General features: G+C 59.9%; 79 protein-coding genes, 1 tRNA gene and 2 riboswitches (1 of these 82 running past the window's edge). Of the genes, 26 read left to right on the plus strand and 54 right to left on the minus strand.

Going from position 1 to position 83,267, the window contains the following annotated elements; translation table 11 throughout:
• The 7 genes from bamA to pyrH all read right to left on the minus strand — a co-directional run.
• A protein-coding gene (bamA, locus tag K7H22_RS13260; RefSeq protein WP_230801339.1) for an outer membrane protein assembly factor BamA crosses the window boundary here: on the minus strand, positions 1 to 1,172 show its start. It extends 1,183 nt beyond the left edge of the window; the window shows 1,172 of its 2,355 coding nt (coding positions 1–1,172); its start codon is at positions 1,170 to 1,172; its stop codon lies beyond the left edge, outside the window.
• Positions 1,173 to 1,608: 436 nt separating this feature from the next.
• Positions 1,609 to 2,952: an RIP metalloprotease RseP gene (gene rseP, locus K7H22_RS13265; RefSeq protein ID WP_230801340.1), complete on the minus strand. Its 1,344-nt coding sequence runs from the start codon at positions 2,950 to 2,952 to the stop codon at positions 1,609 to 1,611.
• Positions 2,953 to 2,989: 37 nt separating this feature from the next.
• Positions 2,990 to 4,162, minus strand: coding sequence for a 1-deoxy-D-xylulose-5-phosphate reductoisomerase (gene dxr / locus K7H22_RS13270; RefSeq protein WP_230801341.1), 1,173 nt, complete (start codon positions 4,160 to 4,162; stop codon positions 2,990 to 2,992).
• Positions 4,159 to 4,965, minus strand: a complete 807-nt coding sequence (locus tag K7H22_RS13275) for a phosphatidate cytidylyltransferase (RefSeq protein ID WP_230801342.1) — start codon at positions 4,963 to 4,965, stop codon at positions 4,159 to 4,161. The genes dxr and K7H22_RS13275 overlap by 4 nt, the downstream gene beginning before the upstream one ends.
• Before the next feature lie 7 nt (positions 4,966 to 4,972).
• The gene (gene uppS / locus K7H22_RS13280) at positions 4,973 to 5,746 is read right to left on the minus strand and encodes a polyprenyl diphosphate synthase (protein ID WP_269063118.1); all 774 of its coding nucleotides are present in this window, start codon (positions 5,744 to 5,746) and stop codon (positions 4,973 to 4,975) included.
• A 34-nt stretch (positions 5,747 to 5,780) separates the two neighbouring features.
• Complete coding sequence (frr, locus tag K7H22_RS13285) at positions 5,781 to 6,347, minus strand: ribosome recycling factor (RefSeq protein WP_230801343.1); 567 nt, start codon at positions 6,345 to 6,347, stop codon at positions 5,781 to 5,783.
• A 57-nt stretch (positions 6,348 to 6,404) separates the two neighbouring features.
• A complete protein-coding gene (pyrH, locus tag K7H22_RS13290) occupies positions 6,405 to 7,154 on the minus strand; it encodes a UMP kinase (RefSeq protein WP_230801344.1) in 750 nt (249 codons plus the stop codon).
• Between the two features lie 138 nt (positions 7,155 to 7,292).
• Here pyrH and miaA point away from each other — a divergent pair, with 138 nt between their 5' ends.
• The 7 genes from miaA to K7H22_RS13325 all read left to right on the plus strand — a co-directional run bounded on the left by miaA (position 7,293) and on the right by K7H22_RS13325 (position 16,081).
• Positions 7,293 to 8,177 carry a tRNA (adenosine(37)-N6)-dimethylallyltransferase MiaA gene (gene miaA, locus K7H22_RS13295; RefSeq protein ID WP_230801345.1) on the plus strand — a complete coding sequence of 295 codons (885 nt, stop codon included), beginning with the start codon at positions 7,293 to 7,295 and terminating at the stop codon, positions 8,175 to 8,177.
• A gap of 104 nt (positions 8,178 to 8,281) precedes the next feature.
• Complete coding sequence (locus K7H22_RS13300; protein WP_230801346.1) at positions 8,282 to 9,121, plus strand: helix-turn-helix transcriptional regulator; 840 nt, start codon at positions 8,282 to 8,284, stop codon at positions 9,119 to 9,121.
• A 379-nt stretch (positions 9,122 to 9,500) separates the two neighbouring features.
• Complete coding sequence (locus K7H22_RS13305; protein ID WP_230801347.1) at positions 9,501 to 11,162, plus strand: ABC transporter substrate-binding protein; 1,662 nt, start codon at positions 9,501 to 9,503, stop codon at positions 11,160 to 11,162.
• Positions 11,163 to 11,328: 166 nt separating this feature from the next.
• Positions 11,329 to 12,381: an ABC transporter permease gene (locus K7H22_RS13310; protein WP_230801348.1), complete on the plus strand. Its 1,053-nt coding sequence runs from the start codon at positions 11,329 to 11,331 to the stop codon at positions 12,379 to 12,381.
• 12 nt (positions 12,382 to 12,393) lie between these two features.
• Positions 12,394 to 13,569: an ABC transporter permease gene (locus K7H22_RS13315; protein ID WP_230801349.1), complete on the plus strand. Its 1,176-nt coding sequence runs from the start codon at positions 12,394 to 12,396 to the stop codon at positions 13,567 to 13,569.
• A 72-nt stretch (positions 13,570 to 13,641) separates the two neighbouring features.
• Positions 13,642 to 15,726, plus strand: coding sequence for an ABC transporter ATP-binding protein (locus tag K7H22_RS13320; RefSeq protein ID WP_230801350.1), 2,085 nt, complete (start codon positions 13,642 to 13,644; stop codon positions 15,724 to 15,726).
• 4 nt (positions 15,727 to 15,730) lie between these two features.
• Entirely contained in the window at positions 15,731 to 16,081 is a 351-nt protein-coding gene (locus K7H22_RS13325; protein WP_230801351.1) for an antibiotic biosynthesis monooxygenase family protein, read from the plus strand.
• Here the strand turns inward: K7H22_RS13325 and K7H22_RS13330 are convergent.
• On the minus strand, positions 16,078 to 16,668 hold the full coding sequence (locus K7H22_RS13330) for a lytic transglycosylase domain-containing protein (RefSeq protein WP_230801352.1): 591 nt from the start codon (positions 16,666 to 16,668) through the stop codon (positions 16,078 to 16,080). The two genes, K7H22_RS13325 and K7H22_RS13330, sit on opposite strands and share 4 nt — an antisense overlap.
• A 213-nt stretch (positions 16,669 to 16,881) precedes the next feature.
• Here K7H22_RS13330 and ssb point away from each other — a divergent pair, with 213 nt between their 5' ends.
• The 3 genes from ssb (at position 16,882) to typA (ending at position 20,507) form a co-directional block, all read left to right on the plus strand.
• Entirely contained in the window at positions 16,882 to 17,385 is a 504-nt protein-coding gene (gene ssb, locus K7H22_RS13335; RefSeq protein WP_230801353.1) for a single-stranded DNA-binding protein, read from the plus strand.
• Positions 17,386 to 17,474: 89 nt separating this feature from the next.
• A complete protein-coding gene (locus K7H22_RS13340; protein WP_230801354.1) occupies positions 17,475 to 18,563 on the plus strand; it encodes a site-2 protease family protein in 1,089 nt (362 codons plus the stop codon).
• A gap of 123 nt (positions 18,564 to 18,686) precedes the next feature.
• Positions 18,687 to 20,507 carry a translational GTPase TypA gene (gene typA, locus K7H22_RS13345; RefSeq protein ID WP_230801355.1) on the plus strand — a complete coding sequence of 607 codons (1,821 nt, stop codon included), beginning with the start codon at positions 18,687 to 18,689 and terminating at the stop codon, positions 20,505 to 20,507.
• A gap of 8 nt (positions 20,508 to 20,515) precedes the next feature.
• Here typA and K7H22_RS13350 read toward each other — a convergent pair whose 3' ends face one another.
• The 5 genes from K7H22_RS13350 to recA form a co-directional block, all read right to left on the minus strand.
• Entirely contained in the window at positions 20,516 to 21,067 is a 552-nt protein-coding gene (locus K7H22_RS13350; protein WP_230801356.1) for a histidine phosphatase family protein, read from the minus strand.
• Positions 21,068 to 21,145: 78 nt separating this feature from the next.
• On the minus strand, positions 21,146 to 21,433 hold the full coding sequence (locus tag K7H22_RS13355; RefSeq protein WP_230801357.1) for a DUF1330 domain-containing protein: 288 nt from the start codon (positions 21,431 to 21,433) through the stop codon (positions 21,146 to 21,148).
• A 22-nt stretch (positions 21,434 to 21,455) separates the two neighbouring features.
• Positions 21,456 to 21,809: a DUF1330 domain-containing protein gene (locus K7H22_RS13360; protein ID WP_230801358.1), complete on the minus strand. Its 354-nt coding sequence runs from the start codon at positions 21,807 to 21,809 to the stop codon at positions 21,456 to 21,458.
• Entirely contained in the window at positions 21,754 to 24,414 is a 2,661-nt protein-coding gene (gene alaS / locus K7H22_RS13365; RefSeq protein ID WP_230801359.1) for an alanine--tRNA ligase, read from the minus strand. Before alaS ends, K7H22_RS13360 begins: the two co-directional genes overlap by 56 nt.
• Before the next feature lie 160 nt (positions 24,415 to 24,574).
• Entirely contained in the window at positions 24,575 to 25,651 is a 1,077-nt protein-coding gene (gene recA, locus K7H22_RS13370) for a recombinase RecA (protein ID WP_230801360.1), read from the minus strand.
• 195 nt (positions 25,652 to 25,846) lie between these two features.
• On the opposite strand from recA, the gene K7H22_RS13375 reads away from it, so the two are divergent.
• On the plus strand, positions 25,847 to 26,455 hold the full coding sequence (locus tag K7H22_RS13375) for a gamma-glutamyl kinase (RefSeq protein ID WP_230801361.1): 609 nt from the start codon (positions 25,847 to 25,849) through the stop codon (positions 26,453 to 26,455).
• Between the two features lie 20 nt (positions 26,456 to 26,475).
• On the opposite strand, the gene K7H22_RS13380 is transcribed toward K7H22_RS13375, so the two are convergent.
• The 9 genes from K7H22_RS13380 to cbiE form a co-directional block, all read right to left on the minus strand.
• Positions 26,476 to 28,806 (minus strand): ATP-binding protein, encoded by a 2,331-nt coding sequence (locus K7H22_RS13380; RefSeq protein ID WP_230801422.1) that lies wholly within the window; start codon positions 28,804 to 28,806, stop codon positions 26,476 to 26,478.
• Positions 28,807 to 28,975: 169 nt separating this feature from the next.
• Positions 28,976 to 30,157 (minus strand): RsmB/NOP family class I SAM-dependent RNA methyltransferase, encoded by a 1,182-nt coding sequence (locus tag K7H22_RS13385; protein ID WP_230801362.1) that lies wholly within the window; start codon positions 30,155 to 30,157, stop codon positions 28,976 to 28,978.
• A gap of 15 nt (positions 30,158 to 30,172) precedes the next feature.
• Positions 30,173 to 30,961, minus strand: a complete 789-nt coding sequence (gene cobF, locus K7H22_RS13390; RefSeq protein ID WP_230801363.1) for a precorrin-6A synthase (deacetylating) — start codon at positions 30,959 to 30,961, stop codon at positions 30,173 to 30,175.
• 69 nt (positions 30,962 to 31,030) lie between these two features.
• Positions 31,031 to 31,702, minus strand: a complete 672-nt coding sequence (locus K7H22_RS13395; RefSeq protein WP_230801364.1) for an energy-coupling factor ABC transporter permease — start codon at positions 31,700 to 31,702, stop codon at positions 31,031 to 31,033.
• A gap of 32 nt (positions 31,703 to 31,734) precedes the next feature.
• A riboswitch (cobalamin riboswitch) is annotated at positions 31,735 to 31,955 on the minus strand.
• A 63-nt stretch (positions 31,956 to 32,018) separates the two neighbouring features.
• Complete coding sequence (cobA, locus tag K7H22_RS13400; protein ID WP_230801365.1) at positions 32,019 to 32,738, minus strand: uroporphyrinogen-III C-methyltransferase; 720 nt, start codon at positions 32,736 to 32,738, stop codon at positions 32,019 to 32,021.
• Entirely contained in the window at positions 32,735 to 34,081 is a 1,347-nt protein-coding gene (locus K7H22_RS13405; RefSeq protein WP_230801366.1) for a cobyrinate a,c-diamide synthase, read from the minus strand. The genes cobA and K7H22_RS13405 overlap by 4 nt, the downstream gene beginning before the upstream one ends.
• Positions 34,078 to 34,857: a precorrin-4 C(11)-methyltransferase gene (cobM, locus tag K7H22_RS13410; RefSeq protein WP_230801367.1), complete on the minus strand. Its 780-nt coding sequence runs from the start codon at positions 34,855 to 34,857 to the stop codon at positions 34,078 to 34,080. Before cobM ends, K7H22_RS13405 begins: the two co-directional genes overlap by 4 nt.
• Complete coding sequence (locus K7H22_RS13415) at positions 34,854 to 35,222, minus strand: cobalamin biosynthesis protein (protein WP_230801368.1); 369 nt, start codon at positions 35,220 to 35,222, stop codon at positions 34,854 to 34,856. Before K7H22_RS13415 ends, cobM begins: the two co-directional genes overlap by 4 nt.
• Complete coding sequence (gene cbiE, locus K7H22_RS13420; protein ID WP_230801369.1) at positions 35,219 to 36,397, minus strand: precorrin-6y C5,15-methyltransferase (decarboxylating) subunit CbiE; 1,179 nt, start codon at positions 36,395 to 36,397, stop codon at positions 35,219 to 35,221. Before cbiE ends, K7H22_RS13415 begins: the two co-directional genes overlap by 4 nt.
• Between cbiE and K7H22_RS13425 the strand changes: the two genes are divergently transcribed.
• The gene (locus tag K7H22_RS13425) at positions 36,396 to 37,154 is read left to right on the plus strand and encodes a cobalt-precorrin-6A reductase (RefSeq protein ID WP_230801370.1); all 759 of its coding nucleotides are present in this window, start codon (positions 36,396 to 36,398) and stop codon (positions 37,152 to 37,154) included. The two genes, cbiE and K7H22_RS13425, sit on opposite strands and share 2 nt — an antisense overlap.
• Here the strand turns inward: K7H22_RS13425 and cobJ are convergent.
• The 7 genes from cobJ to K7H22_RS13460 are packed head-to-tail and all read right to left on the minus strand — an operon-like array spanning position 37,115 to position 45,040.
• Positions 37,115 to 37,864 carry a precorrin-3B C(17)-methyltransferase gene (cobJ, locus tag K7H22_RS13430; RefSeq protein ID WP_230801371.1) on the minus strand — a complete coding sequence of 250 codons (750 nt, stop codon included), beginning with the start codon at positions 37,862 to 37,864 and terminating at the stop codon, positions 37,115 to 37,117. The genes K7H22_RS13425 and cobJ overlap by 40 nt on opposite strands.
• Positions 37,861 to 38,625, minus strand: a complete 765-nt coding sequence (locus tag K7H22_RS13435) for a precorrin-2 C(20)-methyltransferase (RefSeq protein WP_419248184.1) — start codon at positions 38,623 to 38,625, stop codon at positions 37,861 to 37,863. The genes cobJ and K7H22_RS13435 overlap by 4 nt, the downstream gene beginning before the upstream one ends.
• A gap of 2 nt (positions 38,626 to 38,627) precedes the next feature.
• A complete protein-coding gene (locus K7H22_RS13440; protein WP_230801372.1) occupies positions 38,628 to 39,257 on the minus strand; it encodes a precorrin-8X methylmutase in 630 nt (209 codons plus the stop codon).
• Positions 39,257 to 40,396 carry a precorrin-3B synthase gene (gene cobG / locus K7H22_RS13445; RefSeq protein WP_230801373.1) on the minus strand — a complete coding sequence of 380 codons (1,140 nt, stop codon included), beginning with the start codon at positions 40,394 to 40,396 and terminating at the stop codon, positions 39,257 to 39,259. The genes K7H22_RS13440 and cobG overlap by 1 nt, the downstream gene beginning before the upstream one ends.
• On the minus strand, positions 40,396 to 43,638 hold the full coding sequence (gene cobN, locus K7H22_RS13450) for a cobaltochelatase subunit CobN (protein WP_230801374.1): 3,243 nt from the start codon (positions 43,636 to 43,638) through the stop codon (positions 40,396 to 40,398). The genes cobG and cobN overlap by 1 nt, the downstream gene beginning before the upstream one ends.
• 9 nt (positions 43,639 to 43,647) lie before the next feature.
• Complete coding sequence (gene cobW / locus K7H22_RS13455; RefSeq protein ID WP_230801375.1) at positions 43,648 to 44,682, minus strand: cobalamin biosynthesis protein CobW; 1,035 nt, start codon at positions 44,680 to 44,682, stop codon at positions 43,648 to 43,650.
• Between the two features lies 1 nt (position 44,683).
• A complete protein-coding gene (locus K7H22_RS13460; protein WP_230801376.1) occupies positions 44,684 to 45,040 on the minus strand; it encodes a DUF1636 family protein in 357 nt (118 codons plus the stop codon).
• Between the two features lie 92 nt (positions 45,041 to 45,132).
• Positions 45,133 to 45,368: riboswitch (cobalamin riboswitch) on the minus strand.
• Positions 45,369 to 45,411: 43 nt separating this feature from the next.
• Here K7H22_RS13460 and cobO point away from each other — a divergent pair.
• Positions 45,412 to 46,065 (plus strand): cob(I)yrinic acid a,c-diamide adenosyltransferase, encoded by a 654-nt coding sequence (gene cobO / locus K7H22_RS13465; RefSeq protein ID WP_269063120.1) that lies wholly within the window; start codon positions 45,412 to 45,414, stop codon positions 46,063 to 46,065.
• A 7-nt stretch (positions 46,066 to 46,072) separates the two neighbouring features.
• Positions 46,073 to 47,518: a cobyric acid synthase gene (locus tag K7H22_RS13470; protein WP_230801377.1), complete on the plus strand. Its 1,446-nt coding sequence runs from the start codon at positions 46,073 to 46,075 to the stop codon at positions 47,516 to 47,518.
• A gap of 19 nt (positions 47,519 to 47,537) precedes the next feature.
• Here the strand turns inward: K7H22_RS13470 and K7H22_RS13475 are convergent, their stop codons facing one another.
• The 5 genes from K7H22_RS13475 to K7H22_RS13495 all read right to left on the minus strand — a co-directional run bounded on the left by K7H22_RS13475 (position 47,538) and on the right by K7H22_RS13495 (position 52,895).
• Positions 47,538 to 49,049 (minus strand): sugar ABC transporter ATP-binding protein, encoded by a 1,512-nt coding sequence (locus K7H22_RS13475; RefSeq protein WP_230801378.1) that lies wholly within the window; start codon positions 49,047 to 49,049, stop codon positions 47,538 to 47,540.
• Complete coding sequence (locus tag K7H22_RS13480; RefSeq protein ID WP_230801379.1) at positions 49,046 to 50,047, minus strand: ABC transporter permease; 1,002 nt, start codon at positions 50,045 to 50,047, stop codon at positions 49,046 to 49,048. The genes K7H22_RS13475 and K7H22_RS13480 overlap by 4 nt, the downstream gene beginning before the upstream one ends.
• A gap of 13 nt (positions 50,048 to 50,060) precedes the next feature.
• Positions 50,061 to 51,035 (minus strand): ABC transporter permease, encoded by a 975-nt coding sequence (locus tag K7H22_RS13485; protein WP_230801380.1) that lies wholly within the window; start codon positions 51,033 to 51,035, stop codon positions 50,061 to 50,063.
• A 32-nt stretch (positions 51,036 to 51,067) separates the two neighbouring features.
• A complete protein-coding gene (locus K7H22_RS13490) occupies positions 51,068 to 51,865 on the minus strand; it encodes an SDR family oxidoreductase (protein ID WP_230801381.1) in 798 nt (265 codons plus the stop codon).
• Positions 51,866 to 51,944: 79 nt separating this feature from the next.
• Positions 51,945 to 52,895 (minus strand): sugar ABC transporter substrate-binding protein, encoded by a 951-nt coding sequence (locus K7H22_RS13495; protein ID WP_230801382.1) that lies wholly within the window; start codon positions 52,893 to 52,895, stop codon positions 51,945 to 51,947.
• A gap of 284 nt (positions 52,896 to 53,179) precedes the next feature.
• On the opposite strand from K7H22_RS13495, the gene K7H22_RS13500 reads away from it, so the two are divergent.
• The 8 genes from K7H22_RS13500 (at position 53,180) to K7H22_RS13535 (ending at position 62,816) form a co-directional block, all read left to right on the plus strand.
• Entirely contained in the window at positions 53,180 to 54,937 is a 1,758-nt protein-coding gene (locus K7H22_RS13500; protein WP_230801383.1) for an extracellular solute-binding protein, read from the plus strand.
• 19 nt (positions 54,938 to 54,956) lie between these two features.
• Entirely contained in the window at positions 54,957 to 55,766 is an 810-nt protein-coding gene (locus K7H22_RS13505) for an SDR family NAD(P)-dependent oxidoreductase (protein WP_230801384.1), read from the plus strand.
• Positions 55,767 to 55,830: 64 nt separating this feature from the next.
• Complete coding sequence (locus K7H22_RS13510) at positions 55,831 to 57,129, plus strand: M24 family metallopeptidase (protein WP_230801385.1); 1,299 nt, start codon at positions 55,831 to 55,833, stop codon at positions 57,127 to 57,129.
• A gap of 55 nt (positions 57,130 to 57,184) precedes the next feature.
• On the plus strand, positions 57,185 to 58,165 hold the full coding sequence (locus K7H22_RS13515) for a thiamine pyrophosphate-dependent dehydrogenase E1 component subunit alpha (RefSeq protein WP_230801386.1): 981 nt from the start codon (positions 57,185 to 57,187) through the stop codon (positions 58,163 to 58,165).
• 12 nt (positions 58,166 to 58,177) lie between these two features.
• The gene (locus K7H22_RS13520; protein WP_230801387.1) at positions 58,178 to 59,176 is read left to right on the plus strand and encodes an alpha-ketoacid dehydrogenase subunit beta; all 999 of its coding nucleotides are present in this window, start codon (positions 58,178 to 58,180) and stop codon (positions 59,174 to 59,176) included.
• Complete coding sequence (locus K7H22_RS13525; RefSeq protein WP_230801388.1) at positions 59,163 to 60,491, plus strand: biotin/lipoyl-containing protein; 1,329 nt, start codon at positions 59,163 to 59,165, stop codon at positions 60,489 to 60,491. The genes K7H22_RS13520 and K7H22_RS13525 overlap by 14 nt, the downstream gene beginning before the upstream one ends.
• A 16-nt stretch (positions 60,492 to 60,507) precedes the next feature.
• Entirely contained in the window at positions 60,508 to 61,932 is a 1,425-nt protein-coding gene (locus K7H22_RS13530; protein WP_230801389.1) for an NAD-dependent succinate-semialdehyde dehydrogenase, read from the plus strand.
• Positions 61,933 to 61,943: 11 nt separating this feature from the next.
• On the plus strand, positions 61,944 to 62,816 hold the full coding sequence (locus tag K7H22_RS13535; protein ID WP_230801390.1) for a 2-oxo acid dehydrogenase subunit E2: 873 nt from the start codon (positions 61,944 to 61,946) through the stop codon (positions 62,814 to 62,816).
• A gap of 100 nt (positions 62,817 to 62,916) precedes the next feature.
• On the opposite strand, the gene K7H22_RS13540 is transcribed toward K7H22_RS13535, so the two are convergent.
• Entirely contained in the window at positions 62,917 to 63,435 is a 519-nt protein-coding gene (locus K7H22_RS13540; protein ID WP_230801391.1) for a hypothetical protein, read from the minus strand.
• Positions 63,432 to 64,880, minus strand: coding sequence for an IMP dehydrogenase (gene guaB / locus K7H22_RS13545; protein ID WP_230801392.1), 1,449 nt, complete (start codon positions 64,878 to 64,880; stop codon positions 63,432 to 63,434). The genes K7H22_RS13540 and guaB overlap by 4 nt, the downstream gene beginning before the upstream one ends.
• 260 nt (positions 64,881 to 65,140) lie before the next feature.
• On the opposite strand from guaB, the gene K7H22_RS13550 reads away from it, so the two are divergent.
• The 4 genes from K7H22_RS13550 to K7H22_RS13565 all read left to right on the plus strand — a co-directional run bounded on the left by K7H22_RS13550 (position 65,141) and on the right by K7H22_RS13565 (position 70,068).
• On the plus strand, positions 65,141 to 67,225 hold the full coding sequence (locus K7H22_RS13550) for an ASKHA domain-containing protein (RefSeq protein ID WP_230801393.1): 2,085 nt from the start codon (positions 65,141 to 65,143) through the stop codon (positions 67,223 to 67,225).
• Positions 67,226 to 67,260: 35 nt separating this feature from the next.
• A tRNA-Gly gene (locus K7H22_RS13555) sits at positions 67,261 to 67,334 on the plus strand.
• A 154-nt stretch (positions 67,335 to 67,488) separates the two neighbouring features.
• Positions 67,489 to 67,797 carry a hypothetical protein gene (locus K7H22_RS13560; RefSeq protein ID WP_230801394.1) on the plus strand — a complete coding sequence of 103 codons (309 nt, stop codon included), beginning with the start codon at positions 67,489 to 67,491 and terminating at the stop codon, positions 67,795 to 67,797.
• A 1,341-nt stretch (positions 67,798 to 69,138) separates the two neighbouring features.
• Positions 69,139 to 70,068, plus strand: a complete 930-nt coding sequence (locus K7H22_RS13565) for a hypothetical protein (protein ID WP_230801395.1) — start codon at positions 69,139 to 69,141, stop codon at positions 70,066 to 70,068.
• A gap of 528 nt (positions 70,069 to 70,596) precedes the next feature.
• Here the strand turns inward: K7H22_RS13565 and K7H22_RS13570 are convergent.
• The 18 genes from K7H22_RS13570 to K7H22_RS13650 form a co-directional block, all read right to left on the minus strand.
• Positions 70,597 to 70,917, minus strand: a complete 321-nt coding sequence (locus tag K7H22_RS13570) for a hypothetical protein (RefSeq protein WP_230801396.1) — start codon at positions 70,915 to 70,917, stop codon at positions 70,597 to 70,599.
• A gap of 452 nt (positions 70,918 to 71,369) precedes the next feature.
• Positions 71,370 to 71,573 carry a hypothetical protein gene (locus K7H22_RS13575; RefSeq protein ID WP_230801397.1) on the minus strand — a complete coding sequence of 68 codons (204 nt, stop codon included), beginning with the start codon at positions 71,571 to 71,573 and terminating at the stop codon, positions 71,370 to 71,372.
• 442 nt (positions 71,574 to 72,015) lie between these two features.
• Positions 72,016 to 72,378, minus strand: coding sequence for a hypothetical protein (locus K7H22_RS13580; protein ID WP_230801398.1), 363 nt, complete (start codon positions 72,376 to 72,378; stop codon positions 72,016 to 72,018).
• Between the two features lie 351 nt (positions 72,379 to 72,729).
• Complete coding sequence (locus K7H22_RS13585; RefSeq protein WP_230801399.1) at positions 72,730 to 73,044, minus strand: hypothetical protein; 315 nt, start codon at positions 73,042 to 73,044, stop codon at positions 72,730 to 72,732.
• A 551-nt stretch (positions 73,045 to 73,595) separates the two neighbouring features.
• Positions 73,596 to 73,928: a hypothetical protein gene (locus K7H22_RS13590; RefSeq protein WP_230801400.1), complete on the minus strand. Its 333-nt coding sequence runs from the start codon at positions 73,926 to 73,928 to the stop codon at positions 73,596 to 73,598.
• Between the two features lie 3 nt (positions 73,929 to 73,931).
• Positions 73,932 to 74,333, minus strand: coding sequence for a single-stranded DNA-binding protein (locus K7H22_RS13595; RefSeq protein WP_230801401.1), 402 nt, complete (start codon positions 74,331 to 74,333; stop codon positions 73,932 to 73,934).
• A 4-nt stretch (positions 74,334 to 74,337) separates the two neighbouring features.
• Positions 74,338 to 74,922: an ERF family protein gene (locus K7H22_RS13600; RefSeq protein ID WP_230801402.1), complete on the minus strand. Its 585-nt coding sequence runs from the start codon at positions 74,920 to 74,922 to the stop codon at positions 74,338 to 74,340.
• A 586-nt stretch (positions 74,923 to 75,508) separates the two neighbouring features.
• On the minus strand, positions 75,509 to 76,519 hold the full coding sequence (locus K7H22_RS13605) for a M15 family metallopeptidase (RefSeq protein ID WP_230801403.1): 1,011 nt from the start codon (positions 76,517 to 76,519) through the stop codon (positions 75,509 to 75,511).
• A 3-nt stretch (positions 76,520 to 76,522) separates the two neighbouring features.
• A complete protein-coding gene (locus tag K7H22_RS13610) occupies positions 76,523 to 76,822 on the minus strand; it encodes a hypothetical protein (protein WP_230801404.1) in 300 nt (99 codons plus the stop codon).
• A 12-nt stretch (positions 76,823 to 76,834) separates the two neighbouring features.
• Complete coding sequence (locus K7H22_RS13615; RefSeq protein WP_230801405.1) at positions 76,835 to 77,290, minus strand: hypothetical protein; 456 nt, start codon at positions 77,288 to 77,290, stop codon at positions 76,835 to 76,837.
• Positions 77,290 to 77,772 (minus strand): phage tail protein, encoded by a 483-nt coding sequence (locus K7H22_RS20250; protein ID WP_419248185.1) that lies wholly within the window; start codon positions 77,770 to 77,772, stop codon positions 77,290 to 77,292. Before K7H22_RS20250 ends, K7H22_RS13615 begins: the two co-directional genes overlap by 1 nt.
• A 14-nt stretch (positions 77,773 to 77,786) precedes the next feature.
• Complete coding sequence (locus K7H22_RS13620; RefSeq protein ID WP_230801406.1) at positions 77,787 to 79,193, minus strand: hypothetical protein; 1,407 nt, start codon at positions 79,191 to 79,193, stop codon at positions 77,787 to 77,789.
• Positions 79,190 to 80,620, minus strand: a complete 1,431-nt coding sequence (locus tag K7H22_RS20180) for a hypothetical protein (protein ID WP_330165853.1) — start codon at positions 80,618 to 80,620, stop codon at positions 79,190 to 79,192. Before K7H22_RS20180 ends, K7H22_RS13620 begins: the two co-directional genes overlap by 4 nt.
• Positions 80,621 to 80,707: 87 nt before the next feature.
• A complete protein-coding gene (locus K7H22_RS13630) occupies positions 80,708 to 81,046 on the minus strand; it encodes a hypothetical protein (RefSeq protein ID WP_230801407.1) in 339 nt (112 codons plus the stop codon).
• Position 81,047: 1 nt separating this feature from the next.
• Positions 81,048 to 82,022, minus strand: coding sequence for a phage tail tube protein (locus K7H22_RS13635; protein WP_230801408.1), 975 nt, complete (start codon positions 82,020 to 82,022; stop codon positions 81,048 to 81,050).
• A gap of 3 nt (positions 82,023 to 82,025) precedes the next feature.
• The gene (locus K7H22_RS13640; protein ID WP_230801409.1) at positions 82,026 to 82,190 is read right to left on the minus strand and encodes a hypothetical protein; all 165 of its coding nucleotides are present in this window, start codon (positions 82,188 to 82,190) and stop codon (positions 82,026 to 82,028) included.
• Between the two features lie 12 nt (positions 82,191 to 82,202).
• Positions 82,203 to 82,640: a HEPN domain-containing protein gene (locus K7H22_RS13645; RefSeq protein WP_230801410.1), complete on the minus strand. Its 438-nt coding sequence runs from the start codon at positions 82,638 to 82,640 to the stop codon at positions 82,203 to 82,205.
• Between the two features lie 4 nt (positions 82,641 to 82,644).
• On the minus strand, positions 82,645 to 83,031 hold the full coding sequence (locus K7H22_RS13650; protein WP_230801411.1) for a hypothetical protein: 387 nt from the start codon (positions 83,029 to 83,031) through the stop codon (positions 82,645 to 82,647).
• Positions 83,032 to 83,267: the final 236 nt, after the last annotated feature.

Genomic DNA, 83,267 nt, shown 5'->3' on the forward strand with positions numbered 1-83,267 from the left:
CGGCGCACAACACGGTCCAGCGTAGTGGCGTTTCCTTCCACGTCGATCCGTTCAATGAAGATGCGCGGGCCGCGCACCAGCGCGAACTCGACATCCAGGGTCAGGTCGCGGTCGTTGCGCACAATGCGCGGCTCGACCCGCACAAAATTCAGGCCCTTCTGGATCGCAAGACGCTCCAGTCGCGAGATGTTATTCTCGACAACTATCGGAGAATACACATTACCTTCACGAATGTTCAGGGCGGCAAAGAAATCGTCAGGGTTCACATCGGGAAGGTCGGTTGAGGTCGTCACGGCCCCGAAGCGGAACTGCTGGCCTTCTTGCACGTTGAAGGTGATAAAAAATCCGTCCCGCTCTCGCGCAAGCTGACTATTCACTGCGGTGGTGCGGAAATCCACGTAACCGCGCGAGAAATAGAAATCCTGAAGCACCTGTTTGTCGAATTCGATCCGGTCGGCAATGAATGTGTCGCGCTGAATCACCGCGCGCAAAAGACCGGCCTGCTTGGTTTCCAACACGCGGCGCAACCGGTTATCCGAAAAGACGCGGTTGCCGACAAAACCGATACGCTCGATCTCGACCAGACCGCCCTCGAAAATCTCGAAGACCAGATCGACTCGGTTGTCGCTGCGGCGGATGATCCGCGGGTTAACAGTCGCGGCCAGGCGGCCTGCCTGTGCATAGGCATCGGCAATGGCGGCAGCATCGCGTTCTGCCGTTGCCGGGTTGAATACCCGGCGCGACTGCGATTGCACGATCGCTTCCAGCGCTTCGGTCTTGAGGCGGCGGTTACCCTCGAAGTTGATGCGGTTGATCGTCGGGAATTCCGTCACGCTGATCAGCAGCGTACCACCGCGCGGTTCGATCGACACGTCCTCGAACAGGCCGCTGCCCAGAATACGCTGATAGGCATCGTTCAACTGCGCGGCTGAAACGGTCTGTCCGCGCTGGATACCTGCATAGCTGAGAATCGTGCCAGCTTCGATGCGCTGGTTGCCGTCGATCTGCACCGAGTTGAAACTGTAGGACTGGGCTTGCGCGATATCGCCGGGCAAGATCACCCCGAACGACAACCCTGCCAGAACCACAGGTCCCAACCAGCCGGTCAGGCTACCTTTGCCGGATTTCAGCCTGTTGCGGACGCGGTGCCGCTCTCCCATGTGATTGGTCATCGGTCAACCCAGTCATGCGTTATTGATGACCAAGTCACTATCGGCAAAGCAGGCCATTGTCAAAAGCCCAGAAGCGTAAACGACATCAGCCCGCAATCGGTGTTGCGGGCTGGCAAGAATTGGCAGGTTTACCGGATATGAAAAGCCGCTGCTATTTCGCCAGACCTAATAGAAGCGGCAGCCATGCCCCTGCGCTCAGCGCCAGAAAAATGGTCGCAGGATAAAGGATTCTGTCCCAATTCAGGGAAAACAGAAGCCCGAGGCCACGTGTGCCGCGTTGAATCGTATCCATATGCGCCATCCAAACGAAATTTTCCAACCCTCTGTGTATAGGCGGAATATGGCCATATTTTGGCGGGCAAGGCGCAGCACGCGATTATTTCCACCCGCCCTGAAGTCGGGTGTTCCGCGCTTTTTCCTGAATTGTGCGGTCAGGTTATGGGCAGAAGAGGTCGTTGGAGACAGCAAAAACCATCAAGGACAGGATCAGCGTCAGACCAACCGTCATCAGCACCCGCAAAACCTTGTCGCTGGGCGGTTTGCCCGCGACAGCCTCGTAGGCGTAGAAAACCAGATGGCCCCCGTCCAGCACGGGAATCGGAAACAGGTTCAGCAAGCCCACGGCTGTGGACAGAACCGCAATGAAATAGATGAAATTCACCGTGCCCTGGCTGGCCATAGCGCCCGAAACCTCGGCGATCCCGATGGGGCCGGACATGTTGCAGGTGCTGATCGCGCCTGTCACCATGTGATAGAGACCCGAAATCGAACCGCGCATGATCTCCCACATGCTGGAGATGCCCGTAAGCAGGGCAGTGCCGAACCCGGGGCTTTCCGTCAGCGGGTCAAAGAACCAGCCACCGATGATTCCGATGCGCCAGTTCGTCTCGAACCCGCCTGCCGCCTGCGGTTCATCCACGCGGCGCGGGGTCAACGTCACCTGCAATGCCTCGCCGTCGCGCAGCACGTCCAGAAGCAGTGGCGCACCGTCCGCGGCGCCGACTTTCTCGCGCAACTGCCGGAAGGCGTAAATCGGGTCACCATCCACAGCGACGATCACATCATCTCTGCGAAGACCGCTATCAAAGGCCGCCGATTGCGGCGAGGTTTGCGTAACCACAGGCGGCATCGGATGCGGCCCCTGCACGGTCATCTCGCGCCCGTCGCGCAGAACCACATAGTCCATCAACGGCGCGGCTGGCAGTGTTTCAGTCATCTCGCCAAAGCCCGCCTCGCCCATCTGCGGCAGGCTTTGACCTTCGATCTCAAGGATCACATCGCCGGGCAAAATGCCATGTGCTGCGGCCACGGGGCGCAGGTCGCCCACCGTTAGCGGTTCGACCGCCACGCCGCGCGTCAGACCAATCCCAGTAAACACGACAATCGCCAGCACGAAGTTGAAAACCGGCCCCGCTGCAACCGTTGCAGTGCGCGCCCAGAGCGGCGCGCCGCTCATGGTGCTGCGCCGTTCCGCAGACGTCATTTCGCGGACCGCCGCCCCGTCTACCCCCGCCGAGGCCGCATCGGCATCACCGCGAAACTTCACAAAACCGCCAAAAGGCAGCAGCGCGACCTGCCATTTCGTACCGCGCTTGTCCATCCGCGAATACAGCACCGGACCAAACCCGAGCGAGAACACATCGGCATGGATACCCGACCAGCGCCCCACGATGTAATGGCCGTATTCATGCACTGCAACGATCACGGAAAGGGCCACGACAAAGGCGAAAAGCGTGGTGGCAAGACTGCCGAACTGGGGAAGTAGCGTTGCGATATCCAAGGTCTGGTCCTGCTTTCTGTTCTCTGGGGCAGCGGTGTCAGACCGCGCGCACCTGCATGGCCTCGTCGGCCCTTATCCGTGCGAGATGGTCCACATGGGCCACGGTATCAAGGGTAATCTCGCCATCTATCAGCCCGCTATCGGATGACATTGCTGTCAGAACGTCCTCGACCACCGCTGACATGTCCTGAAATCCGATTTCTCCGGCGATAAATGCATCCAGAGCACGCTCTTTCGCAGCATTGAAAACCGCGCCTGACAGACCGCCGCGCCGCATCACGTCGCGGGCCAACCGCAATGCGGGATAGCGGTCGGGATCGGGAGCACGGAAATTCAGCGTGCCGATTGCGGCCAGATCAAGCCGCGCCACCGGCAGATCGCGTCGTTCGGGCCAGTGCAGCGCATAGCCGATAGCGTGCCGCATATCCGAGGCGCCCACATGCGCCATCAGCGCACCGTCGCGGAACCCGACCAGCGCATGGACCAGCGATTCAGGATGCAGTATGACTTCGATCCGATCTGGCGCTACGCCAAAAAACTCTCTTGTTTCTATTACTTCCAACGCCTTGTTGAACATGGACGCAGAATCGATCGTGATCCTTTGCCCCATATCCCAATTGGGATGGCAAGACGCCTCGGCCAAGGTAGCGCGGGCCAGTTTCTCCAGCGGCCAGTCGCGGAAGGCCCCGCCGCTGGCGGTGATGATGATCCGCTCGACCGCGGCCAGATCCTCGCCGACCAGCGCCTGAAAAATCGCCGAATGCTCGCTGTCCACTGGCAGGATACGCGCATCATGTGCAGCGGCTGCGGCCATCAGCAAGGGCCCTGCTGTCACCAGCGATTCCTTGTTGGCCAGCGCAAGGGTGCCGCCCTGTTTCAACGCCTCCATCCCCGGGGCAAGACCCGCCGCGCCGATAATGGCCGACATGGTCCAGTCCGCCGGACGCGCTGCTGCCTCGGTAATTGCGGCCTGTCCTGCGGCGACGGCCACACCGGACCCTGCCAATGCCTTGCGCAGATCGTCCAGAAGATCGTCATGCGCGGTCACAGCCAGCTCGGCCTTGAGCGCGCGCGCATCCGCCGCCAACTTTGCGATGTTGCGCCCGCCGGTCAGGGCCACGACCTGATATTCCGAAGGGGCGCGCCGGATCAGATCCAGCGTGTTCTGTCCGATTGACCCTGTCGCGCCGAAAACCGAGACCCGCCTCATGGCTGCACCGGCACCCGTCCCGATACGATCAGCACGATCAGCACCAGAAGTGCGGCCCCGATCAATCCGTCAAAACGGTCCAGCACGCCACCATGACCGGGAATCAGACGCGAGCTGTCCTTGACACCTGCCCGCCGCTTGATCGCACTTTCCGCGATATCCCCCATCTGCGAGGCGAAAGAGGTGATCATGCTGACAAGGATCAACACCGCGCCCACCCCTGTGACCGGCATGAAGACCGCACCAAGCGCCCCTGCCCCGATCCAGCCTGCAACCGTGCCCGACCATGTCTTCTTGGGGCTGACAGAGGGCCAGAATTTGGGGCCGCCGAACATGCGTCCGGCAAAATATCCCGCTATATCGGTGATCACCACCACCAGAATCAGCCAGACAAGCCATGTGATCCCGTTTTCCAGTGCCCGCGCTGTGACCAGCCCGTAAGCGGCCAGCATGATCACCGGCGCATAGAGCACGAAGACAATACGCTGCGCCCTGATCAGCAGCGCGCCTACCACCACCGGCGCCGCCAGCGCCAGCAAATCGACCAGAAAAGACATCTTCACCGCAACCGCCACGGATAACAGGGCCAGCACGCCAAGCGCGCGCGCCAGCATCACCTTGCCGGGCTCCAGCATCCGCACCAGTTCCCACATCATCAGGCCGCAAACCAACGCGATCATGGCCAGAAACCATGCGCCCCCGAGCCAGATATCCACCGCACCGACAGCGATCATCAGCAGCGCCGACAGAGTGCGTGTCTTGAGATCCTCCCATTTGGACGAAGGGGGCACCGATGCGGTCATTGCTGCCTCACGCTTTTACGGCGCCAAAACGGCGGTCGCGCGTGCCGTAGCTGCTGAGCAGGCAGGCAAATTCAGCGCGGGTGAAATCGGGCCAGAGCGTATCGACAAACTCGTATTCCGCATAGGCCGACTGCCAGAGCAGAAAGTTCGAAATACGCGCCTCGCCGCTGGTGCGGATAACCAGATCGGGATCGGGTAAAACACATGTATCCAGATACTTTGGCAGCGTTTCCTCATCCACATCGTCGGGGTTCAACACACCCCGCGCCACATCCTGCGCCAGCCGCTTCGTGGCGCGCGCCACCTCGTCGCGGCCACCGTAGTTCAGTGCAATGGTCAGATGCACCAGATCATTCTGAGAGGTCATCTGCTCAAGCTCGTCCATCAGAACCACAAGTTTCGGGTCAAGCCGCACGCGGTCGCCGATAAACCGCACGCGCACGCCTTCGTCGCGCAACTGGCGCGACTCTCGGATGATATAGCGGCGAAACAGGCTCATCAGCCCGGCAACCTCGACTTGTGTGCGCTTCCAGTTTTCGGTCGAAAAAGCGAATATTGTCAGATACTTGACGCCCAGATCGGGACAGGACTCAACGATTTCCCGGACGCGTCTTGCCCCTGCGTGATGCCCGAACAGTCGTGGCCGACCGCGCATCGTGGCCCAGCGGCCATTACCATCCATAATGATCGCCACATGGCGCGGGCCTTGCCCGTCAGCCTCAGGCGCCGCAGAGGCGGCTGACGGGACGGGGGCAAGAGAGTCAGAAGTCCTGCGCGCCATGAACGGCCTTTCCCTGAGGCGAAACCGCAAGTCCTCAGACTTGCATGATCTCGGCCTGTTTGCCTTCAAGCGCGGCATCGACCATCTTGGTGAACTTGTCGGTCAGATCCTGCACGGCGGTTTCCCAGAATTTCTGGTCATCCTCGGACATGCCGCCCGCCTTGGCTTTCTTGATCTGGTCCATCCCGTCACGGCGCACGTTGCGCACGGCAACGCGGGCATTTTCGGCATATTGCGCGGCCACGCGGGTCAGATCGCGGCGACGTTCCTCGTTCAATTCGGGAATCGGCAGCATGATGATTGTGCCGTTAAGCTGAGGATTGATACCCAAACCGCTGTTACGAATAGCTTTTTCGACAGCGCCAACCATCGACTTGTCCCAGACATTAACCGTGACCATACGCGGTTCGGGCACGTTGATCGTGCCCACCTGATTAATCGGCGTGCGCTGGCCATAAGCCTCGACCATCACAGGCTCCAGCATCGAGGCCGAGGCGCGGCCGGTCCGCAAGGATGCGAATTCGGTCTTCAGCGCCGCCATGGCACCATCCATCCGCCGCTCCAGATCGTCGGTATCAATCTCGAAATCTTCGTCAGACATCGTCCTGCTCTTTCCCTTTTCCGTCGACCGCCAAGGCGGTTTCTTGTCACAATACGCTTATCCGTGCACGGTTGTATAGGTGCCCTTGCCCGCAAGGATTCCCTTGAACCCGCCCGGCTCGTCCAGCGAGAAAACGATGATCGGCAGGTTGTTGTCGCGCGCCAGCGCAATGGCGCTGGCATCCATCACGCCCAGATGCTGCGCCAGCACTTCGTCATAGGTGACGCGGGAATAGCGCTTGGCATCTCCGTGCTTCTTGGGGTCTTTGTCATAGACGCCGTCAACCTTGGTGCCTTTGAAAATCGCCTCGCAGGCCATTTCATTGGCACGCAGGGTCGCGGCAGTGTCTGTCGTGAAATAGGGGTTGCCCGTGCCTGCCGCAAAGATCACGACGCGCTTTTTTTCAAGATGGCGCACGGCGCGGCGGCGGATATAGGGCTCGCAGACCTGATCCATCGGAATGGCGCTGATCACACGGGTATGGATGTTCAACGCCTCGAGCGAGGATTGCATCGCAAGCGCGTTCATCACGGTCGCCAGCATCCCCATATAGTCGGCCGTGGTGCGTTCCATCCCCTGCGCGCTGCCCTGAAGCCCGCGAAAAATGTTGCCGCCCCCGATGACCATGCAGATCTCGACACCCAGATCATGGACCGATTTCACCTCTTGCGCGATGCGCTGCACCGTTGGCGGGTGCAGGCCGAACCCCTGATCGCCCATCAGCGCCTCGCCCGAGATTTTCAGCATCACGCGGCGGAATTTCGTCTGCCCCTCAGGTGTGGTGGCGGTATCGGCTGCGTCTGGCATGGGGGCTCCGTTCGGGTTTGGCTGATCGCGCGCAAAATGTCGCAAAACGGCGTCGGGTTCAATCCGCGAAGCGCGCACCACACAAATTCCACGACGGGGGGCTGACGCGGCACGCCGAATACCGCTATCAGGCGGGGCATGAGCATGCCAGACCTGTCGCAGATCCCCGCTGACCATCCCGTCCTGATCGCAGGCCCCACCGCCAGCGGCAAATCCGCCTTGGCCATGTCCATCGCAGAGCAGCAAGGCGGTGTGATTGTGAACGCCGACGCCATTCAGGTTTTTGCCAACTGGCGGGTGCTGACAGCGCGCCCCGACGCCGCGGACGAGGCGCGCTGCACCCATCGTCTCTATGGTCATGTCGCGGGAAACGCGCCCTATTCCGTGGGCCATTGGCTGCGCGAGATCACCCCTTTGCTGCACGGACCGCGCCCGATCATCGTGGGTGGCACAGGGCTTTATTTCAGTGCGTTGACCGAAGGGCTGGCCCAGATCCCCACCCTGCCCGCCCATATCCGCCCGGAGGCCGAAGCGCGCCTGCAAAACGGCGGGATAGCAACCCTTCTGGCGGATCTGGACGCGGCGACCCTCGCCCGTATCGACCAGCGCAACCCAATGCGTGTGCAGCGCGCGTGGGAGGTGTGGCGCGGCACCGGGCGCGGTCTGGCGGATTGGCAGGACGACACGCCGCCGCCACTGCTGCCGCTGTCGCAGGCGACCGCGATCCTGTTCGATGCGCCCAAGGACTGGCTGAACGCCCGAATCGTGCAGCGTTTCGACGCCATGCTGGCCGGCGGCGCACTGGATGAGGCGCGCGCCAATCTGGACAGTTGGAACCCTGACGACTTATCGGCCAAGGCCATCGGAGCCGCCGAGCTGATCGCCCATCTGCGCGGTAAAATCACGCTGGATCAAGCCCGCGACCGTGCCACCATCGCCACCCGCCAGTTTGCCAAACGGCAGCGCACATGGTTCAGGGCGCGCATGGGGGCCTGGCAGGCCTATCGGCCAGAACCCGCCTGATTGTCGCGCGGACTTGCCAATTTTCAACCATCCCCTTTTGATGCCGCATGATGCTTGCTAGGCTGCCACGCAATGATCGACAGATCGACGGAGCGTTATTCCAGATGCAAACAGGCATGGCAAAAGCGGAAAAGCCTCTTCCCGCGCCCGACAACGTGAGCGGCGCAATTCGTATCGGCAGCATCGCGCAAATGGCGCGGGGCACGCCGTGGCGGCTGGAACATGTGCACAGCCATGACCATGACATCCTGATGTGGATCACGCGTGGTCAGGGCCGCATGATCCTGCAAGGTCTCCGCAGCGGGATCGGCACCCACAACGCGGTTTTTGTGCCCGCGCATACATTGATCTCGGTCGAGTTGGGCAAGCAAGGCTTCGGTCTGGCGGTCCATCTGTCCCCCCGCACCGATATCGGATTTCCAGAAGAGCCGCAGCATCTGCGTATCCGCGACGTGCAGGCGCAGGCCGAAATCTCGGCCGTGCTTGACGTGATGCAACGCGAGCAAAGCACCAACCGCCCCCATGTCGATGAAGCCCTGCGCGCGCATGCCATACTGCTGTCAGTCTGGCTGCGGCGGCAGATGATCGAAACTGCGTCAGAGAATAACCGTATGCCCGCAGCGCACCGTCTGGTGCAGGCCTATTGCGCGATGGTGGCAAGGGACTACGCCAGCCCTAAACTGATGGGCGATTATGCCGCTGAACTTGGCGTCACGGCAACGCATCTGACCCGTTCCTGCCGTGATGCGTCAGGCATGACAGCCGCCGATATCCTGACGCAACGCAGTCTTTATGCCGCCCGCGACATGATTGAAACCACCGACCTTCCCTTGCAGGACATCGGGCAGAGCCTCAATTTCTCGAGCCCTGCCTATTTCTCGCGTTTCGTGCAGCACCATACCGGCCAGTCGCCCAGCAATTTGCGTCGCAGCGCACAGCGCTAGCCTGCGCCCTCTGTCAGGGCACATCTGTCAGGCAAATGACGGATGGTGGCTTTGGGCAGTTAAGCCGGTCAAATTCTCGTTGATGCAGCAATACCCGCGCGCCGTCGGCCCTATCCGTTCCAGTCCATCGCGTAAACTTGACGCAGTCGTCGCGTTTATGTCTTGTCAGCGACATGAATGTCGTTTTTGCTAGGTGTCGATGTCGCTTTCGGTCCACAGAATGACGAATGCATGCGTTGACGCAACGCATAAACTGGTGCCGAATGCCCCTAAGGATGAAGGGCGTATGAAACCCACGGTGTTTCGCAACATCGCAGGTGGCACGAGTGTCGACCGGTCAGCCTTCAATAAGCATGAGACGCCTCACAGGGAGTTGGAAATGAAAGATACGACCTTCACGGATCAACCGGTGCACAAAGCCGCACTGATGTATGCCGACGAATTCAAGACCGGACAGTTGAGCCGCCGCGAGTTTCTGGCCCGCACGACCAGTCTTGGTGTGACAGCCGCCGCAGCCTACGCGCTGGGTGGGTTGGACAGCCCCGTTCAGGCACAGGCCACACCGGTACAGGGTGGCACATTGCGCTGCCAGATGAGCCTGCGCGCCCTCAAGGATACGCGCACCGCAGACTGGTCGGAGATCGCCAACCAGACCCGCGGCACGCTGGAATATCTGGTCGAATACAACAATGACGGCAGCTTCCGCGGTATGCTGCTGGAAAGCTGGCAGGTGAATGACGACGCGACCCAATATACCCTGAACGTGCGCCCCGGGGTGACATGGAATAACGGGGATGCCTTTACAGCCGAAGACGTGGCCCGCAACATCGCACGCTGGTGCGAACGCAGCGTCGAGGGCAATTCCATGGCCGCCCGCGTCGGCAGCCTGATCGACGACGCCACCGGCGAGGCGCGCGAAGGCGCGATCGAGGTTGTAGACGACATGACTGTTCGCCTGAACCTGTCCTCGCCCGATATCGCGATCATCGCCAACTTCTCGGATTATCCTGCCGCTGTGGTACACAGCAGCTACAATCCCGACGAGATGCAGAATGTCGGCACCGGCCCCTACATCATCGAAGAACTGGAAGTCGGCGTGAAATGCGTGCTGACGCGCAATGAAGATCACACATGGTGGGGCACCGACGTTTATGGCGGGCCTTATCTGGACCGGATCGAATACATTGATTTCGGCACGGACAGCGCAGCATGGCTGTCGGCGCTGGAATCTGCGGAAGTGGACATGCTGCACGAATCCGTGGGCGAGTTCATCGAGATCATGGACGGTCTGGGACTGGTCAAGACCGAGGTAGTGACAGGCGCCACCGTGGTGATCCGCCCCAACCAGCTGGCCGAGGTGAACGGCATGCGCCCCTATGAGGACAAGCGTGTGCGCCAAGCCATACAGATGGCGGTCAACAACGCTGTCTGTCTGGAACTGGGCTATGGCAATCTGGGTGTCGCCGCCGAGAACCACCATGTCGCGCCCGTGCATCCCGAATATGCCGAACTGCCGCCGCAGACGCTTGATCCGGTTGCGGCCAAGGCGCTGCTGGATGAAACCGGCATGGCCGATTTCGAGCACGAGATCACCTCGCTGGACGATGACTGGATGCGCAACACCTGCGATGCGGTGGGCGCACAGCTACGCGATGCGGGCTTCAACGTGAAGCGCACGATCCTGCCCGGCTCGACCTTCTGGAACGACTGGACGAAATATCCGTTCAGCGCGACAAACTGGAACCACCGCCCGCTAGGTGTGCAGGTCTATGCCGTGGCCTATCGTTCGGGCGAGGCGTGGAACGAATTTGGTTGGGCCAACCCCGAATTCGACGCCCTGCTGGAAGAGGCGCTGGCGATTGCCGATGCCGACAAACGTCGCGAGGTCAGCGCCAAGATGCAGGCTATCGTGCAGGAAGAGGGCGTAACCATCCAGCCCTACTGGCGTTCGCTGTACCGCCACTCACGCGAAGGCTTTGTCGGCAACGAGATGCATATTGCCTTCGAGCATCACCACTACAAATGGGGCACAGCCGCCTGATCAGGCTGGAACCGCAACCGCATGCCCTGAACGGGGCATGCGGGATATAACGCATGCGGCCCCGCCACACTCGTTGCGGGACCGGCTGATAAAGCGAAGACGGACGGGTCATCCAAGACCTGCCACAGCCCGCCATCTTGCGGGCGCAGGCTTCAGGGGGCGCTGAATGGGTCTGTTTATCTTGCGACGGTTGGGGGTGATGATCCTGACGTCCATCTGCCTGACTTTCATCGTATTTTTTATGACCAATCTCTATCCAAACCTTGAAAAACTGGCCAAGACCCAGGGCAATTTTCGCATGAGCGATGCCGAGGTCACCAGCTTTCTGGGGCGCAATGGATATCTTGATCCCCTGCCGGTCAAATATGCCCAATGGCTGGGTGTGCTGCCCGGCTGGACGGTCGAGGTCTCGGACGGCATGCGCGGACGCTGCGTGACCGGCACCGTCACCCCCGAAGCGATGGCCGAAGCGCCCCGTTTCTGCGGTATCCTGCAAGGCAACTGGGGCTATTCCACCGTCTTTCGCGGCGATGTGGGCGAGATCATTTCGACCCGTCTTGGTCTGACAGCGAAACTGATGTTCTGGGTCATGGTGCTGATGGTGCCCTCGGCCTTGCTGCTGGGCGTGTTGGCGGGGATGCGCGAAGGATCGCGCACGGATCGCACATTGTCGACCTTTGCCATCACGACGACCGCCACGCCGGAATATGTCTCGGGCGTGATCCTGATCGCTGTCTTTGCCTCCTCTGCCGTGGGGCTGCGCTGGTTCAACGGCACGGCAACGGGCGCGATGGATAACGCGACTTTCAACAATTTTTTCCTGCCGGTGCTGACAATCGCCCTTTACGGCATGGGATATATCGCGCGTATGACCCGTGCTTCGATGGCCGAGGTGATGACTGCACAATATATCCGCACGGCGCGCCTGAAAGGTGTCAAGTTCAGCGATATCGTCATGAAACACGCGCTGCGCAACGCGCTGATCGCCCCCTTCACCGTGATCATGCTGCAATTCCCGTGGCTGCTGAACGGCGTGGTCATTGTCGAGACCCTGTTCAACTACAAGGGCTTCGGCTGGACACTGGTGCAGGCCGCAGGAAACAACGATATCGAGCTTTTGCTGGGTGTCTCGGTGGTATCCGTGATCGTGGTGCTGGTGACGCAGCTGATTTCCGATATCGGCTATGTCTATCTTAACCCGCGCATCAGCGTTTCATAGGAGCAGCGGCATATGGACCCTTTAGGCTGGGGCGAGATCATCACCCGCATCCTGATCCAGTTTACCCCTGTCTGGATCGCACTCGGGCTGACCTTCGGACTGTCCATCGCTTTCAAACGGCGGCTGGGCCTTTATGGTAAGCTGTTTGACAGCGTGATCGGAATGTTCGGCTTCGCGCTGGTCATGTTCTGGGTCTATACCGCCGTCTTCGGCGGCGCCTTCGGCTGGATCGTCACGCATGATACGCTGAGCCAGATTTCCGGTCTGAAAAACAAGGTTCCCGGCTCGCCGGTGCCCGATGCCGGGGCAAACGGCCTTTATCCCTATTACCTGATGGGCGGTGACAATCTGGCGCGCGATGTGTTCAGCCGGATGATCGTGGGCGCATGGGAGGTCATGAAAATCGCCCCCTTCGCCACGCTGTTCGCCTTCATGGTGGGCATCACCTTGGGTCTGCCTGCAGGCTATTACGGCGGGCGGCTGGATACGTTCCTGTCGTTTCTGGCAAATCTCATCCTCGCCTTTCCGGTGATCCTGCTGTTCTACTTGCTGGTCACGCCGGAAATCGTGGTGACGGGTATTCCGGTCTACATGGCGGGCGTGCTGTTCCTGTTTCCGATCATTTTCCTGACAATCCTGTTCAACTCGCGGTTTTTCACGCAACCGGCCAGGCGCAATATCTATCTGGTGGTGACTCTGGTGGTCGGTCTGTGGATCTATCTCGGCATCGCATGGAACGCCGATCCGCTGGGGCTGATCAGTTTTCCGCCCAACCTGCTGGTGGTCTTCGTGGCCGTCGTCTTTGTCAACTCTCCCACCGTGTTCCGCATCGTGCGCGGCCTCGCGATGGATATCAAAACACGTGATTACGTGGCCGCCGCACAGACCCGTGGCGAGGGGCCGTGGTATATCATGCTGTGGGAAATCCTGCCCAATGCGCGCGGACCACTGATCGTCGATTTCTGCCTGCGGATCGGATACACTACCATCCTTCTGGGGACATTGGGTTTTTTCGGTCTGGGCCTCAGCCCTGAAAGCCCGGATTGGGGCAGCACGATCAACGAAGGGCGCAAGCTTCTGTCGATCTACCTGCATCCGGCAGTACCGCCCGCGATGGCCTTGCTGAGCCTTGTTTTGGGGTTGAACCTGCTGGCGGATGGCCTGCGCGAGGAAAGTTTGCGGGACTGATGCGGGGACAGGCGGGGCGCTGCCCCGCACCCCGGGATATTTGACGCAAGAAGAATGAACAGGAGCGGATCAATGGCGAAATGGGATCATGACGGGCCGATTCTGGAAATCGACAAGCTGTCGATCTCTTTCTTCACGCGCCTGCGCGAAATCCCTGCGGTGATGGATTTCTCTGTCACCGTCCAACCGGGCGAGGCGGTGGGCTTGGTGGGCGAAAGCGGCTGCGGCAAATCCACCGTAGCGCTGGGGGTCATGCAGGATCTGGGCGTGAACGGGCGCATCGTGGGCGGATCCATCAAGTTCAAGGGCCGCGATCTGGGCGCTATGTCAGCAGAGGAATTGCGCGACATTCGCGGCAACGAGATCGCAATGATCTATCAGGAGCCGATGGCCAGCCTGAATCCCGCCATGCGGATCGGCAAACAGCTGATGGAAGTGCCCATGATCCATGAGGGGATCTCGCAAAAAGAGGCCGAGGCGCGCGCCTTGCAGGTCATCCAAGATGTGAAACTGCCCGACCCCGAACGCATCCTGCGCGCCTATCCGCACCAGTTGTCGGGCGGGCAGCAGCAGCGCATTGTGATTGCGATGGCGCTCATGTCCAAGCCAGCGCTATTGATTCTGGACGAGCCGACGACAGCGCTGGATGTCACGGTCGAAGCCGCAATTGTGGAACTGGTCAAGGATCTGGGCAAGAAATACGGCACCTCGATGCTGTTCATCAGCCATAACCTCGGGCTGGTGCTGGAAACCTGCGACCGTATCTGCGTGATGTATTCCGGCGAAGCGGTCGAGCGCGGCAGTATCACCGATGTGTTCGACCAGATGCGCCATCCTTATACACAGGCGCTGTTCCGCTCGATCCCGCTGCCGGGGGCCGACAAGAACGCAAGCCCGCTGATCGCCATTCCAGGCAATTTCCCCCTGCCCCATGAGCGCCCCGATGGGTGCAATTTCGGCCCGCGCTGCGACTATTTTCAGGCGGGGCGCTGCGATCAGGGCGTGATCCGCATGGCCCCGGTCGATGACGCAGCCAGCCACGAGACACGCTGCCTGAGGTTCAACGAGATTGACTGGACCGCCCTGCCCGCAAAGGCCGACGTCAAGCAGAAGGGCGAGATCGGCAATGTGGTCCTCAGGATGGAGAATCTCAGGAAATACTATCAGGTCGCCGCCAGCAAGCTGTTCGGCGGCGGCGAGATGAAGGTGGTCAAAGCCAACGAAACCCTGTCATTCGAGGCCCGCGAAGGCGAGACCTTGGCGATTGTGGGTGAATCGGGTTGCGGCAAATCCACCTTTGCCAAGGTGTTGATGGGTCTTGAGACCGCGACAGACGGGCAGATCCTGCTGGACAACCGCAGCATCGGCGATGTGCCGATCCAGAAGCGCGATACCAAAACAGTGGCCGATGTGCAGATGGTGTTCCAGAACCCGTTCGACACGCTGAACCCCTCGATGACGGTGGGTCGGCAGATCATCCGCGCGCTCGAGATTTTCGGTGTCGGTGACAGCGAGGAGACGCGCCGTCAGCGCATGCTGGAACTGCTGGATCTGGTGAAACTGCCCCGCGCTTTTGCGGACCGGATGCCGCGCCAGTTGTCGGGCGGGCAGAAACAGCGCGTCGGTATCGCGCGCGCCTTTGCAGGCGATGCGCGGATCGTGGTGGCGGACGAGCCTGTCTCGGCGCTGGATGTGTCGGTGCAGGCTGCCGTGACCGATCTGCTGATGGAGATCCAGCGCAAGCACAAGACCACGCTGCTGTTCATCAGCCATGACCTGTCGATCGTGCGCTACCTGAGCGACCGTGTGATGGTGATGTATCTGGGCCATGTGGTAGAGCTTGGCACCACCGATCAGGTCTTCAGCCCGCCCTATCATCCCTATACCGAGGCGCTATTGTCAGCGGTGCCCATCGCCGATACCCGCGTGACAAAAAAGCATATTGTGCTGGAAGGCGATATCCCTTCAGCCATGAACCCGCCACCCGGTTGTCCGTTCCAGACGCGCTGCGGCTGGAAAACACGCGTGCCGGACGGCTTGTGCGACCGCGAAGTGCCGCCGCAACGGACATTAGCCGAGGGGCACCAGATCAAATGCCATCTGCCCGACAAGGAACTGGCCACGATGGTGCCGGTCATCCAGATCGCCGCGGAATGACCCTGTGCCGGATTTCGCCCCCCTGCCAGCACTTCCCTATTTTGCGGTGATCTTCACCGCACAGCGGGCCGAGGGCGATCACGGCTATACCGCCATGGCCGACCGGATGAGCGATATGGCCCTGTCCAGTCCGGGATGTCTGGGGATGGAAAGCACCCGCCACGCAGGCGGCTTCGGAATCACCGTCAGCTACTGGCGTGACGAGGCGTCGATCCTTGCATGGAAGGCGGATGCGCAGCATCTGGTGGCGCAGCAATTAGGGCAGGATCGCTGGTATACGCATTACAACCTGCGGGTGGCACTTGTAGAGCGGCATTATAGCGGCCCAGAGGGGCGCGCACCCGTCAGGGATTAGCCGCCCCAGATCACCTTGACGTAATTCTGGGTCTCGCGGTAGGGCGGCACGCCGCCATGTTTCTTTACCGCGCCCGGCCCCGCATTATAGGCCGCCAGCGCCAGCCGCCAGTTGCCGAAATCGCGATATTGCTGCATCAGGTAGCGCGCCCCGCCATCAAGGTTTTCGTAAGGGTCATTCGGATCAACCCGCAACAGACGCGCTGTCTGCGGCATCAACTGCGCCAGTCCCAGCGCGCCCTTGTGCGATACCGCCTTTGGGTTGAACCCCGATTCCTGCTGCACCAGTTTCAAAAACAGATCTTCGGGCACACCGTGGCGGCGCGCGGCATCGCGGGCCATCGCCAGATAGGGCCCCTTGTAGCGCCCGTTATAGGCAGGCCCGCCTGATCCCCATTTCGTGGGTGTCATCACGCTGGGCGGTTGCAGCCTGACCGAGTTGTTGTATTGCGACTTGGCCCGTGTATCGAGTATCTTGGTCTGCGAAGCGAAGAGCTTGACCCGCGACTGGGTCGATATCGTATCGGCCTGCACAGCCCCGGTAAGGCCAATTGCCACAATGGCCGCCCCTGCGACTCCTCTGATCATGTCACACCGCCCCGTTTGTCATCGGGCAGGACTATACCGCCTCTGACAGGTTTTTCCACCCTTTTGCAGCCTCGCAGCCACCGGTCGTATTGGCGCCCCAGTGCTTTTAGCGGTTGTTCCGATGTTAGGCGTGTTTTAACCATGTTGCATGACAACAAAGGGCGTGATCCACGGGTCACCCAAACCCAAACACAGATTCGACGGGAGAGATTCATGGCCGGCTCGGTAAACAAGGTAATTCTGATCGGCAATCTGGGGCGCGACCCCGAGGTGCGGACCTTCCAGAATGGCGGCAAGGTGTGCAACCTGCGGATCGCCACATCGGAACAGTGGAAAGACAAGCAGTCGGGTGAACGCAAAGAGCGCACCGAATGGCACACCGTCGCAGTGTTTCAGGAAGGCCTCGTGCGCATCTGCGAGCAATTTCTGAAAAAAGGTTCAAAGGTTTATATCGAGGGCAAACTGCAAACCCGCAAATGGCAGGACCAGAGCGGCGCCGACCGCTATTCCACCGAAGTGGTGCTGCAAGGCTATGACGGCACGCTGACCATGTTGGACGGCCCATCGGGGGGTGGTGGCGGTGGTGGCAACCAGTCCTCTGGCGGCGGCGGTGGCCATGATTACCCGGGCGATTACGGTGGCGGCTATGACAGCGGCCCCTCGCAGGGCGGCGGCCGCGCGCCCTCGCGCGATATCGACGATGAAATCCCGTTCTGATGACTGTATCCAAGGGCCTGCAATAGCGGGCCCTTTGCGCATCACGACCAGACGTGTACAGATAATGGAACTGAACCGAGGAAGCTGAAATGCCGTGGTCCTTTCCCATCGCAAGATTGTTCGGTTCAGAGTTACGCGTGCATGCGACTTTCTTTCTGATCCTGATCTGGATCGGATGGATCGGCTATAATCAGGGCGGCGCGCCTGCTGCGGTCGAGAATCTTCTGTTTATCCTCGCGCTCTTTGCCTGCGTCGTGGCCCATGAATACGGCCATGCCCTGATGGCGCGCCGCTATGGAATCCGCACGCCCGATATCACGCTATTGCCCATCGGCGGGTTGGCGCGGCTGGAACGCATGCCGGAAAAGCCAGCACAGGAAATCGCCGTGGCGCTGGCGGGGCCTGCGGTGAATATCGTGATCTGGGCCGTGCTGATGCTGGCGCTGGGCGGACAAGCCGCTCCGATGGACGGGGTCCTGAGTTCCGAAGGCAGCCTGAGCGGGTTTCTGGCACGACTTGCAGGGTTGAACCTGTTTCTGGCCGTATTCAACATGTTGCCAGCCTTTCCGATGGATGGCGGGCGCGTCTTGCGCGCGGCCTTGGCCACCCGGATGGGACGGGTCCGCGCGACGGAATTGGCCGCGATGGCGGGGCGCACCCTTGCCTTTGGCCTGGGGTTTCTGGGGCTGATGTCCGGCAATCCGGTGCTGATCCTGATTGCAGTCTTTATCTTCATCGCCGCAGGGGCCGAAGCGCAGGATGTGTCGATGCGCGCCCTGTCGAAACGGTTTTCGGCACGCGACGCGATGATCACATCCTATGAATTCCTTGGCCCCGACGACACGCTGCATTCTGCGGGGCAAGCGTTGATCCGCACGACACAGCATGAATTTCCGGTGCTGGACACAAGCGGGCGCCCGATGGGCTTGCTGACCCGCCAAAGCATTCTGGCCAGTGTCGGTGATCCCGCCGCCACCATGACACGGATGAGCGCGCTGGAACTGGCCCCGCTGCCCTGCATCCCCTTGAAGGCACCGCTTGTCGATCTGCTGGACCTGATGCACCAGAAAAACGCCGCAGCCGTTGCCGTCTGCGCGCCGGACCAGCGGGTGCTGGGCTATGTCACGCGCGAAAATCTGGGCGAGTTGATGATTCTGCACAGCCGCGATACAGTCTGACGCAACAGAGTCGCGCTGCATCGCAGAAAAAAGTTGCTCCAAAGGGCGGTAGCGCCCTTTGAGGCTGGCCTTTTTTTCAAATGCGGTATACCTCGCGGCCAAACATCCCCCAAAGGACAGACAATGGACCTGCGAAATATCGCCATTATCGCGCATGTGGACCACGGCAAAACGACGCTTGTGGACGAACTGCTCAAACAATCCGGTACTTACCGGGAGAACCAGGCGACAACCGAACGCGCCATGGACAGCAACGATCTGGAACGTGAACGCGGCATTACCATTCTGGCCAAGAATACGTCGGTCGAATGGAAAGGCACACGGATCAATATCGTCGACACCCCCGGTCACGCCGATTTCGGTGGCGAGGTCGAGCGTATCCTGTCGATGGTCGATGGTGTCTGCCTGCTGGTCGATGCAGCCGAAGGGCCGATGCCGCAGACAAAATTCGTGACGGCCAAGGCGCTGGCACTGGGTCTGCGCCCCATCGTGATCCTGAACAAGGTCGACAAGCCCGACGCCGAACCCGACCGCGCGCTGGATGAATGTTTCGACCTTTTCGCCAATCTTGGTGCCAATGACGACCAACTGGATTTCCCGCATCTTTACGCCTCGGGCCGCTCGGGTTGGGCTGACGCGACACTTGACGGTCCCCGCAAGGATCTGTCGGCGCTGTTCAAACTGGTTGTGAACCACGTCCCGGCCCCCAAGCAGCAGAAACACACGGACGAACCGTTCCGCATGCTGGCCACCACGCTTGGCTCTGACCCGTTTGTCGGTCGCATCCTGACAGGTCGCGTCGAATCAGGCCGACTCAAGGTTGGGGCGACGGTGCAGGCGCTCTCACGCATCGGTCAGAAAATCGAACAGTTCCGCGTCACCCGCGTGCAGGCCTTCCGCGGCCTCGGCCAGCAGGATATCGACGAGGCCGTGGCTGGCGACATCGTGAGCCTTGCAGGTATGACCAAAGCGACCGTGGCCGATACAATCTGCGCTCTGGCGGTGGATGTGCCCCTGCCCGCCCAGCCGATTGATCCGCCCACCATCACCGTGACCTTCGGCATCAATGACAGCCCGCTGGCGGGTCGTGACGGCAAAAAGGTTCAGTCCCGCGTCATCCGCGAGCGTCTGATGAAAGAAGCCGAATCGAACGTGGCCATCAAGATCACCGACACACCGGGCGGCGAAGCTTTCGAGGTTGCCGGCCGCGGCGAACTCCAGATGGGCGTTCTGATCGAGAACATGCGCCGCGAAGGTTTCGAGTTGAGTATTTCGCGCCCGCAGGTTCTGTTCAAGGATGGTCCGAACGGCGAAAGGCTGGAACCGGTTGAAGAAGTGACCATCGACGTGGATGACGAATATTCCGGCGCCGTGATCGAGAAAATCACCGGCGTGCGCAAAGGCGAACTGGTCGAAATGAAACCGGCAGGTGTGGGCAAGACGCGTATCATCGCGCTGGTCCCCTCGCGCGGTTTGATCGGCTATCATGGTGAATTCCTGACCGACACGCGCGGCACAGGCGTTCTGAACCGCGTGTTCCATGACTGGGCACCCCATAAGGGCGCGATCCCCGGTCGTCGTGCCGGTGTTCTGATCTCGATGGAGAACGGCACCTCGGTCGCTTACGCGCTGTGGAACCTTGAAGAGCGTGGTCGCATGTTCATCGGCGCACAGGCCGACGTCTATACCGGCATGATCATTGGCGAGCATAGCCGCGACAACGATCTGGAAGTAAACCCGCTGAAAGGCAAGAAGCTGACCAACGTGCGCGCCTCTGGCACAGACGAAGCCGTCCGCCTGACCACGCCGATCACGATGACGCTGGAACAGGCCATCGCCTATATCGACGACGACGAACTTGTCGAGGTCACGCCGAACTCGATCCGTCTGCGTAAACGCTATCTGGACCCGCATGAGCGCAAGCGCATGTCGCGGTCTTCCTGAACGATCTGTCAGGGCGCGATTGTGACGCGCCCTGACACTTCCAGCCCGCCATCCTTGCGGTGCTGGACCACGACAATCGCGCCCGAGGGCAGCGTTTCCCCCGTCAAGGCAGTGATATTGACCTGATGGGTCACCAGCAGCACCCGCGCATCCCTCGGCAGGCCCGCAAGCGCGCCAAGCGCGTCCTGTGTCTGCGCTTGAGGATTCCCCCGTCCAGCGAAGAACGAATGCAGGAATGGCCGTATCTCGACCGGTCCCATGTCCAGCAGCGCCGCAGTGTCATAGGCGCGGCACCAGCCGCTTGACCATATGTAATCAAATTCAATGTCTTGCGCGCGCAACGCCTCTCCGATCCGGCGCGCCTGAACGCGGCCTGTATCATCCAGGTTGCGTTGCGTAGAACAATCATCCAGGCGGAAACCCGCTGGATCACCTGTGCCGGGGGCCAGGGCATGCCGCATCAAAGCAACACTACCCGACTGTCTCAGCGCATCCCAATCCTGCGCGGCAAGGCTTGCGGGAAAAAGTCCGGTCAAGAGGGCAAGGACGCGCAACAGCATAGTGAGCCTTTCGGAAACGGTTTTCCGAAAGCTAGGCCAGAGCTTGCGCCGGTCCAGTCACAAGAGCGGCGACACAGTCTATTCGGTGATTTCGACGATCACTAACTCGCGCTCGGACGCGCCGCGCGCATGGCTCAACGCCTCCTGATACTCGGGCGAGTGATAGCAGGCCTCGGCCGCCTCGACCGACGGAAAGCGCGCGACGACATTGCGGGGACGCTCCTTGCCCTCAAGCTGCACGAAACGGCCACCGCGCGCGATAAAGGCACCGCCATGTTTGGCAATCGCAGGGCCTGCCAAAGCTGCGTAGCGGCCATAGGCGTCTGTATCAGTGACAGTGACATGGGCGATCCAGAGTGCGCTCATTTTTCAGTTCCTTTCGGGATTTTCAAACGCCGTCCACGATCACCAGATCGCGGCGACTGCTCCGCAGGGCTATCGGCAGGATCGCCTGATATTCCGGCGAATGATACCAGTCCAGCGCCTGCTGGCGTGTGGGAAAGCTGATCAGCACATGACGGTCAGGGCCACTGCCCTCGACCTGCGTCATCGCACCGCCTTTGGCCAGAAAAGTACCGCCCGCCTTTTCAGCCAGCGCCACGGTCTGGCTGGCGTAGAGTTTGTAATCTTCGAGGTCGGTCACGTCGATCCGCGCGATGATATAGGCCGTCATTTCCGTCTTCTCCTCAAGCACCCAGTAGCTTTTCAACAGCAGCCACAGCCGCAGCAGCATTCGCGGCATCAGCCCCGCCGCCCTGTGCCAAATCGGGACGACCACCACCGCCTTTGCCGCCCAATTCGGCCACAGCCACGCGCACCATATCGACCGCCGACACGCCGGCTGTCAGATCGGAGGTCACACCAGCCGCCACCGCCGCTTTGCCATCAGCATCCGCGATCAGAAGCACGGCGCCACTACCAAGGCGTTGCTTGTAATCATCAACAAGCGCTGGCAAATCCTTGCCCGATACGCCTGACATCACCTGAGAAACAAACCGCACGCCGTTGATTTCTTTTACATCTTGTGCTCCGCCCTGTCCGGCACCGCCCGACATCGCCAACTCGCGACGCAGTTGCGCCACCTCATTCGACAGGGCTCGCCTTTCGTCCAGAAGTGCGCGCAAACGCTCCGCCAGATCGGCAGGCTGCGCCTTCAAAGTTTCGCTGACCTGCGCCAATCGCTGCTGATCGGCGCGAATATGGGCCACCGCCGCCTCGCCGGTCAATGCCTCGATCCGGCGCACACCAGCACTTGAGGCGCTGTCCCCAAGGATCACACAAACGCCGATATCGCCGGTGCGCGCCACATGGGTGCCGCCGCAAAGCTCGATCGACCAGGTCTTGCCGTCATGGCCCTTGCCGGTATCGGCACGTCCCATGGACACGACACGCACCTCGTCGCCATATTTCTCTCCGAACAGGGCCTGCGCCCCGATCGCGCGGGCATCATCCGGCGTCATGATACGGGTTTCGACCGGACTGTTCTGCCGGATGAACGCGTTGACCTGTGTGCCGACATGGGCCAGTTCCTCGGCGCTCAACGCCTTGGAGTGGCTGAAATCGAAGCGTAACCTGTCCGGCGCATTCAGCGATCCGCGCTGTGCTACGTGATCGCCCAATGTTTCGCGCAGCGCTTCGTGCAGCAGATGGGTCGCGGAATGATGCGCGCGGATCGCCGCGCGGCGCGCATGGTCCACCTCAAGCACACCATGCCCGCCAACGGCAATCTCGCCTTCGACCACTTCGCCGAAATGAATGAAAACCCCTGCCGATTTACGCGTATCTGTGATCCTGACCAGCGTGCCGTTGCCACGCAGGTAACCGGTATCGCCGACCTGTCCGCCGCTTTCGGCATAAAAGGGCGTCTGGTTCATCACGATCTGGACGCTTTCGCCCGCTTTGGCCGACGCGACAGACGCTCCGTCGCGCACCAGCGCCATGATCTGGCCCTCGGCGGTTTCGGTATCATAGCCCAGAAAATCCGTGGCACCGTGCGTATCGGCCAGATCGAACCAGATCGTGGCATCCGCGGCCTCGCCGCTGCCCGACCATGCCGCGCGCGCCTTGGCCTTTTGGGCCTGCATTGCGGATTCGAATCCAGCCGTATCGACAGAGCGACCCTTTTCGCGCAATGCATCCTGCGTCAGGTCCAGCGGAAACCCGAATGTGTCGTAAAGCTTGAACGCCGCCTCACCGGGCAGGGCCGCATCTTCGGGCAGACCGGCCAGTTCATCATCCAGCAGGCGCAGGCCACGATCCAGCGTCTGCTTGAAACGTGTCTCTTCAAGGCGCAATGTCTCTTCGATCAGCGCCTGAGCGCGGCCTAATTCTGGATAAGCCGCACCCATCTGCCGCACCAAGGCTGGCACCAGTTGGTGCATGACAGGGTCCTTGGCCCCCAGCAAATGCGCATGACGCATCGCGCGCCGCATGATCCGGCGCAGCACATAGCCGCGCCCGTCATTCGACGGCATCACACCATCCGCGATCAGGAAAGAGGTTGACCGCAAATGATCCGCAATCACGCGGTGATGCGTCTTGCCCGGCCCGTCAGGATCGGTCGAAGTGGCATTGGCGCTGGCTTCGATCAAGCTGCGGATCAGATCGGTCGCGTAGTTGTCATTGGTGCCCTGCAGCAGCGCGGCGACCCGTTCGATCCCCATGCCGGTGTCGATGGACTGCGCCGCCAGTTCGCGGCGGCTGCCATCCTCGAACTGCTCGTATTGCATGAAAACAAGGTTCCATATCTCGACAAAACGGTCGCCATCCTCATCCGGACTCCCCGGAGGGCCGCCCCAGATATGGTCGCCATGATCAAAGAAAATCTCGGTACAAGGACCGCAAGGACCGGTCGGCCCCATCATCCAGAAATTGTCATTCGTGGGAATGCGGATGATCCGGTCATCCGTCAGCCCTGCGACCTTCTTCCAGATCGCCGCCGCCTCGTCATCGGTGTGATAGACCGTGACCAGCAACCGGTCCTTGGGAATGTCGAATTCCTTTGTCAGCAATTCCCACGCAAAAGGGATCGCTTCGGTCTTGAAATAATCACCAAAGCTGAAATTGCCCAGCATCTCGAAAAACGTATGGTGACGCGCTGTATAGCCGACATTGTCCAGATCGTTATGCTTGCCGCCCGCGCGCACGCATTTCTGTGCGGAGGTCGCGCGCTTGTAGTCGCGATGCTCGACGCCTGTGAACAGGTTCTTGAATTGCACCATGCCCGAATTGGCAAACATCAGCGTCGGATCGTTGCGCGGCACAAGCGGGCTTGAGGGGACAACCTCATGCCCCTGTTTGGCGAAATAGGACAGAAAAGTTGAGCGGATATCGTTCAGCGTAGGCATGAGTGGACTTTCCGGCGGGTTCAAGGGTTTGCGCTGATGTAACGGTCAGGCGCGCCCCTGTCCACAGGTGCATCATGTCGCGCGGTCCACAAATGCAAAAGGCCCGTCCTTTCGGGCGGGCCTTGCAATCTCATACGATCCGGTCAAGGCGCAGAACGGATCAGGCTTCCAGAACCTCTGGATCGTCGCCACCATCCGCGCCCATCGCAAATTCCAGACCATGCGAGGCGCGGATCTTGTCCTCGATCTCAAGCGCGATCTTGGGATTGTCCTTGAGGAACTGTTTGGAATTCTCCCGTCCCTGCCCCATCCGCTCGTCACCATAGCTGAACCATGCGCCCGATTTCTCGACAACACCGGCCTTCACGCCAAGGTCCAGCAACTCGCCGGTTTTCGAGATGCCTTCGCCATACATGATGTCGAATTCCACCTGCTTGAAGGGCGGTGCCACCTTGTTTTTAACGACCTTGACGCGCGTGGCGTTCCCCACAACCTCGTCGCGGTCCTTGATCGCGCCGATGCGGCGGATATCCAGACGCACGGAGCTGTAGAATTTGAGCGCGTTCCCGCCCGTCGTGGTTTCGGGACTGCCGAACATCACGCCGATCTTCATCCGGATCTGGTTGATGAAGATCACCATGCAGTTGGAGCGGCTGATCGAGCCTGTCAGTTTCCGCATCGCCTGGCTCATCAGGCGGGCCTGCACACCGACATTGCTGTCGCCCATATCCCCCTCAAGCTCGCTTTTGGGGGTCAGGGCCGCAACACTGTCGACAACCACCATGCTGACCGCACCCGAGCGCACCAGCGTATCGACAATCTCAAGCGCCTGTTCGCCCGTATCGGGTTGGCTGATCAGCAGCTCTTCCAGATTGACGCCAAGTTTCTTGGCATATTGCGGATCAAGCGCGTGTTCGGCATCGACAAAGGCGCAGATACCGCCCTTTTTCTGTTCCTCGGCCACGCAATGCAGGGTCAGCGTCGTCTTGCCCGAACTTTCGGGGCCATAAATCTCGATGATGCGGCCCTTGGGCAGGCCACCGATTCCCAATGCGATATCCAGCCCCAGTGATCCGGTCGATGTCGCCTCGATGTCGCGCATGACGTTTGCACCGCCAAGCTTCATGATCGAGCCTTTGCCGAACTGCCGTTCGATCTGGGCCAGGGCGCTGTCCAGCGCCTTCTGCTTGTCTGCGTTTTTCTTGTTATCCATTGAAAGAAGATCTGCCGTTGCCATTGTTCTGACCCCTTATTCCACACCCGGTCCCGGGCGGCAATGATTGCCTGTGTTCGCGCCTTGTTCTTCTTTGCTTTATGAGATCAAAACAAGAACATTTCAAGTTGTTTCTTTCTGACACCACTCTTGCCTATTCGGGTTAAGGAGGTGTTTATGGGTGCTGGAAATGTGCGGTTACCCAAGAGGCAAGGTGAAATGCTGGTATTCTGGAAGCAACGTCTGGTTTTTCTTTCGGTGCCCAAGACCGGCACAACCGCATGGGAAGAGGCGCTGGCCCCGCATGCCGCGATTGCGGTGCTGGACCCCCCGGAGCTGAAACATGCGCCGCTTTACCGCTATAACCGCTTCTTCCGCCCGATGTTCGAGAAGGCCTGCAAGACGGACGATATGGAAACTTTGGCTGTCATGCGCGAACCGGTCAGTTGGCTGGGCAGTTGGTACCGTTTCAGGCGCCGTCCCTTCATGCAGGGCAAGCCAAACGCGACATTCGATGTGAGCTTTGACCAATTTGTCTCCGCCTATCTTGACGACAACCCGCCGGGTTTCGCCAATGTCGGCAGTCAGGCCACCTTTCTGGAGCCCCGCCCCAACGGCACGGCGGTAGATCATCTTTTCCGCTACGAGAATCAGGATGCCCTGCTGCGGTTTCTTGAAGAACGGCTGGAAACGAAAATCACTTTGCCACGCAGCAATGTCTCGCCCGAGATGTCGCTGACGCTGTCGCCCGATATTGCACGCCGCCTGCGCAAGAAGCGCGCCGCGGAATTCACCCTGTATGAGGCCATCCCTGCGCACGGGGTGTAGATCCCTACCGGACCGGCGGATCAGTGCAGTTGTCCCTTGACGGTTTCGGTCAGATCATTGAGCGAGAATGGCTTGGGCAGAAAGACGGAATTGGGTATGCGCGCCTGCGCGTCACTGAACGATTCCTCCGCATAGCCCGAAACAAAAACCACCCGCACCCCCGGCCGCTGCTTGAGCGCCTCGCGGACCCAACTGGGACCGTCCATGCCGGGCATGATCACATCGGTGACAAAAATATCAATGTTCAGATCGGGATCTTCCAATGTCCTGAGCGCCTGCTCGGCCGAATCCGCTTCGATCACGGTATAACCGCGCAGCCGGAGCGCGCGCGAGGCAAAGGCGCGCACGGGCGCCTCATCCTCGACCAGAAGGACTACCCCGTCCCCGTGGCGGGGCGCACCGACCGGCGGGGAGAGGACGGCAGGTTCTGACAGCGGCAGATTGACCGGATCAAGGCCCGGAAACAGAAGTGTAAAGCAGGTTCCCTGCCCAACGACGCTATCGACAAAAATGTATCCGCCGCTTTGCTTGACGATCCCGTAGGCGGTGGACAGGCCCAATCCTGTCCCCTCGCCCGTGCGTTTGGTGGTATAGAATGGCTCGAACACCTTTTGCAGCTTGTCCGCTGGTATCCCGTGACCATGATCCGACACCTTGACCGAGACATAGGCCCCCTGCGGCAGGGTCACGCGGTCCCGCTCGAGCGGTTCGCGCAGCAACAAGCCCTCGGTCTCGATCCGGATCTTACCACCTTGGGGCATGGCATCGCGCGCATTGACCACAAGGTTCATCAAGACCTGTTCAAGCTGGCGTTTGTCGGCGCGAATGGCCTGCTGCACTGGCGCATGAGTCAATGTGAGGGTGATCTTCTCGCCTACAAGCCGGTTCAGCAGATGAGTCAGGTCCGATAATGTGTCGCGCAGATCCAGAACCTCGGGGCGCAGGGTCTGCTTGCGCGAGAAGGCCAGAAGCTGGCCGACAAGCGCCGCCGCCCTGTTGGCGTTCTGGTGGATCTGCACCAGATCCCCGAAATCCGGATCGCCTTGGTCATGTCGCAATAACAAAAGATCGCAATGCCCTGAAATTGCGGTTAAAAGATTGTTGAAGTCATGCGCCACCCCACCTGCAAGCTCGCCAATGGCCTGCATTTTCTGGCTTTGAACAAACTGGGCCTCAAGGGTTTTCAGTTCCGTCGCATCGCTGAGCACTGCAACAAGCGCAGGCTGTCCAAGGTCATGTACCTTGTTCAGCGTCACCTGCACGAAAACCTCGCTATCCGTGCGGCTGAGGCGCAGAAACTCGGAATGCGGCGTGGCGCGCCCTGCGGCGGCTTCGGCCAGCCAATCGCTGATCGAACGGCCCAGACCTTCCATCAGATCGGACAACCTGCGCGGTGCAGAATCGTGGATACCCAACAATTCGCGTGCTGGTAGATTCGACGAAAGCACGCCCCCAGACGGGTCGAGCTTGAGCAGGGGAACCGGCAGCGCGTCAAAGAACCGCCAACCTTCGCTGAGGTCGGTAGAGGCACCGCTTTGCTGGTAGGCCGATTGGGACATGGGGAGAAGATAGACCTCGCGCCGACCGGCAAAGGGTTCAGATTCAATCACAAGGCAGGGGGTCTGCCCCTTGGCTGTCCTGATGCGGTGGATCTGCCCCTGCCGCAAAGGTAGATCGGCACAAAGCCGATCCAGCGACTTGATGCGCGAACCGATCAGGCGGCTGGCCGCGTCATTCATGGACAGAATGGCCCCACCCCGCCCTACGGTCAGCATCGACAGATCCATGCCCAGTGCGGTTCGGCCGCAATCGGGGCGCGCGGTGATATCTTCGATCCGCCAGAGAAATCCTTGCCCGTCCAGCCCTATCACGGCCACCCGCAGATGGCCCATCCGCGTCACCACGTCTTCTGTCGCGGCACCCACGGTGGCGGCCTTTGATTGCAGACGCTGCACCAGCGATGCGGGATTAGCCAATGTCCAGCGCAGCAAGCCGCAAACCGTCTGCCCGTCACCGGACCCGAACCGCCCTAAGGCGGCCGCGTTCCACGAACGCACCTCACCTTCAGGGTCGGTGATGAACGATGCGACCGGATCAAGCGCCACAAGGTCGCGGATCACCGACTGTCTTTGTCTGGCGGTCAGTGCTGCCAGCAGACAGGCTGGCGCGTAAACCAACAGTGCTGCGGCAAGAACGGATGCAGCCGCGGCACAGGCGGCCGACAGGCGCGGGTCAGGCACCAGAAACGCGGCACTTCCTGCAAGCACAGCGACAATTGCCAGCACCCAAGCGCGGCGCGCTACCCGTCCTGACACCCGCGCGAATGAGCCGCCTACAACCAAAGAACACAACACACCGGAACCCGTCCTGCGATTCGCCTATGTTCAGGATGGCAGATGAAATCTTAACCGCTGCTTAAAAAACCTTCGGGCCTTCCCAAGAAAACGCAAATAGCCAAGGGATACCGGCTGCCGTGAACAGAACCTGAATGCATCAACTTATCAATGCAGGCTTCTGTATTCAAAAGATAGAAATCCCATGCCGCCGGAATTGGGCGAGAAAAAATCCATCCCCCGAAAGACCAGGCTCCCAACGCCGAGCAGCAATGCATTCCCATTCGGGAAGGCGCGCCAGAAAGGCCGCCTGCCGCGCCTCGTTCTCGGCCTCAAGCACAGAGCAGGTCGCATAGGCAAGACAGCCATTCGCAGTCACAAGCGCCGCCGCCTGATCCAAAATAGCGTCCTGAATCCGGGTCAGTTCCGCCAAACGCTCCGCGGTCAAAGCCCATTTCGCCTCGGGCGCGCGCCGCCATGCGCCCGATCCGCTGCAGGGCGCGTCGCATAGCACCAGGTCGAAAGGGGCATGATCCGCAAGCTCGGTCGGATCCAATATACCGATCTGCACGCCAGCCCGTTCAGCCCGTGCAGGAAGATCCTTCATACGTGATGCTTGCAGGTCATGCGCCCAGATCCGCGCCTTGCTGCGCGCGGCCATTGCCAACGCCTTGCCACCACCGCCCGCACAGAAATCCAATATATTTCCGTGCTCTGGCAGACCAAGCTCATCCATCACAGCCTGACTGGCGCCATCCTGCAACTCGACAAGGCCGGTCAGATAGGCCTGCGTCTGCGCCAGCTTGCGCGCCCCCGTCCGCACATGCAACGAGGTACTGGAAATCGGGTCGGGTTCCGCCACGACCCCCTCGTCAGCAAGCGCCCTTTGCGCTGTGGCAAGGCTCGCCTTGCGCAGATTGACGCGCAACATCGCCGGTCCGCGCGCCTGCAGGGTACGGGCGACGTCCTCGGCCATTTCCCCCAGACTGGCGCGAAACTGCGGCCAGAGCCAGTCGGGCATATCGCAAGCTTCGGCCCCCGCGTCGGGCATCCGCACCGCCGACAACTCGTCAGGATCAAGCGCCGCGGGCGCGTGGCCCTGTCCGGTAAAGACTGCATCAGCGTCGGCCCCTTCGGCACGCAGCAGGCCCAGCATCAAGCCGCGCCCAGTCATGGCCCCGCCCATGGCCGCAGCAGAGCGTTTGCGCCGCAAGGCATCGAACACAAGATCGCGCAGTGCCGCACGGTCACCTGACCCGGCAAAACGGCTGCGCCGCGCCCAGCCTGTCAGTGCCTTTTCTGCGGGCGTCCCTTCAAGGATCTGATCCAGAACCTCGATCGCGGCGGCCACGCGCGCGGCGGGCGTCACGGGGTCACCGCCGGATTACGGATGATGCGCGGCATTGTCGCCCTCCTTGATCCTGCGGAGCAGGTAGATATCCATGATCCAGCCGTGTTCGGCCTTGGCACGGGCGCGGGTCTCCTGAATCCGGGCCGCAACTTCAGCCAGCGGACCACAGATCAGGATCTGGTTCTGCATCCCGACATAGCCGCCCCACCAGATATGATAGTGGGCCATGTTGAGCGTTGCAAAGGCGCCGCCGCTGTCCAGCATCACCACGACAGTATCCGCCGCTGCAGGCCAGCCTGCGTCACGCAACTGCCGTCCTGTCGTGATCACCACAGGCGCGCCCAGATCATTGAGTGGAATCGCATGCGCGGCACAGAGCACCTGAATCGAGGTCAGACCCGGAATGACATCCAGCGATAGCGGCAGATCGCGCCGCACACGCGCCGCGATCCGCAATGTGCTGTCATAGAGCGAGGGATCACCCCAGACCAGAAGTGCGACATGCGGCCCGCCACCCTGATTCAGATGTGCCGCGATCCGGTCGCGCCAGACGTCCGCAATCGCATCGTGCCAGTCATTCACACGGGTCAGATAGTCGGGCGTGGCAAGGTCGCGCACGGGCAGGTCGAACCCTTCGATCCGTGTCGCGGGATTGGTGACGCAGCTTTCGCAGATCGCCTGCCGCAGCCCTGCAAGATCCGACTTGTTATCGCCTTTGAGCGGAATGAGGATCAGATCGGCCATGTTCATGGCTTGCGCTGCTTGTGCGGTGACGTGATCGGGATTGCCGGTGCCGATACCAATCAGGGATAGCGTGATCATCGTCGCCTCGTCGCAAAGAAAAGGCGCGATCCCCTCGGGGACCGCGCCATGTCTGTCAGACTTGTCTGGTCAGGACGCGCTGTAAAGGCGCGGTGTGACCAATGCGGGCGGTGTCTTGCCGCGCAGGGCTTTCGCACCTGCAAGCACGGCCAGATCGGCCAGCGGCTCGAGGATGATGACAGCCATATAAGCAAACGCGAAAGTGCCAACGGGTGCCAGCGCCTCGGTGCCCATGCCGTAGATCGCCCAGAACGCCACCCAAGCGACAACGCCGCCCTGATAGCAGGCCGACAGCGCCAGAACCTGGCTGTATTTCAGGTCAACATAGGCGGTGTTCGGTGCGATGATGCGGCGTGCCATTGCAGTCAGCGCGAAAAGCGGCACCAGCAGCGTGGTCATGTTCATCGCGAATTGCGGCAGGTCGGAAGGCGAGAAGAACATGCCCTGAATCAGCAGGCCGAGGACCAGACCGATGGCTGATGGCCCCGCGCCGAGAATCAGGAAAAGGGTCGAGCCAAGGATGAAATGCACCTCGGATACGCCAACTGGGAAGGTCGGAAGGACCTCGAAAAAGAAGAAGGTCAAAACGGCGGCAAGCACGCTGCGGATCGCCAGCGAAACAGTGCCTCGCTCCATGATAGCGTGGCGCGCGTACCAAAGGCCAGTGGCACCAGCGGCAGCGGCGGTTGCGTAGCTGAGAGAGATTTTTGCCCCGTCAACGAGGCCCGGTTCGATATGCATAGTCGTCTCCTTGCCGTCACACCCGACGGCGGATGGGTTACATTTGGCAAGGCCGGTCTCCTGGCTTGCGGGTCGACGCGACCATCCACCTTCCCGGCCCGGTGAGAGACCAGTGGCATTTCGGATGGCCGCTCTCCGCTGACAGTCGCGGGGGCGGCTGGGGTGGGGGCGCCGCGATTTGGTCCGCCCTTCCCCATTCCCGTTTCAGCCCCTCGCCTTTCCGGTTCGGAGCACCTTTGCATCTATTCTTGTGCGCCTAACTGATCCAGCGGTCAAGCCTGCTTGCGACACATCGACGCCGGAAAATACCCTGCGGTCAGAATTCGGCGAGCGGGCCGTAAAGGATCAGTGCGGGATGATCGCTGCGCGCTTCTGCAAGGCTCGCGGCCAGATCCGCAATCGTGCTTCGCTGCAGGCGTTGATGCGGATGACCGACCGCTTCGGCCAGCAGTGCAGGCGTCGATGCGGGCAGACCATGGACCACCAGATCGGCGACCAGCGCCGGAAAGGTCCGTTTGCCCATGAAAACCACGGTTGTCGCCAGCGGATCGGCCAGTGCCGCCCAGTTCAACCCTTCGGGAAGTTGACCGGTCACATCTGCGCCGGTGATGAACTGCACCCGCCGCGCGGTCAGACGCCGCGTCAAGGGGATACCGGCCGCTGCTGCCGCTGCACAGGCCGAGGGCACGCCAGGAATGATCTCGTAGGGGATGCCTGCAGCGATCAGGGCGGCGATCTCTTCCTCGAGCCGTCCGAATATACCGCTGTCGCCCGATTTCAACCGCACCACCTTTGCGCCTGTCATGGCGTGATCCACCAGCAGGCGACTGACATGGTCCTGCTTGGGCGACGGCCGGCCTGCCCGTTTGCCGACCGCGATCAGATCGGATTGCGGGCCCGCATGGGTCAGGATCGGCCCCGAGGACAGGTCATCGAACAGAATGATATCGGCCCCGCCCAGACGGTTTACCGCCTTGAGGGTCAAAAGCTCCGGATCGCCCGGACCAGAGGAGACGAAAGAGACAAAGCCGGTCATGCTTGGGGCCCATCCAAAAGGCTTGATTCCGCAATCAGGTGAAAAAACGTGCCGCTGATGCACCCGCCATCCGCGCCATCGCGGTAAGACCCTGTTTCGGCAACCTCTTGCCCGTTCGCATCGGTCACATGGGCCAAGGGGGTGTCAGGCTGTGACAGGATCGTGGCATAGTGGAATTCATGCCCGCGCAAGCCGCGCGCCTGTTCCATCCCCGGCAACGGGCGATGGGGCCGCGCCAGACGGTAGCCCAGATGCATACGCCGCTTGGCGAAACTGGTTTCCAGCCCCAGAAGCCCCGCCATGCGGTGATGCGTGCCATCGGCAGCGATCAGCCCCTGCCCCAGCGCCATGTAGCCCCCGCATTCCCCGTGCACCGGCCGCGTCTGCGCGAAGGCGGCCAGCCCTTCGCGGAACCCCGCGCGAGCAGACAGTTGCCCCGCATGCAATTCGGGATAACCTCCCGGCAGCCAGCAGACGGTGGCCGATGGGTCGGGCGCTTCATCCGCCAGCGGCGAGAATGGCAGAATCGTCGCCCCCTGTGCGCGCCAGTCGGCCAAAAGATGCGGATAGATAAAGGAAAACGCTTGGTCCCGCGCCAGTGCGATTCGTTCACCCGGTGCGGGTGTTGCTGTGACCTGCCCCGCTTGACCTTCGGTCATGGAGGCAACCGCGCGTATCGCCTCAAGATCGCAATGCGCGGTCACGAAAGCCGCCGCCTCGGTCAGAATAGCCTCTAGCCGTGGCAATTCCTCGGCCTGAACAAGCCCAAGATGCCGCTCGGGAAGGGTAATCTCGGCCTTGCGCGGCAGCGCACCCAGCACCGTCAGGCCCGCCGCTTCCATGCCGACGCGGATCAGCGCTTCATGACGCGGCGATGCAACCTTGTTCAGGATCACGCCCGCCACGTTCAGCCCCTTGCGGAACTGTGCCATGCCATAGGCAACCGCCGCCGCTGTCTGCGCCTGACCGGACACATCCAGAACCACAATCACCGGCCAGCCCATCATCGCCGCCACATCGGCGCTGGCACCATTGCCCGCTTCCCCGGCTTGCGCAACCCCGTCGAACAGCCCCATAGAGCCTTCCGCGATGACCAGATCGGCGCCGTGCGCTTGCAAGGCAAGATTTTGCAGACGCGCAGCACTCATGGCCCAGCTATCCAGATTGACCGATACCCGCCCCGCCGCTGCCGCATGAAACGCTGGATCAATGTAATCCGGCCCGCTTTTGAAGGGTTGCACAATCAGCCCCTGCGCGCGAAAGGCGGCCAGCAGACCCAGCGTCACCGTCGTCTTGCCGGTGCCCGAGGCGGGCGCGGAAATGAGGATGCCGGGGGGGATCATACGCTATCCGGAAAACGCGGATTGGTGCCGACAGGGCGATAGCGGCGATCGTAATCGCCAGCATAGAGCCGGCTCTCGTCAAAATCCTCGGACCCGATAGCATGGCCGACAAGAATCAGCGCTGTCCGCTCGCCCACACCGATGGCAGGGTCCAGCGTGGCCAGTGTCGCGCGGATCACCCGCTGGTCGGGCCAGCTTGCGCGGAACACCACGGCAACGGGGCAATCCGCGCCGTAATAGGGGCTTAACCGCGCGGTCACTTCCTCCAGCAGATGCACCGACAGGTGCAGGGCCAGTGTCGCACCCGTGCGGGCAAAATTCTCGAGGCTCTCGCCCTCCGGCATCGCTGTGGCCCGGCCCGATGTGCGCGTCAGGATCACCGATTGCGCCACGCCGGGCAGAGTCAGCTCTGCGCCCAGCACCGCCGCTGCTGCCGCAAAGGATGGCACACCCGGCGTCACGTCATAGGCAATTCCCAGCGCGCGCAGGCGCCGCAACTGTTCGCCCATCGCGGACCAGACCGACAGATCACCCGAGTGCAATCGCGCCACATCATGGCCCGCTGTGTCGGCGGCCGCGATCTCGTCCATGATCTCGTCCAGTGACATCGAGGCTGTGTTCACCACCCGTGCACCGTCCGGACAATGCGACAGCAGCGCGTCAGGCACCAGACTGCCCGCGTAAAGGCAGACGGGACAGGCCGCGATCAGATCGCGCCCGCGCAGGGTAATCAGATCCGGTGCGCCGGGGCCTGCGCCGATGAAATGAACCGTCATTCTGCCTCTCCTTCACCAATTGCCACAGCGCAAGTCGCCATACCATCCGCTGATGCCACCCGCGCCACTACAAGACGCGCGCCGGTTCCCGCCCCGGCCAGCGCCGCCGCTTCTGCCACCGACCCCGTCCCATGCAGCGCCATGATCCGCGCCGATTGCGTGGGCGTCGCCACCCCATGCACCGTAACAGCCTGCACAGGCAAGCCGCGTTCCGCCGCCAGCGCCCGCAATGCAGGGGCGCAGGCCTTGGCAGGCAATGTCGCAAGCACCGCAACCGGCCCGCTTTGACCCTCGATCTGCGCCAGCAGGTCACGCAGGCTTTCTATCGTGGCACCTTCACGAAACCCAAGACCCGCAACTTTCACTTTACCACACTCCATTGCACCACGGGACGCGCGGCAGTCCAGCCGCGAAACCCGCCCAAGGCAGTCGCTTCGGCCAGATCGGCACGCAACAGATGCCCGCCGTATCGCGCATGGCAAGCGGCCAGTTGCGCCTCGGTCTCAAGCGTGACCCCGTTGGCGACAAGACGGGATCCCTCCGGCAGAAGCGGCCAGAGCGCTTCATAAAGCGCCGCATCGCCACCGCCGCCCACGAAAACCGCATCCGGTGCAGGCAGGTCGCGCAGGGATTCGGGCGCACGGCCTTCGACCACCTGCATCCGCTGCGCCACACCGAACGCATCCGCATTGGCGCGGATATTGGCAACCCGCGCGGGCTTGGCCTCGATCGTGCAGGCCCGCCCCCCCGCCAGACACCATTCGACCGAGACCGAGCCCGATCCGCCACCGATATCCCAAAGCACCAATCCGGGACGCGGGGCCAACGCAGACAGGGTTAGCGCCCGCACGGGCCGTTTGGTGATCTGCCCGTCATGCGCGAAAAGATCATCCGGTAAACCCGATGCGCGCGGCAGGCCTGCGTCGCGCGGCAGATCGGCCCCGTCCAGCGCCACGGCGACGGGGACCGTGATATCATCCCACTTTGAACCTTCGCGTATCCGCTCGCGCGGGCCGCCCAAAGCCTCGCAAATTGTCATCCGTGTTGCCGCAAGGCCGTTGTCGCGCAGCCAGTTGTGCAACTCGGCCACCGCTGACGCGTCGCGCAGGGTGCAGATCACCCGCACATCGCGCGCCAGCACAGGCCGCAGCCGTGTCAAGGGTGCGGCATGCAGACCAAGACAGATCACATCCTCAAGCCGCCAACCCAACCGCCCCGCCACCAGCGAGAATGTCCCCGCCACCGGAAAGCTGCGCCATTCGTCAGGGGACAGATGCGCCGCAACCGAGCCGCCCGCGCCGAACCAGAACGGATCGCCCGATACCAGCATGGCGACTGCGCGCCCGCGCAAAGCCAGCAAAGGTGCCAGATCGAAAGGCACCTTCCATGCTTTCCCCTTGGCCCCGACCTGCGCCAGTTCCAGATGTCGTGGCCCGCCAAAGACGATTTCCGCATGCTCCAGCGCGGCACGGCTTGCACCTGACACCCCCGCTAGTCCATCCTCGCCCAGACCGATGATCGACAACCAGGGCTCAGACATGACACGCATCCTTTTGCTTGGCGGCACGACCGAGGCCAGCGCCCTGGCGCAACGTCTGGCTGACACCGGCGCGGATGCGGTATTTTCCTATGCGGGGCGCACCGATGCGCCCCTGTCGCAGCCCCTGCCCACGCGGATCGGCGGCTTTGGCGGGGTCGAGGGCCTGACGCACTATCTGCGTGACCAATCCATCACCCATGTCGTCGACGCCACCCACCCTTTCGCCGCAGAAATGAGCGGCAACACCGTGCAGGCCTGCGGCCTGACCCACACCGCACTGATCGCACTGGAGCGTCCGGCATGGCAGGCGCAAAGCGGTGATAACTGGACTTGCGTGCCCGATATCGCAGCGGCAGTGGATGCCCTGCCCGACCAACCCGCCCGCGTGTTTCTGGCTATCGGCAAACAGAACCTTGCCGCTTTCGCCCGCAGGCCACAGCATCACTACCTGTTGCGCCTTGTCGATGCCGGACCCGTGCCGCTGCCACAGGCCAGCACGATCATCGCGCGCGGTCCCTTTGATGTGGCGGGCGATACAGCCGTGATGCGGGATCATGCGATCACCCATATCGTCGCCAAGAATGCCGGCGGCGCGGGCGCTGCGGCCAAGCTGGGTGCTGCGCGCGCGCTTCATCTGCCGGTCATCATGATCGACCGGCCCGCCTTGCCCCCGCGCCAACTGGCGGGCAGCGTGGACGAGGTTCTGGCGTGGCTTGATCATTCCGGCACCGGATCGGACACGGAGCGCGGCGTATAAAGCCAGCGCCCGACCTGCCGCGTGGCCGCATTGCCCACGATCACAACGGTCCGCATATCCGCCATCTCCGGCGTGGCCTCGGCCAGTGTCACGGTGTTCAAATCCTCGTCCGCCGTGCTCACCGCACGGGCAAACAGGATCAGCCGCGCCGGTTCGCATTCCTCGCGCAGAATCTCCAGCACGCGGTTAAACTGGTGCGGGCGCGACTTCGAACGCGGGTTATAAAACGCCATCGCAAAGCCGCCTTGCGCCGCGTGACGCAATCGCCGCTCGACCTCGGCAAAGGGTTTGAGGTTGTCGCTCAGATTGATCGCGCAGAAATCATGGCCCAAGGGTGCACCCGCCCGCGCCGCAGCCGCCAGCATCGCGGTAATGCCGGGCATGATACGGATATCTGTTGCGTGATAGTCCGGCCTGCCCTCCAAAGCCTCGAACAAGGCAGAGGCCATAGCAAAGACACCCGGATCACCGGAAGAGACTATCACCACCCGCCGCCCCTCGGCCGCCAGCCGCAGCGCCAGCCCCGCGCGGTCAAGCTCTACACGGTTGTCGGACGGATGCAGCGTCAGCCCGTCGCGCGGGGCCACCCGTGCGACATAGGGAATATAGCCGACGATATCCGTCGCCGCGGCCAGCGCCGCTGTCACCTCGGGCGTGACCAATACGTCAGAACCCGGTCCAAGACCCGCAACTGTGACCCAGCCCGTCATTCCGGCGCGCCAATCTCGGGCCGCCGCCCTTGTCCGTGGACCAGCACGATCGCGAAATAGGGGCAATCGGCGTCATCCACCTCGGCCAGACGCGCAATCCGCTGGTTCGTCATCGTGCCCCGCTCGATCAGCCATGCATCCGCAAGCCGTCCGGCTGTCGCCAACGCGCGGCGCACCCGTGGCAGATTGCGCCCTGTCTTCATGATCGCCAGCGCATCTGCCGCCTGCATATGCCGGACCAGATCACCCTCGGGCAGCGTGCCCATCAGCACGGTCAGCACATCGTCGCCCCAAGTGATGGGCTGGCCCGTCGCATTCCAGCAGCCGACCATGCCGGGGATGGCAGGGATCACATCCACCGGCACATGATCTTTCAGCCGTGTATAAAGATGCATGAATGAGCCATAGAAAAATGGATCACCCTCGCAGAGCACCACCACTTCGGCCCCCTGTGTCACCAGCGTTTTCAGGCGCTGCGCCCAGTCGTCATAGAAAGCGGCCAGAAGACGGATGTATTCGGGGTTGTCAAAGGGCAGTTCTGTCGTGACAGGATATTCCATCGGATATTCAACAGCATCCGCCGCCAGCATCCCCTCGACGATCCGGCGCGCCTGTCCGGGACGTCCGGCTTTGCGAAAAAAGGCGATATGATGCGCCGCGCGAATTGCGCGGTCGGCCCGTACCGACATGAGGTCGGGATCGCCGGGGCCAAGCCCTGCACAAATAATGCGGCCTCCGGTTTTGCCCGTCATGGTGTCCATAGTCATTCCTTGCGGCTGGCCAGCGCATTGACAGCGGCCACCGTAATGGCCGAACCGCCCAGACGCCCCGCGACGATAACCGACGGCACCGGCGGCGCCGCCATCAGCGCCTCTTTCGATTCCATCGCGCCGACAAATCCGACCGGACAGCCGATGATCGCCGCAGGGCGCGGGCAATCGGGGTCTTCCAGCATGTTGAGCAGATGGAACAGGGCGGTCGGCGCGTTCCCGATAGCCACCACCGCGCCTGCCAGATGCGGCCGCCACAATTCCAGCGCGGCAGCCGAGCGTGTATTGCCCATCTTGGCCGCGAGCGTTGGCACGGAGGGATCGCGCAGCGTGCAGATGACCTGATTGGCTGCAGGCAAGCGCGTGCGCGTGATCCCTTCGCTGACCATATGCGCGTCGCACAGGATCGGCGCGCCCGCCTCGAGTGCGGCGCGTGCGGCAATCGCCATACCGGGGGTAAAGCGCACATGCGCCTCCAGCCCGACCATGCCAGCGGCATGGATCATCCGCACGACTACGATCTCTTCTTCCGGCGTGAAGCGCGCCAGATCAGCCTCGGCGCGGATCGTGGCAAAGGATTGCAGATAAATCGCGGCCCCGTCGGTTTCATAGAGATGCGGCATCAGAACGGACCTTTCGCAATGATAGCGGTTTCGCTGAGGTCTTTGACCTCAGGCGCATCCTGCGCGCAACCCCCTTGGATCAGGTCAAAGCCCTGCGCGGTGCCCACCAGCGTTACATCAGCCCGCGACGGATGGGCGCAGCCCTTGGCGCAGCCCGAGACATGCAGCAAACGCCCTTGTGGTACTTGCACGGCCAAACGGCGGGCCAGATCGCGCACAGGTTGTTGCGCCTGCAAACAGCCCGGCTTGCCGGTGCAAGCCACGACACGGCGCAACGGATCATCGGGCGTCACAATCAGATCAGGCATGTCAGGCAGCAAGGTCAGCCCCTCGACCAGCAGCATCCGCCACGGCGACACCCGCAGATCGCCGAAAACCGCAAGGGCGGCCAACGTGTCCGCCTGCATCTGTCCAAAGGCAAAACCGACCAGCGCGCCCTGTGGCACCAATCCCGGTGCGGGGGGGGCCATGGCTTGGGCAGGCTGCACGGTTCCTTCCAAGCTGCCCATTGGCAAAACCCCGCGCCGGACCATTGCGGCCATGCGTCCACGCCCGTCCGTCACGCCGCCTGCATCCACGAACCACTGTGCCAAGGCCACTGCCCGCGCCGGAGCCTCCTGCGCGGTCACCCGCGCACCCAGATCGGCGCCGTCGCAGCGCAGGATCAAGCCGCCATCCGCAGCCCGTTCCAGCCGGATATCGGCAGCAATGTCCCGTAGCACAGGGGCTGTGCCGCTATCGACCGCAAAGCCGAACTTCCCCGGAAGGTCGGGTGCATGGGTCAGAGCCTGGCCCAGACTTGCGGCCAGATCATCTGTCGCGGCATCGGCAAAAGGTGTTACCAGCACATTGCGCCGCGCCTCGGCCTGTGCGTCGGCATCTATCAGGTCCAACGCGCGCAGATCGTCGATCAACGGGCCATGCGTTGCCGCAGACACACCGCGCAGTTGCACATTACCCCGCGATGACAGATCAATCAGCCCGTTGCCATGCGCCGCCGCTGCCGCAGCGATTCCTGCCCCCTGCGTCGCTGTCAGCCGCCCGCCGCGTGGCCGCACGCGAACCACCAACCCGTCACCCGACAGCATCGGCCGCAGGGCACCGGGGCACCAGCCCATCACGGCAAAGGCCCTGGCCATCACGCGCCCGCCTCCAGAGCGGCAGCAATCGAGTTGCGCCGCGTCACCCACAGACCCGCATCGCGCAGGCGCTGGAACATATCGCGCAGCGCCGCAAGCGCCGCAGGGTTTTCGGCCTGCATGAAGTCCACGAGATCGTCGCGGCCAAGCGTCGCCTCGTGATAGGCGTCAAACAGATGCGGCGGCACGACACCTGCCAGATGCGCGAAAGCCGCCATGTTTTCCAGTGTCGCGGTGATTTCGGCGGCACCGCGGAAACCATGCGCCATCATCCCGTCCGCCCAAGCGGGGTTGCTGGCGCGGGCGCGCACAACGCGGGCGATCTCTTCGGTCAGGCCGCGCGCGCGCGGGCGGTCGGGTTGGGTCGCGTCCAGATGGTAAAGCGCAGGTGCGGCTGCCCCGATCCGCGCCATCGCAGCGGCAAAGCCCGCCTCATGCGCGGCATAATCGCCGGCCAGCAGCAGATCGCTTTCGGGCAGATCCTGCGCATGCACGAAACTGTCGGCCCCGTGCAACCGCGCCTCAAGCCCTGCACGGTCATCGCGCGATTGCCCGTCGGCGCCGATAGCCCAGCTTGACGCGGCAAGCCATGCCTCGCCCGCAGCCGCGCGCGCCTCGTCGGTGAAATCATCCATCACAGCGCCCATGCCCAGACCGTACTGGCCGGGTTTGGGGCCGAACACACGGGCGGCCTTGGCGCGGTAGGGGTTAAAATCATCCGCCTCGTCCCGCTCGGCCAAAGCGGCTGCACCTGTCTCGAACAAGGTCGCCAGACCGGGGAACACATCGCGGAACAGGCCCGACACCCGCAAGGTCACGTCGATACGCGGGCGGTCCAGTAGCGCCAGCGGCACGACCTCGACCCCCGACACCCGCGCCGATCCCGCATCCCAGACTGGGACGAGTCCCGCCAGATGCAGCGCCATCGCGAACTCCTCGCCCGCTGTGCGCATCGTGGCACTGCCCCACAGGTCGATGACCAGACCGCGCGGCCAGTCGCCGTGATCCTGCAAATGCTTGCGCAACACCTCTTCGGCCAGCTTGACGCCTTGGGCATGGGCGGCGCGCGAGGGCACGGCGCGCGGATCGACCGCATAAAGATTACGCCCTGTCGGCAGCACGTCCGAGCGCCCTCTTGCGGGCGATCCTGACGGCCCTGCCGCCACGCGTTTGCCCGCAAGTGCACGGAGCAGCCCGTCCCGTTCCGCATCGCCGCAAGCACCGCGCCCCAGAACATGCAGCCCGTCGCCATACTGGCTTTCCTTGATATCACAAACAAAACGATCCAGCCGCGTCAGCGCCTCGGCAGGGCTAGCATCTGCGGGCAGAGCCAGATCAGCCTCGACCCCCGAAGCGCGGGCCTCGCCCAGAATATCGCCGATCAGACGGTCACGCCGCGCAGGGTCCAGCCCGTCAGCAGTGGAAAACTCGTCCAGAAGGCGTTCCAGCCGCTGCATGCCCGCTGGAATCTCGGCCTGCACCAAGGGCGGCGGCAGATGGCCCAGCGTCAGCGCGCCGATGCGCCGCTTGGCCTGCGCTGCTTCGCCCGGATCGTTCACGATGAACGGATAGATCACCGGCAAAGTGCCGATCAGCGCCTCTGGCCAGCAATCCTCGGACAGGGCCACGGATTTGCCCGGAAGCCATTCCAGCGTGCCATGCGCGCCCATATGGATCAGCGCATGCGGCGCCTGCGCCCGCAGCCAAAGATAAAACGCCACATAGCCGTGGCGCGGTGTGCGGGACAGGTCGTGATAGTCATCATCGCGCTGCACGACACTGCCGCGCTCGGGTTGCAGTGCCACCAGCGCGCTGCCCCGTTGCAGCGCCGCAAACCGGAACACGGCCCCGTTGCAAGCCGGATCATCCGCCGGATCGCCCCATGCCGCTGATAGATCGTCGCGCAAGCTTTGCGGCAAAGCCTCCAACCCGGCCAGATAATCGTCCAGCGGCCAGTCCAGCCGCGCCTCCATCAATGCGGCGCCCAGCCCGTCGCCCGCCGCCACATCATAACCAGCAGTTGCCAGATCAGCCAGCAGCGCCTCGGTCGAGGCCAGCGCATCCATCCCCACCGCATGCGCCAGTTGATGCGCTCGCCCCGGATAGGTGGACAGCACCAACGCCAGTTTCCGCGTGTCCGCCGCCGCAACCGCCAGTTCATGCCACGCCTTGATCTTGCCCACGACAGACGCCACACGCGCCGCATCCGCCCGATGCGCGAAGCGCGAGAATTGCAGATCGGGATCGCGCTTGCCGGGTGATTTGAACGATACAAGCCCGGCGAACATGCGCCCGTCCACTTCGGGCAAGACGACATGCATCGCAAGATCCGCAGGCGACAGCCCGCGATCGGACATAGCCCAGTCACGCCGGCGCGCCGTGGAAAGCGCCACCTGGAACACCGGACAATCGGCACTGTCGAAGGGTGTCGTCCCATCCTCGCCCCGCGCCGAAAACGCCGTCGCATTCACAATCGCCACAGGCGGCACCTGATCCAGCCAAGGGCGCAGCCAATCCGACAATCCGGCCGCCTTGAGCGAGGGCGCGAACACCCCGCAAGCCGCGAAACCTGCATCACGCAGCGCGCGGATCAAAGCATCCACCGGCGATGTATCCGCCGCTGTCAGATAGGAGCGGTAGAAGCTGACCAGCACAAAGGGCTGCCCCTCGGGTGGTGCTGCGATCACGCCCTGTTCGGGATCGTAGAAACCCATATCTGGCACGCGTTTGTTGCCGGGCACAGGCCCCGCATAAAGCCCCGCCGCGATACAGAGCTGCGCCAAAGCCGCCTGTGCCGCAACCGCGCCACCTGCCTCGCACAGCTCGGTCAGGCGCCGCAGGGTCGAGACCGGCAGCGTCGACAGCGCATCGAGCGCCGGATCGGGCCGCCCGTCCGCCGGCAGCACCGCCAAAGCGATACCTTGCCGCCGCGCGAGATCCTGAATCGAGGCCAGACCGTAGGGCCAATAGGCCTCGCCCCCGATCAGGCGGATCAGGATTGCCTTGGCTCCCGACAGCGTATTCTCGATATAGGTATCAACCGAAACAGGGTGCTTCAGCGCCACGATGTTTTGCAGGCGCAGGGATGGCAAAGCCCCCGCCGCCCGATGCCAGCCCGCCGCGAAAGCCCCCAGATCGCTGTCGGAAAAGGACATCACCACCAGATCGGCCGGATCTTGTCCGGGATCGAACGGGGTTTCAGCCTCCTCCAGACCGTGGGATTCGCGGAAGACGACGTGCATAGCGGTGACTTAGCCCCTCAGAACACTATGGATCGCGGCAGGATCGATATTGTCATGTTCCGCAATCACCACAAGACGCGACTGGCGCGGGCTGTCGCCCCAAGGACGGTCGAACTGGTGGCGCACGCGTTCCCCCACGGCTTGCAACAGCAGGCGCATCGGCTTGCCTGCGACGGCAATATAGCCTTTCACGCGCAGGATATCCTGCTCGCGGGCAAGGCGCTGCACACGGGCGACCAGTTCGTCGATATCCGCGACCTCGTCCAGTTCAATCACGACCGAGTCGAAATCCTCGTGCTCGTGATCGTCATGCCCGTCATGGTGGCTGGGGCGCGCGTCCAGATCATCCTCGGCCGCCGCATTCAGACCAAGGATCACGCGCGGGTCAATCACTCCGTCCGTCATGGCGATGATCGGCAGCTTGCGCGGGGTTTCCGCCTCGATCACCTTGCGGGCCGCAGCCAGACCCGCCTCGCCCGCCAGATCCGCCTTGGACATCAGCACCACATCGGCGCAGGCGATCTGGTCCTCGAACACCTCGGACAGGGGTGTCTCGTGATCCAGACTGTCATCCGCCAGACGCTGTGCATCGACCGCCGCCACATCGGGGGCAAAACGGCCTGCCGCAACAGCCTCGGCGTCGGCCAGTGCAACAACGCCGTCCACTGTGATTTTCGAGCGGATCGCAGGCCAGTCGAAGGCCTTGAGCAAGGGCTTTGGCAGCGCCAGACCCGATGTTTCAATCAGTATATGGTCAGGTCGCTGGGGCATGGCCAGAAGTGCCTCGATCGTGGGGATGAAATCGTCGGCCACGGTGCAGCAGATGCACCCGTTGGCCAGTTCCACGATATTCTCGACAGGGCAGTTGTCATCCGCGCAGGATTTCAGGATATCGCCATCCACCCCCACCGTGCCGAACTCGTTCACCAGAATAGCCAGACGCTTGCCCTGCGGGTTCATCATCAGATGCCGGATCAGCGTGGTCTTGCCCGATCCCAGGAATCCGGTGATCACGGTAACGGGTATTTTCGTCAGGTCGGACATGTCAGGGCTCCAGTTTGGGAATACGGGCAAGGCTTTGCTTGCGGAAAATCACGGGCCGGTCGCGCCATGGCACAAGCCCGTCCTCGGTTTGGGCGTAAAGCCCCGCACCGCGCAGGATCTCGGGCGCATCATCCGGCGTCATGCGGCCATAGACGTAAGACCAGCCGTCAGACCGCGCCAGCGCCACGCTGCAGCCATGGTCACAGGCAGACAGACAATCGACAGGCCTGATCGTCACGCCATCGGGAATCGGTTCGGCCATTAGCGCGTCATAGAGCCTCGTGCCGGGACGCACCTCATCCTCGGGCACGGGCTGACCCGCGCGGCAGGTCATGCAGACATAAAGGACAGCGCCCATCAATTCACCTCGTTGCGGCGGCAGAGGCATAGGCCGACGGGTCAGGCGCAAGAACGCCATTATCCGAAGGTCACGGAACACCCCGTCCGCGCGTTTCAGTCATCTGCGCTGGCAGGTCTCCCGGCTTGCGGATATCGGGACATCCTTGCGGATCATCCCGGCGGTGCGCCCCCCTTCCCGAACCTTGCGGCCAGTGGCATGGGCAGACCTTTCCGGTCACGGTCGCGGGGGCGGCTGCGCTTCGGTTCCTTGCCCCTGAGGGTCGCAAAACCTGTCGCATTCCCTTTTGGCCTGCCATAAGACAGGCACCAGCGCTCAATCCCCCCTCATTTGACAGAAGGGGGCGGAGTGTCAAGAAAAAGGACAAGCCGATGTCAGATATCTCGAACACCCCTCCGCAAAATCCGGACGCGCCAGCAAAAGATGATCTGGCGCGCCATGCGTCGAAAATGGCCAAGAAGAAGGCCGCGCGCGACCGCATGATGGCCGCCAAGGAAGGCGAGAAGGGCCTGATCATCGTCCATACCGGCGCGGGTAAGGGCAAATCCTCGTCCGGATTCGGGATGATCCTGCGGTCTATCGCGCATGGCATGCCCTGCGCTGTGGTGCAGTTTATCAAAGGCGCGTGGGACACCGGCGAGCGCCGCCTGATCGAGGGGAATTTTGCCGAACTGTGCCAGTTCCACGCGATGGGCGAAGGCTTCACATGGGAAACGCAGGACAAGGCGCGCGACATCGCTGCGGCACAGGCCGGATGGGAAAAAGCCAAATCCCTGATCCGCGACCCGGAAATCCGTTTCGTGTTGCTGGACGAGATCAATATCGCGCTGCGCTATGATTATCTGGATATCGACGAAGTGCTAACTTTTCTGGCCGAGGAAAAGCCGCCTTTGACGCATGTTTGCCTGACAGGGCGCAACGCGAAGGAGGCGCTGATCGAAGCCGCCGATCTGGTGACCGAGATGACGCTGATCAAGCATCCCTTCCGTTCGGGTATCAAGGCCCAGCCCGGCGTGGAGTTCTGACACCCCCATGCCCGCGATCATGATCCAGGGCTGCGGCTCGAATGTCGGCAAGTCGATGCTGGTGGCGGGGCTGTGCCGTGTAGCGATGCGGCGCGGCCTGTCGGTGGCCCCCTTCAAGCCGCAGAACATGTCCAACAACGCCGCTGTCACCGCCGACGGGGGTGAGATCGGGCGCGCGCAGGCCTTGCAGGCTTTGGCCTGTGGGCTGGAGCCGGTCACGGATATGAATCCCGTGCTACTGAAACCCGAAAGCGAGGTCGGCGCGCAGGTAATCGTGCAGGGCAAGCGTCTGACCACGGCGCGGGCACGTGATTATGCAGCGTTGAAACCCACGCTCATGGCCTCGGTGCTGGACAGTTTCGAGCGCCTGCGCGCCACCCATGATCTGGTGATCGTCGAAGGTGCGGGCAGCCCCGCCGAGGTTAATTTGCGCGCGGGCGATATCGCCAATATGGGCTTTGCCCGCGCCGCCGATGTGCCGGTGATCCTGACCGGCGATATCGACCGTGGCGGGGTCATCGCGCAAGTCGTGGGCACGCAGGCGGTGATTGATTCGGCAGATGCCGCGATGGTAAAGGGTTTTATTATCAACAAGTTTCGCGGCGATCCTCGTCTATTCGACGATGGGTATGCGATGATCGAACAGATCACCGGCTGGCGCGGTTTCGGCGTGGTGCCGTGGTTCGCGCAGGCCCATCTTCTGCCAGCCGAGGATGCGCTTGATCTGGCCTCCGGGCCGGTCGGTGATGGCGTGACCATCGCCTGCCTGACCCTGTCGCGTATTGCCAATTTCGACGACCTTGATCCGCTCAAGGCCGAATCCGGTGTCAATCTGGTCATGGTGCGCGCTGGCCAGCCGATTCCGGGCGATGCGCGTCTGGTGATCATTCCGGGATCAAAATCGACACGCGGCGATCTGGCATTCCTGCGCGCGCAGGGCTGGAACATTGATCTGGCCGCCCATATCCGGCGCGGCGGGCATGTCTTGGGTATTTGCGGCGGCTACCAGATGCTGGGCCATAGCGTGAACGACCCCGACGGGATCGAAGGGCCAGCAGGCGAGACAGAGGGCCTTGGTCTGCTGGATATCCGCACCGTCATGACACAGGATAAGCGGCTGGCGCGCGTCACGGCCACCCATGCCGCCAGCGGGTTGGATGTCGCGGGCTATGAAATCCATATCGGGCGCAGCGAAGGCCCCGACACGGCACGCCCCTTTGCCCATGTGGATGGACGGGCCGAGGGGGCCACCAGCCCTGATGGTAGGATCACCGGCAGCTATCTGCACGGCCTGTTTGCCGCCGATGATTTCCGCAGGGCCTATCTGCAAGGGCTGAACATCACGACAGGCACGCAAAACCACAGCGCCCTGATCGAGACCACGATTGACCAGTTGGCCGACCATATCGAGGCACATCTGGATGTTGCTGGCCTTCTGGCGCTGGCGCGGTGAATAGCGCCCGCCTTGCGCCTCAGGCCACCTTATCCGCGCTGATACCGGAAATGGCCTGAACCAACGTATCCTCGGTCACTTCCTCGGATGTGAATTCCCGCATCACGCGGCCCGAGAACATCGCGATGATCCGGTCCGACACATGCAGAACCTCTGGCATCTCGGAACTGATGACGATGACCGCATATCCCTGCGCCGCCAGTTCGCGGATCAGGTTGTGGATCTCGGATTTCGAGCCGACATCAATCCCCCGCGTAGGTTCGTCCACGATCAGCACCTTCGGGCGCATCGACAGCCATTTGCCGATCACGATCTTCTGCTGGTTGCCGCCTGACAGGTTTCCGGCAATCTGGCGCCAACCCGGTGTGCGGATATCCAGCTTGTCGCGGTACTGGTCAAAGATCGCAATTTCCGCACCATCGCTGACAAACGGCCCGGCGGTCAGATCACCGACCTGCGGCAAGGTCATGTTGTCGCGGCAGTTCATCCCCAGCACCAGCCCCTGGTTCTTGCGATCCTCAGGCACAAGCGAAATCCCGTGACGGATCGCATCAATGGGCGAGTTGATCTGCACCTCCTGACCCTCCAGCAGGATTTTTCCTGCCGAGGGTGTCCGCAGCCCGAAAAGCGTTTCGGCAATCTCGGTCCGGCCGGCGCCGACCAGACCATAAAACCCCAATACCTCGCCCTTGCGCACCGCAAAGGTCACATCCGTGAACATCTTGCCACAGGTCAGCCCGCGCACCTCAAGCGCGACATCGCCCATCTCGTGGTGGCTGACATTGCGCGACAGATCAAGGCTGCGCCCGATCATCAGCTGCGTCACCTCGTCCTCGTTGGTTTCGGCGGTGTTCAGCGTCCCGCGATACTGGCCATCACGCAACACGGTAATCCGATCGGTAATCTTGAAAATCTCTTCCATCCGGTGCGAGATATAGATGATCCCGACACCCTTGGCCTGCAGGTCGGCGATCACTTTGAACAGCACGACCTTTTCCGCATCGGTGAGCGAGGCTGTCGGCTCGTCGAAAATCACCGCGCGCGGGTCGACCGTCAGGGCACGACCGATCTCGACCATCTGCTGGTTGGCAATCGACAGATCGCCCACCAATGTGCGGGCATTGAACCCGACATTCAGCGTTTTCAGGATCGCATCGGTATCGTCATACAGCGTCTTCCAGTCGACGCGCCCGAAACTCTTGAGGGGCAATTCGCCCAGAAAGATATTCTCGGCCACGCTCAACTCGTCGGCAAGGCTCAACTCCTGGTGGATGAACACGACACCCCTGGCCTTGGCATGCTGCGGAGAGGTCATCACCGAAGGTTCCTCGGCGATCAGGATGCGACCTGAATCCGGCGCATGGATACCGCCCAGAACCTTCATCAAGGTGGATTTTCCCGCGCCATTCTCACCCATCAGGGCATGGACCTCGCCGGGCAGGACAGACAGGGAAACATCATCCAGCGCCCGCACACCGGGGAAGGTCTTGACGATGTTTTCAAGACGCAGAACGGGGATGCTCTCGCTCATATCTTCAACTCCTGCTTGCCTTTGAGGTTCAACTGGCGGTCCAGCAACAGCACCGCAATCAGGATCAGACCGATCACCAGATTGACTGTCTCGGTCGCGGCCCCGATATGGCCCAGACCCTTGCGGAGCAACTGGATCGCAATCACGCCGCCCAGGGTCGAGATGATCGATCCGTAGCCCCCGGTCAGCTTGGTGCCCCCCAGAACAACCGCCGTGATCGCCCAAAGTTCGAACAGCATCCCGTCATTGGGATTGACCGATCCGCTTTCGGAATAGAACACCACGGCAGACAGGGCCGCAAGAAAGCCGATCAGAACAAAGTTCCACATCATATGCGGACCGACCCTGATCCCCGCATTCACCGCCGCCTCGCGGTTGTTGCCGATGGCATAGGCGTTGCGGCCATGTACCGTTCTGGTCATCATCAACCACAAAACCAGCGCCGCGGTCAGCAGAAACCAAGACGCTGTATGCAGCCCCAGAAACTGCGCCTCGGCGAAATCCACCAGAGTCCAGTTCAGATGGCTTGTCGGTTGTTCGCCATTGATCATGAAGACCAGACCGCGATAGCCCAGCATCGAGCCCAGCGTGACGATGAAGGCATCAACACCGGTTTTCCAGACGATCAACCCGTTGATCGCCCCCAGAATCGCCCCCGTCAGAAGCGCCAGCCCCCATGCAAGCGGAATGGCCCAGTCGCCCATGGCCTGCAGCGCTGGCCACGTCATGCTGTCCAGTAGCACGATGGCCGACAGCGCATAGGTTGCCCCCACACTCAGGTCGATATTGCCGTTGATCATGATGATCGTCATGCCCAGAGCGATGATCCCGATCGGGGCCGATTGCTTGAGCAGCAAAAGCATGTTGTCGAAATCCATGAAGGCTTTATCCGAAACGGACAAATACTCGCCCGCGATGGAGAAGAAGGTCAGTTCCACCAGAATGAAAGCCCAGATCGCCCCGTGTTTCAGGATATCCCTGTAACGATTGCTTGTCATATCCTGCGCTCCTTCACGCGGTGGGGGACCACAGGCGGCCCCGCTTCGCTGCGACGTCCAGCCAGACAGCCAGAATGATGATGCCCCAAGTCACGACATACTGGACATAGAAGGCCAGCCCCATCAGCAGCAGTCCATTCTGGATAAATCCGAGGATCAGCACACCGATTACCGTTTTGAATATCGTACCGGACCCGCCCATCAGCGAGGCACCGCCCAGAATGACCGCCGCCAGAACCTGCAACTCCATCCCCTGCCCGACCGTATTCTGGCTGCCAAGGCTTCGGCTGGCCTGCAGAAGACCCGCAGTCGCCACGCAAAAAGCCGAGATCACATAGGTCAGGAACACGATCCGGGCCCGCGGAATACCCGAAAAGGTCGCGGCCTGCCCGTTGCCGCCCACCGCATAGACCTTTCGTCCGAAGGGCGTTTTCATCAGAACGACAGTGAAAAAAATCGCCAGCCCCGCAAAGATCAGGATGGGCACCGGCACCCCCAGAATGCGGCCCTGCCCGAAGACCGAGAACCACGTTCCCGCCTTATCAGCGATATCCATGTTCTTTCCGCCCGACCATGTCAGGGTCAAACCGTGGATTGCCGACAGCATACCCAAGGTCACGATCAGTGAATTGAGCTTCATATATCCTACCAGAAAGCCGATAAAGGCCCCCAGCGCCATGGTCAGCCCAAACATCGCCGGTATCGCCAGCGCGGGGCCAAGCTTGTCATGCAGATCCAGCACCACGATGGTGGAGAATGACATCATGGAGCCGACCGACAGATCGAAATTTCCACCGATCACCACGAATGTCACACCCAGCGCCATCACGCCCAGAATGGCCGAAGACCGGATCACACCCGAGATATTGTCGATGGCGATAAAGCGCTGGTTGGCGATCGCGAAACCGATCATAAAAACCGCAAAGGCAATCAGGATACCCTGTTTTGCCAGGATATTGCCTATCCTCTGTTTCGTCATTCCTGTCATGTCTTCCTCCCCCTCGGCGTCGGCAGAAGCCGCTAAACCAGAGTCATTCCCCCGTCGATCATAATGATCTGCCCGGTCATGTAGTCACTGTCCCGCGAGGCAAGGAATGTCGTCGTGCCGGTGATATCGGCAGGCTTTGCAACACGTCCACGCAGGATCTGCGCCGAAAACTCCTCCATCGCCTGACCGGGCCGCTCGGCGGCGCCGATACCCATCAGATCCTGATCGACCTGCTCCCACATCTCGGTGGCGACGACGCCGGGCGCGAAGCCTGTAACGGTGATATCGTGCTTGGCCAGATCCCGCGCGCCCGACTGGGTCAGCGAGACCACGGCCCATTTGCTGGCGCAATAGGGGGCCACGTTGTCAAACCCCTGACGGCTGGCAACGCTGGCCGTGTTGATGATCTTGCCGCCGCCACCTTGGGCGATCATTTGCCCTGCCGCCTCCTGCATGCCGATCATGCACCCGAGACCGTTGATTCCCATAATAAAATTCCAGTTGTCTTCGGTCACATCGAGAAAGTTCATCGGCTTGTTGACGCCCGCATTGTTGAACATCACATCCAGCCTGCCGAAGCTTTCAACAGTATGTCCGATCATGGCCCGCACCTGCGCGCGGTCGGTGACATCAACGGCGGCATGGGTGACCTGCCCCCCGCTGGCCGCGCCGCGCGCTGCGTTGGCGGCGGCCACTTTTGCCACTTTCGCGGCGTTGATATCGGCAAAACAGACATGCGCGCCCTCGTCCAGCAACGCCTCTCCTATTGCGCGGCCTATCCCCTGGGCAGCGCCTGTCACTATACAGCAACGTCCCGCAACACGTGACATCCTGCTCCTCCGTTTAGGTTGGAATTGTGTGGAAGTGAAACGCGCGGGGCAATGCCGCCCCACGCATTCCAGGAGGAGATCAGAAGACGGGTTTGGTAAACTCGTCCATGTTGTCCTGCGTGATCTTAGGCGTATCGAAGTAGTTGAGGAAGGGAAGATCCTCGCCATTCAGGATGTCGATTGCGGTCTTGAGGGCGGCCTCGGCATCATCGACGGGCGACTGGTAGATGGACCCCCAATAATCGCCTGCGGCCATCGCGTCATAACCGACAGCGAAATTGGTTGCGCCAACAAAGATGATACCTTCGCGGCCGGCGGCCTTGGCGGCGTTCAACGCACCTGCGCCCATGTTGTCATCGCCGGCATAGACGCCGTCAATATCGTCATATTTGACAAGGAATGCTTCCATGACCTGCTGCGACTTCTCGCGGTTCCAGTCGCCGGGCTGCGTTTCCACAAGGGTCACGTTCGGGCAGACTTCGGGCAGACGCTCGTCAAAGCCCTGCTGGCGCTCGATCGCGGTGGTATAGCCGGGCTGACCCGAAATTTGCACCACGCGGGCCTCGTCCTCGATTCCCATATCCTTAAACTTGTCGCACATGATCTCGGCAGACCGCGCGCCTTGCGTGATGTTGTCCGGGCCCGAGAAAGACGCGACGAAATCGAAACCCTGCTCCGCGATGTTCGAATTGGTCACGATCACAGGGATTCCGGCGCTATGAGCCTTACGGACTGCGGGAATAACGGCTTCGCCGTTTGTCGGCCAGATAATGATAGCATCGACTTCCTGCTGGATCAGGTCTTCCATCTGCGCGATCTGGCGGGCTACGTCGCCGCCAGCATCCAGAACTACCGCGTTGACGTTCGGGTTTGCCTCTGCAGCGGCGATGAACGCTTGCTCGTATGTCGTCTGATAGCTGTCAACACCCACGTTGTTCTGCGTGATACCGATGGTCATGGTCTCGGCAGCGGCTGCGGTTGCAAACATGGCTGTGGTGCAGGTCAAGGCGACCTTCAGTGATCTGTTCATTATTGGATCCTCCCAACGATTGTTGTGTCACGTTTGCAGGCGACCTCCCAGCCTCCGGTGATCAGCACCGATGCAAACGTCCCCCTATCCAGCGCGATTTTACCAACCCTGAACGCTCCATTTTTATCCATTATGGACTTATTGATATCCATTTTGGATTTTTTAGCGATATTTGGCGGATATCAAATTGGTCATTTTGGAAAGGGAACAGAATGAACGGCAAAGTACGTGGCCCGAGTGCGCCCCTCAATGCCCCAGTCCGGTTAGGCAATATGCAACACGGCATGATAGGAAATGATCGTTTTGGACAATTCGCGCCCTTAGGGTCCGCGAGCCAGCCAGCGATCATTGCCAGCCCTGAGCTGGAGCGCATCGTGCAATTCCTGATGGACCTGTCGGTCGAACTGGACAGCACCATCGGCCCGAACACGCCGAATCCCCATTTGAACATGATACTGCATTTGCTGCGCAATCATGCCGATGGCCGGATGGTGTCGCCGTCAGCGATGGTATCGGCCGCAGGTGTTCCCTATGCGACCGCGACGCGCAAATTGGCCGAGATACAGGACGCCGGACTGGTCGAGCGCCGCCCCCGCACCCGCAGCGGCAAATCCTATTCGCTGCATCCCAGTCAGGCCCTGCTGGAAAGCTTCAACCAAATGGCCGACCGGATCGACAGGTTGATCCGCACTTCCTTTGGCGGGGTCGAGACAAGCTCGGAATCGACGGATTACTATTACGGTGGCTCCTATCAGCCGGGACAGGCCACGATTGCCCCGCCAAGCGCCCTGCCCCAGCCGCTGAAACTGTCGGGCGGTCTGCGTATCCTGGTGCATGGCGATCCGACCTTCATGGTCATGGAAGGGTTAAAGCGTCAGTTCGAGCAGATGGTCGGCACGGATATCCACCAGCGCGCCTTTTCCATCGACCGCCTGTATGAAGAAGCGCTGCGTAACGCCGAGCGTCCTAAAAGCCGCTATGATCTGATCGCGGTCGATCTGCCTTGGGTCGGCGAATTCGCTGACAAGGGTGTGATCCGTCCGCTGGACGAAATCATGGATGTCGCGCGTCTTGATCCGGCAGATTTCCACACTGCCGGTTGGCGGGCTGCACATTGGGGCGGCAGACCGTTTGGCGTGCCAAGCCAGACAACGCCCGAACTGATGTTCTACCGCAAGGATCTGTTCGCTGCCGAGGGGCTGGAGCCTCCGACAACGACAGAGGCGGTCATCTCCGCGGCACGGCATTTCCACAATCCGCGGCGCGGGCGCTACGGCGTGGCATGGAATGCCGCGCGCGGCACAGCGCTTGGGCATACTTTCATGATGACCTGCGCGGCCTTCGGCCAGCCGATCATCGACATTCCCGAAATCGCGGGCGGCTATGATGCCGACCGTCTGGCCGGTCAGACCTTCCAGCCGATGCTGAATTCCGACCGCGCCCATGCGGCAGCGGATTACCTGATGGAACTGCTGAAATACTCTCCCCCCGACATCCTGTCGATGTCGTGGTTCGAACGGATCAGACCCTATGGCGCGGGACAGGTGGCCATGGCCTATGGCTATACCCTGTTGGCCCCCTATTTCGAACTGGACGAAAGCTGCCCCGCCCATGGCAATACCGGCTATCTGCCGCATCCCCACGGACCGCAGGGTGCGCCGATCGCGCCAGTGGGCGGCTATGTGCTGTGCGTCCCGTCCAATCTGGCCGAGGACCGGCTGGCCGATGCGGTCGAGGCGCTGGTCGCCTTCACCTCACCCGGCGCGCAGAAGCTTTATGCGCAAAATGGCAGCCGCACCGCACCACGCTATTCCGTTGGGGCCGATCCCGAGGTGCGCCGCCTGTCGCCGATCTTCGAACTGGTCGACCAGATGTCGTGGCGGGACGAACTGCAATTCTGGCCGCGGCCGCCAGTTCCGCAGATCTCCGAGATCATCCGCATTTGCGGGCTGGAATTGCACGACATGTTGCGCGGGATCGTCACGCCGCGCGCGGCACTGGCGCAGGTACAGGCGCGCGCTGAAGACATTTTAAGACATTAGGTCACTTAGGGAGGACACCATGGACCCGAACCGCCTCAAAGGTAAGAACATCCTGATCACAGGGGCCGCGCGCGGCATGGGTGCGGCAAATGCCGAAAGCTTTGCCAGTCAGGGCGCCAATGTTTGCATCGGCGATCTGGATCTGGAAGAGGCAAAGGCCGTGGCCGCGCGGATCAATGCCGCAGGCAATGGCCGCGCGATTGCCGTGCATATGGATGTGACCAAACGCGCCGACAATGCCGCCGCAGTTGCCGCCACGGTCGAGGCATTCGGGTCGATCAATGTGGGCCTGTTCAACGCCGGCCTGAACAAACCCCGTTTCTTCATGGATATAGATGAGGACAACTGGGACATGATCATGAATGTCAACACCAAGGCGATGTGGCTGGGCATGCAGGAAACCGCCCGCCAGATGATCGCGCAGGGACCGATGGAGGGGCATCCCTACAAGCTGATCAATGTGGGCTCGATCGCGTCGCGCAAACCGCTGGTGGATGTGACCGTCTATTGTACCTCGAAATACGGCTGTCTGGCGCTGACCCATTGCGGAGCCATCGGGCTGGCCGAACATAACATCACCGTCAACGGCTATGCGCCGGGTGTCGTCGTCACCCCGCTCTGGGAGCAGTTGGACAAGGATCTGGTCGAGATCGGGTTCAAGGAACGCGAAGGTCAAGCTTATGACGATATCGTGCGGGATGCGTTGCAGATCAAACGCGTGTCCTATCCCCGCGACATTGTGGGCACCGCATCGTTCCTGGCTAGTGACGACAGCGACTACATGACCGGCCAGATGATCCACATAGATGGCGGCTGGTGCATCCAGTAGCCCGTTAAACTCTTGACAAAACAACTGAAAAAGGTGCGGCCCCCCGCATCTGGAGGAGATATACATGTCACGCGCCCTGATGCCGAACCTTTTGACCCCGCAGGATCTGGAGCCCAACTGGGAATGGCGGGAACGCCTGCCCGCTTGGGGCCACACCACGGTGGATTTCGAACGCCGCATTGATCACGACCGCTTGCGCCGCTACCGGCTGGCACGGACGCGGCAGGCGTTGCAGGCCTCGAACGCGGGCACGCTGCTGCTGTTTGATGTGAACAACATCCGCTATGTCAGCGCCACCAAGATCGGCGAATGGGAGCGGGACAAGATGTGCCGTTTCTGTCTGCTGACGGGCGATGACAGCCCCTATGTCTGGGATTTCGGCTCGGCCGCGATGCATCACAAGCGGCATGCCGACTGGCTGGAGCCCGATCATTGCCTGGCCGGTGTGGTGGGTATGCGCGGCACGATCCCGCCCGAGTTCGGCTTGATGCAGAAATACGCCAAGCAGATCGCGGGCCTGATCCGCGATGCGGGCATGGGCGATATGCCGGTGGGTGTGGATTACGCCGAAACCGCGATGTTCCACGCCCTCCGCGAGGAAGGGATCAATGTCGTCGACGGACAGCAGATCATGCTGGCCGCGCGCGAGATCAAGAACTGGGACGAGATCCAGCTTCTGACGCAGGCCGCCGCCATGGTCGATGGCGTCTATCACATGATCTATGAGGAGTTGAAGCCGGGCGTGCGTGAGAACGATATCGTCGCACTGTCCAACAAGATGCTCTACGAGATGGGGTCGGACGATGTCGAGGCGATCAACGCCATTTCCGGCGAGCGCTGCAATCCGCATCCGCATAACTTCACCGACCGGCTGATCCGGCCCGGCGATCAGGCCTTCTTCGATATCCTGCAAAGCTATCAGGGCTACCGGACCTGCTATTACCGCACCTTCAACGTGGGCCGCGCGACGCCCTCGCAGACCGATGCCTATACCAAGGCCCGCGAATGGATCGACGCCTCGATCGCGATGATCAAACCGGGTGTGACGACGGACAAGGTCGCCGCCGTCTGGCCGACTGCCGAAAGCCTTGGCTTTGCGAACGAGGATCAGGCCTTTGGTCTGCAATTCGGGCATGGTCTGGGTCTTGCGCTGCATGAACGCCCCATCATCAGCCGCGCGATCAGCATGGACCACCCGATGGAGATCAAGACCGGCATGGTCTTTGCGCTGGAAACCTATTGCCCCGCATCCGACGGCTATTCCGCAGCAAGGATCGAGGAAGAGGTGGTCGTGACCGAAACCGGCTGCGAGGTGATCAGCCTTTTCCCCGCCGAAGAACTGCCGATCGCCAACCGCTACTGACAGGACCGGGCCCGGCGCGAGCTGCGCCGGGTCACTTCCCGCAAAGGACAAAGCCATGAGCCCCGCCAAAAAGACCAATTCCGCAGATTACCTGCGCATGTACCGCCAGATGGTCCGTATCCGCACCTTCGAGGATAATGCGAACCAGCTTTACCTGTCGGCCAAGATGCCCGGCCTCACGCATATGTATTCCGGCGAGGAAGCCGTGGCGGTGGGGATCTGCGAGGCGCTGACCGATGACGACCGCATCACCTCGACCCATCGCGGGCACGGGCATTGCGTGGCCAAAGGGGCCGACTTCAAACAGATGTTCTGCGAGCTTCTGGGCAAGGAAGAAGGCTATTGCCGTGGCAAGGGCGGGTCGATGCATATTGCCGACCAGAGCCACGGCAATCTGGGGGCCAATGCCATCGTCGGCGGCTCGATGGGCATTGCCACCGGATCGGCCCTGCGCGCCAAGCTGATGGGGCAGGATGATGTGACCGTCTGTTTCTTTGGCGACGGGGCCACGGCGCAGGGACTGCTGTACGAGGTAATGAACATGGCCGCGCTATGGAAGCTGCCCGTGATCTATGCCTGCGAGAATAACGGCTATTCCGAATACACCAAGACCGCGGAAATCGCCGCAGGCTCCATCACCGCGCGGGCCGAGGCTTTCGGGATCGAGGCATTCAAGGTCGACGGTCAGGATGTGCTGGCCGTGAACGAGTTGACCCAGAAACTGGTGGCGCGGTGCCGCAAGGGCGAAGGCCCGTTCTTTATCGAACTGGAGACCTACCGCTATCACGGCCACCATGTCGGCGACATCAACCGCGCCTATTACCGCTCCAAGGACGAAGAGAAAGAGTGGAAAGAGAATCGCGATCCGATCATCCGCTTCCGCGCATGGCTGGTCGAACAAGGCATCGCCACCGAGGAGGAGATCGAGGCGATGAATGCGGAAGTTGAGAAGGATGCCGCCGCGGCCGTCGCCTATGCCGAGGCCGCCCGTTACCCCGATGTGTCCGAAGTGGACATGCATGTTTACGCGGACTGAGGAGAGAAGTTCATGAGAGAGATCACCCTGTCCCAAGCCGTAAACGAGGCCATCGCCGAGGAAATGCGCCGCGACCCGACGGTCTTCCTGCTGGGCGAGGATGTGGCCGAGGCGGGAACGCCTTTCAAGGTGTTGTCCGGTCTGGTCGAGGAATTCGGCACCGAGCGCGTCATCGACACGCCCATCTCGGAACCCGGCTTCATGGGTCTGGCGGTCGGCGCCGCCATGACCGGCGCGCGGCCTATCGTCGATCTGATGTTCGGCGACTTCATCTTCCTGATCATGGATCAGCTGTGCAATCAGGCAGCCAAGATCCATTACATGTCCGGCGGCAAACTGAATGTGCCGCTTGTGCTCCGGACCAATATGGGTGCCACCCGCCGTTCCGCCGCACAGCACTCGCAGTCCTTGCAGGCGTTGGTCGCGCATATTCCGGGGCTGAAGGTTGCCATGCCGTCTTCGGCCTATGAGGCCAAGGGCCTGATGAAAACCGCGATCCGCGACAATAACCCGGTCGTGATCTTCGAAGACAAGCTGATGTATCAGGACAAGGCCCCCGTGCCGGAGGAGGAATATCTGATCCCCTTCGGCGTGGCCAATATCAAGCGCGAGGGCAAGGATATCACGCTGATCGCCACATCCTCGATGGTGCAGGTCGCCGAGAAAGCCGCCGAACTGCTGGCAGCCGAGGGGATCAGCGCCGAGGTGATCGACCCGCGCACCATCGTGCCGCTGGACGAGGCGACGCTGCTCAAAAGTGTGCGCAAGACCAGCCGCGCCATCGTCATCGACGAGGGGCATCAAAGCTATGGCATCACCGCCGAGATCGCGAGCCGCCTGAACGAGAAAGCCTTCTACCATCTGGATGCGCCGGTCCTGCGGATGGGCGCGATGGATGTGCCGATCCCCTTCTCGCCCGCGCTTGAAGATATCACCGTGCCCACACCCGAAGGTGTCGCGGCCAATGCACGCCGCCTTTGCGCGGGGGAGATGATCCATGCCGCGGAATGATGGACCCCATGACGTGACAATGCCCCAGCTTGGCATGGCACAGGATGCGGGCAAGATCGTGGCCTGGCTCAAGGCGGCGGGCGATCCCGTGGCCAAGGGCGATGCGCTGTTTGAAGTCGAGACCGACAAGGCCACGATGGAGGTGGAAGCGCAGGCCGACGGCTACCTGACCGGCATCACCGCCGCCGAGGGCGAGGATGTGCCGGTGGGGGCCGTGATTGCGCGGATCTCGGACAGTGCCGAGGATGATGCGCCGGCACCTGCGTCGCAACCCAAGGCTGCAACAGCACCGTCCGGCAAGGCTGCTGATGCGGGGCAAGACCTGCCCGAAGGAACATCCGTCACCATGCCGCAGCTTGGGATGGCGCAGGATACCGGCCTGCTGGTCAGTTGGCAGAAGGCGCTTGGCGATGCGGTCTCAGCCGATGATGTGCTGTTCGAGGTCGAAACCGACAAAAGCACGATGGAGGTTCCGGCAGGCCATGACGGTTATCTTGCCGCAACACTGGCGGAGGAAGGCGACGAGGTGCCGGTCGGCGCGCCGGTGGCGATCATCAGCAAGGACAAGCCTGATGCTCCGGTCGCCCGCAGCGCCAAGGCCACGCCACCGGAAACGGTGCAGCCCGCCGAAACACCCGCAGCGATGCCGCCCGAACGGGCGAAAGAGCGTCCCGTTGCCCCCCCACCGGTGCCAACCACTGGCGACCGTATCCTCGCCTCGCCCAAGGCGCGCAGGGTGGCGATGGAACGCGGACTGGATCTGCAACGGCTGGTCACGGAAGGCTATGCGCAGCCCTTCCACATGTCCGATCTCGACACGCTGGCCGCCCTGCCCGTTAAAACACCCGCCGGTGCCGCGGCCAATGCGGGCGCGGCCTCCATCCGGCTGACCGCCGAGATTGCCACGGACGGCTTTGCCGCATTCGCGGCATGGGCCGCAGCGGTGCATGGTCTGACGGATGCCGATGCCCTGTTGTCCGGTCTGGCCGGTGCAAGCCTTGACGCGCCTGCCGTGGTCGAGATCACGCGTCACGGACATACGCGCCGCTTTGCCGTGCCCGCAGGCAGGGCGCTGTCGGCCATCATCCGGACCGAGGACAGCCCCGATCTGATCTTGCGCGATCTGCGCGGCACGGCGCTGCGCTCGGTCGTGATGGGGGCGGAGGACAGGCCGGTTCTGACACTGGTGCCAGCCGCCGCAGGTCTGGGGATCACGCTGGAATGCAGCGCCGACCAGATCGCAGCACCCGACGCCATCACCCTTCTTTCCGCATTCGCAGGCCGGATGGAGCAACCGCTCCGCCACCTGCTCTGATCCATAGGGGACCGACATGGACTTCACCGATCTCTATATCAACGGCGCATGGCACAAGACGCCCCAGCGCTTCGACGTCATCAATCCCGCCACCGAGGAGGTCATCGCCTCGGTCGCCTCGGCCGAAATCGCCGATGCGGATGCAGCACTGGATGCCGCCGAGGCCGCGATGAAGGACTGGGCCGCCCAAACACCGCGCCACCGGTCCGAGGTGTTGCGCCGCGCATGGGAGTTGATGACCGAAAGGCTGGACTATTTTGCCCATCTGATCACGCTGGAGAACGGCAAGGCCGGCACGGATGCGAAGGGCGAGGCGACCTATGCCGCCGAGTTCTTCCGCTGGTTCGCCGAAGAGGCCGTGCGCGCCGACGGGATGATCACCCATGCCCCCGCCTCGGGTGCGCGGATCATGGTGCAGCACAAGCCCGCCGGTCTGGCCGTGCTGGTGACACCCTGGAACTATCCCGCCGCGATGGGCACCCGCAAGATCGCACCCGCATTGGCGGCAGGCTGCGGCGTGATCATCAAGCCCGCATCGGAAACGCCGCTGACCATGCTGGCCCTGATGCCCCTGCTGGAAGAGGCCGGTGTGCCGCCCGGACTGGTCAATGTCCTGCCCTCGCGCAACACAGGCGCGCTGGTCGATCACATGCTGCATGATCCGCGCGTGCGTGTCGTCAGCTTTACCGGCTCGACAGGCGTGGGGCGCAAGCTTCTGAAATCCGCCGCAGATCAGGTGCTGAAACCGGCCATGGAACTGGGCGGCAACGCCCCCGTTCTGGTGTTCGAGGATGCCGATATGGACACCGCCATCGAAGGCACGATGCTGGCCAAGATGCGGAACCTGGGCGAGGCCTGCACGGCTGCCAACCGCATCTATGTGCATGAAAGCATCGCCGCCGCGTTCACCAAGCGCCTGACCGCGCGCATGGCCGCGCTCAAGGTGGGCGATGGCACCGATCCATCCGTCGATGTGGGCCCCTTGGTCAATGCCGATACCCGCGACAAGGTGGCGGCCTTCGTGGCCGATGCCGTGGCCAAAGGCGCGCGTGTCGAATGCGGTGGCACCACACCGGAGGGCACGGGCTATTTCTATCCGCCCACGGTGTTGTCCAACGTCTCCGAAGATGCCGATTGCGTGCATGACGAGATTTTCGGCCCCGTCGCCGCGATCCAGACCTTCACCGATCAGGAGGATGCCATCAGGCGCGCCAATGCCACAGAATACGGGCTGGTCGCCTATGTCTTCTCGGGCGATTTCAAACGTGCGCTGCAAGTCTGCGAGCGTCTGGATTACGGCATGGTCGGCCTGAACCGTGGCTTGGTCAGCGATCCGGCCGCCCCCTTCGGTGGCACCAAGCAATCCGGCCTTGGCCGTGAGGGCGGGCATGAGGGCATGCTCGAATTCATGGAAACGCAATATATCTCGGCCAGTTGGTAAAGGGGACAGACATGACCGACATCATCGCAAGTCCCTCGACCCGCCGCCTTGCACGGGAAAAGGATGTCGATATCGACGCGCTGGCCAAGCGTCTTGGCCGCACGACCATCGCCCCTGAGGATCTGGACAGAACGCCAAGCGCCTCTTCAGGCGACACCGCGTTCTGGGACGTGGATCACGCCGCATTCGGTGCCGTATCCGAAGAACCGATGAGCCGATTTGCCCAAGTGGCCGCGCGCAATATGGCTGCGGCGCAGGCGCTGATCCCTGCTGTCACCCATCACGACAGCGCGGATGTATCGGCACTGGACGCGTTCCGGCAGGGCCTCAAGGCCGAGGCACAGGCCCGCGGGGTCAAACTGACCGCGCTGGCCTTCCATGTCGCCGCACTGGCGCGCTGCCTGCGCCGGCATCCGCGTTTCAATGCTTCGCTGTCGTCGGACGCACAGCGGCTGATCCTGAAGGATTACGTCCATATCGGGATCGCGGTCGATACCCCGCACGGGTTGATGGTGCCCGTGATCCGCAATGTTGATCACAAAGGTCTGTGGCAGATCGCTGCGGAGATCGAGGATCTGGCCGCCCGCGCACAGGCGCGCAAGATCAAACCCGACGAGATGGGTGGCGCATCCATGACAATCACCAATCTGGGCGGCATCGGCGGCACCGCCTTCAGCCCGATCGTCAATCCGCCCGAAGTGGCGATCCTTGGCATCACCCGCACCCAGACCGCGACTGTCTGGGACGGCGACACCCCCCGCCCCGTGCCGATGGTGCCGCTGGACCTGTCCTATGACCACCGCGTCATCAACGGCGCCGACGCCGCACGCTTCATGACCCAGTACTGCCAAATGATCGCCGACCCGCGCAATATGATGGTGTGAAAACGGGAAGGTGTTTCAACCGACCCAACCGACCCAACCGGCCTGCCGGTGATCGGCGTAACTGAAAGTGCAATCGCCCGAAGGCTTGAGGTGCCGCCATCTAGACCTGAACCGCGCGATATCCGGTGCCATCGGCTCGCAGTCGGGCGAAAGACTGCGGTGCGACGGAATGCCCGCGGCTGAAAACAAGGTTCTTTGCCGCAATGTCTGACAATGCCAGCAGGCGGGTCCGCCTCGCCACATCTGCGTCCACGTCATAGATCGTGGCCACTTCGGAATCGGGCAATTGCAATGCGGCCGAATGAAAGATGTCGCCCACAATCACTGGTCCCGCGCCGATACGCAGCCCGATATGGCCGGGTGTGTGGCCAGGCAAGGCCCAGACAGTCGCCAAGGGTGCCACGCCCTGCCCGTCGCTTGCCACTTGGATACGGTCGGCATAGGCGGCGATCACGCGCGCTGCAGGCGCGTCCCGCTCCAGCCAATGGGCGTGCTCTGCAGGATGCAGCTTCACGCGGGCCTTTAAAAAAACGGGCACGCCGTCAAGCAGAGCACCGCCATCCGTGAGGCAGAATATCTCAGCTTCGGGCGTCTGGAACAGCGCGATCCCGTCTATCATCCCACACGGTAGTTCGGGCTTTCGCGCGTGATCTGCACGTCATGCACGTGGCTTTCCTTCAGGCCCGCGCCGGTGATCCTGACAAATGTGCAGTTGTTCCGCATCTCTTCCACCGTGGCGCAGCCGGTATAGCCCATCGCCGCGCGCAAGCCGCCGACCAACTGGTGGACCACGGCCGAGGCTGATCCTTTATAAGGCACCTGCCCCTCGATCCCTTCGGGCACCAGCTTGTCGCTGGCCGCGTCCTTCTGGAAATAGCGATCCGCCGAGCCGCGCGCCATGGCACCAAGGCTGCCCATCCCGCGGTAGGATTTGAAGGACCGCCCCTGATAGAGGATCACCTCACCGGGGGATTCGTCCGTGCCCGCAATCATGCTGCCGACCATCGCGCAGGAGGCCCCCGCCGCGATCGCCTTGGCGAAATCGCCCGAGAACTTGATGCCGCCATCCGCGATCACCGGCACGTCACCGGCTGCACGCGCGCAATCCATGATGGCAGTCATCTGCGGCACGCCCACGCCTGCCACCATCCGCGTGGTACAGATCGAACCCGGCCCGATCCCCACCTTGACCGCATCCGCACCGGCCCCGATCAGGGCGCGCGTGGCCTCGGCAGTGGCGATATTGCCGGCCACCACCTGCACCTCGTTGGACACTTTCTTGATCCGTTCGACCGCGATGGCGACACCTTCGGAATGGCCATGCGCGGTGTCGATTACCACCATATCCACGCCCGCGTCGATCAGCGCCATGCTACGCTCGAACCCGGCATCCCCCACGGTCGAGGCCGCAGCCACCCGCAAGCGGCCCAACTGGTCCTTGCAGGCGGTCGGGTTCAACACGGCGGTTTCGGTATCCTTCAGCGTCAGCAACCCGGTCAGACGGCCCTTGCCATCGGTGACCAGCAGCTTCTCGATCCGCCGTGCCTTCATCAGGCTTTTCGCTTCTTCCAACTCGGCCGGTTCGGTCAGCATCGCCAGATTGTCGCTGGTCATCATCACCTTGACCGGCGTGTCATCGGATGTGGCAAACCGCATGTCGCGGTTGGTCACGATCCCCACGACCAGACCTTTCTCGTTCACCACCGGAAAACCCGTCACCTTGTACTGGGCCGCCAGAGCCTTTGCATCAGCCAGCGTCTGGTCGGGTGACAGGGTGATCGGATTGTAGACGATCCCGCTCTCGAACCGTTTGACGCGGCGCACTTCGGTGGCCTGTTCTTCCACGGTCAGGTTGCGATGGACGACACCCATGCCGCCCGCCTGTGCCATGGCAATGGCCATGCGCGCCTCGGTCACGGTATCCATGGCCGAACTCAGCAAGGGGATATTCAAGGCGATGGATCTCGTCACGCGCGTCCGCGTATCGGCAGTCGACGGCAGAACCGAGGACGCGGCGGGAACAAGCAGAACATCATCGAAGGTCAGGGCCTCACGAATCTCCATCGGGCATCTCCATGCAGGGATCGTTTGGCGCTTCCCTATTGCATGTCTGCCGGTCAGGGGAAACCCCAAATGACCGAACAATCCATCGCACCGGCGCTTCTTCTTGCGCCAAATATCCCCGCCGGAGGCTCCAACCCCTGCCATACGCGCAGGGCGGGGGAAATGACGCCGCACACCGTCATTTTGCCGCATCACGCCTTTCCCTTTTCGCCGCGCAGCATATGCTTAGACGGCATGGACCCAAAGGAAGACCCATCCAGATGAGCAGCACCATCCAAGAGCCTCGCCAGTCAGCCGCGCAAGATCCGCTTGTGGTCTTTACCCCCTCGGGCAAGCGGGGCCGCTTTGCCATCGGAACGCCAATCCTGACTGCGGCGCGGCAACTGGGTGTGGATCTCGACAGCGTCTGTGGCGGGCGGGGGATCTGTTCGAAATGCCAGATCACGCCGTCTTATGGCGAGTTCTCGAAATTCGGTGTTGTGTCGGAATCCACAGCCCTGTCCGACTGGAACAGCGTCGAGCAGCGCTACAAGGACAAGCGCGGTCTGATCGACGGGCGGCGTCTGGGCTGTCAGGCCACCGTGCAGGGCGATATCGTGATCGACGTGCCCCCCGAAAGTCAGGTCCATAAGCAGGTGGTCCGCAAGGCCGCCACCGCCCGCGCGATCATCATGGACCCCGCAACGCGGCTTTATTTCGTCGAGGTCGACCAACCCGACATGCACGAGCCGACAGGCGATCTGGAACGGCTGGCGCGCGCGCTGCGCGCGCAATGGCAGATCGAGGACATCAAGGCCGACCTGTCGGTGCTGACCAAGCTGCAACCGGTCCTGCGCAAGGGCAACTGGCAGGTCACCGTGGCGCTGTACCGCGACCACCATGCCGCCCCTGCCCGCCTGCTGGATATCTGGCCCGGCCTTTACGAAGACGGGCTTTACGGATTGGCCATTGATCTGGGATCGACCACCATCGCCGCGCATCTGTGCGATCTGGTGACAGGCAAGGTGCTGTGCTCCTCCGGTGTGATGAACCCGCAAATCCGCTTTGGCGAGGATCTGATGAGCCGTGTCTCCTATGCGATGATGAATCCGGGCGGCGACAAGGATATGACCCGCGTGGTCCGCACCTCGATCAACGCGCTGGCGCAGAACCTCAGCACCGATGCGGGTATTGATCCCGCCAGCATTTTCGAGGCCGTGATCGTGTGCAATCCGGTCATGCACCACCTGTTGCTGGGCATTGATCCGGTGGAACTGGGTCAGGCCCCCTTCGCACTGGCCACCTCGTCCTCACTTGCGCTGCGGGCCTCGGATCTGGGCTTTGATACGTTGAACAACCGCGCGCAGGTCTATCTTCTGCCTTGCATCGCAGGCCATGTCGGTGCCGATGCCGCTGCTGTGGCTTTGTCCGAGGAACCGGGCAAGTCCAAGGATCTTGTGCTGGTCGTGGATGTGGGCACCAATGCCGAGATCCTTCTGGGCAACACCACCCGCGTGCTGGCCTGTTCCTCGCCCACCGGCCCCGCATTCGAGGGCGCGCAGATCAGCGCGGGCCAGCGCGCCGCCCCCGGTGCCATCGAACGGGTCGAGATCGACCCCGTCACCAAGGAACCGCGCTTCCGCATCATCGGCACCGAGCTGTGGTCCGACGAGGCAGGCTTTGACGAGGCCGCCGCCGCATCCGGTATCACCGGCATCTGCGGGTCCGGCATTATCGAGGCTGTGGCCGAGATGCGAATGGCGGGGCTTCTGGATGGCTCGGGACTGATCGGATCGGCCGAACAGACCGGCACGGCGCGTTGCGTGTTGGAGGGGCGCACCCATGCCTATGTGATCCATGACGCCACCGCGACAGGCGGTCCTCTGATCAGCGTGACGCAGGGCGATATTCGCGCGATCCAACTGGCGAAATCGGCGCTTTATGCCGGTGCGCGCCTGCTGATGGACGAGATGGGCGTCGACAAGGTGGACCGCGTGGTGCTGGCAGGGGCTTTCGGCGCTCATATCAGCCCCAAACACGCGATGGTGCTGGGCATGATCCCCGATGTACCGCTGGACAAGGTGTTCAGCGCAGGCAATGCCGCAGGCACTGGCGCGCGTATCGCCCTGTGCAACATCGCCAGCCGTGCCGAAATCGAAACAGTCGTGGGCCAGATTACCAAGATCGAGACCGCGATCGAGCCGAAATTTCAGGAACATTTCGTGGCCGCAAACGCGATCCCGCACAAGACTGACCCTTTCCCCGAACTGGGCAAGATCATGACCCTGCCCGATAACAGCTTCAACACACGCGGCGAGGGCGGCACGGGCGACGATGGCGGCCGACGCCGGCGCAGAAGGGCTTGACGGGTCGGTTGGCCTGACTTACCTGTCTGCCGCATGCGGGTGTAGCTCAATGGTAGAGCAGCAGCTTCCCAAGCTGAATACGAGGGTTCGATTCCCTTCACCCGCTCCAATACTTAGCAGATTCCCCTCACATTTTTTGGCACGGATTTGGACCGGATTTTCGGGGTCACTTCGAAAGAGCTTGCTTAAGCTGCTGGCGAACGGGCAAAGAAAGGCACCCTCCGGGGGGTGGTCGTTCTTACCTACTGCGTTGGAGAAATTTCATGTCCCAGAACGAAGAATATACAGGGTACTACATCGGATGCACTGCCGATGGTACAATACGCAAATTCAGTGAATACCGAACGCGAGAAGGAACGAAGCTATCATTCATGAACTTAAATGATGATTATTCTTCGTATACATTGGAAAATGGGCGCACCTCAACAGGCGAAATTGCGACAGTCTTTGAAACATACGACGTGGAATTCGTCTCTCGCTCATTGGAAGGTGGAGCACTTGAGAAACAAATAATTGAGAAGATCAAAGCAAAAAGCAATGATAGAAAAATGAAGCACGATAAGAAAACATAGCATATGATGGAAACTTCCACCCACTCTATTGATTGCTGTTTCGCACCTTACAGCTCCACCACACAAAAGCAGTGTAGTTTCTAATGGTTGGGTCCCCTTTTTTTCGCAGCAGCGCGTGTAGATCCATAGCTGTCCACTTCCCGGTGTTGGCAGTGACAGCAAGGGCGCGAGCTAGTTGGCGATCTTCTCCGGGCCTTAAGATGCACTGAGCAACAATCTGCTCGATTAGGTCTTCTCGCTGGGTGCGAGGGGTAGCTTGAAAAGCATCTGAGGCGGGCTGGAGGTCAATGTGGTTGAATGAGATATTTTTCATGTGCGTTGTTTAATTTAATACACCTTCCCCCTCTCGAAACAAAGCTCTACCAGGGTTCGTCTATGTTCATCACCAGAGTGGAGCTCAGAGTGTAAGTAGTAGTACAAGAGCCACCTCGCCTACCTTTTCCGTTCTCAATGAAGCCTAAGATTAATTAAATCGACGGCGACACGTTTTATGCGGTCTCAACTTACAAACATCTATCCACTCATCAGCTCCATATCGAGAGACGCTATTCCTAGCGCCCAGGGATTTGGAGCCGATGCGAGTTGATGTGCCGGTGTGTGGGTCACTGCAGAGATTGCTACACTCCTAGCCTTTTTGGATTACTCGGTCCGTAAGGAGCGACATACCCAGTGAGGTTAACTGGGTGCAGATTTTACAGTTATTCCCACACATCAACACACCAACTTTGTTGCTTTGATGATTGGCTCGCTGGGAAGTGCGAGGTAGCAGGCACCCTCACCCCTCGCATCAAGTCACATATTGTAAGGTATTCCGCTTATTTCCTTACCGGCTTCCTGAGGTAGTTTCAGACTGACAACACAGAGGCCATCTTGCGTCGTTCTAAACCTGTCATGTCGGCGAGCTGTACACACTCGATATCCGACTGCATAACTTCCCAGTGAACCAACCATCTATATTTTTCGTCCAGGCGCAAGAGCCCGCGACGTGGTGATGTGAATGTACTGTGATGATTGGCTCGTGGGGAAGCTAGTCAGATATAGGCAGTGTCGTTTATAGCTACGAATGCCGCACCTTTCACTGGTCTAACACTAGACAGTAGTGCTCCCCCATGAACCAACCATCAAATACGCAAAAAGCCCAAGGCGGTTGAGGCCATGAGCTTTGTACGGTTGTGTGCAACCACTAACAGGGAAATAGTAACATGGATTGCTCCAGTTACGAACTCACCGCATGTGACTAGTGGTTGCATATCAAAATATTACACTACCTTTGATTTTTGTGCAAAATGCTTGTGGACAACAGGAGCCACACGTACTTTGCAACCACTTTCGGAGGTGTAGATGGCTCTGTTGCATGAAATCCAAGCGTCGCTCCTCGACGACAAAGTTCCGCTCGGCCCTATTCTTCTGAAGATCAAGTTCCTTGCTGCCAAGCTAGGTAACCACACCCTTGCGGATTGGGTGAAACACGAAACTGAAGGATACCCGGACGAGGTGCCGGTGCCTGAATATCGCGTGGCGGGCATCACATATCAGGGCAACTTCACTAACGGCATAATGGTTACGAATGGGTCTCCCGTTCCTGGTGTGATTGTCAAGCAGCACGCCGGGGAGCAGTGGCTGAGGTACAGTCTTCGCGAGCCGATTGCGGTCATTGACAGCTACGTTGAAAAGAACGCAGAAGGGGACGGGAGCGGTCGCTATTCCATTGGGACCGGTAATCTTATGGCTCTGATTGGTGACAAGATTTTCAAAGGTTTTGGCTGCACGCACTTGGAGGGATTCTTCAGCGCAGGAGCGTTTGTACAAGTTGTAGCAGTTGTCCGAGCAAGGCTCTTGGACCTAGTACTAGAGCTTGAATCCAAGGTACCAGAGGCCGCCGCTGTTGAAGTAGGAACCACTGTAGTTGGGACAGTTAACCAAGCCGCTGTTACGAACATCACTAACACCACCATCTACGGTAACGTGAGTAATGTCTCGAACACTGGTGCGGGTGCTCAAATTGCATTGAAAGTTCTTCAGGGTGACAGTGAAAGCTTGAAGCAAGGACTGATAGCTGCCGGTCTGACGACTAAAGAAGCCCAAGAACTTACTGCACTTGCAGAAGCGGAAAAGCCTGCTGGTGATATGGAACCGTTCGGAAAACGAGCAAAAGCATGGATAGTCAAACGTCTCGAAGCTGGCGCTGATGGTGTGATGAAAATTGGGGGGAAAGTTGCAGAGGACGAGATCGCAGAGCTCTTCCAAAAGTTTTATGACTGGCTTGGATGAAGTGTAACCTCAACCTCGTTCGCACCAGCCTTGTCTATCTTCTCCCCAGACACGCTATAGCTGCCTACGTACTTTGGCTCATCCCCTGGCAAAACGCCACAGTGAACAAGGCCGTCCTCCACCATCTTGAGCATGTAGGCGTGGTTACTCATATCGAGCCGAGAACCGGCCAATCTAAAGTGATAGTGGATGTGAACGGGGTACGGGCCTGGAAACGGCTCAGGACGCGGTTTTGCGGCTCTAACGGCCATCTGGTAGTTGGCCTTATGGGCGGACCGCTGCGAAAAATGCACCCCGGCATAGATCTTGTTCAGGGATACCTTCTCAGGGATCGGGACAGTGTACTTCACCCCCTAATCATATCACCCCGGACAATACAAAAAGCTGCCGGGTAGCTAGCAGCTTTCTGTTCCACCTGACTAACTGCACACCACCAAACCAGGCAGTCTCCACGGCAGTCAGCGCTCACTACAGTCTACCACCTTAAGTGAGCGAGGATGCGCAGCGTTTTGCCTCTAAAGCCAAGTGTCAGTTAAAGAAAGCTGAGAGATTTGCTTTCGTGGTGTTGCAAAAGCTGCGTCGTCCGCTTGATGTAGCAGTCAGTCCCTGCACTCGCGATATGTTCTTTTGTATTTCTGGCCAATGCTTACCACCAGGCGATACACTCGCTGGATCGCCAAACAAGGAAACCACAGCGATTTCCAGAATTTGTTGGTTGACTGTGAAGCCACAGATTTGCTCACCAGCCATGACAGCTGTTAGGTTTTCAAGGTGATCAGATTGGCTTTGAGCACTTGCTACTGCTCCATACAACAAAGCCACCATTGCGGTGGCAAAGAAAAATCTCATGGAAATCTCCTATTTGAGAAGGTTATGTCGCTATGAGCGACACCACTCCAAGTGGTGTGCCGTTCACCTGAAGCATTTGCCTAGCATTACGTGATATGCAAGTATTTTCTGACACTTAACGACAATATTTCAAGTCCTCAAACTGAAACCTCAACGTACCAGGAAAGAAAAGAACCGCACAAAGTACGGCTCTAGGTTTTGGTCGGTGGTCGTCTCGCCACCTGTCTCGATTGGATCACCACCTCTCTACTTCCTGACGGGTTTACGTTTGATGACTTTCTGGTCACGTGAGCGCTTCATGGCACCCTCACTTGATCCCGAAAAAAAGTCGGTAGTGGCCACCGCTGCAAAAGTAGTGACCGCTGATGAACATGATCCGGCGTGGCGACCGGACACAGTGACACCACTCGCATCTGCAAGACATTTTAGTTCCTCCGTTGTTTGGTTGGGGTTTAGTCCTGGTCTTCAAGCCAGAGCTTCAGATCGGTCTGAGTTGTCCCGTCTGAAATGTTTTGGTTGTTGAAGGTTTCTTCAAACATCTGCAGCGCCATGTGGCACTTCATGCAGCAGCACGGTTGCTGATTGTGGCGGTTCGCCACTCCTGGCCCCTTGAGTTTGTAAATTCTCAAGCAATAGGCACAGATCACTTTCGCCATCGGTGCCTCCTTTTTGAATGATCATCTGTACACATAATACAACAAGCCACCGCGTGCGGCGGCAGCTTGTGTGTGTAACAACGTAGAGCAGATATGAGGACGAGCGGATAAGGCTCGTCAGTACTAATAGTACTACAGCGAAGCGGATTTGTTTCAAGCTGTCCCCAGAGGTTTACCGTCCCCTAGCACGCCGGATTAGTTCGGCAGTTTCCGGACTTACTTTTTCCAGAAGGCGCTCTTGATTGATGAGATCAAACATAGCTACGATATACCAAGCGTTATCTCTAATGTTTTGACAGCTTTAAACTATCCGGATTTTACTGCTTGCATAGCCGTGTGTGTCGTCATAACCGGTCCAAATCTCAATTGCGGCAGCTTTAATTTCCTCAAACACATGATCGGCGGGAGGTGTGTAATACTCCTCCATAGTCATTTCCATAGGCTAGCTTTTTACCTCACTACTAATCTCCTCCCAATACTCCACCGCCTTGCCATCTACGATCTTCACCCGGCGTACCCGCTTACTGGCTGGCGGCTCGTAAGTATAAAAGCAATGCCCATCCTTGAGTTCTCGTCGGATCTTGGCCCCACCCAGCAGCTCCCTGGCCTTTGTGTGCTCCGGTGTGTCTGACAGGGTGCTGGGCCACTCTGATACTTCATGCAGGACACGTAGGCGGCGTCCGACACTTTCCCCGGTCACTCCCATTGCGTCTTCGGCTCGACGGCAGATGTCACCTTTGGCGAGCTGGCGGTTTGGGTTCTTCTCGAAGTACTGGACCAGGCGTTGCTGAAGGGTGGTTTTCATAGGCTAAAAGTTTAAGACGAGTTTTTTTATGTGCACATGCACTTTACTTTTAATCGGCGGGCTTTTTTAATATCGATCAAACGCGCCCCTGATTTATGCGATCCGACGCTTTCATAACGCACTGCAGCGGGATATTTTGGTTCATATCTCATTCCCAACATACTACTAAGCTCCGCCTCTACGCGTTTTACTGCATCCCAGTAAAACTGGCCCCTTCTTGGTCCGTCCGATCCAACGTCGTGTGCTCCACGCAGTGCAGATGCTGTACTTTTGCTTATTTCAATGAAACCACTCCTAAACGTGTCAGCATAAAAGTTGACGTGTACGAGTTCTGTTTGGTTTTCCATACCCCTACCGCATTACGCCCGCAGCCTGGCAATCCACATCCTCGACCCGCTTCCACTGTGCATACTTGGCCTCGTCTCCGGCCTGCAGGTAGCCCTCGGCCACTAGCCCTGCCCGGACGCATCTATCGACCATGGTGCCGTGGAGGCTGGCGCTCTGGTACTGGCGCTCGAAGTCGGCGGCGACATCGGTCTTAATTTCCGTCAGCCCCTGATCGATCTGCTCCTCGGTCGGCATGGCAAATGAGCCAAGGATAACGAGGACAAAGATCACTGCGATTGTGATTAGAACACCCTTCACTACTGATTTAATGAAATTCATAGATTAATTTTTATCGTTTAATTGCTTCACCTTATACTTCGCAACGTACTCCTGATGCAGCTGCCCGCATCTCTCTGAGCAGTACTGCCTCGCCTCTAGACTGTGAATGTCGTGGCATTTTCTGCCACAGAAGGCGCATAGTGGCTTTCGGCTCATGAGCGTGAGATGAGCAGGAACACCAGTGTCACTAGCACTAAGGCCGCGATAGTCGCTCGGTGGCTGTGTGGCTGAGCTGCCTTTCGGCGGCGTGGGCCTTTGATGTTTAATAGGTTCATAGGCTAGCTGATTGGCCGGAGTTCCCGGTAAATGCTGTTAATCTTCGTGAGTTCGACCGATGGAAACATCATCTCAAGTTCCGAGACAGATAGCCCCTGCGCGACCATCATTCGGATCTCTTGCTCGATGTCCGTCTCCTCTGGCTCTTGCTGCGCTCGTTCGCGTTGACGCTTGGCGTAGGCTGTCTCGCCACCAAACCCTTCTGGTAGCTTTACGGCTTCCGGTTCGCTGTCTTCATCCTCTGAGAGGAACCGATGCTTGACGTTGTAGACAGTCTACTTAGTCACCTTGTGCTTGGCGGCAATCTCAGCCACCGGCATGTTGGCCCTTAGGTCAGCAACGATGGCGTCCTTGTCATAGCTGAGTGGTTTGCTTGCCTTCTTAGTTGCTTTGGCCTTCTTCGGGGGTGCTGTGGGCTCATCCTTTGGAACCTGTTCGGGTTCTTCCTGCTCCTCCTCCACGGCATCTTCTTTCTCGCTATCTGAGAAGTTCCGCTGGATGTGCAGAAGTAGGTCGATGGCTTGGTCGGCGGTGACGTTGCGGGCGACTAGCTCATTGCTGACGCGGTCAACTGTTCGCTCGACCGTTACGGTGTATTGGTAAGTCATAGGCTAAAAAGGAATATCTTCCGGGTTAATTTCTTCTTCAGGATACTCCGGCACAGTAACTGCTGCAGGGCCGTCAGAAGCTGGTTTTGGGCCGAACAGGACCTTGTCTCCAAGCACCTCAGTCCGATAATGCTTCACACCGTCTTTCTCCCAGGACCGGGTTTGCAAGCGCCCCTCTACGAGTGCTAACTGTCCTTTCAATAAGTACTTAGCGCTGTTCTCTGCAGACGGTCCAAACACTACAATGCTGTGGTACTCGGTTGTCTCGATGGTCTTACCATCACGGTCTTTGTACGTGCTGCTTGTAGCCAAAGAGAAGTTGCAGATGTTCTTGCCGCTCGGCAGCGCCTTCAGTTCCGGATCGCGGGTCAGTCGACCAGCGATCATTACTTTGTTCAAATTCATATGCTTATATTTCTTGAGCGTTGATAATCTCCTCCTTCACCTCCTTCGCCATCGCGATCACTTCCTCGTCTTTTCTCAATTCAATAGGGAACGACTTGAAGGTTGCAGTGAGGTCTTCAACGCTGATTGATGCCTTGAGCTTTCTGCAAGCCTGATCAAGTGTCAGGTCTGGTGCAGCTTTCTTAGCTGGTGCCGCTGTCGCGGTCTTCTCAACAGCCTTAGTCCCATCATCATCGTCGTCCTCCAACCCTAGCAAGGTTACCAGTGAGTAGCGACGAAGGTAGGTAAGATTTGAGCCTAGCTTTTGCGCGTCAGTGGCTCCGATGTATGGAAGGAAGCCGGTAACACAGGTGTCTCCCTCAGCGTCCTGGAGTATGGTTGTCAGGCCAGCTTCACCAGGTAATTGAATGAGGACGATACCAACTTGGTTGAGTGCCGGTCGCACCTTGCTGATTATCTCGGAGAGGTCAGCGTATTTGTTCTTAAAGTGTGGGTTCTCTTTGCTCTTCTTGATAGAGATATTGAGCTTTTGAAACTCAAGCAGCTTTGAATGAATTGTCGGCGCTGCTTTGGTCTTTGCGTCTGCCATATAGTTGGGCTTAATCGGTTAATAATTCTTCAAGATCTCTTTGGCGTCCATCCGACCGGTACTGCACTGGTGTCTGGCGATGGTCGCAAGCATCACGTAGATGCGGGACCGGTAGACGTTGAGTGCGGCTGCAGTCTCTTGGATACCTTTGCGCCCCTCCATGTATTCGGCGAGCGCTTTCTTTTGCGTCTTCGTCAACTTGTATGGCGTCAACGATTGTATCGGCATAAATTGAATTGATTACTTGGCTCTAATAACTCGACCTTCTGTATAGAGTACTACAGGTGCACTTTTTCACAAGTGCACTATCCACAGGTCAACAAAAAGCTCCCGTATTAGGGGAGCAATTTGCAAGCCAACTATATTCAGCAGCGAGGTTTCCCTCGCCTATTTACTATACCGCTTTACGATTAAGATACTTGGAGATTTCCCCAGCTACCAAAGCCAGGATGCCTGTCACCGCTGGAGACAGATCCAGCAGCCCAGCGTTCGCAGCAACCCATTCAGTAGCAAAGACCAAGGTGGCCATGCTTAGCCGCCAAGCAAAGCTCTCTAGCCGCTTTCGTAGTTCTGATTTCATACGTGTTTATTGATATTTTGAGTAATCTACCTTGCCAGCCTGGAAGTCCTGGAGACTGTACCCCAGCAGCATCTCGAAGTGAGGCTTGTCCGGGAAAGTCTTCCAGCGCCCACCCCACTCGAAGCCAGCACTTTCACCAATCGACCCAAGCGTCTGCCACAATTCTTCGGGGGCATCGTAGCCCTCGTTCCTAAAAACGAAGTCAACGGCCACTCCGTAGTTGTGGGCGCTCTCACCTCCTCTGGCATTGGTTACTACAATGCCAGGAGTGGTCCGACCTTGAGCATATAGCTCGTCCTGGCGCTCGTTGGAGCGGAAGCCCTCGACGATACGGACCGGGTGTCCAAACATGGCCATCGTCTCGACTATGACGTCAGCTTGGCGCTGCACGAGCGGCTGCAGCCTCAAACGGCTGGAAAGGATGCGATCATACTCTGCAACCTGCTGCCAGAGGCCCAGAATACGCTCCAGAAGCGTCTTATCCTTCTTTAGGCCCATGCGTACCGGCTGGTACTTTGCCATGTCGTAGGAGGCAAATATGCCCCTAATATCGGGATTGGCGACGTGGTACTCGTGCGTTAGATCCCGCACATCTGCCCCGTCACAGTAGGCGTGGCTGATTTCATGCAAGCAGGTCTGAATGAACTGGTTGAGGCGTACACGGGTCGTGTTCTCGTCCGCCCAGAAGTACGCCATCATCTTCTCAGTCGATGCGACGTTTAGCTTCGCGCCGCGCAACGTCGGACTGATGCCCCAAGCTTTGCGCTGGGTGTCCTTCATGTGGATGATGATGAAGTCGTAGCCCTGGTGGTAGTATGGCTCTGCAAAGGTCTTAAACCAGGAGTGGGTGATGCGTCCGTTCGCCACCTCTGGCAAGAAAGTCTCATGCACCACATCGACGGTGAAGTCGGCGTTCTTCATGGTGTTGAGGGTGTTCTTTATGGCCCTCTTTTTAGCGTCTAGTGATTTCCACTTAAGCGTCCTCGCGTCTGCTGTGACGATGATGACTTTGTGCATAGGCTAGTTTTTATCGAGAGCGTCTACTGCCCGCGCGATCACCCGTGAACTTTCATTCAAAGCGATGTTCGATTGGACGATGTGGTCAGTGAGGGTGATCCGCACTTCCCGCTCTAGTTCTCGTAAGGCTTTCTCCCGTTCCAACATCGCCTCCTCGTGGCGCATGGTTCGGTTGATAATCATTTCGGCGTGTTGCTTGCTCTGCTCGCGTAGCTCTTTGATGAATAGGTACGTGACGTAAACAAGGGCAATGACAGCAACGATACTGATTGAGGCTTCTTGAATAAGGGTCTGAAAATCCATGCGCTAAGTATATCAGACGGCTGAATAGCTCAGCGTGTACCGGATAATGGTGTCCCGCCCCGCGACCTTTGTGTATGGGGTAGTGAACAGCGCCCGTGTGTATAGCGTAGCCCCTGCTCGTAGCCCCAGCTCGCGGTAGGTCCCGTCAGCTAACTCGGCGTCAACAATGAAAAATTCCAGAACGACACTGAGAGCTGATGGAGTGTTTCGAGCGACAGGGATATCAGCCAAGACGAGGTTAGCTAATGCTGTGTCACCCGCAGTGACGGCAGTAGCGCCGTCGCCAATTTCGAGGCTGGTAATCTCAAGAGCGTTAGCAGCGTTGCCGATGTGGTGCTGGATAATCTGAGCCAGCCCTGCGTTGAGGATGCGGTTTGTAATAACAGGGGACCGCCAAACCTCTTTGCCTTTTTCAAGACTTATGATTTCAAAGTGGCCACCGGCTTTTATTGTGTCTAGCTCGTTCATTATGTTTTTATGATGAAGTTTACGGTGGTGTATGGCTGGATGTTGTTGTGAGCCAGCCCACCTCCCGCTGGAGCTGTCGAGGCAGTGTTAGTAGGAGCAGAGGCGGGTCGTCCCTCTGGTGTGGAACCACTTGAGCTTGAATCGTTCCCCAGTCCGATATTGTGGCTGTGAGCAGGTATCTCGTCAGTGGTTAGGGTGTGGGTTTTTTCTCCCCCCTCCTTACCAAGAGCATCAAACTCAGTTTGTGCTGCATCGTACCCGACAGGTACACGGCCCTTTAAGTCTGGAACATTGAAGGTGGTGGAACCATCACCTGCGCCATACGCAGTTCCTATCAGGCTGAAAAGCCCAGCGTATGTTGTTCTTGAAACAGCAGCCCCGTCACATAACAAAAAGCCAGCAGGGGCTGCAGCCCCAGCATACGGAAATATCATCCCTCTAAAGTTTTCCGGTAGAATTGGATCTCCTGTAATTATTGGCATACAGGCTCAGTATATCATTGCCACCTGGCAAAGCCCCAGTCGGCTGTCCCCCAGACATAGGGTGGCGTTGTGGTCTCCGGAGTATCGACGTCATCAGTGACTGAGGCACGGTCTGAAAAACGAAAGAACGCCAACAGCACCTTCAGCTCGTCGTCCTCTAGCTTCTCGACGGCAAGGAGCTTCCTGAGAGCGTCTACGAGGCTCATGGTGGCCGTTGAAGCGAGCGTTACGGACCAAATGCCGTCTAGCTCACTTCCGTTCGGATATGGGCGAAAATTGACGCTCTGAATGACATATTCAGCCGTCACCCCATGCAAGGTAGAGCTGATGGTGATGAGCTGCCCGGACCGCAGCCCTGGCGTATACGTCTTAAAGCTCGCTTCGTTGATTTTTTCCGCGTAAGCCTCAAGCTCTGCCAACCCACGCGCGATAGTCTGGTCCTGCGACCGTAGCGTATTCTCAGTCACAGAAAACTCAAACTCACCAAACTCAGCGATACTACCCTCATCAGGGACCACTGCAATCAAGGGAACGAGTGGCTGGCCAGTCAGCACGATGTTTGTGGTCCCAGACGCGGGGGCGGCAGGTATCGCCAAGTCATCGAAGCGCACATACTTTTCATTAAAGCTCCAGTAGCAGTCAAAGCTACCGGTATCGAGGTACTCAGTCCCGACTGTCTGAGCGACGCCGTCTACCGTTACAGTAGGCTTTTCAGCAAACTTGAAGTTAGTCGGAAACTCAGTTGTCTCGCCGTCACCAGCATGAAGCGTCGAACGGGCAGCGATTGGGACCTCACCTCCCTGTACTTCAATGATATTTCGAAGCTGTGACAGATCAGACCGGATTTTCAGCGAGTTAAATATGAAGTTGTCGCTGGTATCACTGATATCAAAAGGCGCTGGCTCAGCGTTCCGGGCAAAGAAGTGGATGTCCTTGTTATAGTCCACGTACCAGTTGAAGTTATTGAGCTTGGCCAGCTTGTCGAGGCACTGCGAAACAGTCAGCCGGTTGAAGCTGATGCGGGCAACTGTGAAGGCGGCATTGACGTTTGTGATGGTGAAGTCTGAGGCGTAGTTGGTACGCAGGAAGGCGATGATTTCGTTACCGGTTTGGTTGATAAAGCGCTCTGTCACGAGCCGCCTATCCAGCTGCCGGGTGAAGTCAACACACTCCACCGAGTACACCACTGTAGAAGCTCCCTCTACCGACGTTTCAAAGGACAGAATGGTTCCGCCAAAGATGCGGGTTCCATCCTTAGTGACAATGATTTCAGCGTTAAGCTCAGGCGCAAAGCCACCAGGCGTCTTCTCGATCACAAAGTCCAGGGTGTCCCGCGTACTGTTCCGCTCATCGGTAATGGCAAAGCTCTCGGTATCAATTTTGTCAGTGATATCCGTGCCATTGTGGGTGACTACGATCATAGGCGCATTTGCTGCTTAAGGGTGCTCATAATCTCATCGCCCATGCGGCGAGCTGCAGCCCTGTCGTCCAAGAATGTGCCTGAGATGTTGATTGTAATACCACCACCAAGCGCACCAGCCTTTGATAGGGGAATGATAGCCTCGGGGCCTGCCTCACCGACCAGGCCAAGTGTCGGCTTGGTGACAATGCCGCCATTTGCAAACGGGGTCACACTGCCGAGTAGGCGGCTAATAGAGGAGCCTGCGCTCGATACGCTACTGCCTACCTTCGCCCCGATACTCTCCATGCCGTCACGGATACGGGAGATAAAGCGCAGCACCTTCTCAAAGCCCTCTATCATTGGGCCGATAGCCTTGTCGCGGATCCATTCCCAGGCGTTCGATGCCGCCACCTTGATGAGGTCCCAAGTTGCTCCCCATAGCGCACCAAATTGCTCGATAGCGTTGCGGATAGCATAAACAGCCAGGCTGATACCTGTGATAGCGCCAATGATAATCACGCTGACCGGGTTTATAGCGAGCAGTGCAATACCAAGAGCACCCACCGCTGCCACAAGTCCCGCAACAGCGGCGGTTCCGATCAGAATGTTTCGCGCCAGCTCAGGATTTTGAGAAATCCAGGCACTGAGCCGCTCCAGGAGTGGTGAAATAGCTTGCACAAGCTGCTCCAGGACCGGCAGAAATGCCTCCCCTATAGGGGAGCGCATATTTGAAAACTCTGCAGAGAGCTGCTGCATTCGCTCCGCTGATGTGATGGTAACCTCACCCACCTGCTCAAGTTCGGCGCGACCAGACTCAAGTACCGCGTTCAGGAGGGCATTTTTTTTCTCTGCGTCTGTCAGCTCAGCTGTGGTCTTGCCAAGGGTTTCAGCATAGCGCTCCTGCGCCTCGCCCAGCTTGATAGTGATACCGAGGTTGTCGAGAATGAGAGGCGACCCGCGTCCGATACCAGTCACGATGTCATTAAAGGCCTGAGTAGTATCGAGACCGAGCGCCCGCCCCTTTACACGCGCAATCTCCATGAGGGTTGTCATGGTTTCGATGTCGGTCCCCACCCCCAGAGCCATAGCCTTGTTTGAGGCTAGCATCAGGTTTGTGGTGTCCACGGTCCCGGCAGATACCTCTCGCAGCTTTGAAATCAGCTCGTCGCCGGAGTAGCCCATTTGAGTGGTCATGCGCGAAAAAGACTCAGCGATCTGAGCTGACTGCAGGCCCTCTGTCACCATGCCCTTAATAGCAAAGCCAACCGCCGCTGCGGTTGCTGTGCCTGCTACCGCCATCTTTTTGAAGGCTGGCTGCAGATTTTCCACCTTGTCACGAAAGGAGGCGGTGCTCTTTTCAAGGCCAGAGAGGCTGGTTTTTACACTCGAAAAGGCGGCCTTGGTATTATCGAGAGCGTCTATTTTGAGTACTACTTCGGGGTTCATGTGATTTTAGATATTTAGAGACGGCCTTTATAAAAAAGTCTGGCTGGCGGTAAAACTGCCAGTAGTCCCACCCGAAGTGCTCACAAATTACGATGATGCCGGTGAGGTCGAGACCTTCATTTTTTTTTGTGTCTCTATGATTTCATTATACACAAAGTCATAGTCCGCCTCGTACATCTTTCGAACGACGCCGAGCAGGTCAGTGGTTCCCCCATCGACCGATACGACAGAGACCTCTAGGAGGGCATGCTTTTCAGCCAGTGCGACCTTCTCCATGTCTGTGACAGTGAAGGTCTTCCCGTCCTCGGTCTTCGCGTACTTCATGATGGCATTCGAAACGCGCTCTCGCTCAGCCCCGGTGAGCATAGTCTTAATGACTACCTTGTGCTCGCCCAGTGGTGTGATGATTTCCTTGGTGATTTCCATACTAGGCAGCTGCGTCGTAGTTAGCCTTCTCATTTACCAGTGAGGCAGTGACACCGTGAGCAACCCAATTGACGGTTTCGGTCACTGCATCGTCGATAGAGCGGTCCTCCTCAGTGGTGAAGTTTACCCGGTCAAAGGTGTAGATGAGTGTCGGATTTGAGGCCACGCCGATGGTGACGCCGGTATTCACTATACTGATCTGTAACGCTTTTTCAGTATTACTCTCAGAGAGGTCCTTGTAGGTGTCAGCTGTCTTGTCCCAGGTGAATGAGCCAGTGAGGTTCATGAGGCGGGCGATGAAGTCCTGAGCGGTCTCAGATGAAAGGCAGCCCTTCTCGCGGGTGTTTCGGTTCATCTCGTTAGTGATAGAGGTCACACAGATAGACGGGGCAGCTCCCAAGCCAGCCACATCGTCAGCGATTTTGATAGTCACGTACTGATGAGGGGCGAGGTAGTCATCATCACCAAAGGCCGGTGTGAAGTCAGCATTATCTACCTCGGTGCGGCCCATGAGGCTGATGGTTGAGTTGACGACATCATCAAGGCTATAGTTTTCAGTGATTTGGCTGACTACTGCACCGTTGATAGCCTTGTGGCCAAAGGTTCCGCGAGCCAGTGAAAGGGAAAGGGTCGGCTGCAGGATAGTCGGGTCGATTGTGAAGCTGTGGCGGTATACGACAGTTTCACCGGCCTCGACAGCTGATGAAACGCCACCAAAGAGCGACTTGAGCCAGTAGCCATAAGTGCGGAAGCGCATATTGACCGCCGCATCACCCTGTACCCGCTTCATTGTCGTGACCTGGCCCTTCGTAGCAAGGCCAGACCCCTCAGTCTCCTGGATATCTACTTTATCAACGACGGTTTGAATGGTCGCTGGCTCGCGCCCTCGGACAAAGTCCTGAGCGGCTGCAAAGGTGCCGCGCGTACCTTCAACGGCCACTCCTGTTACATACTGTTCACCGATAACTACATTCATACGCTATTTTTTTAATGACTTTTTTACCTTTGATAATGCCTGTTCATATGAGCGAGCCTGCACCGTCACGCCCAGTGAGGGAATGCGGAAGTTACGCTCAACCTGCTCCTCAGGCTGCATATCCTTCGTTACCCCGTCAGCTCGTGATGTGATGTTCTTTTTTCTCATGAGTACATTCTATCATGACCTGTCCTGATGGACCGTCACCGCGACCTGCATCATGGCCATACGCAGCGGGATGTCGTTGGCGTCTCCATAGCCCCAGGACACGCTTGAGGCCCGCACCCAGCCGTTTGGCAGCGCCAGAGCATCGGGTTTCTCAAAAGTGACGCGGTAAAGCTCACCAACTGCATCTGAGATAGCCTTCTCAGCCAACTCGCGGCTCGCCTCGTCAGCCGGGTCATACCTATAGGCGACGTATAAATTAAACATGAAAATCTTCTTGTCACTGTCACTACCGGACCACTGATTGTCATTATCTGCATACTCCAGGATAAAGGCTGGCCAGTCTGCACTCAGGGCAGAGCTTGGTGCGCGGTAAAACACTGACTGAGTGGTCGCAGTAGCAGTGATCCTGTCGATAATCTTGGTGCGAATGTCCTCTGGTAAGTAGCTCATACTGTTATTTTAGCACCCGGTTCACAGCGGCGCGGGCTTCGGTCTTGATAAACGTCTGGCTATTGCTCAGGGCGTTGGTGATGAAAGGCGTTTCTTTGCGGCGCATCTTGTTCTGATAGAACGGCTGGCCGTGGACGTATTTTGAATAGTTGGCATGGGATATCAGCTCGCCAGCGCTACCGGATGTGAAGCTGCCGATGTGCTCCTTCGCGTTGTAAATGATATTGCGCCGCAGGTTACCACTAACGGCTGGAGCCTCGCGCTTACTCTCACGGTCCAGCTTGTACCCTACCCGGTCAGTAAAAAGGTTCAGACTCGCCCGCATTTCTTCAGGGAACTGTTTGAGCAGCTTGTCAATTTTGGCCGTGCTGAGCTTTACCTCTAAGGTCATACGGCACGAAGTGAAGCCTCATAATGGGTTCGACCTCGGAAGGTGTGGTGCTTAGCTCCGTAGACCTCATACTTCTTGGTGTTTTGGTCAACGATACGGTCGCCGATGCGTACCTCACCTGTGGAAAACAGGCGAAAGTCCTTAGCGTCGCGCCCCATAGCACCCTGGCTGTAACTGTCTGAAACTGGTTGGATATTGACCTGCCCCCCGAAGCTCCCTCATTCATACCGAGAGTT

The sequence above is a fragment of the Seohaeicola saemankumensis genome (genome assembly GCF_021021435.1).
In the GTDB taxonomy this organism is placed as follows: domain Bacteria; phylum Pseudomonadota; class Alphaproteobacteria; order Rhodobacterales; family Rhodobacteraceae; genus Seohaeicola.

Coding starts and splice junctions, on each gene's coding strand:
- K7H22_RS13425 (WP_230801370.1), top strand. CDS start 36,396: ATGACACGCATCCTTTTGCTTGGCGGCACGACCGAGGCCAGCGCCCTG.
- K7H22_RS13610 (WP_230801404.1), bottom strand. CDS start 76,822: ATGGATTTTCAGACCCTTATTCAAGAAGCCTCAATCAGTATCGTTGCT.
- K7H22_RS13490 (WP_230801381.1), bottom strand. CDS start 51,865: ATGTCACGTGTTGCGGGACGTTGCTGTATAGTGACAGGCGCTGCCCAG.
- K7H22_RS13485 (WP_230801380.1), bottom strand. CDS start 51,035: ATGACAGGAATGACGAAACAGAGGATAGGCAATATCCTGGCAAAACAG.
- cobJ (WP_230801371.1), bottom strand. CDS start 37,864: ATGACGGGCTGGGTCACAGTTGCGGGTCTTGGACCGGGTTCTGACGTA.
- K7H22_RS13315 (WP_230801349.1), top strand. CDS start 12,394: ATGGACCCTTTAGGCTGGGGCGAGATCATCACCCGCATCCTGATCCAG.
- pyrH (WP_230801344.1), bottom strand. CDS start 7,154: ATGCCAGACGCAGCCGATACCGCCACCACACCTGAGGGGCAGACGAAA.
- K7H22_RS13515 (WP_230801386.1), top strand. CDS start 57,185: ATGAGCCCCGCCAAAAAGACCAATTCCGCAGATTACCTGCGCATGTAC.
- cobF (WP_230801363.1), bottom strand. CDS start 30,961: ATGATCACGCTATCCCTGATTGGTATCGGCACCGGCAATCCCGATCAC.
- K7H22_RS13405 (WP_230801366.1), bottom strand. CDS start 34,081: ATGATCCCCCCCGGCATCCTCATTTCCGCGCCCGCCTCGGGCACCGGC.
- K7H22_RS13275 (WP_230801342.1), bottom strand. CDS start 4,965: ATGACCGCATCGGTGCCCCCTTCGTCCAAATGGGAGGATCTCAAGACA.
- cobN (WP_230801374.1), bottom strand. CDS start 43,638: ATGCACGTCGTCTTCCGCGAATCCCACGGTCTGGAGGAGGCTGAAACC.
- K7H22_RS13540 (WP_230801391.1), bottom strand. CDS start 63,435: ATGATAGACGGGATCGCGCTGTTCCAGACGCCCGAAGCTGAGATATTC.
- cobO (WP_269063120.1), top strand. CDS start 45,412: ATGTCAGATATCTCGAACACCCCTCCGCAAAATCCGGACGCGCCAGCA.
- K7H22_RS13355 (WP_230801357.1), bottom strand. CDS start 21,433: ATGAGCGCACTCTGGATCGCCCATGTCACTGTCACTGATACAGACGCC.
- K7H22_RS13520 (WP_230801387.1), top strand. CDS start 58,178: ATGAGAGAGATCACCCTGTCCCAAGCCGTAAACGAGGCCATCGCCGAG.
- K7H22_RS13460 (WP_230801376.1), bottom strand. CDS start 45,040: ATGGGCGCTGTCCTTTATGTCTGCATGACCTGCCGCGCGGGTCAGCCC.
- K7H22_RS13590 (WP_230801400.1), bottom strand. CDS start 73,928: ATGACTTACCAATACACCGTAACGGTCGAGCGAACAGTTGACCGCGTC.
- K7H22_RS13300 (WP_230801346.1), top strand. CDS start 8,282: ATGCAAACAGGCATGGCAAAAGCGGAAAAGCCTCTTCCCGCGCCCGAC.
- dxr (WP_230801341.1), bottom strand. CDS start 4,162: ATGAGGCGGGTCTCGGTTTTCGGCGCGACAGGGTCAATCGGACAGAAC.
- K7H22_RS13570 (WP_230801396.1), bottom strand. CDS start 70,917: ATGAGATTTTTCTTTGCCACCGCAATGGTGGCTTTGTTGTATGGAGCA.
- K7H22_RS13575 (WP_230801397.1), bottom strand. CDS start 71,573: ATGGCGAAAGTGATCTGTGCCTATTGCTTGAGAATTTACAAACTCAAG.
- K7H22_RS13580 (WP_230801398.1), bottom strand. CDS start 72,378: ATGAAAACCACCCTTCAGCAACGCCTGGTCCAGTACTTCGAGAAGAAC.
- K7H22_RS13615 (WP_230801405.1), bottom strand. CDS start 77,290: ATGAACGAGCTAGACACAATAAAAGCCGGTGGCCACTTTGAAATCATA.
- K7H22_RS13360 (WP_230801358.1), bottom strand. CDS start 21,809: ATGCCGCGAATGCTGCTGCGGCTGTGGCTGCTGTTGAAAAGCTACTGG.
- K7H22_RS13635 (WP_230801408.1), bottom strand. CDS start 82,022: ATGAATGTAGTTATCGGTGAACAGTATGTAACAGGAGTGGCCGTTGAA.
- typA (WP_230801355.1), top strand. CDS start 18,687: ATGGACCTGCGAAATATCGCCATTATCGCGCATGTGGACCACGGCAAA.
- K7H22_RS13645 (WP_230801410.1), bottom strand. CDS start 82,640: ATGAGCTACTTACCAGAGGACATTCGCACCAAGATTATCGACAGGATC.
- K7H22_RS13510 (WP_230801385.1), top strand. CDS start 55,831: ATGTCACGCGCCCTGATGCCGAACCTTTTGACCCCGCAGGATCTGGAG.
- K7H22_RS13350 (WP_230801356.1), bottom strand. CDS start 21,067: ATGCTGTTGCGCGTCCTTGCCCTCTTGACCGGACTTTTTCCCGCAAGC.
- K7H22_RS13475 (WP_230801378.1), bottom strand. CDS start 49,049: ATGAGCGAGAGCATCCCCGTTCTGCGTCTTGAAAACATCGTCAAGACC.
- K7H22_RS13505 (WP_230801384.1), top strand. CDS start 54,957: ATGGACCCGAACCGCCTCAAAGGTAAGAACATCCTGATCACAGGGGCC.
- K7H22_RS13550 (WP_230801393.1), top strand. CDS start 65,141: ATGAGCAGCACCATCCAAGAGCCTCGCCAGTCAGCCGCGCAAGATCCG.
- K7H22_RS20250 (WP_419248185.1), bottom strand. CDS start 77,772: ATGCCAATAATTACAGGAGATCCAATTCTACCGGAAAACTTTAGAGGG.
- K7H22_RS13620 (WP_230801406.1), bottom strand. CDS start 79,193: ATGATCGTAGTCACCCACAATGGCACGGATATCACTGACAAAATTGAT.
- K7H22_RS13600 (WP_230801402.1), bottom strand. CDS start 74,922: ATGGCAGACGCAAAGACCAAAGCAGCGCCGACAATTCATTCAAAGCTG.
- K7H22_RS13605 (WP_230801403.1), bottom strand. CDS start 76,519: ATGCACAAAGTCATCATCGTCACAGCAGACGCGAGGACGCTTAAGTGG.
- K7H22_RS20180 (WP_330165853.1), bottom strand. CDS start 80,620: ATGAACCCCGAAGTAGTACTCAAAATAGACGCTCTCGATAATACCAAG.
- K7H22_RS13320 (WP_230801350.1), top strand. CDS start 13,642: ATGGCGAAATGGGATCATGACGGGCCGATTCTGGAAATCGACAAGCTG.
- K7H22_RS13535 (WP_230801390.1), top strand. CDS start 61,944: ATGACCGACATCATCGCAAGTCCCTCGACCCGCCGCCTTGCACGGGAA.
- recA (WP_230801360.1), bottom strand. CDS start 25,651: ATGGCAACGGCAGATCTTCTTTCAATGGATAACAAGAAAAACGCAGAC.
- frr (WP_230801343.1), bottom strand. CDS start 6,347: ATGTCTGACGAAGATTTCGAGATTGATACCGACGATCTGGAGCGGCGG.
- K7H22_RS13525 (WP_230801388.1), top strand. CDS start 59,163: ATGCCGCGGAATGATGGACCCCATGACGTGACAATGCCCCAGCTTGGC.
- K7H22_RS13480 (WP_230801379.1), bottom strand. CDS start 50,047: ATGACAAGCAATCGTTACAGGGATATCCTGAAACACGGGGCGATCTGG.
- ssb (WP_230801353.1), top strand. CDS start 16,882: ATGGCCGGCTCGGTAAACAAGGTAATTCTGATCGGCAATCTGGGGCGC.
- K7H22_RS13500 (WP_230801383.1), top strand. CDS start 53,180: ATGATAGGAAATGATCGTTTTGGACAATTCGCGCCCTTAGGGTCCGCG.
- K7H22_RS13640 (WP_230801409.1), bottom strand. CDS start 82,190: ATGAGAAAAAAGAACATCACATCACGAGCTGACGGGGTAACGAAGGAT.
- K7H22_RS13495 (WP_230801382.1), bottom strand. CDS start 52,895: ATGAACAGATCACTGAAGGTCGCCTTGACCTGCACCACAGCCATGTTT.
- K7H22_RS13560 (WP_230801394.1), top strand. CDS start 67,489: ATGTCCCAGAACGAAGAATATACAGGGTACTACATCGGATGCACTGCC.
- guaB (WP_230801392.1), bottom strand. CDS start 64,880: ATGGAGATTCGTGAGGCCCTGACCTTCGATGATGTTCTGCTTGTTCCC.
- K7H22_RS13595 (WP_230801401.1), bottom strand. CDS start 74,333: ATGAATTTGAACAAAGTAATGATCGCTGGTCGACTGACCCGCGATCCG.
- K7H22_RS13470 (WP_230801377.1), top strand. CDS start 46,073: ATGCCCGCGATCATGATCCAGGGCTGCGGCTCGAATGTCGGCAAGTCG.
- K7H22_RS13340 (WP_230801354.1), top strand. CDS start 17,475: ATGCCGTGGTCCTTTCCCATCGCAAGATTGTTCGGTTCAGAGTTACGC.
- K7H22_RS13565 (WP_230801395.1), top strand. CDS start 69,139: ATGGCTCTGTTGCATGAAATCCAAGCGTCGCTCCTCGACGACAAAGTT.
- cobA (WP_230801365.1), bottom strand. CDS start 32,738: ATGACCGGCTTTGTCTCTTTCGTCTCCTCTGGTCCGGGCGATCCGGAG.
- K7H22_RS13305 (WP_230801347.1), top strand. CDS start 9,501: ATGAAAGATACGACCTTCACGGATCAACCGGTGCACAAAGCCGCACTG.
- alaS (WP_230801359.1), bottom strand. CDS start 24,414: ATGCCTACGCTGAACGATATCCGCTCAACTTTTCTGTCCTATTTCGCC.
- cbiE (WP_230801369.1), bottom strand. CDS start 36,397: ATGTCTGAGCCCTGGTTGTCGATCATCGGTCTGGGCGAGGATGGACTA.
- K7H22_RS13630 (WP_230801407.1), bottom strand. CDS start 81,046: ATGGAAATCACCAAGGAAATCATCACACCACTGGGCGAGCACAAGGTA.
- K7H22_RS13585 (WP_230801399.1), bottom strand. CDS start 73,044: ATGAATTTCATTAAATCAGTAGTGAAGGGTGTTCTAATCACAATCGCA.
- uppS (WP_269063118.1), bottom strand. CDS start 5,746: ATGGCGCGCAGGACTTCTGACTCTCTTGCCCCCGTCCCGTCAGCCGCC.
- K7H22_RS13330 (WP_230801352.1), bottom strand. CDS start 16,668: ATGATCAGAGGAGTCGCAGGGGCGGCCATTGTGGCAATTGGCCTTACC.
- cobG (WP_230801373.1), bottom strand. CDS start 40,396: ATGGCCAGGGCCTTTGCCGTGATGGGCTGGTGCCCCGGTGCCCTGCGG.
- cobW (WP_230801375.1), bottom strand. CDS start 44,682: ATGTCCGACCTGACGAAAATACCCGTTACCGTGATCACCGGATTCCTG.
- K7H22_RS13310 (WP_230801348.1), top strand. CDS start 11,329: ATGGGTCTGTTTATCTTGCGACGGTTGGGGGTGATGATCCTGACGTCC.
- K7H22_RS13650 (WP_230801411.1), bottom strand. CDS start 83,031: ATGACCTTAGAGGTAAAGCTCAGCACGGCCAAAATTGACAAGCTGCTC.
- cobM (WP_230801367.1), bottom strand. CDS start 34,857: ATGACGGTTCATTTCATCGGCGCAGGCCCCGGCGCACCGGATCTGATT.
- K7H22_RS13440 (WP_230801372.1), bottom strand. CDS start 39,257: ATGCCGCATCTCTATGAAACCGACGGGGCCGCGATTTATCTGCAATCC.
- K7H22_RS13395 (WP_230801364.1), bottom strand. CDS start 31,702: ATGCATATCGAACCGGGCCTCGTTGACGGGGCAAAAATCTCTCTCAGC.
- miaA (WP_230801345.1), top strand. CDS start 7,293: ATGAGCATGCCAGACCTGTCGCAGATCCCCGCTGACCATCCCGTCCTG.
- K7H22_RS13435 (WP_419248184.1), bottom strand. CDS start 38,625: ATGGACACCATGACGGGCAAAACCGGAGGCCGCATTATTTGTGCAGGG.
- K7H22_RS13375 (WP_230801361.1), top strand. CDS start 25,847: ATGCTGGTATTCTGGAAGCAACGTCTGGTTTTTCTTTCGGTGCCCAAG.
- K7H22_RS13530 (WP_230801389.1), top strand. CDS start 60,508: ATGGACTTCACCGATCTCTATATCAACGGCGCATGGCACAAGACGCCC.